The 111281-nt window shown below is 73.5% G+C and carries 113 protein-coding genes, 1 pseudogene and 1 riboswitch (1 of these 115 running past the window's edge); of the genes and pseudogenes, 46 read left to right on the forward strand and 68 right to left on the reverse strand.

The genetic code is table 11. The features are described 5' to 3' along the window. The 4 genes from ACIP5O_RS11170 to ACIP5O_RS11185 all read right to left on the reverse strand — a co-directional run. Nucleotides 1-700, reverse strand: a 700-nt coding sequence (locus ACIP5O_RS11170; RefSeq protein ID WP_401291938.1) for a DUF2637 domain-containing protein, incomplete at its 3' end; no start/stop codon positions are given. A 99-nt stretch (nt 701-799) separates the two neighbouring features. Continuing rightward, a complete protein-coding gene (locus ACIP5O_RS11175) occupies nt 800-1414 on the reverse strand; it encodes a WhiB family transcriptional regulator (protein WP_401291334.1) in 615 nt (204 codons plus the stop codon). A gap of 113 nt (nt 1415-1527) precedes the next feature. Next, entirely contained in the window at nt 1528-2289 is a 762-nt protein-coding gene (locus tag ACIP5O_RS11180; protein WP_401291941.1) for an ATP-binding protein, read from the reverse strand. Beyond that, nucleotides 2289-3374, reverse strand: a complete 1086-nt coding sequence (locus ACIP5O_RS11185; protein WP_401291336.1) for a hypothetical protein — start codon at nt 3372-3374, stop codon at nt 2289-2291. Before ACIP5O_RS11185 ends, ACIP5O_RS11180 begins: the two co-directional genes overlap by 1 nt. A gap of 1019 nt (nt 3375-4393) precedes the next feature. Here ACIP5O_RS11185 and ACIP5O_RS11190 point away from each other — a divergent pair. Beyond that, nucleotides 4394-5797, forward strand: a complete 1404-nt coding sequence (locus tag ACIP5O_RS11190; RefSeq protein WP_401291338.1) for a helix-turn-helix transcriptional regulator — start codon at nt 4394-4396, stop codon at nt 5795-5797. Between the two features lie 79 nt (nt 5798-5876). On the opposite strand, the gene ACIP5O_RS11195 is transcribed toward ACIP5O_RS11190, so the two are convergent. The 14 genes from ACIP5O_RS11195 to ACIP5O_RS11260 all read right to left on the reverse strand — a co-directional run bounded on the left by ACIP5O_RS11195 (nt 5877) and on the right by ACIP5O_RS11260 (nt 20696). After that, nucleotides 5877-6506 (reverse strand): response regulator transcription factor, encoded by a 630-nt coding sequence (locus tag ACIP5O_RS11195; RefSeq protein ID WP_401291341.1) that lies wholly within the window; start codon nt 6504-6506, stop codon nt 5877-5879. Nucleotides 6507-6545: 39 nt separating this feature from the next. Then, nucleotides 6546-8138 (reverse strand): glycosyltransferase family 4 protein, encoded by a 1593-nt coding sequence (locus ACIP5O_RS11200; RefSeq protein WP_401291344.1) that lies wholly within the window; start codon nt 8136-8138, stop codon nt 6546-6548. Between the two features lie 140 nt (nt 8139-8278). Beyond that, complete coding sequence (locus ACIP5O_RS11205; protein ID WP_401291345.1) at nt 8279-9277, reverse strand: phosphotransferase family protein; 999 nt, start codon at nt 9275-9277, stop codon at nt 8279-8281. A 58-nt stretch (nt 9278-9335) separates the two neighbouring features. After that, nucleotides 9336-9995, reverse strand: coding sequence for a PIG-L deacetylase family protein (locus ACIP5O_RS11210; protein WP_401291347.1), 660 nt, complete (start codon nt 9993-9995; stop codon nt 9336-9338). Continuing rightward, nucleotides 9992-11296 carry a hypothetical protein gene (locus ACIP5O_RS11215; RefSeq protein ID WP_401291350.1) on the reverse strand — a complete coding sequence of 435 codons (1305 nt, stop codon included), beginning with the start codon at nt 11294-11296 and terminating at the stop codon, nt 9992-9994. The genes ACIP5O_RS11210 and ACIP5O_RS11215 overlap by 4 nt, the downstream gene beginning before the upstream one ends. Then, nucleotides 11293-12309 (reverse strand): phosphotransferase family protein, encoded by a 1017-nt coding sequence (locus tag ACIP5O_RS11220; protein ID WP_401291352.1) that lies wholly within the window; start codon nt 12307-12309, stop codon nt 11293-11295. Before ACIP5O_RS11220 ends, ACIP5O_RS11215 begins: the two co-directional genes overlap by 4 nt. Beyond that, complete coding sequence (locus tag ACIP5O_RS11225; RefSeq protein ID WP_401291354.1) at nt 12306-13844, reverse strand: Gfo/Idh/MocA family protein; 1539 nt, start codon at nt 13842-13844, stop codon at nt 12306-12308. The genes ACIP5O_RS11220 and ACIP5O_RS11225 overlap by 4 nt, the downstream gene beginning before the upstream one ends. Next, complete coding sequence (locus tag ACIP5O_RS11230) at nt 13841-14929, reverse strand: LLM class flavin-dependent oxidoreductase (protein WP_401291944.1); 1089 nt, start codon at nt 14927-14929, stop codon at nt 13841-13843. Before ACIP5O_RS11230 ends, ACIP5O_RS11225 begins: the two co-directional genes overlap by 4 nt. An 82-nt stretch (nt 14930-15011) precedes the next feature. Then, nucleotides 15012-16046: an Ldh family oxidoreductase gene (locus ACIP5O_RS11235; RefSeq protein ID WP_401291357.1), complete on the reverse strand. Its 1035-nt coding sequence runs from the start codon at nt 16044-16046 to the stop codon at nt 15012-15014. Between the two features lie 37 nt (nt 16047-16083). After that, entirely contained in the window at nt 16084-16917 is an 834-nt protein-coding gene (locus ACIP5O_RS11240) for a hypothetical protein (protein ID WP_401291358.1), read from the reverse strand. 90 nt (nt 16918-17007) lie between these two features. Further along, on the reverse strand, nt 17008-17907 hold the full coding sequence (locus ACIP5O_RS11245) for an aminoglycoside phosphotransferase family protein (RefSeq protein ID WP_401291361.1): 900 nt from the start codon (nt 17905-17907) through the stop codon (nt 17008-17010). A 117-nt stretch (nt 17908-18024) separates the two neighbouring features. Then, on the reverse strand, nt 18025-19200 hold the full coding sequence (gene eis, locus ACIP5O_RS11250) for an enhanced intracellular survival protein Eis (protein ID WP_401291363.1): 1176 nt from the start codon (nt 19198-19200) through the stop codon (nt 18025-18027). Between the two features lie 18 nt (nt 19201-19218). Then, nucleotides 19219-19767 carry a MaoC family dehydratase gene (locus ACIP5O_RS11255; protein WP_401291365.1) on the reverse strand — a complete coding sequence of 183 codons (549 nt, stop codon included), beginning with the start codon at nt 19765-19767 and terminating at the stop codon, nt 19219-19221. Further along, the gene (locus ACIP5O_RS11260; protein ID WP_401291368.1) at nt 19767-20696 is read right to left on the reverse strand and encodes an HpcH/HpaI aldolase/citrate lyase family protein; all 930 of its coding nucleotides are present in this window, start codon (nt 20694-20696) and stop codon (nt 19767-19769) included. The genes ACIP5O_RS11255 and ACIP5O_RS11260 overlap by 1 nt, the downstream gene beginning before the upstream one ends. A 271-nt stretch (nt 20697-20967) precedes the next feature. Between ACIP5O_RS11260 and ACIP5O_RS11265 the strand changes: the two genes are divergently transcribed. Next, entirely contained in the window at nt 20968-22056 is a 1089-nt protein-coding gene (locus ACIP5O_RS11265; protein ID WP_401291369.1) for a helix-turn-helix domain-containing protein, read from the forward strand. Between the two features lie 21 nt (nt 22057-22077). After that, on the forward strand, nt 22078-22683 hold the full coding sequence (locus ACIP5O_RS11270) for an HD family hydrolase (protein ID WP_401291371.1): 606 nt from the start codon (nt 22078-22080) through the stop codon (nt 22681-22683). 125 nt (nt 22684-22808) lie between these two features. Here the strand turns inward: ACIP5O_RS11270 and ACIP5O_RS11275 are convergent, their stop codons facing one another. The 14 genes from ACIP5O_RS11275 to ACIP5O_RS11340 all read right to left on the reverse strand — a co-directional run bounded on the left by ACIP5O_RS11275 (nt 22809) and on the right by ACIP5O_RS11340 (nt 33519). Then, complete coding sequence (locus tag ACIP5O_RS11275) at nt 22809-24110, reverse strand: M14 family zinc carboxypeptidase (RefSeq protein WP_401291374.1); 1302 nt, start codon at nt 24108-24110, stop codon at nt 22809-22811. A 2-nt stretch (nt 24111-24112) separates the two neighbouring features. After that, the gene (locus tag ACIP5O_RS11280) at nt 24113-24451 is read right to left on the reverse strand and encodes a hypothetical protein (RefSeq protein ID WP_401291376.1); all 339 of its coding nucleotides are present in this window, start codon (nt 24449-24451) and stop codon (nt 24113-24115) included. Next, complete coding sequence (locus ACIP5O_RS11285; protein ID WP_401291379.1) at nt 24448-25374, reverse strand: hypothetical protein; 927 nt, start codon at nt 25372-25374, stop codon at nt 24448-24450. Before ACIP5O_RS11285 ends, ACIP5O_RS11280 begins: the two co-directional genes overlap by 4 nt. Then, nucleotides 25371-27248 (reverse strand): glycoside hydrolase family 15 protein, encoded by a 1878-nt coding sequence (locus ACIP5O_RS11290; RefSeq protein ID WP_401291947.1) that lies wholly within the window; start codon nt 27246-27248, stop codon nt 25371-25373. Before ACIP5O_RS11290 ends, ACIP5O_RS11285 begins: the two co-directional genes overlap by 4 nt. Before the next feature lie 5 nt (nt 27249-27253). Then, nucleotides 27254-27448 carry a DUF5999 family protein gene (locus ACIP5O_RS11295; protein WP_401291381.1) on the reverse strand — a complete coding sequence of 65 codons (195 nt, stop codon included), beginning with the start codon at nt 27446-27448 and terminating at the stop codon, nt 27254-27256. A gap of 68 nt (nt 27449-27516) precedes the next feature. Next, nucleotides 27517-28308 (reverse strand): hypothetical protein, encoded by a 792-nt coding sequence (locus tag ACIP5O_RS11300; protein ID WP_401291383.1) that lies wholly within the window; start codon nt 28306-28308, stop codon nt 27517-27519. Further along, complete coding sequence (locus ACIP5O_RS11305; protein ID WP_401291385.1) at nt 28305-28877, reverse strand: hypothetical protein; 573 nt, start codon at nt 28875-28877, stop codon at nt 28305-28307. Before ACIP5O_RS11305 ends, ACIP5O_RS11300 begins: the two co-directional genes overlap by 4 nt. Nucleotides 28878-29092: 215 nt before the next feature. Continuing rightward, nucleotides 29093-29812, reverse strand: coding sequence for a winged helix-turn-helix domain-containing protein (locus ACIP5O_RS11310; RefSeq protein WP_401291387.1), 720 nt, complete (start codon nt 29810-29812; stop codon nt 29093-29095). Then, nucleotides 29809-29976 (reverse strand): hypothetical protein, encoded by a 168-nt coding sequence (locus ACIP5O_RS11315; RefSeq protein ID WP_401291390.1) that lies wholly within the window; start codon nt 29974-29976, stop codon nt 29809-29811. Before ACIP5O_RS11315 ends, ACIP5O_RS11310 begins: the two co-directional genes overlap by 4 nt. Nucleotides 29977-30249: 273 nt before the next feature. Then, nucleotides 30250-30717 (reverse strand): DUF6082 family protein, encoded by a 468-nt coding sequence (locus ACIP5O_RS11320; protein WP_401291393.1) that lies wholly within the window; start codon nt 30715-30717, stop codon nt 30250-30252. A gap of 57 nt (nt 30718-30774) precedes the next feature. Beyond that, the gene (locus tag ACIP5O_RS11325; protein ID WP_401291395.1) at nt 30775-31386 is read right to left on the reverse strand and encodes a DUF6624 domain-containing protein; all 612 of its coding nucleotides are present in this window, start codon (nt 31384-31386) and stop codon (nt 30775-30777) included. Further along, nucleotides 31383-32531 carry a GntR family transcriptional regulator gene (locus ACIP5O_RS11330; RefSeq protein ID WP_401291397.1) on the reverse strand — a complete coding sequence of 383 codons (1149 nt, stop codon included), beginning with the start codon at nt 32529-32531 and terminating at the stop codon, nt 31383-31385. The genes ACIP5O_RS11325 and ACIP5O_RS11330 overlap by 4 nt, the downstream gene beginning before the upstream one ends. 65 nt (nt 32532-32596) lie before the next feature. Then, nucleotides 32597-33061 (reverse strand): hypothetical protein, encoded by a 465-nt coding sequence (locus tag ACIP5O_RS11335; protein ID WP_401291400.1) that lies wholly within the window; start codon nt 33059-33061, stop codon nt 32597-32599. Beyond that, entirely contained in the window at nt 33055-33519 is a 465-nt protein-coding gene (locus ACIP5O_RS11340; RefSeq protein WP_401291403.1) for an ATP-binding protein, read from the reverse strand. The genes ACIP5O_RS11335 and ACIP5O_RS11340 overlap by 7 nt, the downstream gene beginning before the upstream one ends. Nucleotides 33520-33799: 280 nt before the next feature. Here ACIP5O_RS11340 and ACIP5O_RS11345 point away from each other — a divergent pair, with 280 nt between their 5' ends. From ACIP5O_RS11345 to ACIP5O_RS11410, 14 genes are all read left to right on the forward strand, one after another. Next, nucleotides 33800-34708: a helix-turn-helix domain-containing protein gene (locus ACIP5O_RS11345; RefSeq protein WP_401291406.1), complete on the forward strand. Its 909-nt coding sequence runs from the start codon at nt 33800-33802 to the stop codon at nt 34706-34708. Between the two features lie 7 nt (nt 34709-34715). Continuing rightward, nucleotides 34716-34904: a DUF397 domain-containing protein gene (locus ACIP5O_RS11350; protein WP_401291409.1), complete on the forward strand. Its 189-nt coding sequence runs from the start codon at nt 34716-34718 to the stop codon at nt 34902-34904. 165 nt (nt 34905-35069) lie between these two features. Then, complete coding sequence (locus tag ACIP5O_RS11355; protein WP_401291411.1) at nt 35070-36476, forward strand: helix-turn-helix domain-containing protein; 1407 nt, start codon at nt 35070-35072, stop codon at nt 36474-36476. Then, nucleotides 36473-37366, forward strand: a complete 894-nt coding sequence (locus ACIP5O_RS11360; protein ID WP_401291414.1) for a phosphotransferase family protein — start codon at nt 36473-36475, stop codon at nt 37364-37366. The genes ACIP5O_RS11355 and ACIP5O_RS11360 overlap by 4 nt, the downstream gene beginning before the upstream one ends. Before the next feature lie 621 nt (nt 37367-37987). After that, nucleotides 37988-38200, forward strand: coding sequence for a hypothetical protein (locus tag ACIP5O_RS11365; RefSeq protein WP_401291416.1), 213 nt, complete (start codon nt 37988-37990; stop codon nt 38198-38200). Nucleotides 38201-38377: 177 nt separating this feature from the next. Further along, nucleotides 38378-38659: a helix-turn-helix transcriptional regulator gene (locus tag ACIP5O_RS11370; RefSeq protein WP_401291418.1), complete on the forward strand. Its 282-nt coding sequence runs from the start codon at nt 38378-38380 to the stop codon at nt 38657-38659. 192 nt (nt 38660-38851) lie between these two features. Next, nucleotides 38852-39943: a tyrosine-type recombinase/integrase gene (locus tag ACIP5O_RS11375; protein ID WP_401291420.1), complete on the forward strand. Its 1092-nt coding sequence runs from the start codon at nt 38852-38854 to the stop codon at nt 39941-39943. A 110-nt stretch (nt 39944-40053) separates the two neighbouring features. Continuing rightward, the gene (locus ACIP5O_RS11380; RefSeq protein WP_401291422.1) at nt 40054-40935 is read left to right on the forward strand and encodes a HipA family kinase; all 882 of its coding nucleotides are present in this window, start codon (nt 40054-40056) and stop codon (nt 40933-40935) included. Beyond that, a complete protein-coding gene (locus ACIP5O_RS11385) occupies nt 40932-41315 on the forward strand; it encodes a DUF3037 domain-containing protein (protein WP_401291425.1) in 384 nt (127 codons plus the stop codon). Before ACIP5O_RS11380 ends, ACIP5O_RS11385 begins: the two co-directional genes overlap by 4 nt. Nucleotides 41316-41493: 178 nt before the next feature. Further along, complete coding sequence (gene fabG / locus ACIP5O_RS11390; protein ID WP_365547623.1) at nt 41494-42255, forward strand: 3-oxoacyl-ACP reductase FabG; 762 nt, start codon at nt 41494-41496, stop codon at nt 42253-42255. A gap of 34 nt (nt 42256-42289) precedes the next feature. Further along, nucleotides 42290-43057 carry an SDR family oxidoreductase gene (locus ACIP5O_RS11395; RefSeq protein ID WP_356544968.1) on the forward strand — a complete coding sequence of 256 codons (768 nt, stop codon included), beginning with the start codon at nt 42290-42292 and terminating at the stop codon, nt 43055-43057. Between the two features lie 148 nt (nt 43058-43205). After that, the gene (locus ACIP5O_RS11400) at nt 43206-44786 is read left to right on the forward strand and encodes an ABC transporter substrate-binding protein (protein WP_401291429.1); all 1581 of its coding nucleotides are present in this window, start codon (nt 43206-43208) and stop codon (nt 44784-44786) included. Between the two features lie 90 nt (nt 44787-44876). Next, the gene (ung, locus tag ACIP5O_RS11405) at nt 44877-45560 is read left to right on the forward strand and encodes a uracil-DNA glycosylase (RefSeq protein ID WP_125660780.1); all 684 of its coding nucleotides are present in this window, start codon (nt 44877-44879) and stop codon (nt 45558-45560) included. Between the two features lie 69 nt (nt 45561-45629). Beyond that, nucleotides 45630-46103, forward strand: a complete 474-nt coding sequence (locus ACIP5O_RS11410) for a hypothetical protein (protein ID WP_401291432.1) — start codon at nt 45630-45632, stop codon at nt 46101-46103. 49 nt (nt 46104-46152) lie between these two features. On the opposite strand, the gene ACIP5O_RS11415 is transcribed toward ACIP5O_RS11410, so the two are convergent. The 3 genes from ACIP5O_RS11415 to ACIP5O_RS11425 all read right to left on the reverse strand — a co-directional run bounded on the left by ACIP5O_RS11415 (nt 46153) and on the right by ACIP5O_RS11425 (nt 47771). Next, complete coding sequence (locus tag ACIP5O_RS11415; protein WP_401291434.1) at nt 46153-46419, reverse strand: hypothetical protein; 267 nt, start codon at nt 46417-46419, stop codon at nt 46153-46155. Between the two features lie 166 nt (nt 46420-46585). Continuing rightward, nucleotides 46586-47122 (reverse strand): DinB family protein, encoded by a 537-nt coding sequence (locus ACIP5O_RS11420; protein WP_401291436.1) that lies wholly within the window; start codon nt 47120-47122, stop codon nt 46586-46588. Between the two features lie 34 nt (nt 47123-47156). Further along, on the reverse strand, nt 47157-47771 hold the full coding sequence (locus tag ACIP5O_RS11425; protein ID WP_401291439.1) for a TetR/AcrR family transcriptional regulator: 615 nt from the start codon (nt 47769-47771) through the stop codon (nt 47157-47159). Nucleotides 47772-48022: 251 nt separating this feature from the next. Here ACIP5O_RS11425 and ACIP5O_RS11430 point away from each other — a divergent pair, with 251 nt between their 5' ends. The 3 genes from ACIP5O_RS11430 to ACIP5O_RS11440 all read left to right on the forward strand — a co-directional run bounded on the left by ACIP5O_RS11430 (nt 48023) and on the right by ACIP5O_RS11440 (nt 50839). After that, nucleotides 48023-49240, forward strand: a complete 1218-nt coding sequence (locus ACIP5O_RS11430) for an FAD-dependent monooxygenase (RefSeq protein WP_401291442.1) — start codon at nt 48023-48025, stop codon at nt 49238-49240. Between the two features lie 61 nt (nt 49241-49301). Then, nucleotides 49302-50207 carry a Gfo/Idh/MocA family protein gene (locus tag ACIP5O_RS11435; RefSeq protein ID WP_401291445.1) on the forward strand — a complete coding sequence of 302 codons (906 nt, stop codon included), beginning with the start codon at nt 49302-49304 and terminating at the stop codon, nt 50205-50207. Between the two features lie 38 nt (nt 50208-50245). Then, entirely contained in the window at nt 50246-50839 is a 594-nt protein-coding gene (locus ACIP5O_RS11440; protein ID WP_401291448.1) for a flavin reductase family protein, read from the forward strand. A 57-nt stretch (nt 50840-50896) separates the two neighbouring features. Here ACIP5O_RS11440 and ACIP5O_RS11445 read toward each other — a convergent pair whose 3' ends face one another. The 3 genes from ACIP5O_RS11445 to ACIP5O_RS11455 form a co-directional block, all read right to left on the reverse strand. Continuing rightward, on the reverse strand, nt 50897-51070 hold the full coding sequence (locus ACIP5O_RS11445) for a hypothetical protein (RefSeq protein WP_401291451.1): 174 nt from the start codon (nt 51068-51070) through the stop codon (nt 50897-50899). An 85-nt stretch (nt 51071-51155) separates the two neighbouring features. Continuing rightward, the gene (locus ACIP5O_RS11450) at nt 51156-52028 is read right to left on the reverse strand and encodes an undecaprenyl-diphosphate phosphatase (protein WP_401291453.1); all 873 of its coding nucleotides are present in this window, start codon (nt 52026-52028) and stop codon (nt 51156-51158) included. 139 nt (nt 52029-52167) lie between these two features. Further along, nucleotides 52168-52923 (reverse strand): TVP38/TMEM64 family protein, encoded by a 756-nt coding sequence (locus ACIP5O_RS11455; protein ID WP_401291456.1) that lies wholly within the window; start codon nt 52921-52923, stop codon nt 52168-52170. Nucleotides 52924-53179: 256 nt separating this feature from the next. Here ACIP5O_RS11455 and ACIP5O_RS11460 point away from each other — a divergent pair, with 256 nt between their 5' ends. The 3 genes from ACIP5O_RS11460 (at nt 53180) to ACIP5O_RS11470 (ending at nt 55702) form a co-directional block, all read left to right on the forward strand. Then, nucleotides 53180-53938: a DNA alkylation repair protein gene (locus ACIP5O_RS11460; protein ID WP_401291459.1), complete on the forward strand. Its 759-nt coding sequence runs from the start codon at nt 53180-53182 to the stop codon at nt 53936-53938. Continuing rightward, nucleotides 53935-54789, forward strand: coding sequence for a patatin-like phospholipase family protein (locus ACIP5O_RS11465; protein WP_401291462.1), 855 nt, complete (start codon nt 53935-53937; stop codon nt 54787-54789). Before ACIP5O_RS11460 ends, ACIP5O_RS11465 begins: the two co-directional genes overlap by 4 nt. Before the next feature lie 67 nt (nt 54790-54856). After that, nucleotides 54857-55702 carry a spermidine synthase gene (locus ACIP5O_RS11470; RefSeq protein WP_401291465.1) on the forward strand — a complete coding sequence of 282 codons (846 nt, stop codon included), beginning with the start codon at nt 54857-54859 and terminating at the stop codon, nt 55700-55702. Here the strand turns inward: ACIP5O_RS11470 and ACIP5O_RS11475 are convergent. Together ACIP5O_RS11475 and ACIP5O_RS11480 are read right to left on the reverse strand one after the other, a co-directional pair. After that, complete coding sequence (locus tag ACIP5O_RS11475; protein ID WP_401291466.1) at nt 55664-57016, reverse strand: MFS transporter; 1353 nt, start codon at nt 57014-57016, stop codon at nt 55664-55666. The two genes, ACIP5O_RS11470 and ACIP5O_RS11475, sit on opposite strands and share 39 nt — an antisense overlap. Nucleotides 57017-57127: 111 nt before the next feature. Beyond that, a complete protein-coding gene (locus ACIP5O_RS11480; protein WP_401291469.1) occupies nt 57128-58267 on the reverse strand; it encodes a hypothetical protein in 1140 nt (379 codons plus the stop codon). Between the two features lie 133 nt (nt 58268-58400). On the opposite strand from ACIP5O_RS11480, the gene ACIP5O_RS11485 reads away from it, so the two are divergent. Both ACIP5O_RS11485 and ACIP5O_RS11490 read left to right on the forward strand, forming a co-directional pair. Beyond that, a complete protein-coding gene (locus ACIP5O_RS11485) occupies nt 58401-58838 on the forward strand; it encodes a DUF4442 domain-containing protein (protein ID WP_401291949.1) in 438 nt (145 codons plus the stop codon). 252 nt (nt 58839-59090) lie between these two features. Then, the gene (locus ACIP5O_RS11490; protein ID WP_356545233.1) at nt 59091-59750 is read left to right on the forward strand and encodes a DedA family protein; all 660 of its coding nucleotides are present in this window, start codon (nt 59091-59093) and stop codon (nt 59748-59750) included. Nucleotides 59751-59825: 75 nt separating this feature from the next. On the opposite strand, the gene ACIP5O_RS11495 is transcribed toward ACIP5O_RS11490, so the two are convergent. Beyond that, nucleotides 59826-60353 (reverse strand): gamma carbonic anhydrase family protein, encoded by a 528-nt coding sequence (locus ACIP5O_RS11495; RefSeq protein WP_125660743.1) that lies wholly within the window; start codon nt 60351-60353, stop codon nt 59826-59828. Between the two features lie 135 nt (nt 60354-60488). Here ACIP5O_RS11495 and ACIP5O_RS11500 point away from each other — a divergent pair, with 135 nt between their 5' ends. Both ACIP5O_RS11500 and ACIP5O_RS11505 read left to right on the forward strand, forming a co-directional pair. Next, a complete protein-coding gene (locus ACIP5O_RS11500; RefSeq protein WP_401291472.1) occupies nt 60489-61247 on the forward strand; it encodes an acyltransferase in 759 nt (252 codons plus the stop codon). An 88-nt stretch (nt 61248-61335) separates the two neighbouring features. Next, nucleotides 61336-61953, forward strand: a complete 618-nt coding sequence (locus ACIP5O_RS11505; RefSeq protein WP_401291475.1) for a YbaK/EbsC family protein — start codon at nt 61336-61338, stop codon at nt 61951-61953. On the opposite strand, the gene ACIP5O_RS11510 is transcribed toward ACIP5O_RS11505, so the two are convergent. After that, the gene (locus ACIP5O_RS11510; protein WP_401291477.1) at nt 61950-62390 is read right to left on the reverse strand and encodes a CoA-binding protein; all 441 of its coding nucleotides are present in this window, start codon (nt 62388-62390) and stop codon (nt 61950-61952) included. The genes ACIP5O_RS11505 and ACIP5O_RS11510 overlap by 4 nt on opposite strands. 146 nt (nt 62391-62536) lie before the next feature. On the opposite strand from ACIP5O_RS11510, the gene ACIP5O_RS11515 reads away from it, so the two are divergent. The 3 genes from ACIP5O_RS11515 (at nt 62537) to ACIP5O_RS11525 (ending at nt 67581) form a co-directional block, all read left to right on the forward strand. Beyond that, complete coding sequence (locus ACIP5O_RS11515) at nt 62537-63163, forward strand: YigZ family protein (RefSeq protein ID WP_401291480.1); 627 nt, start codon at nt 62537-62539, stop codon at nt 63161-63163. A gap of 138 nt (nt 63164-63301) precedes the next feature. Beyond that, the gene (locus ACIP5O_RS11520; RefSeq protein ID WP_401291483.1) at nt 63302-64480 is read left to right on the forward strand and encodes an exonuclease SbcCD subunit D; all 1179 of its coding nucleotides are present in this window, start codon (nt 63302-63304) and stop codon (nt 64478-64480) included. Further along, complete coding sequence (locus tag ACIP5O_RS11525) at nt 64477-67581, forward strand: AAA family ATPase (RefSeq protein WP_401291486.1); 3105 nt, start codon at nt 64477-64479, stop codon at nt 67579-67581. The genes ACIP5O_RS11520 and ACIP5O_RS11525 overlap by 4 nt, the downstream gene beginning before the upstream one ends. On the opposite strand, the gene ACIP5O_RS11530 is transcribed toward ACIP5O_RS11525, so the two are convergent. The 3 genes from ACIP5O_RS11530 to ACIP5O_RS11540 form a co-directional block, all read right to left on the reverse strand. Then, nucleotides 67571-68020 (reverse strand): Lrp/AsnC family transcriptional regulator, encoded by a 450-nt coding sequence (locus ACIP5O_RS11530; protein ID WP_356545012.1) that lies wholly within the window; start codon nt 68018-68020, stop codon nt 67571-67573. The two genes, ACIP5O_RS11525 and ACIP5O_RS11530, sit on opposite strands and share 11 nt — an antisense overlap. A 154-nt stretch (nt 68021-68174) precedes the next feature. Continuing rightward, nucleotides 68175-69878 carry a DUF885 domain-containing protein gene (locus ACIP5O_RS11535; RefSeq protein WP_401291489.1) on the reverse strand — a complete coding sequence of 568 codons (1704 nt, stop codon included), beginning with the start codon at nt 69876-69878 and terminating at the stop codon, nt 68175-68177. 49 nt (nt 69879-69927) lie between these two features. Further along, nucleotides 69928-70425 carry an Lrp/AsnC family transcriptional regulator gene (locus ACIP5O_RS11540; protein ID WP_356545016.1) on the reverse strand — a complete coding sequence of 166 codons (498 nt, stop codon included), beginning with the start codon at nt 70423-70425 and terminating at the stop codon, nt 69928-69930. A 59-nt stretch (nt 70426-70484) separates the two neighbouring features. Between ACIP5O_RS11540 and ACIP5O_RS11545 the strand changes: the two genes are divergently transcribed. After that, nucleotides 70485-71702 (forward strand): trans-sulfuration enzyme family protein, encoded by a 1218-nt coding sequence (locus tag ACIP5O_RS11545; protein WP_401291493.1) that lies wholly within the window; start codon nt 70485-70487, stop codon nt 71700-71702. Here ACIP5O_RS11545 and ACIP5O_RS11550 read toward each other — a convergent pair. The 5 genes from ACIP5O_RS11550 to ACIP5O_RS11570 form a co-directional block, all read right to left on the reverse strand. Further along, entirely contained in the window at nt 71623-73068 is a 1446-nt protein-coding gene (locus ACIP5O_RS11550) for a GNAT family N-acetyltransferase (protein ID WP_401291496.1), read from the reverse strand. The two genes, ACIP5O_RS11545 and ACIP5O_RS11550, sit on opposite strands and share 80 nt — an antisense overlap. An 88-nt stretch (nt 73069-73156) precedes the next feature. Next, complete coding sequence (locus ACIP5O_RS11555; RefSeq protein WP_401291499.1) at nt 73157-75874, reverse strand: DUF6493 family protein; 2718 nt, start codon at nt 75872-75874, stop codon at nt 73157-73159. A gap of 86 nt (nt 75875-75960) precedes the next feature. Beyond that, nucleotides 75961-77334, reverse strand: a complete 1374-nt coding sequence (locus ACIP5O_RS11560; RefSeq protein WP_401291501.1) for an SWIM zinc finger family protein — start codon at nt 77332-77334, stop codon at nt 75961-75963. A 102-nt stretch (nt 77335-77436) separates the two neighbouring features. Continuing rightward, the gene (locus ACIP5O_RS11565; RefSeq protein ID WP_401291504.1) at nt 77437-79032 is read right to left on the reverse strand and encodes an alkaline phosphatase D family protein; all 1596 of its coding nucleotides are present in this window, start codon (nt 79030-79032) and stop codon (nt 77437-77439) included. A gap of 214 nt (nt 79033-79246) precedes the next feature. Then, nucleotides 79247-80752, reverse strand: a complete 1506-nt coding sequence (locus ACIP5O_RS11570; RefSeq protein ID WP_401291506.1) for a PLP-dependent aminotransferase family protein — start codon at nt 80750-80752, stop codon at nt 79247-79249. A 284-nt stretch (nt 80753-81036) separates the two neighbouring features. Here ACIP5O_RS11570 and ACIP5O_RS11575 point away from each other — a divergent pair. Further along, nucleotides 81037-81636, forward strand: a pseudogene (locus ACIP5O_RS11575) (EamA family transporter); the annotation flags it as partial. 45 nt (nt 81637-81681) lie between these two features. Here ACIP5O_RS11575 and ACIP5O_RS11580 read toward each other — a convergent pair. Further along, nucleotides 81682-82512, reverse strand: coding sequence for an alpha/beta fold hydrolase (locus ACIP5O_RS11580; protein WP_401291509.1), 831 nt, complete (start codon nt 82510-82512; stop codon nt 81682-81684). A 269-nt stretch (nt 82513-82781) separates the two neighbouring features. On the opposite strand from ACIP5O_RS11580, the gene sigJ reads away from it, so the two are divergent. Next, nucleotides 82782-83651 carry an RNA polymerase sigma factor SigJ gene (gene sigJ / locus ACIP5O_RS11585; RefSeq protein ID WP_401291952.1) on the forward strand — a complete coding sequence of 290 codons (870 nt, stop codon included), beginning with the start codon at nt 82782-82784 and terminating at the stop codon, nt 83649-83651. 82 nt (nt 83652-83733) lie between these two features. Here the strand turns inward: sigJ and ACIP5O_RS11590 are convergent, their stop codons facing one another. Continuing rightward, nucleotides 83734-84456 (reverse strand): S1 family peptidase, encoded by a 723-nt coding sequence (locus ACIP5O_RS11590; RefSeq protein WP_401291512.1) that lies wholly within the window; start codon nt 84454-84456, stop codon nt 83734-83736. Between the two features lie 463 nt (nt 84457-84919). Between ACIP5O_RS11590 and ACIP5O_RS11595 the strand changes: the two genes are divergently transcribed. After that, a complete protein-coding gene (locus ACIP5O_RS11595) occupies nt 84920-85660 on the forward strand; it encodes a GntR family transcriptional regulator (protein WP_401291515.1) in 741 nt (246 codons plus the stop codon). Between the two features lie 58 nt (nt 85661-85718). On the opposite strand, the gene ACIP5O_RS11600 is transcribed toward ACIP5O_RS11595, so the two are convergent. The 4 genes from ACIP5O_RS11600 to ACIP5O_RS11615 all read right to left on the reverse strand — a co-directional run bounded on the left by ACIP5O_RS11600 (nt 85719) and on the right by ACIP5O_RS11615 (nt 90086). Further along, nucleotides 85719-86876, reverse strand: a complete 1158-nt coding sequence (locus ACIP5O_RS11600) for an ROK family transcriptional regulator (RefSeq protein WP_125662371.1) — start codon at nt 86874-86876, stop codon at nt 85719-85721. 326 nt (nt 86877-87202) lie between these two features. Beyond that, nucleotides 87203-87709, reverse strand: coding sequence for a G/U mismatch-specific DNA glycosylase (gene mug, locus ACIP5O_RS11605; RefSeq protein WP_401291518.1), 507 nt, complete (start codon nt 87707-87709; stop codon nt 87203-87205). Nucleotides 87710-87771: 62 nt separating this feature from the next. Next, on the reverse strand, nt 87772-89214 hold the full coding sequence (gene purB, locus ACIP5O_RS11610; RefSeq protein ID WP_401291521.1) for an adenylosuccinate lyase: 1443 nt from the start codon (nt 89212-89214) through the stop codon (nt 87772-87774). 74 nt (nt 89215-89288) lie between these two features. Continuing rightward, nucleotides 89289-90086 carry an SGNH/GDSL hydrolase family protein gene (locus tag ACIP5O_RS11615; protein WP_401291524.1) on the reverse strand — a complete coding sequence of 266 codons (798 nt, stop codon included), beginning with the start codon at nt 90084-90086 and terminating at the stop codon, nt 89289-89291. A 64-nt stretch (nt 90087-90150) separates the two neighbouring features. Between ACIP5O_RS11615 and ACIP5O_RS11620 the strand changes: the two genes are divergently transcribed. Then, nucleotides 90151-91173: a maleylpyruvate isomerase N-terminal domain-containing protein gene (locus ACIP5O_RS11620; RefSeq protein ID WP_401291527.1), complete on the forward strand. Its 1023-nt coding sequence runs from the start codon at nt 90151-90153 to the stop codon at nt 91171-91173. A gap of 61 nt (nt 91174-91234) precedes the next feature. Here the strand turns inward: ACIP5O_RS11620 and ACIP5O_RS11625 are convergent, their stop codons facing one another. From ACIP5O_RS11625 to bioB, 7 genes are all read right to left on the reverse strand, one after another. Further along, nucleotides 91235-92254, reverse strand: a complete 1020-nt coding sequence (locus tag ACIP5O_RS11625; RefSeq protein ID WP_401291530.1) for a hemolysin family protein — start codon at nt 92252-92254, stop codon at nt 91235-91237. Further along, the gene (locus tag ACIP5O_RS11630; RefSeq protein ID WP_401291533.1) at nt 92251-93591 is read right to left on the reverse strand and encodes a hemolysin family protein; all 1341 of its coding nucleotides are present in this window, start codon (nt 93589-93591) and stop codon (nt 92251-92253) included. Before ACIP5O_RS11630 ends, ACIP5O_RS11625 begins: the two co-directional genes overlap by 4 nt. Nucleotides 93592-93793: 202 nt before the next feature. Beyond that, entirely contained in the window at nt 93794-94219 is a 426-nt protein-coding gene (locus ACIP5O_RS11635; protein ID WP_401291536.1) for a GNAT family N-acetyltransferase, read from the reverse strand. 66 nt (nt 94220-94285) lie between these two features. Further along, nucleotides 94286-94951, reverse strand: a complete 666-nt coding sequence (locus ACIP5O_RS11640; protein WP_401291539.1) for a class I SAM-dependent methyltransferase — start codon at nt 94949-94951, stop codon at nt 94286-94288. 120 nt (nt 94952-95071) lie between these two features. After that, nucleotides 95072-95800 carry a dethiobiotin synthase gene (gene bioD / locus ACIP5O_RS11645; RefSeq protein WP_401291542.1) on the reverse strand — a complete coding sequence of 243 codons (729 nt, stop codon included), beginning with the start codon at nt 95798-95800 and terminating at the stop codon, nt 95072-95074. A 19-nt stretch (nt 95801-95819) separates the two neighbouring features. Next, a complete protein-coding gene (locus ACIP5O_RS11650) occupies nt 95820-97100 on the reverse strand; it encodes an adenosylmethionine--8-amino-7-oxononanoate transaminase (RefSeq protein ID WP_401291545.1) in 1281 nt (426 codons plus the stop codon). Further along, the gene (gene bioB, locus ACIP5O_RS11655; protein WP_401291548.1) at nt 97093-98427 is read right to left on the reverse strand and encodes a biotin synthase BioB; all 1335 of its coding nucleotides are present in this window, start codon (nt 98425-98427) and stop codon (nt 97093-97095) included. The genes ACIP5O_RS11650 and bioB overlap by 8 nt, the downstream gene beginning before the upstream one ends. A gap of 182 nt (nt 98428-98609) precedes the next feature. Between bioB and ACIP5O_RS11660 the strand changes: the two genes are divergently transcribed. Next, nucleotides 98610-99851, forward strand: coding sequence for an 8-amino-7-oxononanoate synthase (locus ACIP5O_RS11660; protein ID WP_401291551.1), 1242 nt, complete (start codon nt 98610-98612; stop codon nt 99849-99851). 164 nt (nt 99852-100015) lie between these two features. After that, the gene (locus tag ACIP5O_RS11665; protein ID WP_401291554.1) at nt 100016-100453 is read left to right on the forward strand and encodes an ATP-binding protein; all 438 of its coding nucleotides are present in this window, start codon (nt 100016-100018) and stop codon (nt 100451-100453) included. A 130-nt stretch (nt 100454-100583) separates the two neighbouring features. Here the strand turns inward: ACIP5O_RS11665 and ACIP5O_RS11670 are convergent, their stop codons facing one another. From ACIP5O_RS11670 to ACIP5O_RS11680, 3 genes are all read right to left on the reverse strand, one after another. Continuing rightward, complete coding sequence (locus tag ACIP5O_RS11670; protein WP_401291557.1) at nt 100584-101060, reverse strand: C40 family peptidase; 477 nt, start codon at nt 101058-101060, stop codon at nt 100584-100586. Nucleotides 101061-101063: 3 nt separating this feature from the next. Beyond that, nucleotides 101064-101270: riboswitch (cyclic di-AMP (ydaO/yuaA leader) on the reverse strand. A gap of 324 nt (nt 101271-101594) precedes the next feature. Further along, nucleotides 101595-101891, reverse strand: coding sequence for a hypothetical protein (locus ACIP5O_RS11675; RefSeq protein WP_401291560.1), 297 nt, complete (start codon nt 101889-101891; stop codon nt 101595-101597). 7 nt (nt 101892-101898) lie between these two features. Beyond that, nucleotides 101899-102270, reverse strand: a complete 372-nt coding sequence (locus tag ACIP5O_RS11680; RefSeq protein WP_401291563.1) for an ATP-dependent Clp protease proteolytic subunit — start codon at nt 102268-102270, stop codon at nt 101899-101901. A 58-nt stretch (nt 102271-102328) separates the two neighbouring features. On the opposite strand from ACIP5O_RS11680, the gene ACIP5O_RS11685 reads away from it, so the two are divergent. The 8 genes from ACIP5O_RS11685 (at nt 102329) to ACIP5O_RS11720 (ending at nt 109143) form a co-directional block, all read left to right on the forward strand. Then, nucleotides 102329-102607, forward strand: a complete 279-nt coding sequence (locus tag ACIP5O_RS11685) for a type II toxin-antitoxin system Phd/YefM family antitoxin (RefSeq protein WP_401291566.1) — start codon at nt 102329-102331, stop codon at nt 102605-102607. A gap of 193 nt (nt 102608-102800) precedes the next feature. After that, entirely contained in the window at nt 102801-103103 is a 303-nt protein-coding gene (locus ACIP5O_RS11690; protein ID WP_356545066.1) for an urease subunit gamma, read from the forward strand. A 13-nt stretch (nt 103104-103116) separates the two neighbouring features. Next, the gene (locus ACIP5O_RS11695) at nt 103117-103509 is read left to right on the forward strand and encodes an urease subunit beta (RefSeq protein WP_401291570.1); all 393 of its coding nucleotides are present in this window, start codon (nt 103117-103119) and stop codon (nt 103507-103509) included. Further along, entirely contained in the window at nt 103502-105223 is a 1722-nt protein-coding gene (locus ACIP5O_RS11700; RefSeq protein ID WP_401291573.1) for an urease subunit alpha, read from the forward strand. The genes ACIP5O_RS11695 and ACIP5O_RS11700 overlap by 8 nt, the downstream gene beginning before the upstream one ends. Beyond that, nucleotides 105223-105912: an urease accessory protein UreF gene (locus ACIP5O_RS11705; protein WP_401291576.1), complete on the forward strand. Its 690-nt coding sequence runs from the start codon at nt 105223-105225 to the stop codon at nt 105910-105912. The genes ACIP5O_RS11700 and ACIP5O_RS11705 overlap by 1 nt, the downstream gene beginning before the upstream one ends. Nucleotides 105913-105965: 53 nt before the next feature. Beyond that, on the forward strand, nt 105966-106643 hold the full coding sequence (gene ureG / locus ACIP5O_RS11710; protein ID WP_356545070.1) for an urease accessory protein UreG: 678 nt from the start codon (nt 105966-105968) through the stop codon (nt 106641-106643). Beyond that, on the forward strand, nt 106640-107383 hold the full coding sequence (locus ACIP5O_RS11715; protein ID WP_401291955.1) for an urease accessory protein UreD: 744 nt from the start codon (nt 106640-106642) through the stop codon (nt 107381-107383). The genes ureG and ACIP5O_RS11715 overlap by 4 nt, the downstream gene beginning before the upstream one ends. Before the next feature lie 179 nt (nt 107384-107562). Further along, nucleotides 107563-109143, forward strand: a complete 1581-nt coding sequence (locus tag ACIP5O_RS11720) for an alpha/beta hydrolase (protein ID WP_401291579.1) — start codon at nt 107563-107565, stop codon at nt 109141-109143. A 72-nt stretch (nt 109144-109215) separates the two neighbouring features. On the opposite strand, the gene ACIP5O_RS11725 is transcribed toward ACIP5O_RS11720, so the two are convergent. Together ACIP5O_RS11725 and ACIP5O_RS11730 are read right to left on the reverse strand one after the other, a co-directional pair. After that, on the reverse strand, nt 109216-110259 hold the full coding sequence (locus ACIP5O_RS11725; protein WP_401291582.1) for an NAD-dependent epimerase/dehydratase family protein: 1044 nt from the start codon (nt 110257-110259) through the stop codon (nt 109216-109218). A 64-nt stretch (nt 110260-110323) separates the two neighbouring features. Then, entirely contained in the window at nt 110324-111064 is a 741-nt protein-coding gene (locus ACIP5O_RS11730) for a lysophospholipid acyltransferase family protein (RefSeq protein WP_401291585.1), read from the reverse strand. Between the two features lie 110 nt (nt 111065-111174). Between ACIP5O_RS11730 and ACIP5O_RS11735 the strand changes: the two genes are divergently transcribed. Then, nucleotides 111175-111281: the 5' portion of a DUF3048 domain-containing protein gene (locus ACIP5O_RS11735; RefSeq protein ID WP_401291588.1), read on the forward strand. 886 nt of this gene lie beyond the right edge of the window; 107 of the gene's 993 nt are visible here — the first part of the coding sequence; its start codon is at nt 111175-111177; its stop codon lies beyond the right edge, outside the window.

The raw sequence follows: 111281 nt of genomic DNA on the forward strand, positions 1-111281 counted from the left end.
GTTCGGGGTCCGGGTTCGGGCGGTGGTCCGGGGCTGGTCCGGGTTCCGGGGTCGGTCCGGGTTCGGTCTCCGGTCCGGGTTCGGGGTCCGGGTTCGGGCGGTGGTCCGGGGCTGGTCCGGGTTCCGGGGTCGGTCCGGGTTCGGCTTCCGGTCCGGGTTCGGGGTCCGGGTTCGGGCGGTGGTCCGGGGCTGGTCCGGGTTCCGGGGTCGGTCCGGGTTCGGTCTCCGGTCCGGGTTCGGGGTCCGGGTTCGAGATCGGTCCAGTCCCAGAGGCCCAGCCCGGTGGCCGGTCTTCGGAGATTCGGACCTTCTCCTCGTGTGGCAGGGGGCGGGCGACGCGCTGGTGGATCTGCCGCATCAGCACCCCGAAGGCGAGCATGCTGGCCGTGGGCGGGACTGCGGCGACGACGTAGTCCAGGTGCGGCACCGGGCCGGGGGTCGCACCGCTGACGCCGAGGACGTTGAGGGCGATCGATCCGATGGATCCGGTGGCGGTCACACCGATCGCCCACCAGTCCGTCCGCCGGCGTAGGCCCGCGCGGAACATCAGCAGCTCACCCGCCACGATGAAGGCGTCGAGGGTGGCCGGCCAGGCCCACTGCCGGATGGGCGAGCTGTCGAGGCCGTGCCGTGCGGCGACTTCCGCCAGGTGAGCGTAGGAGAGCCAGAAGCCGGACCCTGTCAGCACCGCGATCACCATTACGGCTGCGGTCAGGGCGTATCGGTCCGCGGTCTCCTCGGTCAACAGGTACCTTCCGTTCGGCGTGGGTGGAGGCGAGTGGGCTGGGGCTGAGGCGGCTCATGCCGCCTTCCGCAGGGCGTCGATCAGGTCGTCCGTCTGGGCCTGCCGGGGGACGGGGCAGAACGTTTCTTCCGTGGCGTCGGCCTCGTCGTCGTCCGTGTCCGCCGGTGTCCAGTAGCGGTCGCGGTCCGTGATGGCGTGGCCGGCGTCTCGCAGAAGGTCGCGGGCATGGTCGAGGTCGACGGCGAGGACGTAGGAGAGGCGCTCGGGGGTCCACTTGCGGACGTAGGCGTGGCGGGCGACGGCGTCTCGCTCGGCGGCGGTGAGGAACACGTCCCGGCCCATGATCGCGGCGCGCACTCGGGCGTAGTCGAGGCGCTTGGCGACCTTGGCGTGCCAGGGTCGGCGCTCGTCTCGGGTCAGTCCGCCCCACATGCCCCAGCGGATGTCGTTGTCGAGGGCGTGGGTGAAGCAGTCCTGGCGCACGGGGCACGTGTGGCAGATCGACTTCGCTTCGGCGATGTCGGAGAGGGCGCGCGGCGCCGAGAAGAACAGCCGGTCGGCGTCGTCGGCTTCCAGGTTCCGGCAGGCTCCGCGGGCGTGCCAGGAGATGTCGGCGATGCCTCGTACGGGCGGGGTCGGGCTGCTGGCGTTGGTGGTGATGTGGCGCATGGGTGTCTCCAGGGGATGCCGCCGGGCAGGCAGGAGCGGCGCGGCACGCGAAGGTGGTGGTCGGCGCGCGGCTGGGGCGGGCGGCGAGAAGCAGGTGAGAGGTTTCGTGGCCGTCAGGCGGCGGCGCGGAAGCGGCGGTCGGGGCCGCCGAGGTGGACCGGGGTGCACATGCCGGACAGGCGGGAGAGGACGCGGTCGCCGATCTTGTCCCGCAGGACGGGCTGGCGGGGGTCCATGTGCTCGGTGCGGACCGGCGGCAGGTTGGTCGTGATGATCGTCGGCCGGCGGTGCTCCGAGCGCCAGTTGAGCAGGCGGAAGGTGATCTCCTCCGTCCACTCGCTGCTCTTGGCGGCGCCGAGGTCGTCCAGGAGCAGCAGCGGCACGCGGACGATCTGGCGCAGCAGGTACTCGGGATCGAGTCCGTTCCGGGCCCGCATCGCGCCGTAGAGGTCCGCCGCCGTCGTCGCCTGCCACCGAACCCCGCACCCCGCGGCGGTCAGCGCGCGGATCGCCCCGTACGCCTCGTGGGTCTTGCCGGCGCCCGTGGGCCCCCATAGCAGCAGGCTGCGGCCGTGGGTGATCTCCCTCTGGCCGGTCCGGCCGACGTGGGGCGCGAGGGCGTTGGCGGCGTGGCCGACCGCCGCGTCGGCGATGGAGCGTACCCAGCGGGCGACGTCCGGATGCTCGGTCTGAGCGGCGCGGTACTCGTACGGGATGCGCTCCTGGGCGGCTTCCTGGGCCGGGTTCGGCTCCGGGCGGTCGGCGAGCGGCGCAGTGGCGTTCGGGTCGATGCCCCGCTCGGCGAGCTTGCGCTGCATCCAGGCCATCGCCGGGTTGTCGGCGGCCGTCTGAGGGTCGTCGAGGCGAGAGCGGATCACAGGGCGACTCCGAAGGTCCCGGTCGGGGCGGTGGGGTTGAGGTACGGGGTGTAGGCGGGGGAGGCGGCGGCCCAGAGGCCCGCGCCGGAGGCGGAGGACGGGCCGGCCGGGGAGGTAGGCGCCGAGTTGATCACCTCGTTGACGAGGCTCGGCAGGACGCTCGGGTGCAGGCCCTTGGCCCGCAGGCGGTCGAGCGCGGGACGCAGCGCGTCGGGCTCGAAGCCCTCGTCCAGCAGCTGGCGGATCTCCTTGCCCAGGTGCCCGAGGAACGTCTTCGGCGGACGGCGGGTGCACCCACGGATGTACTCCGCCATCACCCGCTTTGCCGACCACTCGCCCGCCTCGGCGGACTCCAGCACCTGAGCCGAGGAGGGGACCGGCGCGGGCGCCTCGTGCCCCCTACGGGAAGATCCAGGATCCAAGATCCTAGATCCAGTACCGGAACCCTCAGTGAATGTGGCCTCCGTCACGCCTTCGGATCCGGTCGCATCGCTCTGACCTGTGGCTTTTCCGGATCCCTGCCAGAAGGCAGGCCCTTCGGGCGAAGTGGCCTCCATCACGCGGGAGGCTGAGCGTGTGACGGGCGCCTCGTCGGCGCCTGGGGGCGGCGGATCAGCCAACATGAGGTCTTCGTGAGGGCTCACGGAGGCGGGCGCCGCCAGGTCGCCCTCGTGGCTGCCGAGGTGGCCCTGTGCGGGGCACGCGCGGGTGCCGCATTCGCCGCACGGCTTCTTGGCCTCGTGGAGGGGGCAGCGCGGCAGGCGGGATACCGAAGGGCGGTTGATCTTCTGGTGGCGGTCCCACGTGACGATGTGCAGCCACGTTTTTCCGTCGCAGCCGGTGTAACGGCAGATCAGGCCACGCTCGGCCAGCTGCTCCAGGTCCTGGGCGACGTGCGCCGGGGTGTGATCGGGGCGCAGGGCCCACAGCCGCCCGGCGATCACGGCTGGCAGGTCGCGGTGCCGGCCCGCGTCATCGGCCTGGGTGAGCAGGCCGATGAAGGTCAGTACGGCTGTCACGGTGACGGAGGCGAGATCCTCCGACTCCCACGTCTCCGGCTTGATCGTGCGGATGCGGGCCATCAGACCTCACCGCCGCGCCGGCGCGCCGGACGGTCAGTGACAGCCGTGGGCTCCACGGGCCCGGTCCGAGAGGACGGGGTTCCGCGCAGGGCCGTGCTCATGCAAGACTCTCCTTGTAGTACAAGCCGCTCCGGTGTTGCCCCGTAGGAAGGGCCGGTGCGGTGGTGACGGGTCGCCTGTCCGCCGTTGGCTCGGCGGGAAGGTAGGACTCTTCGCATTCCGGCGCCCGGGAGTTGGCTCTCCTGGGCGCCGCGGCGTTTCTAGGTGCTTGCTCGGATTTCCGTATCGCTTTCGTCGGTCGCCGGGCTGCCCGGCGGGGGACGACGAACATACGTAGAGGGGCTCCGCAAGTCCATACTTTGCACTAGTTTTCGTCACTGTCCGTGTGCGGTGCGGCGCCCCGAGGTAAGGGGTCGAGGGCGTAGGTGCCCGCCTGTCGCCGTCTGCCGCTCAACGAGAGTGATCTTCTTTCTCCTTGCCTCGACGGCGGGACGATCACGCCGCCGACCTGCTGATGTTCAGGATTTAAGCCCGCCTTGGATTCGTCGTCAACGCCATCTTGAGACGCGTTTACGCGCGTAGAAAGGGGAGCTGGCGGGGGATTGTGAAGGGCGACTTGGTTCCCAACTTCCCTTTCCTTCAAGGGGGATCAGGGGGAGATGGCTGCTGACAGGTGATCGTGAAGGGGTCGTGAAGGCGCCGAGAGTGCGCGGGGAGAAAAAACCGGCAATTAATTGCCGGTTTCGGAACCGGTAAATCCTTGCCGGTTTATTGTCCGATTCGAGCGGATCGTGTCCCTATTGCCCCGGGGCTCTTACTTACGCGAGCGTAGGGAAGTGTGGGGCGCGTCACCCTGTGGAAGTAGGTGATCCTGGCCACCGAAAATGATCTCGTACTCTGGAGTAGAGGCAGGGGAGGGCCAGCGTGTATTGCGCAAGGTCCCCCCTCTTTTTGTTGCCTCCGCTCGGGGAAGGTAGCCCTCAATGCGAGGGGAAGCACACGATGATCGAGGAGAGCGGATGGGCGCGACTGAGCCCCTCCACCCGGGCCCCGGGAGCGGCGGGGAAGGCGCGGAGCGGACGGCTGGCAGGGAGCGCGAAGGGCAGGAGACCCCGTGGGCCGGACAGGTCATGGGCTTCGCCGGCCAGCTCAAGACCTGGCGCAAGGCGGCCGGGCACCGTCGAGGGCGGAGGGTGACCCAAGAGGAGTGCGCGACCGCGGTCGGCAGGTCGGAGAGGTGGTGGCGAGCCCTCGAACGCGGCGACGGCCGCAATCGCCTCGACCGCACCCAGTGCGACAGTCTCGCGGAACTGCTCCAGCTGGATCGGGATGAGTACATCGCCCTGCTGCTCTACAACAACCTGACCATTGCGGCTGCCGACAGCGGGGCCACCGTGGATCCGCGAGTTCGCAGTGGCCTGCGCCTGCTGATCGACAAGCAGATGCCGGCTCCCACCTACCTGTGCGATGCCCACTGGAACATCATCGGATTCAACCCGGCGATGGCGCAGTGGTGGCCCTGGGTCCTTGAGCCCGGAGCCAATCTCATGAGGTGGGCGCTCACCTCAGGCGAGGCGCGCGTTCAGTATCACGACTGGGAACGTCATGCTCGCGAGTACGTCCGCATGCTGAAGTTCGCCCTCGCCCGCGGGAGCGACTCGGCCGAACTGATTGAACTGATCGGCGACGTCTGCAAGGACGAGGATGTACGGGGTATCTGGGAGGCGACGAACGAGCTGACGGAGAATCGGGACGGGCATATCTTCCGGATGTCGATTCCGGCGATGGACTGGGAGCCGATCGACGTCGTCTCCCACGTCTTGTATCCGGCAGCACTTCCCGACTGTCGCATGGTCGTGATCACTTGGTGGACAAACGAGGACGGCGAGGAAGAGGCGCGCGACGTGGATACCGCATTCGGCACCGCAGGGGAAGAACTCCAGGTTCAGCAGCCGGCCCCGCCGGCTGCCGCAGCCCGGCGCCGGATCGCCCACGCGATCACCGGTCGGATATCTGTTCCCACGGCAGAGGAAGCAGCCGCACTGGCCGGCGCCGACGCCGTCCCCCTCCCGGTGCTCAGCCGGCTCATGGGCGAGGGGTGCCAGCTCACCCTGTCCCCCTCTGCCCAGTCGGTCATCTGGGCGGTGGCGGAGGAGGACGGAGCCTGGAGCGTCTCGGAGGTCTCGGTCTACACCGCGATCGTGAAGCTTCCTCACGCTGCCACCGAACCCGAAGCGCGGGAGGAGATGAAGATCTTGGTCAGGGCCAACCTGCCGGCCGACCCCAAGGAGGCGTCGGGGCGGATCCAGGAGCTGCTGCCCCAACTCCGGCATCGGATTCACTTCTTGGAGCAGATCGGGCGAGACCTGTACGAGCAGGACCCGACACTCCCGTACATCTGGGATCCGACCGACGAAATCTGATCGGGACCCCTCCACAGCCGTGCCGGGCAGCCCCTCCTGCCGGGGCTGGCCGGCGGCGTCCCTCCAGCAGCCAGTCTGGTTATATGAGGCCCTGCCGCATCGCGTACGCCACCGCGTGCGACCGGTTGCGGAGTTGCAGCCGGGTGATGACGGCGTGCAGCACGTTCTTGATGGTGCGTTCGGAGTACGAGAGCTTCGCGGCGATGTCCGCCGTGTCGTACCCTTCCGCGACCAGGCGCAGCACGTCCACCTCGCGCGCCGCGAGGCCGGTGAAGTGCAGTCCGCGCGGGCCGAGGACCTGCCCCTGGAGCCGGCCGACCTCCTCCAGGAGACGTCCCACCAGGTCGGAGGGGAGGTGCCCGGCGCCCTTCGCGACCGTGCCGATGACGTGCACCAGGTGCTCGGGGGTCGCCTCCGCGCGCCGGATCACCCCGGCGACCCCGCACTCCGCCGCGCTCACCAGCTTCTGTTCGTCGATGTCGATCGTCACGAGGACGGGGCGGGCCGTGCTGGTGCGGTTGATGTGCCGCAGCAGCCGCAGCACGTCCTCGTCGACCGTGTCCACCACGAGCACGACGACCTCGGGCGCGGGGTCGGCGGTCTCGCTCCACTCCACCAGGCTGATCTCGGGGCGCGTCCGCAACTGGCTCGTCACTCCCGCCTGCGAGATCGGGTCCTGAGCGTGCACCGCCGTGACTGTTCTCTTCATGGTCATGAATCTGCCTAGAAGGTCGGCAAGCTGACGTTGCTACCGAACGAGGGGCAGAGTCGGGCGAGTCGTGCTCTCTGGTCTGTCGGCGAGGGCGCGGTCGTAGATTTCGAAGTAGCGGGGCGTGATGGACTGCCAGGAGTAGTGCTCGTGCGTGGTCCGACGGGCTGCCTCCCCGCGGCGGGCAAGTTCTGCGGGGTTGCCGAGTGCCTCTTCGATGGCGGCGACGAGGCCGGCGAGATCGCCCGGGGCAGGGAGCCAGCCGGTCGCTCGGGGGCCGCTGGTGGTGACGTAGCCGAGGGGGCCGCCGCTGGCGGAGGCGATGACGGGAGTGCCCGAAGCCATCGCTTCGAGGTAAACGAGGCCGAAGGGCTCGTCGACCGAGGGGGCGGTGAAGAGGTCGGAGCAGCGGAGGCCGTCGACGAGGTCGCTGTAGGGGCGCCAGCCGGCGAAGAAGACGTCGTCGGTGATGCCCAGGTCGAGGGCGAGGGTGTAGGGGTGGATGCCCTCCCATTCGCCGGGATGGCCTCCCAGGATCAGCAGGGCGGGACGGACCTGTGCGCGGTCGCGCAGGGCGGCCATGGCCTGCAGCAGGAGGTTGAGGTGTTTGAAGGCCAGGAAGCGGCCTACCCACAGAAGGAGCGGGCGCCGGCGGCCCTGGCCGTCGTGGAGGATGCGGCGGACGTCGGCGGCGGTGTACCGAATGCTGCCGGGCTCTTTCCCGTCTGCCCAGCCCTGCGGGTCGTCGACGAGCCACCGCGTGAGGATCTTGTGGCGGTCGGAGTCGCCGAAGGGCCCAGCCGAGGCGAAGCGGTCGGTGTCGACGCCGTTGGGCACGATGTCGATCAGGCTGTCGGGAACCCCTGCCAACGACTGGGCCAGGGCGTGATCTTGCTCGGATATGGCCACGATTCGGGCGCTGGCGCGGGCGTAGCTGCGTAGGCGGTCCACCCAGTGCCTGGCGTGGGTCCACATGTGCCAGCGGTCGGTGAGCAGGACCTCGGCCTCGTCGGGGCCAGGGGCGTACGCGCTCTGGCTGATGCGCCGGAGGATGGAGCGGGGGGTTGCACGGTACTGCCGGCCGAGCTCGGCGACGGACAGGCCGAGGGCGTCGGCCAGCCGGAGGCGGCGTTGCGCGTTGGCGAGGAACTTCAGCTCGGTGCCGTGCAGCGTGGTGACCACCGGCACGTCGTCCCTGCGGGCGATGCCGTGCAAGGGGGTGAGGTGGTGCAGGTGCAGCACCCGGGCCACTCCTGCCTGGTGGGTGGCCAGGTGGCGGAGCCAGTAGTTCTCGATGGCGTTGGCGGTGTGCGGGGCGACGGCGGCGAAGACCCGGTCGGCGACGTCGACGCGGTCCTCGTAGCTGGGGTGGAGAGGGACGGCCTGGGCGAGAGCGTCGCCGCCGTGAGCATGGGCGCGGACGGCCGGGTTGTAGTCGGAGACCGTCAGCGGCAGTCCGCCGTAGAAGGTGGGGGCGTGGGAGTACGCACCCGGTTGTCCCAAGGAGCCAGCGAAGACCCGGGCTTGGCGGTTGGCGGCGAGCGTCTGCTCGGCGAGGTTCTTGACGACAAGGGAGGATCCGCCGCGGGGGTAGAAGAGGATGCCGTGGTCCACGGCCGTATCAGTGCTCATCAGGCTGTTCTTTCGGCTGGTGGGCGGGTGCTGCTGGGGAGGGGGACAGGGGCGGCCGGCGTACGGATCGGCGGCGTGCGGCGGATCCGCCGGTACAGCCCGGCGTGGATCCGCTGAGTGAGGCGTTTGGCCGCCCAGGATCAGACCTTCAGAGGCTGTTCGGCCGAGGCGCTGACGCTCAGGCGCTCCAGTTCGAGCGGGGCGGCTTCGTCGGAGGGCTGCGCGGCTGCGGGCGCCGCCGGGCGGGCCCACTGCCACGTACGGCCGATCCACGGCTTCGGGGCAGGGACGGCGGTTCCGCGCAGGCACGCCAGGCGGTGATCCGCCTCGGCGTGGACGGCCGGGCTGACCGTGGCGTGGCGGAGGGCGAACAGGGTGGCGCACAGGGAACGGATGTCGCGGATCACGTGGTAGCCGGGCCAGGTGGTGATGTCGTGGCCGTAGACGCGGGCGAAGGCGGTGTAGTCGTCGAAGCCGGCGCCGAAGAGGTCGCGGTGCCAGGCGGCAGTGGCCTGGTCCCATTCGCGGTGGCCGATGGAGAGCCGTTCCCAGTCGATCAGGAACGTCCCGGCCGTGGTGGCGATGGTGTTGCCGGGCCCGGCGTCGCCATGGATGACGCAGCGGGGAGTCGGCCAGTCCAGGGCGAGCCACTGTTCGCGGAGCTGGGAGGCGTGGGCCGTCAGCCAGTTCCTCTCTTCGGGGGTGGCGTGAGCGGCGGCGATCTGGGCGGGGAAGCGCGCGAAGGGGTCGTGGGAGGGGAGGCGGAGATCGGCGGGGACCGGGAGGCGGTGAAGGGCCCGGAGCATCCGGGCGGCGTCCGCCGGGTTTACGGGGCCGCCGGGGCCGAGGTCGGTCCAGAAGGTGACGGGGCGTCCGGCCGCCACCACGGGTTCGGAGCGGCGGGGCAGGGGGACAGGAACGCCGTTGCCGTAGAGCCAGTAGGCGCCGTCGATCTCCTTTTGCGCGCTGAGCGTGGTGCCCGGCTGGTGGACGCGGGCGACGACGCCTTCGGGCAGGCGCCAGATGCCGTTGTCGAGGGCGCGGATTAGCCGCGGCTGTGTGGCGTCGAAGCCTGCGTGGAGGCATGCCTCCCGCAGGGCGGGGAGGGTCTCCTCGCCACTGCGCGTGAGAGCGATCATCAGGTGTGCCTTCCTGTTCATGCGGCTGGCAGGGGAGAGGGGGCGCCGGCGGTCTCGCCTACGGGCGGGAGGCGTGGACGATCTGGCGGACGGTGCGGAACATCTCGGCGCCGTGGGCGCCGTCGGGGAAGCGCTCGACGACGCGGTGGTGCACGTGCTGCCGGTAGGCCAGTTCGGTCAGCCCGCTGAAGACCTTCATGTCGAGCTGTTCCTGGGAGGAGAAGCAGGCCAGCGCTTCCTGCTTGGCGGCCAGGAGTTCGGGGGTGCCGACGAAGTAGAGGTTCGGCTCGAAGTGCCGGCTGTAGGGGGAGCGGAAGTGGACCAGGTCGGCGGCCTCGCGCATCGCCACGGTGGTGGCCTCCTCGCCGGTGACGGCGTGGTCGAGGTGCTGGTCGTCGGGGTGATGGGTGTAGACGACGTCGGGACGCTCGATCGCGAAGGTGTCGAACAAGGCCGCGTTGACGGCGCCGCGGTGGTCGGTGAGACGGGTGTCGGGGATCTGGGAGAAGGTGTAGCCGCCGATACCGAGGACCTTCGCGGCGGCCAGGCACTCGTCGCGGCGCCTCGTGGCCTCGGCCGTGCCGGGGCGTCCGGCGGTCAGGCAGTGGACTCGGACGCGGTCGCCGGCCAGGACGTGGTCGCGGATGCGCATGCCCATGGCGAGTTCGGCGTCGTCGGGGTGGGCGACGACGACCAGGACGGACCGGGAGGCGGTCAACGGGACTCCTCGTGGGGGGTGATCTGCAGGGCGCTGTGCAGACGGCGGCCGTCGAGGCCCTGCCAGCGGAAGGGCTCGTGCTCGTCGCGGGGCCAGCGCAGGTAATGGAGGCTGCCGACGGCATCCGCCGGTCCGTGCCCGTGCCGGTAGGCGATCTTGGAGGTCTGGCCGCCGTCGAGGTGGAACACCGCCGCCGGGTCGTGGCCGGCCCGCACGCACAGCTCGGCGGCTTCCTGGACGGTGACGCCCTGGAACGCGGGGGCGAGCGGTGCGCCGTCCAGGACGGTCAGGGCCAGGTGCCGGCCGTCGAGCGCGAGCAGGGTACGGGTGTAGCGGACGCCGGGGCGGAACGGGCTGGTTCCCAGGCTCTGGTCCCAGGGTGTGGTGCGGCCGGCGGCGGCGTCGGCGGCGGACGGGCCCAGGGACAGGGCGCTTTCGATGCCGGCGGTGGCGAAGGCGTCGATGGACGTGACGCGGACGGGTGCGTTCGTGACGAGGTGGGCGGGCCAGGGGTGGTGGGCGCGCAGGATGTAGGCGCCGGCGAACAGGTTGGCGCCGCCGCCGGGATGCAGGGCGGTGATCCTGGCCCCGGCGGGGGAGAGGGAAACGGTGCAGTCGAGGGCCTGCGGATCGCGGGGTGTGGTGTTGGCGGCCGGGTCGACGTCACGGCGGAAGCCCGTGCGGGGATCGTCGTGGTAGCGGATGCGGCAGTTCGCCGCACCGAACACGGTGAGGTGGCCGGCCGGGGCCGGGCTCGGCGTGGGGTCCTTCGAACCGGTCCAGGTGTGCGGGTGGCCGGCGACGGTGAGGGTGCCGGTGGCGGCCAGGGTGCGCACGAGCGGACGGCCGTGGTGGATGAGGAGAGCGGGTTTGGTGACGGTGGGCAGGCTGACGACGTCGTGGTCGCGGACGGCGAGGTCGAGGCAGGGTTCGGCGGGCTGGTAGGCGGGGTCGTCGGAGATGTAGGCGAAGGTGCCGGAGACCGCGGCGGCGACGGGGCCGGTGACGAGGCGGCGCAGGTGGAAGCCGCGCGGGCAGGAGACGGGCCGGCAGTCGGCGCGGTCGAGGTCGAGGGTGAGGGTGTAGGCGTTGGTCAGGCAGCCGCCGCCGAGGCCGATCGGTCGGGCGGTGAGGACGACGCCCGGCGCGAGAATGCGCGTCCGTGCCGGGGCGGGGCGGGCGAACGGGCTCTGGTCGCGGGCCAGCGACTGGACGCTGGGCACGTGGATGCCGCGGGCACGCAGTTCGGCGAGCGGGTCCTGCTCCGGCGTGCCGCCGGGCGGAGCGAAGGGCGCGTTCACGACGTCACCGGCCCGGCGGCGGCATCCAGCAGGTCGCGGACGGTGAACGGACCGGCATCCAGCAGGCGCCGCAGGCTGTGGCGCAGACGGCCGGCAGCGGCGGGCGGCGCGGTCGCCGGGTAGGGGACGGTGCGGGCCTCCAGCCGGTACAGCAGCACCCCGGCGGCCACCGCCGCGAGGAGGTCGTCGTCGCGCCAGGGCCGGGCGGGGCCCGGGAAGGTGTAGGCGTCGAGGAACGCGCCGGCGAGCGGGTGCAGGCGCGACGGCCGGGTGATGTGGTGCAGGACCAGGTGGGCGAGGAGGTAGCCGAGGTCGAACAGCGGCGTGCCCGTGTGCACGTTGTCGAGGTCGACGAACGCGGTCCGTCCCGCCGCCAGGCTGAGGTTCTTCGGGCAGGCGTCGCCGAGGATCAGCTGCCGGCCGGGCAGGGCGTCCAGGCGGCGGCACGCCTCGTCGAGGACGGGGTGGCCGCTGGAGCGCAGGCAGTAGCCGTAGGCGTGCTCGGCGCGGAAGAGGTCGTCGCCGTCGCCGTCACGCAGCGGCGGCAGGCCGGCGGTGGCGTGGTGGACGCGGGTCAGGGCGGTGGCCAGGCGTGTGCACTCCTCGGAGGTGGCGGCGCGCTGGTCGAGGTGCTCGCGCCAGGTCCGGCCGTCGGGGAAGACGTCGGTCATCACCATGGCGTGCGCGTCGGGCAGGAACGCCAGGACCTGCGGGAACAGGTCGGGCAGCAGGCCGTGGTGCAGCGTCAGGGCCCGGTGCTCGACCGCGATGAGCGCCGGGTCGGTCGCGATGTGCCGGATCCTGGCGAAGCGGTGGCCGCGGATCTTCACGATGACGTTGCCCGCCTCGCCGCGGACACGGAAGACGTGGGCGACGTTGCCGCCGAGGCACTCCTCGACGCTGGTGAGGCGTCCGGTGTGGGGGCGGCACGCGGCGAGGACCTGCTGCAGGTGCGGCCCGAGGACCGCTCCCAGGCCGGGCGCGATGTGGCAGGGGGCGAGGGGGAGGGTCATCGCGTGGCTCCCAGGGCGGCGAGTGCGTGCCCGGCGCGCGGGGCCGGGGCGGTGGGGCGGAAGCTGAGGACGACGGGGTCGGCGGGCCGGCCGGTCGCGGTCCAGCGGCGGGACATCGACAGGTAGGCGCCTGCCATCAGCCGGGCCGGGCGCCGGTGGTCGGCCAGGTCCGAGGCCAGCTCCGCGCGGGGGACGCGGCCGGCCAGGTGGGCGAGGAACTCGGTGACGGCGCAGGTGCGGGCCGAGCGCTGGGTCGGCAGCACCGTCCGGTCGCCGCAGTCCTCCACGAGGTCGGTGAAGCCGAGCGCGCGGTGGCGTTCCCAGCCCAGCCCCAGGCGGTCGTTGCGGAAGACGTGGAGCTCGATGTGGTCCGCGCCGCCCGCCGCGTGCCGGTCGATGCCGTCCTCGTCGCCGTGGAGGGTCTGCAGGACGTGCAGATGCAGAGCCTGGAAGGGCCCTTGCTGGATGAGGTGGACCTCCTGCCCGATGCGGCCGTTGCCCTTGTAGAGGCCGCCGGCCACAGCGTGGAGGTTGCCGCGCTGGGAGAAGGTGGTGTGGGCGAGGTTGTGGCTGCCGAGCGCCATCACCCGGCCGCGGCTGCGGTAGGTGACGTTGAGGAACACATCGACCTCGCCGAATCCGGCGGTGAGCCGGTCCAGGTCCTGCTCGGTGTACGGGTTGCGGTCGGCGAAGCCGGGCAGCAGCCGTGCGTGGTCGGCGACGGTGAGCTGGGCGAGGAAGTCGGCGGGCCGGGTGCACGCGGCGTGGACCTCGATCTCGTCGATCTCCTTTCCCGGCCGCTCGCCCGCGGACAGCCACCACGGCACGGTGTCGAAGTGGTGGTAGCCGGAGTGAGCGGCCTTGCCGTACCCGCGGTCGAAGCCGTGATAGCCGAGGTCGACGAGTTCGTCCGGCAGCCGCCACTGGCCGTCGCTGTGACTGGACTGGACCGAGGTGACCGGGCAGTTCGTGGCCTCGGCCACCTCGGCGATCAGCTCCCTCACCCGGCGGAACGCGGGGTGCCAGCGGCGCTGGCTCATCACGCTGACCACCATCCGCGGATCGCGCCGCCGCGCCGCCCGGTAGGCGTCCAGCAGGGTGTCGAAGTCGTCGGCGATCGCCTGCGCGGCCACCGGGTCGGTGGACGCGCCGGGATGCACGGTCAGCGGCTTGTCGAGCAGCACCGGCAGGTCCCGCTCCATCGCCCACAGGGCGTAGGGCAGGTGTACGGACGGCTCGGTCGCCACCACGACCGCCCCGATCCGCTCCCGCTCCACCACGCCCTCCAGCACGCCCCGCACCCCGTCGGGCAGGGTCCGGCGGGAGACGGGGAAGGGCTCGACGGGAACGATGAGCATCCGCCGGGGCCGGCCCGGCGTGCCGTACTCGACCGCGGCGGCAGCCGCGTCGGGCAGGTCAATGCCGGTGACGGTGCCGGCGAGGCCCGCGTCCTGGGCGACGGCCAGCGCGGGCAGGTGGTTGAGGCGGGTGTGCGGCCCGACCCCGACGACCAGCACGTTCACGGCGCCGCTCACCGGCCCACCGCCCTGCGGCCGATGCCGGCGCCGAGCAGCGGCAGGACGCCCTCGCCGACCTCGTACGCCTCTTCCAGGTGGGGGAACCCGGAGAGGATGAACTCCGTGATGCCGAGGTCCGCGTACTCGGTGATCCGGTCGGCGACCTCACGGTGCGAACCGACCAGCGCGGTGCCGGCGCCTCCGCGCAGCAGCCCCACCCCCGCCCACACGTTCGGCCACACCTCCAGGTCGGAGGTCCGGCCGCTGTCCCGGAAGGCGGCGTGCAGGCTGCTCTGCCGGGCCTGCCCGGTGGACTGGCTGTGGGCCAAGGTGGCCTGCACCCGGGCGACGTGCTCGGGGTCGATGCCGGTCAGCAGGCGCTCGGCAGCGGCCCACGCCTGCTCGCTCGTGTCGCGGGCGACGACGTGGAACCGGATCCCGAACCGCGGCGCCCTGCGTCCGGCGTCGGTGGCCAGGGCGCGGATGCGGTCCAGTTTGGCGGCGACGTCGGCGGGCGGTTCGCCCCACGTGAGGTAGACGTCCGCGTGCCGGGCGGCGACGGGGGCGGCCTCGGCGGAGGAGCCGCCGAAGTACACGCCGGGCAGCGGGCCAGGGGGCGAGAAGACGGTGGCTCCCCGTACGTCGTAGTGCGTGCCGGTGAAGTCGAACGGCTTGCCGGACAGGGCGCCGCGCAGGACGGTCAGCCACTCGTCGGTGCGGGTGTAGCGGGCGGCCTTGTCGAGGTGGTCGCCGAAGCGGGCTTGCTCGGCCGCATCGCCGCCGGTGACGACGTTCAGCAGCAGCCGGCCCCGGGTCTGCCGCTGGAACGTCGCGGCCATCTGCGCGGCGAGCGTTGGGGATATCGAGTCCGGGCGCTGCGCGACCAGGAACTTCAGGTGCTCGGTGGCCTGGGCGAGGGCGGCGCAGGTGATCCACGGGTCCTCGTTGAACGTGCCGGCGGGGGTGAGGATCGCGTCGAACCCCATGTGCTCGGCGGCCTGCGCGATCTGGGTCATGTAGCGCAGGTCGGGGGCGCGGTGCCGGTCGGCGCCCGGGGCGGTGCCGGTGGTCGTGTCGTGGCCGGGCCCGTGGACGCCGCGCATCCCGGTGGTCAGGGTGCGGCCGTCGCTGCCGGTCGGCAGGAACCAGTGGAACTGCAAGCGGGTCAAGTCGGTCTCCTGGGGTTCAGTCGGAGGTGAAGTCGCCGGCCGCGCGGGCGGACAGGCGGGCGAGCAGCGGCCCGGGGACGGGGATGGTGCCCTTCTCGCGGGCGGCGGCTTCGAGGGCGCGGCCCTGGTCGCCGGGCACGCGCCAGGTGCCGTCGGCCGTCGCCGCGTCCCGTAGCCGGTCGGCGAGGCGCGTGTTCGCGGTGGCCGCGTCCTTGTCGGGGGCGGCGAAGGCGGGGTCGAGGGCGAGGAAGGCGTATCCGGTGGTCCAGGTGGAGTCGACGTCGTCTCCCATGGGGAAGCCGAACACGGAGCCGGTCAGGGCCTGGATGAGCAGGGACAGGGCGAGGCCGCGGTGGTCGCCGAAGACGATCGCGGAGGACGCGGCGTGGGGGTCGCGGGTGGTGCGGCCGTCGGCGTCGACGAAGCACCCTTCGGGCAGAGGCCGGCCCGAGCGGCGGTGCTCCCACAGCACGCCCATCGGCGCCAGCGTGGTGCCCATGTCCGCGCTCAGGGGCTCGCCGAGGGTGGGCAGGGCGAAGGAGAGGGGGTTGACGCCGAGGACGGGGGTGGCGCCGCCGGCCGGGACGGCTTCGGCCCGGGAGGTGTTGGCGGCGATGCCGACCAGGCCCTGTGCGGCGATGGCCTCGGTGAACGTGGACAGGACGCCGTAGCGCTGGGAGTTGATGACCCCGACCAGACCGACGCCGAGACGACGGGCCCGCTCGATGGCCGCAGTGGTCGCGAAACCGGCGCTGAGCGGTCCGATCTCACGGTGCGCGTCGATGACGGCGAACGCCCCGCGCTCGCGGACGATCTCGGGCGGGGCCTGCCGCTCGGGGAAGAACCGCGATTCGAAGGCGAACTTCGCCAGCCCGTGGGACGGTTTGCCGCGCAGTTCTCCGGTCAGGAAGTGGGCGGCCACCAGGCGGGCCGCGCTGTCGCCGACGCCCGCGGCCGTGCAGGCCCGGGCCATCAGGTCCTCGACGTAGGCGATCGGCACCTGCACGTTCGCCGGTTCGGCGGCGGGCCTGCGGACAGGGGTGTGGGACATGGTTCTCCGTTCGACGGGGCGGGAGAAGGGGAGCGGTTCAGGTGCGGGAGCGGTGCCAGGTCACGGCGGAGCGCAGCTGTCCCTCCCGCTCGGCGCGGCGAGCCGGAGGACAGGTGGCGACCTGCTCGGCCCGGCGCCGGACGAGCGCGGTGACGAAGGTGTCGGCGGCGTCGGTGGGGGCGGCGGCCCAGCCGGGCAGCGCCTGGCGGGCCCACGCCTCGGCGTCCGTCGCGGGGGTACCGGCGTCGATCAGCTGCGCGAGCAGGAACCCGGCGCTCAGCCACCCGGCTCCCCGGCCGGGCCACGCCCAGTCCAGCAGGACGGCACTGCCGCCTTGAACGAGGATGTTCCCCTCGTTCAGGTCGGTGTGCACGAGCCGGTCACCGGCCAGCAGACCGAGGTCCAGGCCCGCGCCGAGGTGCGCCCAGCGGTCCTCAACCCGAAGCGTGGCGGCGGCGGGGGCCGACAGGGCCGCGAGGCGTCGCAGGGCGCCGGCGGCGGCGTCACGGTCCGCCGAGCCCGGGGACAGGTCGGCGGCCCGGCCGGGGACGTGCTCGAACAGCAGCCACCGCCAGGCGCCGGCGATGCCGTGGTGCAGCAGCTGGGGCGCGAGCGCGCGGACGGCGGGTGCGAGGCACGCCTCGGTGTCCAGAGTGGGCGCGTGGCGGTGGAACAGTGGAGTGGCCTTGAGGAACAGCCGGCGCCCGGGGACATCCAGGGACAGGCGCAGCCAGGCGGTCCTGCCCGCGGGAGCCTCGACGGCGTTGAGGACGGGTCCGGCAGCGGACTCGACGGCGGCGCGCAGCGGCTGCGGGACGCCGCCCCACACGGCAGACGCGGCGTGAGCGGGCAGGCCGGGAACGAGATTCACCAAGCACCTCCTGATCCGGATCGCTGCGAGACAGAGGAAGAAAGAGCGCGGACCCGAACCCGGGCGGGTGCCGGGTCCGCGCGGTGCGGACTACGGCCGGGGTGCGGCCATCCGGTCCAGGACGAGGTGGCCGCGCGCCACGAGCTCATCGCGGCCCTTGGCCAGGCCGTTGCGCAGGTAGGACACGCCGAGGCGGACAGTCAGCAGACGTAGAAGGCGGTCCTCCTCGGCCGACAGCGGCCGGCCGTAGCCCGCGAAGTACGCCTCGCGCAGCTCCGGGCGGACGGACCAGACCGCGCCGCACAGCCACACGAACTCGGACGCGGCGACACCGTGCGCGGCCATCGCGAAGTCGATCAGCCCGTGACGACCGGTGGCCTCGTCGTACAGCCAGTTCCGGGTCTCGTAGTCGCCGTGCCGGTAGACCAGCGGCAGCTGCTCGGCGAGTCCGGGGAGTTCCTTCGACGCGGCCTCGACCAGGGCGAGCCGGTCGGCGGCCAGGTGCGGCGCGACCTCCTCCAGGCAGTCGGCGGCCTCTCGGGCCTTGGCCTCCATGTCGGACCGCACCACCGCCCGGTCCGCGTCCGTGCCGGGCTCGGACGCGTCGTGCCAGCGGCGCAGCAGCCGCCCGGCGTCCTCGTACAGACGCAGCTCGGCGCCGGCCTCCAGCGGCAGGTCCCGCACGACGCGGCCGGGCAGCGGCGTACTGAGGATCGCGCGCAGGCCCCGGTCGCAGGCCAGCAGCCGCGGCGTCTCCGTCTCGCTCAGGTGCGCCGCGGTGAAGGCGTATCCGGCGACTTCGCGCTCGAAGTCGAGGTCGCTGGGGCTGATCTTCACGTAGGCGTCCCGGCCGGCCGCGCTTACGCGCCACACGAGGGAGGTGCTGCGCGGCCAGGAACGGTCTTCGTCCGCGTCCAGGCCGGGCAGGTGGCCGGCGACCCAGGCGCGCAGCTCGGGCGGGAAGGGCTTGGTGGGCTTGGCGGTCGTCATGACGGTAGGTCTCCGAACGGGGGGCGGGTGGATTCGGTGGGGCCGTACACGCGGGTGTGCGGGGCGTGCGGCGGTTCCTGCCGGTTCAACGGCCGGATGCCGGGCGGGGTGCGAGGGTCAGAAGTAGTCGGCGAGCCACGGCTCCCGGTCGGCGGTGGCGGCCAGCAGGCGGGCGAGGACGGAGTCCTCTCCGCGCAGGCCCGCCATCGCGGCGGCGGCCGGACTGCGGTAGCCGCCGGCGTACCAGAGCGCGAACTGCCCCATCGTCAGGGTGACATCGGCGGTACGGCCGCGCTGCGCGCCACCGGGGGTGAGGCGGGCGCTGCCGGCGCTGATGCTCAGGGTGTGGCGGCTGAATCCGGCGCCGTCCAGGTCGGCGAGGTCGAGCACGATCTCGTCGTCCAGGTGCCCGGGCCAGCCGCGCAGCTCGACGGCACGGGCGGGGTCGAGGACGCGCAGCATCCACGGGTGCCAGGCTCTGGCCGTCGCCGTACCGACGTTCGCGAGGCGCTGCTGCAGCAGCGGGCCGGGCGGCAGGCCGGTGCGCTCGAACATCACGGTGGCGGTGCGGCCGTGATGCCGTCCGAGGAAGGCGAGCATCGCGTCGGCGGTCGGCGCGTCGGCGGCCCAGAAGTCGTGCACGACCAGCTGCCGCCCGCCCGGGGTGCGCTGCGTCGCCGTCGCCAGGACACCGCTCGCCTCCCGCCCGTGCCCGGCGAACGCGTAGGTCTCCAGGTCCGGGTGCCGCTCCTGCTGCCAGGCGCCCCACCACGGGGGTCGCTGCCACGGCCCGTTCCACCGCCCGGCCAGCCGGTCCCGCAGCTCCGCGAGCTGCGCGGTGTCGCCGTGGGTGATCTCCATCGTGTCGGCGGCGGCTTGCTTGAGGGCGGCGGTGGGCACCGTCCAGGAGAACACCTGCGCCGGGGCCTCCCAGCCCAGCCGCCGCACGTAGCCGTTGGAGGCCGTCCACAGCGTGGCGAGGACCGCGCCCTGGTCCCGCAGGGCGCGCATCCGCTCCTGAGCGAGGCGGGCGGCGAGGCGGTCGCCGCGCTCCTCTGGGGCGACGCAGCCGCAGCCCATGCTCGCGGCGGGCACCGGCCGGCCGCCGAACCACTGCGGCACGAGCATGCCCATGCCCCCGGCGACGACCCGCCCGCCGCGCACCGCCACCCGCCGGTCCGCGTACGGCCCCAGGCGGGCGATGTCGGGCACCGGCTGGCCGTAGGCGCGGCGGGCCAGAGCGTCGTACTCCTCCCACTGGGCGTCGTCGGCCGCGGTGAACTCCACGTCCATGGTGGCTCCCCTCTTCTTCTAGTAGCCGGTGGCGTCGCGGACGACGTCCGGGGCGGCGGGGACGAAGAAGGTGCGGGTGCCGGTGACGACCAGCTCGCCTCGCTGGTTGAACCCGTCGACCCGGCAGGTGACGATGCCCTGGTCGGGGCGGCTGTTCGAGCGGCGGGCGGACAGGACGGTGCTGCGCGCGGACAGGGTGTCGCCCACGTGGACGGGCACCATCCACCTGACCTCGTCCAGGGCGAGGTTGCCGGTGGTCATGCCGCTGGTCGTGCGGACCGTCATGCCGAGCACGACGTTGAGGGTGAGCATCCCGCACACCAGAACCCGAGGGTGGCCGGTGCTGTGGCAGTACTCGATGTCGGAGTGGATGGGCGCCTCGTTGCCCATCAGCGCGAGGACCTGGACGTGCTCGGCCTCGGTCACCGTCCTGGCCGGCCGGTGCTCGATGACCAGGCCGGGGACGAGGTCGTCCAGGCCCAGGCCGACGACCTCCCGGAGGCGGCCGTCCTTCACCTGGCGGAACCCGGCCGGGACGGGCAACGAGGGCTGCTGCTTCTGCATCATCAGCTCGCTTTCGTGACAGAGGTGGTGGTGACGGCGGGGCGGTGACCGGCTCGGCGGACGACGGCGAGGGCGGCCTCGACGAGCGGCGGCCCCACCATCACCCCGTCCGCCGTGGTGATGGCAGCCCCCGTATTCGCCGCCGAGGAGGCGGCGTCGAGCACCGCACGAGCGGCCTCCAGCTCGCGCGGGCTCGGAGCGAACGCCTGCGCGATGACGCTCAGCTGGCGCGGGTGGACCGCGACCTTGCCCGTGAAGCCCAGCTCGACCGCCTCCAGGGCGTCCCGCCGCAGCCCGTCGTGGTCGTCGAGGGAGAAGAAAGGGGAGTCCACGGCCGGAATCCCGGCGGCGGCGGCCTCAGTGACGAGCTGAGCGCGCGGGTACCACATCGCCCGGGACGTGAGCCGGCACCCGGCCGCCGCCGCGTAGTCGGCCGCGCCGAAGAGCACGCCCGCCAGGCCCGGGGTGCGCACGATGCCGGCCAGTCCGACGACTCCCCGCGGGGACTCGATCAGCGCCCAGACCTTCGGTGCCGCCTGCGCCCCGCGCGCGGCCTGCACGACGGCCTCGATCTCGCGGCCCGACTCCACCTTGGGGACCACGATGAGGTCCGGCCACAGCCCCTCCCCAGCCATGGCGGCAAGGTCCCGCAGACCCTCCGCGCCGCCTACCGCGTTGATCCGCACACCCAGCAGGGGCCCGCCGGACTGCCGAGTCCGGGCACCGGCGAACGGCAGCACGGCCGCCCGCGCATCCGCCTTGGACCCGGCCGGCACCGAGTCCTCCAGGTCGAGGAGCACCACCTCGGCACCGGAGCCGACAGCCGTGGCGAAACGCGCGGGCGTGATACCGGGAGTCACCAGCCAGGTCGGCCCACTGGGCCTGGCGGTGCCGGGCGGCGCGGAGTTCGCCCGATCCAACGAAGGCTGCACGTCGATCTCCTCTCGAACGGTCGACCGGCCCCGTCGCTGCCCGTACGGGCACGACGGACCGGAAGCAAGAACAGGGAATCGGGTAACGGCACCCGGACGACCGGGCATCGAACGGGGTCGGCATCGCGCTGCGCGCATCGGCCGATGCTTCGAACCGCTACGGCGGTTCGGCTCGCCGAACTAGCCTAGGAAGAGCGCAATTTGAAAAAGACTCACTCCTGGTACGGGTTTGCCCCTGCGGGCACAGCCGGGACGATCGGAAAGGACCGCCATGGGGAGCGGGGGCCGGACCGGCATCGGCGTGGTCTCGGGGTTCGTCCTTCGGATGCTGCGCGAGAGCATCCCCCTCCCGCAGACCGCTCTGGCCGAGCGTCTGGGCATCGACCTCGGTACCGTCCAGGGCTGGGAGAGCGGACGCCGGCCGCTCGGCAACATCCGCGCGATGGACCTGCTGCAGCTGCGCCGGACCTTGGCGCCCCTGGGCGCTGACGGATCCCTGCTCGGTTGGCTGGACGCCGCGATGGACGCCGACCGGATCCTCACCGCCGTGCTGCACCCCTCGGCCGACCCCGCCGACCACCCGCTGGCGGGCTGGGTTCAGTCCCGCGAGACGGCGCACCTGGTCGCCTGGGCGGTACGTGGCATCATCCCGCCCGCCCTGCAGCCGCACGCCAACCGCCGGCGCCGCGGCCCGGCCCCTGCCGGCCCCCAGCTCTCGGCCGCCGACCGGGCAGCCTTCTTCGCCCAGCTTCGCCGGACCACGGAAAGCGCCGGTCGAGCAGGGGAACGAGGACTGCTCCTGCGCCGCCAGAGCCTCTACCTCGCCTCCTACGACCCAGCCCCCGACGCCGAGGACTGGGCCGAGCAGGCGCTGCGCACCATGCGCCCGGCCCTGGCACTGCGCGCCTACACGCCGCGGTGGATCGAGGCCCGCACCGCCGCGACGGTCGCCGCCCGCCGGGGCGACCCCGTGCCCCTGTACGACTTCGTCGACGCCCTGGCCGTCGACCAGCACAGTGAGCTCGCCAACCTCGCCTACTGGGCCTACTGGCTGGGCTCCATGCCATCCACCCAGCCGGACGACGACTTCCTCCACAGGCCGGACCCGACCGCGTGGAATCCGCCCCACCTGTTCCAGCAGCTGGCCGGCTCGCTCCACGACGCGCCCGGCACCGTCGACCTGTACGTGCACTCCCTCCACACCCTGCTCCGCCTCCACCCCTGGCTTCCGCTCGCCGATCCCGCCTCCGCCCGGCACCTGAGGGAGCGCGCCGTCGAACTGCTTGACGCGAGGGCCCTGTCGCCGGTATCGCGCCACGACATCGAATCGGTCCACTACCTTCTCCAGCAGACGAACTGACGCACCGCCAGGAGCCATCACGTGCCCGAGCACACGCCCACCGACGCCGAGACCGCCGCAACAGCCGCCCTTCTTTTCGAGGCCGGGGCCCTGCGCAACCAGCCGCGCACCGGCTGGCCCTACGACGGCGTCCCCCTCTCCGCCACCGAGACCGTCGCCGAGCACAGCCACCGCACCACCGTCATCGGCGTCGCACTGGCCGCGATGGAAGGCGCCGACCCCGCCCGCACCGCCCTGCTGTGCACGCTCCACGACCTTCACGAGACCCGCATCGGCGACCAGACGCCGGTCACCCGCCGCTACGTCACGACCGCCGACCCCCGGAAGGTGACAGCCGACCAAGTGGCCGGGGCCCACCCGGCCTTCGGAGACGCGGTGACAGCGGCCGTCGAGGAGTTCGAAGCCGGAGAGACCCTCGAAGCCAGGTGCGCCCGTGACGCCGACAAACTGGACTGCCTCTATCGCGCCTTGGAGTACCGGGCGACCGGCTACCGCACCGACGGCAAGATCGAAAGGTGTCACGCCGCGTTGAAGACCGACTCCGCCCGCAGCCTCGCGGACGCCGCCACCGCGATGGAACCAGCCCAGTGGCAGCACGCGCTGCCCGGTGCACCAGCCGTTCACTGAGCTTCGCTGAACGGCTGCAATACCCCCGGCACCCTTTCCCGGCAGACACCGGGCGAGCGCGCGCCACAGCATCCCCGGGGGCGGCAAGAGGACAAGCACGCCGATGGCCATCACGGTGCGGCGGGTCACGCCCGGCCCTCCGGTCCAGGGACATGAGGAGGCGCTGCTGAAAGCAGTCCCGCCGTGGCCAGGACCATCTCGGCCTGGTAGCCGGCCGTACGCGGCAGCGGCACGGGCCGGGGCCGGAGGGTCTTTTCCGCCCGGTGGCACCAGGAGAGAAGGACGGCCTCGGTCTTCGCGCGCAGGGCCTGGAGCTGTTCGCACTCCGGGGCGGCGGCGAGGAGCTGGTCAGCGTGCCGCAGGAGCATGCCCGCGGCGCGTGCCGGGACGAGGAGGACGAGGTCCTGGTCCCGGCCGGCCTCGGGGTTCTCCTGGATCTGCCGGATCATCAGGAGGGTGATCGAGCGGATCTCCTTCGAGGAGGCCAGGAACACGGTGTCCTCTTCCGAGACCGCCGCGTACTCGGTGATGAGGTCGCCGAGCACGCAGCGGGCGTCTTCGAGGACGCCGACGGCCTCCTGGGGGGAGAGCCTGATGGGGGCGGAAGCCCACATCGGGACCTCCGGGAAGAGGCCGAGGCCGCCGTGCCGGGCGGTGTAGTGGGCGCTGCTGGATCCGGCCGGGTCCCACTCGCGGTCGTCGCTCCCGCCGGGGGGACCGTCCGTCTCGGCGGGGGCAGGAGGTGCCAGGAGGTATGCGCCTGCTCCGAAGGAGGGCAGGCCGATGCAGTCCGACGGGGTCTCCTCGACACGCAGGCCGTACCGGGCCGCCAGAACTGCCATGATCTGGGGGAGGGCGGGTTCGGCGCGGGAGGCCATCGCCCACACGCCGCCGGTGTCGCTTCCGTGCAGCGAGACGGTCAGTGCCGGCCGCACGTCGTCGATCACCCTCATGAGGGCGAGTGTCTCGGGCAGGGTCGCGTCGAAGGCGGGGGTGGGGAAGGTCCACTCGGGCTGAGCGGCGGCCACGGGCCGGTACATGCCGCGGTGGTACGGCTCCAGCGTCGGCGGCCAGGTCGTCGACCACCAGTCCTGGTTGGCGGCGACGCCGTCGGGGTCGGCGCATCCCACGAGGTGCCAGGAGACCTTCTCCCGGGCCTGGGGGTGCTCGGCGAGGTACCGGGCGAGCGCCGGGATCACCGCGAGCCCGATCGGCTCGTTCGGGTGCGGGGCGCCGATGACGAGGACCTGCTTGGGGCCGCCGGGCAGGGTCAGCAGGGTCATGGGGCGGCCGGCGCGGGAGCGGCCGATCTCGCGGAGGGTGCAGACGGCCGGGTGTTCGGCGGCGGTCTTCGCCAGCTCCCGGTCCAGCTCCTCCAGCGTGGGCGGCCGGTCGCCGATGTAGGGGGCGAACGGATCGGGGGTCACGATCAGCCCTTCCCGCGGAGGGTGCCGCCGGTCAGCGGAACGTCCTGGGGGGCGGGCCGCGGCGCGTCGGGCTCGTAGCGGTAGGTGCGGGTGCTGGTGCCTGCCGTGGCGTTGGCCGCGTCGTGCTGCGGCTGCTCTTCGGCGTGCGGCTCCAGGTCCGGCACGGACGCGGCGGCGAGCCCGCGAGGGCTGCCGATCTCGTCGGCGACCAGGCTTCCGGTCAGGGCGAGACCGGCGGCGTTCATCCCGAGGAGCATGAGGCCGGGCACGGTTTCGAGGAGATCGAGGGCGGACCACCCGCCTCTGAGGGCGGGAACGGGTAAGCGTGCCTTGCGGATCATGGCAGTTGCTCCTTTCCGGGAGCGGGGTGGATGCCGGGAAGGAGTTCCCAGAAGGCGGCCAGGGCGATGAGGTGCGGGTCGCTGCGGGCGCCGCACCGCTCACGCAGCTCGTCGACGCGGTCGAGGAACGGGCCGGCGGGCCGCAGTTCGTCGGGAAGGCCGTCGTCCGTGGCGAGGCCGGCGAGGACGCGCAGGACGGCGAGGTCGGTCTCGGCGAGGTCCGGGGCGAGCATCGACACCGGAGGCGGAGAGACGTGGCCGCCCGCGAGCAGGGCGGCGGCCCTGCGGGCGGCGGTCGGGGCGCCGAAGCGGCGGCCGATCCAGGTCAGGTGCCGGCGGACGATCCCGACCGGCAGGCCCAGCTCCTCGGCGATCTGCGCGTCCGACGCCCCGGTGAGCAGCAGCCGTCCGACGTCCCGCTGGGCCGGGGTGAGCGGGCGCGGCGTGGACGGGGCGGCTGCGCGGACCGGCGCCGCCGCGGTGCCCGGCGGTTCGGCCGGCCCGGGAGCACCGCCGGCGGTCAGGAGCCGGGGGTCGCGCAGCACGCGGTGCAGGTCGGCGGGCGAGGTGGAGCCCAGGCCGGGGGGAACGGCCCAGTGGACGTCCAGGCCGCCGGTCGTGGTCAGCGGGGGGATGCCTATGGACCGGCCCTTCGGCATGACCCGCACGCCGGGGGGCCAGTCGGCCGGGAGGACGGAGTGGGACGGCAGGAGGAAGTGCCAGGTCTTCGTGGTTTTGTTGGCGAGGACGGGGCCGGTGCGCAGCCCCAGCGCGGTCAGCGCCGGACGGGCGAGGTCGGCCGGGACGCGGATCGCGGTGAAGTCCTCGCCGCAGCGGACGGGCAGGGTCTGGCTGCTGTCCGGCATCCAGTGCGGCAGGTCCCAGCGGCTCAGCACCGGACGCGGTCGGGTCCTGGTCGTCACGACTCCGCTCCCGCCGGCTCGGGGATGCCGCAGGCGTCGAGGGCCGTGATTTCGGCGGTCGCGTCGAGGTGGGCGATGTGGCTGAACGCCTGCGGGAAGTTGCCGAGCTGGCGGCCGGTGGCGGGGTCGTACTCCTCGGCGAGCAGGCCGAGCCCGTTGCGGACGGCGAGCAGGCTGGCCAGGGCGGTGCGGGCGTCGTCGGGCCGGCCGATCGCGGCGAGGGCCTCGGACAGCCACCCGGTGCAGATCAGGAACCGGCCCTCTTCACCGGCGAATCCGTCGGGTCCGACCTCGCCGGCGTGGGTCCGGTAGCGCAGGAGGAACCCGTCGTCGGTGCCCAGCTCGCGCTGGACCGCCTCGACGGTGCCGATGAAGCGCTTGTCGTCGGCGGGCAGGAAGCCGGAGAGCAGGCCGTGCAGGAGCGAGGCGTCCACCTTGCGCGACCCGTAGGACTGGGTGAAGGAGCCGAGGTCGGAGTCGTAGCCGTGCTTGTACACCTCGGCGTGTATCTTGTCGCGCAGCGCCCGGAACCGGTCCAGCGGGCCGTCGGCGTGGCCGGCCTCGATGGTGCGGACGGCCCGGTCGACGGTCGCCCAGGCCATCATCTTGGAGTGGGTGAAGTGCTGTTCGGGCCCCCGCATCTCCCAGATGCCCGAATCCGGCCGGTGCCAGACCTGCTCCAGCTCGGTGGCGAGGGCGACGACGAGGGCACCGAGACGCCGGGCCCAGCTGCCGTCCGCCAGGGCGAGCTCGTGGAGCTCCATGGCGAGGTCGCCGTAGACGTCGACCTGGAGCTGGTCCGCGGCGGCGTTGCCGATACGGACCGGCTTCGATCCCTCGTACCCCGGCAGCCAGTCCAGTTCCCGCTCGGGAAGCTCCGTCTCGCCGCCGACACCGAACATGATCTGCAGGCGGCCGGCGCGGGCGGCGGCCTGCCCCGCCCACATTGCCCAGGAGACCGCCTCGCGCAGGTATCCGTACCGGCGGAGGGTGCCGGCGGCGAAGGCGCCGTCGCGCAGCCAGCCGAAGCGGTAGTCGAAGTTGCGGGTGCCGCCGATCTCCTCCGGCAGGGAGGTGGTCGGGGCGGCCACGATCGCGCCCGTCGGGGCGTAGATCAGGGCGCCCAGGGTGAGCAGGGAGCGGACGACCGCCTCGCGGTCCGGGCCGGTGTAGGTGCAGCGGGCCGCCCACGCTTCCCAGAAGTCGAGGGTGAAGGCCAGCAGGGCGTCGTCGACGGGGACGGGCGGCGGGCTGTCCACGCCCTCCCGCCAGGAGAGCCCGAAGGCGACCGTCTCGCCCGCGGTGACGGTGAAGTCCGCGACGAGATCGGCGCCTTCGGCGCGTACGTGGGCGTCGGCGTCGAGCCACAGCCGGGCGTCTTCGCCCTGGGGGAGGTCGATGGCGTGCCGGCGGTCGAAGGCGGCGATCCGGGGCACGGTGCGTCCGTAGTCCGGGCGGGCCCGCAGCAGCGACCGCATGGCCACCGCCCCGGTCACGCCGGTCACGATCCGCACCAGGCGCGGGGACCCGCCGCCGGGCACCATGAAGTCGCGGACGGTGGCCGTGCCGCTGTCGCAGGCCCACGTGGTCTCCAGGACGAGGGTGTTGCCCACGTACCGGCGGCCCGAGCCCGGGATAGTGGTGCCGTCCATGAGGCAGGCGGGTGCGATCTGCCAGAAGCCGTGTTCCTCGGTGCCCAGGAGGCTCGCGAAGACGGCGGGGGAGTCGAAGCGCGGCATGCACAGCCAGACGACGGTGCCGTCCCGGCGGACCAGGGCGCTGCCCTTCTGGTCGCCCAGCAGTCCGTGGTCCTCGATCCGCGGGCCGGCGGCGAGCGCGGGGGCAGCGGTGTGCTGGCGGGGGATGTAGGGCAGGGCGGTCACGCGGCCACCGCCGTCGTGGGGCGGTGCGGGGCGATGATCCGGCCGTCGGGCAGCAGCTCGCCGGTGTCCTCGAAGAGCAGGACACCGTTGCACAGCAGGGTCCAGCCCTGCTCGGGGTGGCTCGCGACGGACACGGCCGCCTCCCGGTCGGCGGAGTCGGCGGTGGGGCAGGCGGGTTGGTGCTGGCACATGAGGCAGTCCTTGAACGAGAAGGAGCAGGGAAGGGGACGGAGGCGAGCGAGGCCGGACGCGGCCGGGGTCAGGCGGACCGGAGGCGATCGGGGCTGAGGACCGGGTCGGCGGCAAAGCCGTGCCGCGGCTGGGCCGCCGCGTCCCGCCGGCCCCAGCTCACGCGGTACGGCAGGCCGGGCCGCGAGGGCTTCACGATCCACAGGGGGGCGTAGCCCTCGCGGTCGGCGAGGAAGCGGGCGGCGACGAGCGCTTCCTCGCCGTCGGCGATGTCGAGGTGCCGGGTGGGGGAGCGCCCGGTGGCCGGTGCCGCCAGGCGGTAGCCGCTGAGCAGGGGCACGATCAGCCCCCGCCCGGTCTCCGGCAGGCGCGGGCGCTGGGCGTGCAGGGCGGCGAGGTCGGCGGCGAACGGGCTGGGGCCGAGGATCTGCCGCTGCCAGGCGTGCCGGATCAGCGAAGGCCGCGTCGTGGCCGTGAGCCTGGCGGAGGTCCTCTCCATCAGGTAGGTCGCCTGGTAGGAGGTCATTGCCCGCCGGCGTGCGTAGGCGGTGAGGGTCTTGCCTGCGGCGAGCGCCCGGATCAGGTCGAACGCGTCCGCGTCTAGGAGGAGCGGGTGGAGCAGCGGGGGCGGTGGCACAGCGCCGCAGGCGTAGCCGTGGTGGACGAGCTGCGGCCGGACCACGGCCTCCAGACCGAAGCGCCGGGCGATCTGGTTGAGGCGGTACCGCACGCGCGCGACGGTTCCCAGCCCGAGCCGGGCCACCACTTCCGGGTCCCTGTGGCCGTCGGCGATCAGCTCCAGGACCTGCCGTTCCAGGGGCGGCAGAGAAGCCGTGACGAGCGAGGGCGTGAGGGCGGTCATGCCGCTCCCGCCGAGGTCTCGTCTATGGCGGGGCTCTGCTGGAGACCGGGAGCACTCGCGCGGGCGCCGGCGTCCAGGACGACGGCGCTCCCGCTGGCGCGGATCTCCACCAGCTTCCTTTCGGCCAGGTCCGCGAGCGCCAGGTCGACGTACACGGCCGGCACCCGCAGGCGCCTGGCCAGCGATCTGCGGGGAACCCGTGCGGCGGGCTTCAGAGCCCCTGCCTGGATGAGCCGGTCGATCTCCTTGGCGACCGACCCGACCGAGGGGCAGGGGGCGAGCGTCTCGCGCAGCGCCCGCAGCATCTCCCGGCCCTGGGCGACGAGGACGCATGCCTGGGCGTAGGTGCCCCGGATGGAGTGCTCGGGAGGGGTGAGCGCCGCGATCCACACGTCCCACCGGGCCCGGTCGGCCGGCGAGTCCGTCGTGTCGCGCCGGGTCCGGGCCAGGCTGAGCCACGGCTGCGTCGAGGTGTAGACGCGGCGGAAGGCACCCTCGATGGCCTCCGCCGGCCAGTCGGTGCGCCGGCCGGTCACCGGCCGCAGCGCGTCGATGTCGGCTGTCAGCATGGTCGCCGTCCGTACGACGGACGGGTCCGCCGGTCGGCGGAGAGAGAGAAGAGGCACGGTCACTCCGAAGTCGAGAACGGGGAGGCGGCGCGGTAGACGAGGACGTCGGCGGTCTCGTCGGGGTCCGGCCGCCGCGGGCTTCTTCTGCCTGAGCCGGACGCTCAACCCGGCCAGGCCGAGCGTCAGCAGGGCGACGATCACGGTGAAGACGTCGGTCACGGCTCACCCCCCGCTCGTGCGGCGGAGCCGACGAGAACGTGGAGCGTGCGCTCGACGACGTCGGGGTACTCCGCCCGCGTCCACCCGCCCCGGCGCATCGCCACCCGCAGGTCGGCCAGGAGAAGAGCCTCCCGGGCTTCCCGCGACGGATCGAGGACGTACGTCCCGGGCGTCTCGGACGTCTGGTTCGGGCGCAGCAGGCCCTCCAGCCTCAGCTGGACCAAGGCCAGCTGGACCGTCGTGCGTGACGTGTCGAGTTCCACGGCGAGAGCCTGCTGGGACGGCATCCGCTCGCCGGGCTGGTAGGTGTGGTCGGTGAGCCGCTGCCGGATCGCCTCCACGACCAGGTCGGTCGCGGTGCCGGCGCGGTGCGGCGGCTGGCCTGCGGGCCCGAGGGCCCGCACACCGGGAAACCCGTCGAGCGCGACCAGGCCCTCGTCACGCAGGACACGGGTCACGGCCGTGGCCATGAGCTGGGTCTCGCCGAAGCGGGTCCGCAGGCCGGCCTGGGTGCGTACCGTCCCGGGCCGCCAGACGCCCGAGCGCAGCTCCTCGCGGAGGGTGAGGAGCATCGGCAGGTCGGGACCCGCACCTGCTCCGCGGGCGCGGGAGAGCTGCGGCGCGCCGACCCCTGCCTGGTCGGGACCGGGCAGGCCGGGGGCCGCTGCGGGGAGCGCCGGGGCGGCGCTCCGGCGGATCGTCGAAGAGGCCCTCATGGGCTGGCTCCCTTCTGGTCGTCTTGGGCGTGCTCGTCGTCGTGGGGCAGTGGCGCTGCTCCTGTGTTGCCGGGGCGCCGGCCCGGCAGGCGGGGCACGATCTCCACGAGGAAGAGAGCCGCGCCGCAGAACGTGGCGACGAACGCCGCCCCCCACCAGGTCATCGGTTTCCTCCGCGTCTGCCGGCCGCTGCCGCACCAAGCGGTCGGCCAGGGCACCGCCCCACTCCCGGGGGGCATATCTGGATGAAAGGGGTGCTCTTGGGGTGCGAGATGCCGTACGCCCAGGCCCCTCGGCGTTGCTGAGGGGGAGGGCCGGCCGCGAACTCCCCCACGGAAGTGCGGCCGGGGCGCGGACGGGTGCGCCACCCCCCTCGGATGAGGAAGGCCCCGGTTCAGGTCCGCGCTGTCAGGACGGCGCGGGACGTCCCCTCGGCGTCAGGCGGCAACGGGCTGGTTCTCGCGCCCGGCCCGTCCGGCTTCGTCCGCGGCCCTGTCCAGGGTGTCGTGGAGGCGTTCGGCTCGCGGGTCTCCTGTCGCCTCCTCGGCGCGCAGGTGCCCGAACTTCTCCCAGTACCGCCGGGCCATCTCGTTGCCCATGATCATCGAGGCGTAGAGGCGGAGCTGGTGCTTGCTCACGAGGCCGAGCCGGTCGCGCAGGCTGAGGGTGCAGAGCATGTGGTTGGCGGACATCAGCCCCATGTACTCCTCGGGCTCCATGCCGGCGGGCGCCCACTTCGCCGCCACGCCGGGGTCCGTGAAGACCTTCTCCAGCCAGTCCAGCTGGTTGCGCGTGAGGGCGATGTCGACCCGTTCCCGCTGGTGCTTCGCCTCCTGGCGCAGACGGGCCACGCCGACGCCGGCCACAGCCGCGCCCGCGAGCAGTACCGCAGTACCGATCCTCATCGGACAGTCCTTTCGATCAGAGGGTGTGGGTGATGTCGCCCGGGGCGGCAGCGGTGGTCATGCCGCGCCCACGAGAACAGAGGGCGTCGCCGCGCCGAAGCACGGGGCCGCAGTCAGGCGGTCGCGCAGCCTCCCCAGTGCGAGGCCGGCGGGCGGGAGTCCCACCGCGGCCCGGCGCGCGTCGAGGTCGACGGCCGGTTCGGACACCGTCTGCCGCTCGGGCCCGTCGGGGCCGAGGCGGTACTGGGTGCCGTAGAGCTGCGGCAGGTCGGCGTTGACGAGACACCGGTCGTAGAGGTGAGCCCACTGCCGCAGAGAGGCGGCGCCCCGGCCCACGGCCTCGTGCATCAGCCGGGAGGCGAGCCGCTGGATGTCGGCCCGGGTGTCGGCGCGAAGGGCAAGTCGCCACGCGGCCCGCGCGCCTTCCTCGCCGACGAGCGGCACGCCAGGCCATCCGTAGTCCGCCACGGCCCGTGCCAGGAACGCAGAGTTGACGTGATCCATGTGGCGGCCGGCGCCGACCAGCTGGTCGGCCGGCTGCATCCGGGCCAGCCGGGCCCAGTGCTCGTCAGCCCTCTCCGCCCGGGCGATCAGCTCGCGCGCGAGGTAGGGGTGCATCGGGGCGGTACTCATCGCGCTCCGGGGCTGGGGCAGGCGGTCGGTGCTCACGCGGCATCCCCCGCGAGGTCGAGGACGTCCAGGACGGCGGTGGCCACGCACGCCAGACGCCAGACCTCGATCTCCCGCTCCGCCGGCCAGTCGTGCAGCGCGGCGGTGACGGTGTACCCGAGGACGGCGTGTGCGTCCGGGTCGCCCGGGTGCCGGCGGGCGGCGAGCGGGAGCAGGTCCGCAGCGGCGGCGACCAGGCTCTGGCGCACCTCCCGCAGCGATTCGGCGTCGGGGGCCGAGCGGCGGTGCTGCCAGGTCTTGGCCCGGCGGCAGCTCTTGCGGAGGCCGGCACGATCGAGATTCGTACCGGACGGCGCCGCACTGCGCAGCCGCCCGACCAAGTCCTCCAGCGTGGGCGGCCCGCTCACCGGGACCGGCGGCACCGGGCGGACCACCGCTCGCCTGCTGGTCTGGACGGAGAGGTACCCCTCCTCGTGCAGCCGGTGCAAGGCCCGGCTGACGATCGACCTCTCGGCGGCGAGGAGCCGGGACAGATCCTGCTGGCCGGGCAGGGACGACATCAGGGGATAGACGCCGGTGGACACCAGTGCGCGCAGCAGGTCGGCCGCGATGGTGACCTGGTCACACGCCTTCCTGCCCGCCACCAGGACTTGGTCCGAGTGCCGGACCATGACCAGGCCGTCGGCCGCGAGGTCCTGGAGAGCGAGGTCCACACGCGTTCCGGAGGCCGAAGTCAGTCCGGCGTCCGCCAGGATCCGAAGACGCGACAGCAGGGTTCCGGGAGGAAGGACGCCGTCGGCAATGCCTCTGCGCACGCGGTCCGCGATCTCGCGCACGCTCGGCCCCGGCAAGAACGCCTCCACCAGCTCCCGCAACAGGCGCCTCGCAGCCAAGTTCGCCGTCACGAAGTCGGCTTCGGAGCTGGCGCTCACCTCGTCGATGAGGCTCCGCCAGCGGGCCTGATCGGCAGGCGAGCCCTCCGCGGCCTGCAGACGCCCCTCGGCGACCGGCAGCCAGGGCGCCGCCAGCCGCAGCACGCCCTCCGTGTCGCCTCCGGACACCGTGTCGTACTGCTTCCCGAGCCGCCCCAGCGCCGCCAGATCCGACCGGAGCCGGATGAGCGTCGGATCGCCGACCGGCTCGGCGCTCTGCGGGTCGGGGGCGGCTTCGAAGTCGGCGGTCATGATGCTCCGGCAACGGGACGAGAGGAAGGAACGGGCTGTGTGGACGACCACGGGGAGAGGAGGCGTCATGAGGTGTCACTCCTCACCAGGTCCAAGAGGTCCAGGAGCACCTGGGCGTAACGGCGCAGGTAGCCGACCGCGTCATCGCCCTCGGGCATGCCCTGGTGGAGCGCACGCGCCTGCGCGATCAGCCGGGTCGGAACAGGCCGGACCCTGACCGTCGCTCGGTTGATGGCCGGCTCGGTCGCACGCCTGAGCTGGAAGCCGATCCAGGCCACGTCCTCCTCGGAGAGCGCGCCCGCCTTCAGCACGACCTCCTCGCGGCGCCGGGGCCGGAAGGGGAGACGGTCCAGCAGGGCACCGGTCACGGACGGCGCTGCCAGGGGCGCCGGCGCGTGGCAGGGATCCATGACCGCGTCGATGGCGGCGAGCAGGTCCTCCTCGTCGTCCGGCGGGTCGTCCGCCACGGACCGCGCGAGCGAGGTCCGGAGCCACTGCAGAGTGGTCTCGTCCTTGCGCGCGATCAGCATGCCCGCTCCTGGGGGCGAGTCGTAAGGCGAGCCCAAGTGGTGCGGTTCTTGTCGCTGACACCCCAGTCTTTGGCCAGCCTCGTCACCAGGAGAAGACCTCGGCTCCCCGTCTCCGCTGCCCCTGCGGTCTTGAGACGGGCCGGCTTCGAGGCCCCGTCGGTGACCTCGACCACCAGCTCGTCGCCGCAGTGCTCGATGTGCAGCCCGACGACCTCCTCGGCGCTGCCCTCACCGCCGTGCAGGACCGCGTTCGTCACCAGCTCGGACACGACGACGAGCGCGTCAGCCGCCACCGCCGCAGGGATGCCACCCCACCGTGCCATCGCTTCCGCCGCGACCTGCCGCGACGTTCGGACGCACGCCGGCGAGCTGGGCAGGGAGACGGCGACGGCGTTCCGGAGCGGTGCCAGGCGAGAGGAAGGACGTTCAGGGGTCCGGAGGGTGTGCTCATGTGCCATGGGGGGCTCCTCAGGCGTACGAGGCGACGGACTGCTCGGGGAACGTGCATGTGCGGGAAGGGCGCCGCATCACAGCGTCAGCAGGGGTGCGAACGGCCGGTTACTTGGTGGCGCGACTGGAGTATGTCGCCGCCCGGCATGCCGTGAAACTCTCACGGTGAGAGTGTCCGCATGAGCGGATCATGCATATGCCGCTGCCGAAACCGTGCCGTGTACCTTGCCTTGTGGCCGCCCCGTACGAGCGGGAAGGATGGCGGCACTCGCGTAAGGGGAGTACGCCATGCTGACACCGACAGGGCCAGCCGCCTCGGCTGATGTCCCCGGGTGGGAAGGTCCGACCACCCGCCTTCGCCTGCTCGGCATCCGTCTGGCAGCCCTCCGGAAGCAGTCTGGACTGTCCGGGGAAGAAGCCGGGGCCGGAGTAGGGATCTCCAAGGCCACGCTGAGCCGGTACGAGCGCGCGAAGACCAAGGTGCGGTGGCCGCTCGTAGATCAGCTCTGCAGGCTCTACGGGGCATCGGACGAGGAGCGCCTGGAGCTGGTCGACCTGGCCAAGAACAGCCAGGACACCGGCGGATGGTGGATGGACCGCGGTGATCTACCGGAGCACATGCGGCTTCTGCTGGCCCTGGAAGATGAGGCGACCCACATCCGCCAGCTCGCCGGCGGAGTGATCCCCGGCCTGCTGCAGACGATGGACTACGCCAAGTCCATCAAGACGACTCCAGGTTGGTCCTTGCCGGAGGACGACCTGGGGGACCGCCTGAGCCTGCGGATGCGGCGGCAGCAGATCCTTGACCGAGACGTGCCGCCCCGGTACGAGGTGTTCCTCGACGAGGCCGTGCTATGGCGCAATGTCGGCAGCCACGAGGTGATGGCGGCCCAGATGTCGCAGCTCCTGAAGCGCGGCAGCCAGGACACCATCGCGATCCAGGTCCTCCCCTTCGAAGGCGGGGTCTACAGCGCGGGACTCGGCAGCCACGTGATCTACGGTGGATTCGGTGGGCCCGCCCTCGATGTCGTCTTTCTGGAGCACCAGACCGGCGGCGTCTTCCTGGAACACACCGAAGCGCTTGAGGAGTACGCAGGCGGCCATGCCTACCTGCGCCAGGAGGCGCTTGACCCATCCGCATCGGCGGCCCTCATCGCCGAGGCGCGTGATCGATTCCTGCATCTCGCAAGTAAGTAGAGGACACGTGGAAGACCAGCTCGAATACTTCACCAGCTCCTACAGCGGCTCGCCTAACAATGAGTGCGTGGAGTGCGCGTTCGCGGGGGACGGCCTCCGAGTGCGTGACTCCAAGCGGCCCAACAGCGGCACGCTCAGCCTGGGCCACGACGCATGGGCGGCCTTCACCGCTGCGGTGGACCAGGGCACGATCTGACCCCTGCCCGCCTGTGCCGGCCCGGCGCCTCCCTGGGAGGAGCCGGGCTTCGTCGTACCCACGGCCTTCCTGCCCGGGTGAGTGGAGTCTGGCGGTTTCGCCGAACTCGAAGCCCAGAGTGGGGTATTCAAAGAATCTGTCCATGCGGACAAGCCTCTTGTCCGCATGGAGAAGCTGAAAGGGGGAGCCATGGCACAGAAGCCGGTACTGCTGGACGAGAACCAATCGGCGCGAGCCTGGTGGGGCAAGGAACTTCGGAACTGGCGCCGAGTGCGGCACCTCTCCTCCAAGGCCCTAGGCGAGCTGGTGCAGCTCAGCGCCACGTACGTAGAGCGAATTGAGAAGAACCAGAGGCGGTGCACCGCACAGTTGGCGGCCAAGTTCGATGTCGCGCTCGACGCCGGCGGCGCCTTAACACGACTGTGGCGGTACGTCGAACAAGAGGAGCGACAAGAGGACTCCCATGCGGACAAGGACGTGACCCTCCCCGCCATGGGCGGCATGGAAGACTGGCTCTCGGGCAGGGTGGGAGGGATCCCGGTCGCCTACCTAGAGAGGATGTCTGCAGTGGACCGCCGCAAGCTGATGACCTTACTCGGGGGCCTCGGCGTTGCAGCCACAGCCCTGCCCACTGGGCCGCCCCGTCCGCGACAGGTTCGCGCGGAGGACATCCAACAGGTCCGGGCCGCCTCCACCACCCTGTCCCGGTGGGACGCTCGGTTCGGTGGAGACGGACTCGTCCAGAGTGCCGCCGAAGGGGAGATGGCCAGAGCGCGCGCTCTTCTGGAGCTGAGTTGCCCCCCATCGCTTAGGCAGGACCTGTTCACGGACGTCGGCCGGCTGGCGATTGTGCTCGGCGCTGCGGCGTTTGACCGGCTCCAGTACGACGAGGCTGCCGCGCTCCTGGAGCTGGGGCGCCAGTGCGCCGAGGAAGCTGACGCCTGGAGCCTGCGGGCCAGCGCTCTCAACTGGCACGCGAGGCAGGAGATCTGGCGCGGTCGACCGGAGAAGGGCCTCACGCTCGCGGAAGTGGGCCTGGTGCGGTCCGATCGACTTACTCCGCGCGAGCAAGCAATGCTCCACAACGCCAGGGCGCGGGCTTTGGCCAAGATGAAGCAAGCCAAGGAGGCCCGTGCGGCAATCGGCCTGTCCGATGACATCTTGGCCCGGGCTAAGAGCCTCAGGGAGGAGGCTCCCTGGATGCTCTTCTACGACCACGCCCAGCACCTGGGCGACACGGGGCACGCACTTTTCGATGTGGCAATGCTCGCGGGAGACAGGACCGCCGTCGAACTGGCGAGGCACCGGTTGGAGGGCGCAGTCGAAGGCCACACCCCGGAATTCGCTCGGTCCCGCGCACTCTCCGGGACCAAGCTTGCGACGTTGCTGATGTCGACTGGCGAGCCGGATCGCGCTGTGGCGGTAGCCACCAAAGCCCTCGACGAGGTCGGGCGCCTGCGCTCCCATCGTGCCGCTGCCGACGTCGCCTCCCTCGCGCAGGCCGCCGCCCCCTTCAGCCGGAGGCCGGAGCTCGCCGAGCTCCGAGCCAGGATCGGTACCGTACTGGCATGACCACAGCCGACATCGAGCTGTCTCGGACGGTACTCGCGGAGGCCGTGGCGGCGAGAGGTTTCTCTGCCCGGGGCGCCACGCTCATCCGGTTGGGCGAGAACGCACTGTGGAGGCTCGCCTCCGATGTCGTCGTCAGGATCGCCAGGCCCGGTCAGGACGAGGCCGCTGCTCGCGAAGTCGCCGTGGCGCGATGGTTGGCTTCGGCCGGCGTGCCCACGGTCGAACCTCTCGCGATAGACCAGCCGGTGATCGTGAGCGGTCGAGCGGCCACCTTCTGGGAACTCCTTCCTCCGCATGAGGCTGGCACGGAGGCAGACCTCGCCAGCCTCTTGGCCCAGCTTCACTGCCTTCCCCTCCCCAGCTTCGCGATCGGCCGGCTCAACCCGTTCGTCCGGATCGAGGAGCGGCTCGCCGCCTCCCGCGCCGTGGCTGAGGAAGATCGTGCCTGGCTGCTGAATCGTCTCCGCGAGCTCGAAGGCCAATGGCGGAACCTGCCCGACGGCCGAGGGGACTGCGTGGTCCACGGCGACGCCTGGACGGGGAACTGCGCGGTGATCGAGACGCCGACGCCACGGGCTGTCCTCCTCGACTACGAACGCACATCCATCGGCCCCCCGGAATGGGACCTCACGTCGACCGCCATCGAGGCCGACACCTTCGGGAGCCTATCCATCGACCGATACCGGGCGTACTGCGATCAGTACGGGTACGACGTCATGGACTGGCCCGGCTACCCGACCCTCCGCGGAATCCGTGAGCTCCGGCTCGTGACCTTCGCCCTGCAGATCGCGGACCTCGATCCGTCGGCGAGGGCCGAAGCGCAGGTCAGGGTTGATTGCCTACGAGGGCGAAAGGGACCGCGGCCCTGGGGCTGGCGCGCTGTTGGATGAGCAAGCCCTTACGGCCGGGGCGCGTCCGTCTGTGACATGACCCTCGAAGTCGGTGCGCTCCTCCTGAGGCCGGGCTCCCTGAAGGACGAGATCGTCCGCGAGGACGCCCGTCGCATGCTGGCCGCCGCGCGCGTTCGCGGAGCTGGAGGGCCGCTCGATCGCCGCTCTCGCCCGCGACCACGGCGTCAGCCGCGACGCCATCCCCATCCGCAGCACAGTCCCCCGCGGGCAGCGTCGGCCAGGGCCGCGCACGCCTCGGTCAGGGGCCCTGCTGGAGACCGGGAGTGCTTCGGGTTGTGGAGGATGAGCCAAGGGCGTCTTTGTGTGTAATTAGGGAATCTCCGATTCGATCTGACTGGTCATTCGCTCACGGCAGACAGGAGTCCCGGCGGAAGGACTGGAGTAAAACGCATCCGCATGTCAACCTACACACCTACCGATTTATCCGCGACTAACTCGCGGCCTCATCTTTTAGGAGCTTCCCTGTCTCGATCCCTTCGATATGCATCTCCAGTCCTCTTTGCTGTGGGGGCAATGAATGCTGCTACGGCATCGCTGCAAGGTGACCTTGTCGGCGTCTCAACCGCCCTATGTCTTTGCCTCTGTGCCGCTGGGATTTTCGTGGCTGCCCAGAAGCAGCAGGATCTTTTGCTCGGCCAGAAGGTCCTCGCATGGGTGGCAAATCACCCCGAAGTGACGGCTGGCCAGGTGGCGAGAGCTGTTGGCTGCTCGACGCGGGCAGCCCAGATCAGCCTTGAGTGGTTGGCGAAGGAAAGCTACTTGTCCCGTCGTCAACTTCACGATGGTGTTCGGCGATACAGCCTCGCGACCTGATGGGGTGCTGAGTGCGGGGCGCAATATAGCGGACGATCCCCGGTTTCCGAAACCGGGGATCCTGCGGATCATTAATGTGTTCGCAGGTGGCTGCACTTGGCGGTGGAGCATCGCGAACGTATCCCCGTCCAGTAAAGGCAGTGGAGAAAACTTGCCGGCATGTCCGCGAGGAGCCTCATGAAGGTACCCCAACCCTCCCCTCACGCTTCGCCAGGAGAGGCATTTCTGCGAGTCGACGAGGCTGCAGAGTATCTGGGGCTGTCGCCCCATACCCTCTACGTTTGGCGCCACCGCAGAAAGGGGCCGCCGAGCTTCCGAATGGGGCCCCGCGGCCGGGTCATGTATCGGCGGACAGCCCTCGACGCCTGGATCCATGAGCAGGAACGTGCAGATTCCCGTTCCAATCTTGCTTTGAGCCCACTGGCTGCATCTCCGCAGCGACGTAACCCCGATGCATGACGTCTTGAATATCATCACGCTTTTGCGTCATTTCGAAAGGAAACTAAGCTGGCCGGCTACATCGAGGACCGTTGGATCAAGAAGAAGAAGGACCCAACCACCGGGAGGAGGGAGAAGACCCCGCGCTACGGGAAGGGGAAGCGGTATAAGGTCGCCGGCATCCCGGGCGTCCGGGATCGTTCCTTCGAGACCTTGGAGGACGCCAAGGCATGGCTTCGCCGGGCAGCGACGGACGAAGAGCGAGGTGAGTTCGTGGACCCGCGCGACGGGTCCATCACGCTGGCCGAGTACATCGAGACGCACTGGGCGCCAGGGCGCGGAGGTGCTCCGAAGACCCAGGACAGTCAGGAGCGCAGATGGCGTCTCCACATTGTCCCGCACCTGGGCCGGCTTCCGCTGAGAAGTATTGTCGCAACGGATCTGCGGGCGTTCATATCCAAGTTGGAGTCTACGGTCTCGTCGGTCGACTATCAGCGTGGCATCCTCTCCGAACTCTCCTCCATCCTGGAAGCGGCCGTCGACGACAGGCGCCTCGCGCGCAATCCCATGCACGCGAAATCTGTGCGGTGGCCCAAGTCGCCCCGAGAGCGGCGCGACGCGTGGCCGATGGACACCGCACTGCGAGTCCGGGATGCCATCAGCGAGCGGAACAGGATCGCTGTCGTGGTCGGTCTGGGGTGCGGGCTTCGCCAGGGCGAGGTGTTCGGGCTGAGCCCGGAGGACATTGACTATGAACGCGGCATGCTTCACGTTCGGCGCCAGGTGCAGGCAATTCACGGAAAGCTCTACTTCGCCCTGCCAAAGGGGAAGAAGATCCGAACGGTGGATCTGCCTCCTTCGGTAGCGGAAGAGTTGAGGCGTCACATTGCAGGTTTTCCGCCAGTAGAGGTGGAGCTGCCGTGGGGGAAGCCTGAAGGGGAGAGGAAGAAGTTCTCCCTGCTGCTCACCACACGCTTCGGTAACGCTGTGGCGGTGAACACGTGGAACACCTACACCTGGAAGCCCGCCTTGGCCAAGGCGGGCGTCATCCCGCCACGTGCCGAGGGGTCGAAGCCCTGGCAGTGGGCGGCGGCCCCGAAGGACGGATTCCACGTGCTTCGGCACACCTACGCCTCGATCATGTTGGAAGCCGGAGAGTCCGTCGTGACCCTGGCTCGGTGGCTCGGACACTCCTCGCCTGCGATCACTCTCGGTTACTATGCTCACTTCATGCCGGAGGCCGGCAGCAAGGGACGCGGCACCATCGACGGTCTGCTTGGGGAGCGCGGGGGAGCAGCTTGCTAGCCGAAACTCCCCAGATTCTCCCCAGCGCTGTTGCGCCGTGATCCCTGCCTCTGCGCTCCGGAGAAGTCTTCCGTGGATTGCAAGGTTGAAGAGATGGGTGGCCTGGGAAAGTGTTGCAAGAGGTCGTAGCGACCCGCTATGTCACGCCCTTGCGTGAGGGCGGCTCGCTCCCCGGGATCGTCGAGGCCGACGATCTCGGCACGTACGTCATGAAGTTCACCGGCGCGGGGCAGGGGCGCAAGACCCTGGTCGCCGAGGTGATCTGCGGGCAGCTCGCCCGCCGGCTCGGGCTGCGGGTGCCCGAGCTCGTCACCCTCCAGCTCGATCCCGTCATCGGGCTCTCCGAACCCGACCAGGAGGTGCAGGAGCTGCTCAAGGCGAGCGGGGGGCTCAACCTGGGCATGGACTTCCTGCCGGGGTCGCTGGGCTTCGACCCGCTGGCGTACGAGGTGGACCCGGCCGAGGCGGGAAGGGTCGTCTGGTTCGACGCGGTCGTCAACAACGTCGACCGGTCCTGGCGCAACCCGAACATGCTCGTCTGGCACGGCGACCTGTGGCTCATCGACCACGGCGCCACCATGATCTGGCACCACAACTGGCCGGGGGCCGCCGCCTCCGCCGCCAAGCCGTACGACGCCTCCGACCACGCGCTCGCCCCCTTCGCGCCCGACGTCGCCGCCGCGGCCGCCGAGCTCGCGCCGCTCGTCACCCGCGAGCTCCTCGACGAGGTCGCCGCCGACGTGCCCGACGAGTGGCTCCTCGACGAGCCCGGCTTCACGGGCGCGGACGAGGTGCGCGCCGCCTACGTCGAGGCGCTGCTGCCCCGCGCCGCCACCATCCACGAGCGGATCACGCTCGGACCGCGCACCGAGAACCGGACCCAGCGGCCGCCCGGCTGGCTCGCCGAACGCCTCGCGCCCCGGCCCCGCCCCGCCGACGAGACCGCAGAGAAGCCCACCGACAAGCCCGCCGAGAAGGACAGCACCACGTGAGCGACCGCGACGTCTTCGAGTACGCGCTGCTGCGCGTGGTGCCGCGGATCGAGCGCGGCGAGTGCTTCAACGCGGGCGTGGTCGTCTACTGCCGCGCCCGCTCCTTCGTGGCCGCCCGCACGCACCTGGACGAGGCCAGGCTGGCGGCGCTCGACCCGGCGGCCGACGTGACCGGGGTGCGGGCGGCCCTCCGTGCCGTCGAGGGGGTCTGCCTCGGCGGGGACGCGGCCGGGCAGGCCGCGCGCGACGACGCGGGGCGCCGCTTCCGCTGGCTGATCGCGCCGCGCTCCACGGTCGTGCAGCCGGGACCCGTGCACACGGGCCTCACCGCCGACCCCGAGGCCGAGGTGGAACGCCTGCTCGATCTCCTCGTGCGCTGAGCGTCCGTCCCCGGACGGAGGGTGACCAGGTGCACCCGGTGGGCCGTTGACACCGGGTGCCAGGGCTTCTAGCGTCTCGTCTGCGGACGATACTAAGCGGTCGCTCATGTGCGGGACGCAGGAGCGGACGACGGTCCGGCCGCCACCAGGGACGATCCAAGGGCGAGGAGAACCAAGCATGTCCACCACCGAGCAGCGCGTAGCCGTCGTCACGGGTGCCGCACGGGGCATCGGCGCGGCCACCGCGATCCGCCTCGCGGCCGAGGGCCGCGCCGTCGCCGTACTCGACCTCGACGAGGCGGCCTGCAAGGACACCGTCGAGAAGATCACGGCCGCGGGCGGCACCGCCCTCGCGGTCGGCTGCGACGTCTCCGACGGCGCCCAGGTGGAGGCCGCCGTGGCGCGCGTCGCCGCCGAGCTCGGAGCGCCGACGATCCTCGTCAACAACGCGGGCGTGCTCCGCGACAACCTGCTCTTCAAGATGTCCGAGTCGGACTGGGACCTCGTCATGAACGTGCACCTCAAGGGTGCCTTCCTGATGGCGAAGGCCTGTCAGAAGCACATGGTGGACGCGGGCTTCGGCCGGATCGTCTCCCTCTCCTCCTCCTCGGCCCTCGGCAACCGCGGCCAGGCCAACTACTCGGCCGTCAAGGCCGGCCTGCAGGGCTTCACCAAGACCCTCGCCAAGGAGCTGGGCAAGTTCGGCGTCACCGCCAACGCCGTCGCCCCGGGCTTCATCGTCACCGAGATGACCGCGCAGACCGCCGAGCGCGTCGGCATGGGCTTCGAGGAGTTCCAGGCCGCCGCCGCCTCCATGATCCCGGTGCAGCGGGTCGGCCGCCCCGAGGACGTCGCGAACGCGATCGCGTTCTTCACGGGCGACGACGCCGGCTTCGTCTCCGGCCAGGTCATGTACGTGGCCGGCGGCCCCCTCAACTGACGACCGGCAGCGACACGAGCAGGAGGAGACGGACATGAGCACGCAGGAACCGCCGGAGCCGTCCGGCAAGGTCGCCCTGGTCACCGGGGCGAGCCGCGGCATCGGCTACGGCATCGCCGAGGCGCTGGTCGCCCGCGGCGACCGGGTCGTCATCACCGGGCGCGGCGAGGAGGCCCTCAAGGAGGCCGTGGAGCGCCTCGGCGCGGACCGGGCGATCGGCGTCCCCGGCAAGGCCCACGACGAGGCCCACCAGGCCGCCGCCGTCGAGGCGGCGATGGACGGCTTCGGCCGGGTGGACTTCCTGATCAACAACGCCGGCACGAATCCGGTCTTCGGCCCCATCGCGGACCTGGACCTCAATGTGGCCCGCAAGGTCTTCGAGACGAATGTGGTCTCCGCGCTCGGTTTCGCCCAGCGGACCTGGCACGCCTGGCAGAAGCACAACGGCGGCGCGATCGTGAACATCGCCTCGATCGCCGGCGTATCCGCCTCGCCCTTCATCGGGGCGTACGGAATGAGCAAGGCCGCGATGGTCAATCTGACCCTTCAGCTCGCGCACGAATTCGCGCCGGTCGTCCGGGTCAACGCAATCGCCCCGGCCGTTGTCAAGACGAAATTCGCGCAGGCGCTCTACGAGGGCCGCGAGGCGGAGGCCGCCGCCTCCTATCCGCTCGGCCGGCTCGGCGAGCCGGCCGACATCGGCGGCGCGGCGGCCTTCCTCACCTCCTCCCAGTCGGAGTGGATCACCGGCCAGACGCTCGTCGTCGACGGCGGGATTTTCCTGAACGCCGGAGTCGGGTGACCGATAACCGGACACTTTCCGGAATTCGTGTCCGGATTGACCCCGGTTCTGCCTCGAATGACTCAAGTGCCCCGTCGGGCTCGAACATTGACCTGACGGGGTGCTGCGGTATCGTCGGCCGACCCATGGCTGAACGAGGAGCGTGCACGTGTTCAACCGGACCAGTCTGCAGGCGGCTGCAGCCCTTGTGTCCATATCCCTGGTAACCGGATGCGGTGTCTTTTCGGACAGCGAATCCGCCGGGGATCAGAGGCTCGTGGTCGGCACGACGAGTTCTCCCTCCACGCTTGATCCAGCCGCGTCCTGGGACAATGCCTGGGAGCTCTTCCGGAACGTCTTCCAGACCCTGGTGAGTTTCCCGACGGGCAGCACGACGCCGCAGTCGGACGCCGCCGACTGCAAGTTCACGGACACCGCCAGCCGGGTCTTCGAGTGCAAGCTCATCGACGGCCTCACGTTCTCCAACGGGCACAAGCTGGACGCCAAGGCCGTGCAGTACTCGATCGAGCGCATCCGCACGATCGACCACAAGGGCGGCCCCAACGGCATGCTCGGCTCCCTCGACAAGATCGAGACCGTCGGCGACCGCACGATCGTCTTCCGACTCAACAAGCCGGACGCCACCTTCCCGTTCGTCCTCGCCACCCCCGCCATGTCCATCGTGGACCCGGCCGACTACCCGGCCGACCGGCTCCGCTCGAAGGACGGCAAGGTCAGCGGCTCGGGCCCGTACGTCCTCGACTCCTACACCGAGGGCAAGTCGGCGGAGCTGACGAAGAACCCCACGTACAAGGGGTTCGCGCACCTCAAGAACGGGGGGGTGACCATCACGTACTTCAAGGAGTCCGAGGCGATGGTCGCGGCGCTCCGGAAGAAGGAGATCGACGCCACCTACCGCGGCCTCACCGCCGAGGAGGTCGTCTCCCTCCAGGACGACAAGCCCGAGAACCAGGGCCTCCAGCTCGTCGAGTCGACCGGCACCGACATCCGCTACCTCGTCTTCAACGCCCAGGACCCCTCGGTCGCCAAGCTCCCCGTCCGCAAGGCCATCGCCCAGCTCGTCGACCGCGACGAACTGGTCAACCGGGTCTACCAGGGCACCGCCGAGCCCCTGTACTCCATGGTGCCCAAGGGCATCGCGGCCCACGGCACCCAGTTCTTCGACCGCTTCGGCACGCCGAGCGTCGAGAAGGCCGAGAAGATCCTCCGCGAGGCCGGCATCGACGAGCCCGTCAAGCTGACCTTCTGGTACACCACGGACCGCTACGGCTCCTCGACGGCCGCCGAGTTCAAGGAGCTCAAGCGGCAGCTGGAGGAGTCCGGGCTCTTCGAGGTCACCTTGCAGGGCAAGCCCTGGACGGAGTACCAGGCGGCCTACCAGAAGGGCGAGTACCCGGTCTTCGGCCGCGGCTGGTTCCCCGACTTCCCGGACCCGGACAACTTCGTCGCGCCCTTCGTGGGCAAGGAGAACGTCCTCGGCACGCCCTACCTGAGCCCCCGGATCACCGACCAGATCCTCCCGAAGTCCCGCCGCCAGAGCGACCGCGGGACCGTCACGGACGAGTTCGTGGAGGCCCAGGAGATCATGGTCAAGGACGTCCGGCTGCTGCCCCTGTGGCAGGGCAAGCTCTACATCGCGGCCCGCGAGGACATCGGCGGCGGCGAGCGCGCCCTCGACCCGCAGACGGTCATGCAGATGTGGGAGCTGCACCGCCGGGCCAGCTGGTAGCGGACACGGGAAGACCTGCGGGGGCCGCTGTCAGTGGCCCCCGGTAGGTTCTGGGACGTAGACAGGAACGTCCACCGGAGGTTGTTGACCGTGACCGACACCAGCATGCTGCCCGAGTCCTGGCGGGGTGTTCTCGGCGAGGAGCTGCAGAAGCCGTACTTCGAGCAGCTCACCGAGTTCGTCGAGGAGGAGCGCGCCAAGGGACCGGTCTTCCCCCCGAAGGACGAGGTGTTCGCCGCCCTCGACGCCACCCCGTACGACAAGGTGAAGGTCCTGATCCTCGGTCAGGACCCCTATCACGGCGAGGGCCAGGGCCACGGCCTCTGCTTCTCGGTCCGCCCCGGCGTGAAGACCCCGCCCTCCCTGCGGAACATCTACAAGGAGATGAACGCCGAGCTCGGCCTCCCGATCCCGGACAACGGCTATCTGATGCCGTGGGCCGAGCAGGGCGTCCTCCTGCTCAACGCCGTGCTGACCGTCCGCGCCGGCGAGGCGAACTCGCACAAGGGCAAGGGCTGGGAGAAGTTCACGGACGCGGTGATCACCGCGGTCGCCTCGCGCCCCGACCCGGCCGTCTTCGTCCTGTGGGGCAACTACGCGCAGAAGAAGCTGCCGCTCATCGACGAGGAGCGGCACGTGGTGGTGAAGGGCGCCCACCCCTCGCCCCTGTCGGCGAAGAAGTTCTTCGGATCGCACCCCTTCACGCAGATCGACGAGGCCGTGGCAGCCCAGGGCCACGAGCCGATCGACTGGCGCATCCCCGACCTCGGCTGAGCCTCGGCCCGATCCGGGCCGGCGACGGCTAGCGTCGGCCCTCCCAGTGGTGATCTTGTGGAGGTCGCGGTGACCGAGCAGCAGCAGGTGTCGGACGACGGGGTCATGACCAGGATCGGGCAGACCCTGATGCTGCTCCACGGCGGCGACCGCGAGGAGGCCCGCAACCGCTTCGGGCTGCTCTGGCAGCAGATCGGCCCGGACGGGGACCCCCTGCACCGCTGCACCCTCGCGCACTACATGGCGGACACCCAGGACGACCCCGAGACCGAGCTGGCCTGGGACCTGCGGGCGCTGAGCGCGGCCGAGGACCTCACGGACGAGCGGCTCGCCGCGCACGACGCGTCGGCCGCGGTCCGGGCGCTGTACCCCTCGCTCCACCTCAACCTGGCCGCCGACTACGTCGAACTGCACCGGCCCGACGCCGCGCGCGCCCATCTGGACCTGGCCCGCGCGGCGTCGGCCCACCTCGACGACGACGGCTACGGGAACGGGGTACGGGCCGCGATCGAGCGCCTGGAGTGGCGACTGCAGGGGGAGTGACGGGCCGCCGACCGCTCACGGGCGGCGCCCCCGGGGGCGTACCGCCGGCTCATCGTCCGGAGGGGGAGGCCGAAGCGCGCGGGCGTTCCCGTTGCCCCGGTACGACGTCGGGGCGGGGCTCCTCCGGAAGCCGCGGGGCCGCCGCGGGCGGCGGGGGAGCGGGGAGGGCCGCTTCGAGGGCCTCGCGGGCCGGGCCGTCGACGAGCTGCGGCGCGACGCCCTTCCCGGGCCGTACGGGCTCCGCCGCCGGGGCGGGGGCGGGGGCGGGCGTCGGCGGCGGCGCGTCGACCGAGACGCAGCCGGTCAGGGCGGCCATCGCCGCCCCTAACAGGATCTTCGCTGTGGTTCGGGTTCCATGCACCCGCGCCACTCTGCTGCTCCGGCGGCGATCTTCGCGCCCCTACCGGCGGGGAATGCCCCGCACGGGTGAGCCGGCGCGCGTCCGCCCTTGACCCGCCGGGCGGCCCGGCGGTCCGGTCGCCTCAGTCGCCGGTCGCGCCGTCGATCCGCTCCCGGAGCAGGTCCGCGTGGCCGTTGTGACGGGCGTACTCCTCGATCATGTGGAGGTAGATCCAGCGGAGGTTGTACTCCTCCCCGCTGTGGCGCTTGCCGACGCCCAGGTCGTCGAGGCCGCGGGTCGCCGCCAGGGTGCGGGCGTGGGCGATCTCGGCCTGCCAGGTGGCGTGGGCCTCCTCGTAGGTGTCCTCCTCCCCGGTGTGGATGTCCCGGTCGAGGTCCTCCTCCGTCGAGTAGATCCAGGGAGCCTCCTCGCCGGCCAGGGTGTGGCGGAACCAGCCTCGCTCTACCTCGGCCATGTGCCGGACGAGACCGAGCAGGTTGAGGTCCGACGGCGGGGCGGAGGGGGTGCGCAGCTGGGCGTCGTCCAGCCCCTCGCACTTCCTCGCGAGGGTCGCGCGGTGGAAGTCGAGCCACTGCTCCAGTGCTTCGCGCTCGCCCGAGGTGGTGGACGGGGAGACGCGCGGGGTGGTGTCGCTCTGTTCGGTGATCATGCCCGGCATCGTCCCCCATGACCGGGAGACGGCGCCAGGGGATTCACGCCGGTGCGGACCGGGGCGGGCCCCCGAGCATGCCGCGCAACAGCTCGTCGACCCCGGTGCGCAGCTCCGCGCGGCTCGGCACGGACGCGTGGAAGGAGCCCGCCGCGCAGGAGAACATCAGCCCCTCGGACCAGGCGATCAGGGACAGGGCGTGCCGTTCGGGGGCCACCGAGCCGGCCGCCGCCATCATCGCGGTCAGCGGGCCGTGGAAGACCGCGCCCGCCCGGTCGAAGAAGCTCCGCAGCTCGGGGCGGCGGGTGGCCTCCAGGGCCAGTTCGTAGCGGGAGACGAGCAGCGGGCGGTGGTCGGTGAGGTACCGGTGCAGGGCGAGCGCGAGCGCGTCCACGAGCGCGTCCCCGCCGCTGTCGGGACCCGGCATCTCGTGCGGGGTGAGGACCCGGGACTCCAGCTCGACCTGGCGCCGCACGGCCGTCTCCAGGAGGGCCTGGCGGGTGCGGGCGTGGTTGGACGTCGACCCCTGCGGCAGCCCGGCCCGCTCGTCCACGGCCCGGTGGGTGAGGCCCCGCATCCCCCGTTCGACGAGCAGGTCGAGGGCGGCGTCGCCGATCCGTTCGGCACGCGGGGCGGGGGAGTCCGGGGCTGCGGTCACGGAGGACAACCTACTACCGGCCCCTACCCGCGGCACTACACCTGTAGTACGGTCGCGGTGCCGAGGTCACTACACCTGTAGTTTCCGGTTCGACGGTCGCCCGCCCCGAGGGGACAGCCATGGAACAGCACCACGCCGACACGAGCCGCTCCGACGCGAACGGCGCCGGACCGAACGCCCCCGGCACGAATGGCGCGAATGGCACGAACGGCGCCGGAGCGAACGCCTCCGGTGCGAATGGCGCGAATGGCATGACCGGCGCGAACGGCGCCGACGCGCACCGCGCCCTCGTCGTCGGAGCCGGCGTCGGGGGACTCACCGCCGCCGTCGCCCTGCACCGGCGGGGCTGGCGGGTCACCGTCCTGGAACGGGCCGCCGACCTCACCCCCGTCGGCGCCGGCATCGGCCTCGCCCCCAACGCCCAACGGGCCCTGGACGTCGTCGGCCTCGGCGACCGGGTCCGCGCCCTCTCCGCCTGGCAGGGGGACGGCGGCATGCGGACCCCCGGCGGCCGCTGGCTCGTCCGTACCGACGCGGAGGCCGCCGCTGCGCGCTTCGGCGGCCCCCTCGTCCTCCTCCACCGCGCCACCCTCGTCGAGATCCTCACCTCCGCCCTCCCGGACGGGACCGTCCGGACCGGCACGACCGCCACGGTGACGGACCCGGGGGACGACCGGCGTCCGGCCCGCGTCACGGCCGTGACCGGGGGAGACGGGACGGAGTGGGAGGCCGAGCTCGTCCTCGCCGCCGACGGCATCCACTCCGCGACCCGGCGGGCGCTCTTCCCCGGCCACCCCGGCCCCCGCTACTCCGGCCGCACCAGCTGGCGCATGGTCGTCCCCGCCCCCGGACGGCCCTTCGCACCGCACGAGACCTGGGGTGCCGGACGGCTGTGGGGCACCCAGCCGCTCAAGGACGGCCGGGTCTACGCGTACGCCATGGCCAACGCCCCCGAGGGCGCCCGCGCGCCCGACGACGAGAGGGCCGAACTCCTGCGCCTCTTCGAGGGCTGGCACCACCCGGTGCCCGAACTCCTCGCCGCCGTCGAACCCGACCGGATCCTGCGGCACGACGTGCACCACCTCATCACCCCGCTCCCCGCCCACCACCGGGGCAGGGTGGCCCTCCTCGGGGACGCCGCGCACGCGATGATGCCGTCCCTCGGACAGGGTGGGAACCAGGCCGTCGAGGACGCCGTCGTCCTCGCCCACCACGCGGGCTCCGGAGACGCGTTCGTGCCGAGCCGCGCGCTCGCCGCCTACACCGCGGACCGGCTGCCGCGCACCACCGCCGTCGTCCGCAAGGCCGCCCGCACCGGAGCGCTCACGATGCTCTCCGCCCGTCCGGCCGTCGCCCTGCGCTCCGCCCTCGTCGTCGCCGCCTCCCGCCTCGGACCCGGGTTCCTCCTGCGGGGCTTCGACGGCATCGCCGACTGGCGGCCGCCCGGCGACCCGGCCCGTCCCGCGTAAGCTGACCGGCGCGAACGGCCCGTACGAGCGGGCCCGGTGAACGACGACAAGGGAGACACCCGTGAAGGTTGGCTGCATCGGACTCGGCGACATCGCGCAGAAGGCCTACCTCCCCGTCCTCGCCACCCTCCCCGGGGTCGAACTGCACCTGCAGACCCGCACCCCCGCCACCGTGGAGCGGGTCGCCGACACCCTGCACCTGCCCGCCGGCCGGCGCCACACCACCCTCGACGGGCTGCTCTCCGCCGGACTCGACGCGGCCTTCGTGCACGCCTCGACCGCCGCGCACGCCGAGATCGCCGAACGGCTCGTCGAGGCCGGCGTCCCCACGTACGTCGACAAGCCCCTCGCCTACGAGTACGCCGACTCCGAGCGGATCGTGGAGCTCGCGGAGAAGCGCGCGGTCTCCCTCGCCGTCGGCTTCAACCGGCGCTTCGCCCCCGGCTACGCCCAGTGCCTCGACCACCCGCGCGACCTGATCCTGCTCCAGAAGAACCGGATCGGCCTGCCCGAGGACCCCCGCACGCTGGTCCTCGACGACTTCATCCACGTCGTCGACACCCTGCGCTTCCTGCTGCCCGGCGAGATCGAGCACGTCGACGTGCGGGCCCGGGTCCGCGACGGGCTCCTGCACCACGTGGTGCTCCAGCTCTCCGGCGACGGGTTCACCGCCCTCGGCATGATGAACCGGATGAACGGCTCCACCGAGGAGGTCCTGGAGGTCTCGGGCCGGGACACCAAGCGCCAGGTCCTCAACCTCTCCGACGTCGTCGACCACAAGGGCCAGCCGACCGTCCGCCGGCGCGGCGACTGGGTGCCCGTGGCCCGCCAGCGCGGCATCGAGCAGGCCGTGCTCGCCTTCCTCGACGCGGTGCGCGAGGGCCGGGTGCTCAGCGCCCGCGACGCCCTGCTGACCCACGAACTGTGCGAGCGCGTCGTACGGGAGTCCCTGACCCAGGCCTCCTGACCCACGGGGCCGCCGGATCTCCGGTCATACTGTCCGACATGCGCGTGAACGTGGATCCCGGATCGACCGACAGCACCTCCTTCTACCGGCTGCTCACCGCCACCGTGGTGCCCCGGCCGATCGCCTGGGTGTCCACGAGGTCGGCCGACGGGACGGACAACCTCGCCCCGCACTCGTTCTTCACGATCTCCGCGGTCACGCCGCCGGTCGTGCAGTTCACCTCGGTCGGGCACAAGGACACGCTGCGGAACGTGGAGGAGACGGGGGAGTTCGTGGTGAGCCTCGCCCCCGAGGCCCTCTTCGAGCGGATCAACGCGACCGCGACGGACTTCCCGCGCGGGGTGAGCGAGTTCGACGCGTGCGGGATCGAGCGGGAGCCGAGCCTGCGGGTGAAGCCGCCGCGGGTGGCGCAGTCGCCCGTGGCGCTCGAGTGCGAACTGCACAGCACCCTGCGGATCGGCGACTCGACGGTGGTCTTCGGCCGGGTCGTCCACGCGGCCGTCGACGAGTCGGTCCTCGTGGACGGCCACCCCGAGATGACGCTGATGCGCCCGCTGTCCCGGCTCGGCAGGAACGAGTGGGGCACCCTGGGCGGCATCGAGGAGATGGCCCGGGTGCCGTACCGGCCCTGAGCCGTCGGCCCCGAGGAGCCGGACCTGCCCGGTTCGGACGGGCCGGGGACGGGGAGCCTACGCCGCGAGCTCCTGCTCGGCGCGCACCGCCGCCTCCCACTCCAGCAGCAGCCGGCCGTACTCCTCGCGGTCCGCCCCGGTGAGCTCGCCGCGGCCGAGGAGGGCGCGGATCCGGCAGTTGATGACGGCGGGATCGGCGACCTGGGCTGCGGGCTCGGGAGTCTCGGACATGAGGACAAGCCTACGGGGCGGGACTGACAGGACCGGCCTCCGGACGACGTGACTCGTGTCTCCGACGGGAGGGGGCGGGAGACGATCAGCCCGCCGACTCGCCCGCGTGCGGGCTCAGGGTGTCCGTGCCGACCAGGACGAACAGCAGGATGCCCAGAAGGATCCGGTAGATCACGAACGGCATGAAGCTCTTCGTGGTGATGAACTTCATGAACCAGGCGATGACGGCGTAACCGACGGCGAAGGCGATGATCGTCGCGAAGATCGTCGGGCCCCAGGAGACGTGCCCCTCGCCCGCGTCCTTCAGTTCGTACGCGCCCGAGGCGAGGACCGCCGGGATCGCGAGGAGGAAGGAGTAGCGGGCCGCCGCCTCGCGGGTGTAGCCCATGAGCAGGCCGCCGGAGATCGTCGCGCCCGAGCGGGAGACGCCGGGGATCAGGGCCATCGCCTGGCAGACGCCGTAGATCAGGCCGTCCCGCACGCCGAGGTCCTTGAGCGTCTTGCGCTCGCGGATCGCCCGGTGGCGGCCGCCGATCTCGTCCCGGGCGGCCAGCCGGTCCGCGACGCCGAGGACGACGCCCATGACGATCAGGGTGGTGGCGATGAGCCGCAGGTCCCGGAAGGGGCCCTCGATCTGGTCCTTGAGCGTGATGCCGAGGACGCCGATCGGGATCGAACCGACGATCACCAGCCAGCCCATCTGGGCGTCGTGGTCGGACCGCATCGACTTGTCGGTGAGGGAACGGAACCAGGCCGAGACGATCCGGACGATGTCCTTGCGGAAGTAGATCAGGACCGCCGTCTCCGTGCCGATCTGGGTGATCGCGGTGAACGCCGCCCCCGGATCGTGCCAGCCGGCGAACGCCGCCGTGAGGCGCAGGTGCGCGCTGGAGGAGATGGGGAGGAACTCCGTCAGCCCCTGGACGAGTCCCAGGATGAACGATTCGAACCAACTCATGGGGCCAGGGCCGTCCCGTTATGTACGTGTGTGGTCAGAAGGTCGTGCGCAGCGTACCGCCCAGAGGTGAAGAATCCCCCGACGGAGCATGTACACGAGGTAGCGCCCGCCGTATCTCCCGGAACGGCGTCGGCAAACCTCAGCGGACGCCGACCGCCGGCTCCGGTTCCGGCGCGTCGTGCCGCACGGGAGCCGCCGCCCGCAGGCCGTGGCGCTTGCGCCAGGCCACCACCGCGGCGCCGAGCCCCGACAGGACGATGAAGCCCGCGGAGAAGAGGAAGGCCGGCGAACCCGGCGAACCGGCCTGGGCGCCCGCCACCACGTACGCCGCCGTGTTCGGGACCGAACCGATCCCCGTCGCCAGGAGGAACGGCGCGTACTTCATCCGGGAGACCGCCGCGCAGTAGTTGGCCGCGGCGAACGGCACCCCCGGGAACAGCCGGATCGCCAGCATCGAACGGAACCCGTGCCGGCTCAGCTGCCCGTCCGCCGCCGTCAGCCAGCGGCCCCGCACCAGCGGCCGCAGCGCGTCCTGGCCCAGGTACCGGCCGAGGGTGAACGAGATCCCGGCGCCGAGCACCGTCCCCGCGACCGCCCCCGTCAGACCGGCGGCCGAGCCGAAGAGCGCGCCCGCCGCCAGGTTCAGGACCGGGCGCGGCACGAAGGCCGCCGTGCACACCCCGTACGCCAGGGCGAAGAGCAGCACCGCGTCCGCGCCGCTCGTCCGCAGCGGCCGGCCCGAGGCCAGCAGGCGCTGCGGCTCGTAGAGCACCACGAGGGTGGCCGCCGTGAGCAGCAGCAGCGCGAGCAGCGCGAGGCGCGAGCGGGGGGCGAGGAGGGCCCGGGAGCAGCGGGCGGCGGGGGAGCCCGGCGGCCGGGGCACGGGAGCGAGCATTCGGGGAGAGTAACGGACGTGTGTGGAAGGGCGCCGTAATGTGCGTCATGTCCGTCCGGACCGGGTTCCGGAACGCACCGCGACCGAGAGGCCCGTCCCATGACCGATTCCGTGTCCGGAGGGACCTCGTGGCGATCGGCCCCGTGTCCGGAGGGACCCCGTGACGACCGGCCCCGTGTCCGGAGGGACCCCGTGACGATCGATCCCGTCTCCGGAGGGACCTCGTGACGATCGGCCCCGTGTCCGGAGGGACCCCGTGACGGCCCGCCCCGCACCCGCGGGACCTCCCGCCAGTGCCCTCGCCGACACCGTCCTCGAACGGCTCACCACCCTCTACCCCGCCGCCGGGAACCCCTTCCGCGCGCAGGAGATGGTCGCGTACATGAAGGGCGTCGCGCCCTTCCTCGGGGTGCGGACGCCCGAGCGCCGGGCCCTGTCCCGCACCGTCCTCGACGGCACCTCCCGCCCCGACGAGGACGACTGCGCCGCGATCGCCCTGCGCTGCTTCGCGCTGCCCGAGCGCGAGTACCACTACTTCGCCGTCGACTACCTCCACCGCCACGTGCGGCGCTGCTCCTCCGGCTTCCTGCCCGTCGCCCGCCGCCTCGTCACCACCGTCTCCTGGTGGGACACGGTCGACCACCTCGCCGCCCACGTCGTCGGCGGCCTGGTCGCGGCCGACCCCGCCCTCGCCGCCGAGATGGACGCGTGGATCGACGACGAGGACCCGTGGGTCGCGCGCACCGCCCTCCTTCACCAGCTCCGCTTCAAGGGGGCCACCGACGCGGACCGCCTCTTCGACCACTGCCTGCGCCGCGCCGGCCACCCCGACTTCTTCGTCCGCAAGGCGATCGGCTGGAGCCTGCGCGAGTACGCCAAGACGGCCCCCGCCGAGGTCCGCGCCTTCGTCGCCGCCCACGGGTCCCGGCTCTCCCCCCTCTCCGTCCGCGAGGCCCTCAAGAACCTCACCCCGCCCACCGAACTCCCCAACCACCCGGCCAGAATGGGGACATGACGCAGAAGACGGAGAAGCGGACGGCACTCGTACTGGGCGCGGGCGGCATGGTCGGGGCCGCCTGGGAGACCGGCGTGCTGCGGGGACTCCTCGACGCCGGCACCGACCTGACCGGGGCGGACCTCGTCGTCGGCAGCTCCGCCGGCGCGGTCGTCGGGGCGCGGCTCGGCGCGATCGGCCTCCCCGAACTGTACGAGCGGGAGCTCGGGGACGAGGACGGGGAACCCGCCGCGCGCCTCGGAGTCCCCACGCTCCTCCGGTACGCCGTCGCCGTCCTGCGGTCCCGCACCCCGGAGGAGTACGGACGCAGGATCGGCCGCCTCGCCCTCGGAGCCGACACCGTGGACGGGGCGACCCGCCGGGAGACCGTGGTCCGGCGGCTCGGACCGGCCACGGAGTGGCCCGCCCGCCCGCTGCTGGTCACCGCCGTCGACGCCGCCACCGGCGAGCTCGTCGCGTACGGCGCGGCCGACGGCGTCCCGCTGGTCGACGCCGTCACCGCGAGCTGCGCCGTCCCCGGCCTCTGGCCCCCGGCCGCCGTCGGCGGGCGCCGCCTGATCGACGGCGGCATCCACTCCACGGCCAACGCCCACCTCGCCGCCGGGTACGAGGGGGTCGTCGTCCTCGCCCCCGACGGACGCGGCAGCAGGGTGATCCCCTCGCCGGAGCGGCAGGGCGCCGACCTCGCCGCCGCGGGGGCCCGCGTCGAGGTGATCACCCCCGACGCCGACTCCCGCGCGGCCTTCGGACGCAACGCGCTCGACCCCGCCCACCGGGCCGCCGCGGCCCGCGCCGGACGCGCCCAGGCCGCCCGCCACGCGGCGGCCGTCGCCGCCGTCCGGAACGGCTGACCCCCGCGATCGGCGGGCGCCCGCCCCCGTCCCGTACCGCCCCGTCCGGTCCCGTCACAATGGAGGCGTGAACGAGCACATCCCCGTCGTCCGCGAGGTCGACCAGGGCACCGCGCGCCTGATGCCCGACGTGGACCGGGAGCGGGCCTGGCTCCTGACGGTCGACGGCGCACCCCAGTCGTACGTCGACCTCGACGACCCGGCGTACCTGGAGTTCGAGTACGCGCGCCGGCTCGCCCACGTCGTCGACGGCGCGGCCGGCGAGGGCGAGCCGCTGGACGTCCTGCACCTGGGCGGCGGGGCGCTCTCCCTGCCCCGGTACGTCGCCGCCACCCGGCCCGGCTCGCGCCAGGACGTCGTCGAGGCCGACCGCGGCCTGCTCGCCCTGGTCGCGGAGCACCTGCCGCTCCCCGCGGACTCCGGGATCACCGTGCACGGCGCGGACGCCCGGCGCTGGCTGGAGGCGGCGCCCGCCGCCTCGGCCGACCTGATCGTCGGCGACGTCTTCGGCGGCTCGCGCGTGCCCGCCCACCTCACCTCCGTCGAGTACGCGCGCGAGGTCGGACGCGTCCTGCGGCCCGGCGGCGTCTACGCCGCCAACCTGGCCGACGGCGCCCCCTTCGCCTTCCTCCGCTCCCAGCTCGCCACCTTCGCCGCCGTCCTCCCCGAGCTCGCGCTCGTCGCCGAACCGGGGGTCCTGCGCGGCCGCCGCTTCGGCAACGCCGTCCTGGTCGCCTCCCCGCGCGCCCTCGACACCGCCCGCCTCGCGCGCCGGGCCGCGGCGGACGCGTTCCCCGCGCGCGTGGAGCACGGGGACGCGCTCGCCCGGTTCATCGGGGGCGCGGAACCGGTCGGGGACGCGGGGGCCGTGCCGTCACCCGTTCCCCCGGACGGCGCCTTCGGCATCGGCTGAGCGCACCTGCGGCGGCACGGCTCCCGGCTCCTTCCCGACGGGGACGTGCGGACGCCGGGTCAGATGCCGCACGTCCGGCACCAGCAGGACGAGGGCGGTGACGAGCACCATCAGCGCCGCCGCGCCCCACAGCGCCCCGCTCCGGCCGAACGCGCCCTCCGCCGGGCCCGCGAGCGCCGTCGTCAGCGGCAGCAGGGCCGTCGAACCGAACCAGTCGTAGGCGGAGACCCGGGACAGCTTCTCCTCGGGGATCTCCTGGTGCATCGTCGTCATCCACGAGACGCCGAAGACCTCGATCGCCACGCCGCTCACGAACATCGCGGCCGTCAGGCCGATCGCGGGCAGCGGCACCGCGAGCGCCGCCGAGGGCAGTGCGATCGGGAAGACGCCCAGCGTCCCGACGAACAGCATCCGGCGCGGCTTCCACCGGGTCATCAGGACCGCGCCGGCGACCGTCCCCACTCCGTACGCGGCGAGCGCGAAGCCCCAGGGGCGCGCGCCGCCCAGCTCCTCCCGGGCGACCAGCGGCCCGTACACCGCCTCGACCGCCCCGATCAGTCCCACCACCACGGAGAACTGGGCGACGATCGACCACAGCCAGGGACGGCCGACGAACTCCTGCCAGCCCTCCCGCAGGTCGGCGAGGAGACCGCCGCCGGGGGCGCGCTCGGGGACGCCCTTCACGTCGAGGAAGGCGCGCAGCCCGCCCGCGACGGCGAAGGCGACGGCGTCCACCACGAGGACCCAGCCGGGCCCGACGAAGGCGACGAGCGCGCCGCCGAGCGCGGCGCCGCCGATGGAGGCGCCGTGCATCGCCATCCGGAAGACGGCGAACGCCCGGCTCGCCTGCTCCCCGCTGACGGTGGCCAGGAGCATGCCCTCGGCCGCCGGGTTGAAGAAGGCCTGGCCGGTGCCGCAGAGCGCGGTGAGCACCATCATCTGCCAGATCCGGGCCTCGCCGGAGAGGACGAGGGCGGCGAAGACGGCCTGCGACACGCAGTTGAGGGCGTTGGCGGCGACCATCACCCGGTGCCGGGGCAGCCGGTCGGCGACGGCGCCGCCGACGAGCAGGAAGAGGACGAGGGGCAGGAAGCGCGCCGTCGCCACGAGGCCGACGTCCCCCGCGTCGCCGCCGGAGTCGAAGACCGCCCAGGTGGTGGCGATCAGGGCGCCGTGCGTGCCGAGGTTGGTCACGACCGTGGCGGCGGTCAGCAGGAGGTAGTTGCGTCCGGCCCACTCGGGCCGCCGGGAGCGGGACGGGGCGGGGGAGCCGGGGGGAGCGGGAGGGGCGGGGGAGTCGGCGGGTGAGGTCACCCCGGGACTATCCCCGCCACCCGCCCGAACCGCCAAACCGGTGTGCGGACGGGCCGTGACTCCCCGCGGCGACGGCCGGCCGCCGCCCCGGGAATCACCGGTCTCCGGCCGTCACGAGTCCTCGGCGAGCCGGACCGTGGAGAGGATCTGCCGGATCGTGGCGTCCGGCAGTTCGCCGGAGACGCCGTCGGCCGCGTTGAGGACCCAGGTCGAGAAGTCGTTCTTCGCGTTCTTGAAGGTGAAGGCGATCGCCTTGCCGTCCGACTCGCACTTGTTGCGCTTCTTGACGCCCGGGGCCGTGGCCGTCGACAGGCTGCCGGCCAGGCCCGACTTCGTCGTGTACGGCACGGCCTTGGTGATCTTGACCGTGTTGCGCGGCATGTGCTGCGCGTAGCCGCCCCACACCCACGTGCCGGCCTCGTTGTACGCGGCCTCCGCGGTGCTCTTGGCGCCCTGGCCGCCCTTGGTGCCGGCCGACGCCAGGCTCCAGGACTCCTCGCTGCCGTCCTTGTTGGTGTCGTAGGTGCACCACTCGCTCTTGAGGTGCGTGGGCCCGGACATCGTGACGAGCGGGGTGCCGTCGCCCTTCTTCTCGTCCTCCAGGAAGCTGATCGTCCCGGGCTTCGCCACGTCCCACTCCGGCGGCACGTCGAAGAGGGTGCCGTACTTCGGGTTGTAGACGACCTTCCAGCCGGGGATCGTCGGCTGCCGCGCGGCGTCGTCGCGCGGGTTGTCGAGATCGGACGACTGGCTCGGCTCGGGGGCCGTCGACGGGTCCACGGAGGCGGTGGCCGTCGCGGACGGCTTCGGGTCGGCGACGGCCGGCTTCTCGTCGTCCTCGCCGAGCACCAGGAAGGCCGTGACGCCGGCCGCGACGACCACGGCGGTCGCGGCGACGATCGCCACGACGGTCGTCTTCCTCTTCCCGCCGGGACCGCCCGGGCCGCCGGGCTGCCCCGGGCCCGGGGCCGCGTACTGCTGCGGCACGGTCGGCTGCTGGTACGGGTTCACCTGTCCCGGCTGCGGGCCGTACCCCTGCTGCGGGTACCCCGGCGGGGCCGGCGGCTGCCCGCCGTACCCCGGCTGCTGCTGCGGATGGCCCGGCTGCGCCGGCGGCTGCTGCGGGTATCCGGGCTGGGCCGGCGGCTGCTGGTACGGGTTCGGCTGCTGGTACCCCGGCTGCTGGTAGGGGTTCTGACTCTGGTCCTGCGGGTTCTGCTCGCCCCCGGGCGGCTGCTGTCCTGGCCACATGGCCAGTAACCATAGAGGTGCGGGGGCCGTCCGACCACGCCCGCCCCCGGTCCCGGGAGTCCGCGAAGGGCCCGAGGGGGATGGCCAAGAGTTCTACCCGCGAGTAACATCACGCTCCATGAGCGCAGACCAGATGACCGTCGGCGAGATGCTCGCCGCGACGGTTCCCATGGCCGGGACCCTGAACCTGGAGTTCCTGGAGACCACCGCCGAGCGCGCCGTCGTGCGCCTGCCGGACCAGCCCGCCTACCACAACCACGTCGGCGGCCCGCACGCCGGAGCGATGTTCACCCTGGCCGAGTCCGCCAGCGGCGCCATCGTGCTCGCCGCCTTCGGCGACCAGCTGACCCGTGCGGTCCCGCTCGCCGTCAAGGCCGAGATCGGCTACAAGAAGCTGGCCATGGGCGTCGTCACCGCCACCGCCACCCTGGGCCGCCCCGCCGCCGAGGTCGTCGCCGAGCTCGACGCCGGACAGCGCCCGGAGTTCCCGGTGCGGATCGACATCACGCGCGAGGACGGCGCCGTGACCGGCGAGATGACCGTCGTGTGGACCCTGCGCCCGAACGCCTGACCCGGCCGGACCGCCGCTCCTCCGCCCCCGCACCCCTTCCGGTGCGGGGGCGGACGCGTTCCGGCCGCCCGGCCCGGCCCGGTCCGGCGCTCGGCGTCGAGGCCCGGCCGCCCGGTCCGGCACTCGGCGTCGAGGCCCGTCCGCCCCGACCGGGTAGGCTTCCCCGGCGTGCCCGCCGCGGTGCACGCCGGCGCCGCGTCCCCCGACCAGGACGGGGCGCACACAGGGGAGTCCACACGGGAGGAAGCCGCGTTGCACGTCCAGGAGTGGCTGGAGACCATCCCCCCGATCGCCGTCTACGTCCTCGTGGGAGTGGTGATCGGGCTGGAGAGCCTGGGCATCCCGCTGCCCGGCGAGATCGTCCTCGTCAGCTCGGCGCTGCTCGCCTCGCAGCACGGCGAGATCAATCCGTACGTGCTCGGCGCCTGCGCCACCGCCGGCGCGATCGTCGGGGACTCGATCGGCTACGCCATCGGCCGCAAGGGCGGCAGACCCCTGCTCGCATGGCTGGGGAGGAAGTTCCCCAAGCACTTCAGCGAGGCCAACGTCGGACTCGCGGAGAGCTCCTTCCAGAAGTGGGGCATGTGGGCGGTCTTCTTCGGCCGCTTCGTCGCCCTCCTGCGCATCTTCGCCGGGCCGCTCGCGGGCGTGCTGCACATGCCGTACTGGAAGTTCCTCGTCGCCAACGTCTTCGGCGGCATCCTGTGGGCCGGCGGCACCACGGCCGTCATCTACTCGGTCGGCGTCGTCGCCGAGGCGTGGCTGAAGCGCTTCTCCTGGCTCGGTCTCGTCCTGGCCGTCCTGATCGGCCTCACCTCGATGCTGGTCATCAAGAACCGCGCCAAGAAGGCGGCCGCCGAGCGCGCCGCCGCGTCCGCCGCCGAGGCGGAGCCGGTCCCGGTCGCGGACTGAGCACCTCCCGTACGGCACGGAGGGCGGCACCCGGCCGGGTGCCGCCCTCCTCCGCGTGCTCGCGCACGGGCGCGCTCAGTCCTCGAAGGCCTCCGCGTGGCCCTTGGCGAGGTGGAGGTACATCTCGGCGTTGAGCCGGATGCCCGCCTGCTCCTCCTCGGTCAGCGGGCGGCGCACCTTCGCCGGGACGCCCGCGACCAGCGAGCCCGGCGGGACCTCCATGCCCTGCGGGACGAGCGCCTGGGCGGCGACGAGCGAGCCGGCGCCGATCCGGGCCCCGTTGAGGACCGTGGCGCCCATGCCGACGAGCACGTCGTCCTCGATGACGCAGCCGTGCACGGTCGCGTTGTGCCCGACGGTCACCCGGGCCCCGATCGAGACGGGGAAGCCGGGGTCGACGTGGACCGTGCAGTTGTCCTGGACGTTGGAGTCCTCGCCGATCTCGATCGGGCCGCAGTCCGCCCGCAGCACCGTGTGGTACCAGATGTTCGCGCGGGCGCCGAGGGTGACCTCGCCGAGGACCACCGAGGTGGGGGCGGTGAAGGCCGTCGGGTCGATCCGCGGCTCCTTGCCGCCCACGCCCTTGATCAACGCCTCTGTCATGGTTCTTCGCTCCTGGTCGTCAGCGGTCGTGTCGCGCCCGGGGATGCCCCCGCGCCGCAGCCTATGCCGTGCTCATGACGGACATCACAGCGCACGGCGGTCATGGGGTGCGGCGCCGCCGACTACCGTGGCCGGGTGCCCAGGAACAGAAACACGTTCTCATCCCTCGCCGCCTGGCGGCGCCGGGTCGTCGCGCACGCCCTCCAGGGCGGCTGGCGCTGGGCGCAGCAGGCCGGTGCCGTCACCGCCGAGCACCAGGGGAGGCTGCGCTTCCGCCGGCTCGGCGAGGGCACCCGGCTCGCCTTCCCGCAGGGCACGGTCTTCGGCGAGCGGTGGATCGAGATCGGCGCGTGCTGCATCATCGCCGAGCAGGTCACGCTGACCGCCGGGATGCTGCCGGACCTCGACCTCGGGACCGAGACGGTCCTGACCCTCGGCGACGGGGTCGTCCTCGGCCGGGGCAGCCACGTCATCGCCGACGCGAAGGTGACGATCGGCTCGGACACGTACTGCGGCCCGTACGTCTACGTCACCTCGACGAACCACAGCTACGACGACCCGGACGAGCCGGTCGGCCGCCAGTGGCCCCGCTCGGCACCGGTCTCCATAGGCCCCGGCTGCTGGCTCGGCACGGGCGCGGTGGTCCTCCCCGGCGCGCGTCTCGGCCGGAACGTGGTCGTCGCGGCGGGCGCGGTCGTGCGCGGCGAGGTCCCCGACCACGCGGTCGTGGCCGGCGCCCCGGCGAAGGTGGTCCGCAGCTGGGACCCGGAGAACGGCTGGCAGCCCCCGCTCCGCACCCCCGCGCCCGTCCCGATCCCGCGGGACGTCACCCCCGAGCAGCTCGCGGCGCTCGCGGCCTGGCAGGTCGAACAGGCGGGCACGGCGGCGTCCTGACGGGCCTGTTCGGGTCTGTTCGCACGCCCCCGCCCGTACTTCGGGACGCCGCCCCGCCCGCCCGGCGCCGGTTGCTAGCGTGGCGGGCATGCGCGCACCCATCGGAGACTTCACCGACGCCCGGCCCGCCCCCGACCGCCTCGACCTCCTGACCGGACCCGTCGCCGCCGCCGTCCGCTCCTGGGCGGGACCCGTCCCCGCCGAGCAGGTGCTCTACGTCGACACCGACCCGGCCGTCGCGGACACCGCCGTCTTCGTCGAGCACCACGGCGCCGACCTCCTCGACACCTCCGCGAACTGCGTGGTCGTGGCGGCCAAGCGAGGCGGCGGGACGACCCTCGCCGCCTGCGTCGTCGGCTCCGCCACCCGCGTCGACGTCAACGGAGTGGTGCGCCGTCACCTCGGCGCCCGCAAGGCCTCGTTCGCCCCCATGGACACCGCCACCGGCGAGAGCGGCATGGAGTACGGCGGCATCACCCCCGTCGGCCTCCCCGCCGACTGGCCGCTCCTCGTGGACGCCGCCGTCGTCGACATGCCCTGGGTCCTCGTCGGCAGCGGCCGCCGCCGGGGCAAGCTCATCCTGCCGGGCAAGGCCCTCGGCCAACTCCCCGGCGCGGTCGTCCTGGAGGGCCTCGGCGTCCCCGTGATCCGGGAGGACCAGGGTCTGTCCGGCCCGTCCGACCCTGATCCGCCGGACGGGCCCTAACCCAGGCGCGGGATCTCGATCGCGGGACAGCGGTCCATCACCATGTCCAGGCCCGCCTCCCGCGTACGGGCGAAGGCGGCCTCGTCGATCACGTCGAGCTGGAACCAGACCGCCTTGGCGCCGATCGCCACGGCCTCGTCGGCGACCCCGCCCGCCAGGTCGCCGTTGACGAAGACGTCGACGACGTCGACCGGGAACGGGATCTCGGCGAGGGAGGCGTAGCCCCGCTCGCCGTGGACCGTCTCCGCCTTCGGGTGGACCGGGACGATCCGCTTCCCGAAGCGCTGGAGGACGGCCGCGACCCCGTAGGCCGCCCGCGCCCGGTTGTTCGAGAGGCCCACCACCGCCCAGGTGTCGCCCGTGGACGTCAGGATCCGCCGTACCGCCTCCGACGCGGAGTACTCGGCGGGACCGGTGGTCGTGCTGTCGGCGCTCATCGTCTCTGCTGCCTCTCCTCGGTGCGGTCGGTCTCTCGGGGGAACGAGCCGCGCCGCCCCCTGATTCCCGCCGCGCCCCGCCCGACCGATCGCGGCCCCCACCGGCCGCCGGGGAGCGCCGGCCCGGCGGAACGTAGGCTGGCCGGATGCAGGAGCAGTACCGCACCCTGGCCCGCGAGGGCGTGCACGAGACCGAGATCAACCGTTCGCGCTTCCTCTGCGCGCTCGCGCCCGTCGCCGACGAGCGGGAGGCGCAGGAGTTCGTCGCGCGCGTCCGCGCGGAGCACCCGACGGCCACCCACAACTGCTTCGCCTACGTCCTCGGCGCCGACGCCTCCGTACAGCGGGCCAGCGACGACGGCGAACCGGGCGGCACGGCGGGCGTCCCCATGCTCCAGATGCTGCTGCGCCGCGAGATGCGGTACGTCGCCGCCGTCGTCACCCGCTACTACGGCGGCGTGAAGCTCGGCGCGGGCGGTCTGATCCGCGCGTACGGGGGAGTGGTCGGCGAGGCCCTCGACGCGCTCGGCACCGTGACCCGGCAGCGCTTCCGGCTCGCCACCGTCACCGTCGACCACCAGCGGGCGGGCAAACTGGAGAACGACCTGCGGGCGACGGGCCGCGCCGTCCGGGACGTGCGGTACGCCGACGCCGTCACGATCGGGATCGGCCTCCCCGACGCCGACGTGGAGGCCTTCCGCGCCTGGCTCGCCGACGCCACGGCGGGCACGGCCGCGTTCGAACTCGGCGGCGAGGCGTACGGCGACGTGTGACGCACGACCCCGGTGCCCCGTCACCGGGACGGCCACCCCCACGCCCCCGCTCGGGATAGCGTGGTGGGCGCACACGAACGGCAACCGGTGCGGGACCGGTGGGGGAGGGACGGCACACATGCGGGGCGGGACGGCGACGTGAGGCTTCTGCACACCTCGGACTGGCACCTCGGCCGGTCCTTCCACCGCGTCGGACTCCTCGGCGCCCAGGCCGCCTTCCTCGACCACCTCGTGGCCGCCGTCCACGAGCACGGGGTCGACGCCGTCCTCGTCGCCGGCGACGTCTACGACCGGGCCGTGCCCCCGCTGTCCGCCGTCGAGCTCTTCGACACCGCCCTGCACCGGCTCGCCGAGGCCGGGGTCCCCACCCTCATGATCTCCGGCAACCACGACTCGGCCCGCCGCCTCGGCGTCGGCGCCGGACTCATCGAACGGGCCGGCATCCACCTCCGTACGGACCCCGACGGCATCGGCACCCCCGTCGTCCTCGCCGACGCCCACGGCGACGTCGCCCTCTACGGCCTGCCCTACCTCGAACCCGTCCTCGTCCGCGAACGGCTCGGCGCCGGGAAGGCCGGCCACGAGGCCGTGCTCACCGCCGCCATGGACCGGGTCCGCGCCGACCTCGCGGCCCGGCCCGCCGGCACCCGCTCCGTCGTCGTCGCCCACGCCTTCGTCGCCGGCGGCGCGCCCAGCGACAGCGAGCGGGACATCACCGTCGGCGGCGTCGCGGCCGTCCCCGCCGGGATCTTCGAAGGCGTCGACTACGTCGCCCTCGGCCACCTCCACGGCAGCCAGACCCTCACCCCCCGCGTGCGCTACTCCGGCTCCCCCCTCGCGTACTCCTTCTCCGAGGCCGACCACCGCAAGACCATGTGGCTCGTCGACCTCGGCCCGGCGGGCCCCGACGGCGCGGACCTCGACGCCGAACGCCTCGACTGCCCCGTCCCGCGCCCCCTCGCCCGGCTCCGGGGCCGGCTCGACGACCTCCTCGCCGACCCCGCGCACGCCCGCCACGAAGGCTCCTGGGTCGAGGCCACCCTCACCGACCCCGTACGGCCCGCCGACCCCATGAACCGGCTCGCCGAACGCTTCCCGCACACCCTCAACCTGGTCTTCGACCCCGAACGGACCGACGGCGACACCGGCGCCTCCTACGCCCGGCGGCTCCGGGACCGCAGCGACCAGCAGATCGCGGAGGACTTCGTGGCCCACGTCCGCGGCGGCGCGGCGCTCGACGCACCCGAACGGGCCGTCCTGTACGGCGCCTTCGACGACGTACGGGTCGACACGGCCGAGCGCGAGGTGGGCCGGTGAGGCTGCACCGCCTGGAGATCACCGCGTTCGGCCCCTTCGGCACCCCGCAGACCGTCGACTTCGACGCCCTGTCCTCCGCCGGCCTCTTCCTGCTCCACGGACCGACCGGCGCGGGCAAGACCTCCGTCCTCGACGCCGTCTGCTTCGCCCTGTACGGAAGCGTGCCCGGCGTCCGCCAGACCCCCGGCGCCTCCCTGCGCAGCGACCACGCCCCCGCCGGCACGTACACCGAGGTCCTCCTCGAACTGACCGTGGGCGACCGCCGGTTGGAGATCACCCGCCGCCCGGCCCAGCAGCGGCCCAAGCGGCGCGGCACCGGCTTCACCACCGAGAAGGCGCAGACCTGGCTGCGCGAGTACGACCCGGCCACCGGCGCCTGGAACGGCCTCAGCCGCTCCCACCAGGAGATCGGCGAGGAGATCACCCAGCTCCTCGGCATGAGCCGCGAGCAGTTCTGCCAGGTCGTCCTCCTCCCGCAGGGCGACTTCGCCCGCTTCCTGCGCGCCGACGCCGAGGCCAGGGGACGGCTCCTCGGCCGCCTCTTCGACACCCGCCGCTTCGCCGCCGTCGAGGAACGCCTGGCCGACCTGCGGCGCGTGGCCGAACAGCGGGTGCGGGAGGGGGACGAGCGGCTGCTCGCCCTCGCCCACCGGATGGCCCAGGCCGCCGGGGGACTCGACGCGGCCCGCACCCCGGTCGACGGCCGGCCCGGCGAACCCGGGCTCGCCGCCTCCGTCCTCACCTGGGCCGCCGTCGCCCGCACCGAGGCGCACGAGACCCTGGACGTCGCGGACGCGCGGCTCGCCGCCGCCGAGCACCGGCGGACCGGGGCGCGCGCCGCCCTCGACGCCGAGCGCGACCTCGCCGCCCGCCAGGCCCGCCACGCCGACGCCCTCCTGCGCCGCGAGCGGATCGCCGAGCGGGCCCCCGAGCGCGACCGCCTCCGGGCCGCCCTGGACCGAAGCCTCAGGGCCGACCGGGTCGCTCCTGCCCTGGGCCTGCGCCGGGACGCCGAGCGCGAGCACGCCGCCGCCCTGTCCGCCCTCGCCCGCTCCCGCGACCGGTTGCCGCCCGACCTCGCCGACGCCGGGACCGAGCAGCTCTCCGCCCTGGGGAACCGGCTGCGCGGGGAGCTCGGCGGCCTCGAAGCGGCCCGCCGCGCCGAACACCGCGCCGCCGCCGTCGCCGAGGAGCGGTCCGTACTGGCACGGGAGGCGCGTGCCGACGAGGACGTCCTGCGCGACGCGGCCGACTGGCTCGCCGGCTGGGAGCCGCGCCGCGCCCGGCTCGCCGAGCGCGTCGAGGCCGCCCGGGACGCCGCCGCCCGCGCCGAACACCTCGCGGGCCGCCTGGAACCCGCCCGCCGCAGGCTCGCCGCGGCCCGCCGCCGCGACGCCCTCGCCCGGGGCGCCGAAGCGGCCGGACACCGCCTCGCGGAGGCCCGCGAGCGGCGCAACGACGCCCACGAGACCTGGCTCGACGTCAAGTCCCGCCGCCTGGAGGGCATCGCCGCCGAACTCGCGGCCGGCCTCGCCCCCGGCGACCCCTGCCAGGTCTGCGGCTCCACCGCCCACCCGGCCCCCGCCCGCACCACCGCCGACCACGTCGACCGCGCCGCCGAGGAGGCCGCCTACGCGGCCTACACCGCCGCGGAGGAGGCCCGCACGGCCGTCGAGCGCGAACTGGCCGTCACCCGCGAGTCCTGGGCCGCGGCCCGCGCGGAGGTCCGGTCCGGACCGGACGGCGAACCGGCCGCCGACGATTCCGCTGCCGGTTCCACCGTCGATCTCGCCGTCGATCTCGCCGTCGATCCCAGTGCCGATCCCAGCGCCGAGGAACTCGCCGCCGAGGTGCACGAGTTGGCCCGGCTCCACGCCGAGGCCCACGCGCTCGCCGGACAGGCGCACACCGCGCGCGAGGCGCTCGCGCGGGCCGAACGGGAGCACGAGGAGCGGGTGGCGGCGCAGCGGGAGGCCGAGCGGCGGGTCGCCGCCCGGACCTCGCGCCGCGAGACGCTGGACCGGCAACTGGCCGAACTCGACGAGGAGATCGCCCGGGGACGCGGCGCGTTCGCCACCGTGGCCGAACACGCCGCCCGCCTGGAGCGGCGCATCGAGCTCCTCGCCGACGCCGCCGGCACCGTGAGCGCCGCCGAACTCGCCGACCGGCGCCTCAAGGAGGCCGACGACCGGCTCGCCGACGCCGCCTACAAGGAGGGCTTCACCACCCCGGACGAGGCCGCCGCCGCGCTCCTGGCCGAGCGGGAGCGCCGCGAGCTCCAACGGCGCCTCGACGCCTGGCAGGCCGAGGAGGCCGTCGTCGCGGACCGGCTCGCAGAACCGGGCACCGCGGCCGCCGCCGCGCTCCCGCCCGCCGATCCGGTCGCCGCCGAGACCGCCCACACGGCGGCCGAACGCGCCCTGCGCGAGGCCGACTCCGCCCTCGCCGCCGCCCGCGAACGGGTCGCGGACCTCGCCGGACTCTCCCGGCAGGCCACCGCCGAGGTCCGCCGCCTGGGACCGCTCCGCGAGGAGTACGAGCGGGTGGCCCGCCTGGCCGCCCTCACCGCCGGCACCTCCGCCGAGAACGAGCGCCGGATGCGCCTGGAGTCGTACGTCCTGGCCGCCCGGCTCGAACAGGTCGCCGCCGCCGCGACCGCCCGCCTCCTGCGCATGTCCTCGGGCCGCTACACGCTCGTCCACTCCGACGCCCGCTCCGGCTCCAGGCGGGCCGGCCTCGGGCTGCACGTCGTCGACGCCTGGACCGGCAACGAGCGCGACACGGCCACGCTCTCCGGCGGCGAGACCTTCTTCGCCTCCCTCGCCCTCGCCCTCGGCCTCGCCGACGTGGTCACGGACGAGGCGGGCGGCGTCCGGCTCGACACCCTCTTCATCGACGAGGGCTTCGGCAGCCTCGACGAACAGACCCTCGACGAGGTCCTCGACGTCCTCGACTCGCTGCGCGAACGGGACCGCAGCGTCGGCATCGTCAGCCACGTCGGCGACCTGCGCCGCCGGATCCCGGCCCAGCTGGAGGTCGTCAAGGCGCGGCACGGCTCGGCGGTGCGGCTGCGCACCGGCGGGGACGCGCTCAGCGGCTGAGGGGACGCCGGGGCAGCGGCGAGGAGTAGACGACGCTGGTCGTCACCGAGCCGAGCCCGGAGATCTTCCCGGTGATCGTCTCCAGGTCCCGCATGGAGCGCGCCGCGACCTTCAGGACGAAGCAGTCGTCGCCGGTGACGTGGTGCGCCTCCAGGACCTCCGGCGTGGTGTCGAGCAGGTCGTGGAACGGCTTGTAGTTGCCGTGCGGGTAGCGCAGCCGCACGAAGGCGAGGATGGGCAGCCCGAGCCGATCCTGGTCGACGAGGGCCGTGTACCCGGTGATCACCCCGGCCTCCTCCAGGCGCCGCACCCGGTCGGTCACCGCGGACGGCGACATCGACACGGCGCGCGCGAGTTCGGCGAAGCTGGCGCGGCCCTCGGACTGGAGGGCCGCGAGGATGCGCCAGTCGGTGGCGTCCGGCGTGTAGGCGGTGGTCATGGGGGAGGAATAGCAGGGGAATCCCGCACCGATCAAACGAGATCCCCCGCCGATCAGGGGAGATCCCCGGCTGTTCAGAGGAGATCCCCGGCTGTTCAGGGGAGATCCCCGGCCGATCGCGCGGACGGCCGGGGAACCGCCGCCCCACCCCCGCTCAGAGCCGGGAGATCTCGTCCACCAGGTCGTCCAGGCCGAGGGGCCCCTGCGAGAGGGCCGCCATGTGCCAGGCCTTCGCGTCGAACGCCTCGCCGTGCGCCGCCCGGGCGTTGGCGCGGCCGAGCAGCCAGGCGCGCTCGCCCAGCTTGTAGCCGATCGCCTGGCCCGGCACCGAGAGGTAGCGGGTCATCTCGCTCTCCACGAAGGCCGGCGGGCGGCTGCTGTGCCGCTGGAAGAACTCCTGGGCCAGCTCCGGGGTCCACCGCTCGCCCGGACGGAAGGGGGAGTCCGCCGGGATCTCCAGGCCCAGGTGCATGCCGATGTCCACGACGACCCGACAGGCGCGCATCATCTGGGCGTCGAGGTAGCCCAGGCGCCGCTCGGCGTCCGGCAGGAAGCCGAGCTCGTCCATCAGGCGCTCCGCGTACAGCGCCCAGCCCTCCATGTTGGCGCTGACCTTGCCGATGGTCGCCTGGTAGCGCGAGAGCCGGTCGGCGACGTGCACCCACTGCGCGCTCTGGAGGTGGTGGCCCGGCACGCCCTCGTGGTACCAGGTCGACACCAGGTCGTACACCGGGAAGCGGGTCGTGCCGTCCACGGGCAGCCAGGTGCGGCCCGGGCGCGAGAAGTCCTCGGACGGGCCGGTGTAGTACGGCGCGGCGGCGCCGCCCGGCGGGGCGATGCGGGACTCCACCCGCCGCACCCGCTCGGCGAGTTCGAAGTGGGTGCCGTCGAGCGCCTCGATGGCCTCGTCCATGAGCCGCTGGAGCCAGGCGCGCACCTCGTCGACGCCCTCGATGTGGGCGCCGTGCTCGTCCAGGTGGGCGAGCGCCTCCCAGGGGTCCGCGCCGGGCAGGATCCGCTCGGCCTCGGTCCGCATCTCGCCGAGGAGCCGGTGGTACTCGGACCAGCCGTACGCGTAGGCCTGGTCGAGGTCCAGGTCGGTGCCGTTGAAGAAGCGGGACCAGCGCCGGTAGCGCTCGCGGCCCACCGTGTCCGGGGCGCCGGCGACGGCCGGGGCGTACACGTCCCGCATCCAGTCCCGCAGCGCCCCGACGGCCGCGGTGGCGTCCTTCCCCGCCGTCGCGAGTTCGGCGCGGAGTCCCGCGGCGAGCGCGTCGGGCCCGGTGGCGGCGAACTCCTCGAACCAGCCCGGCCGTCCGTCCGCCCCGCCCGCCCACTCGGTGAGCTGTCCGACGAAGGTGGCGGTGGCGCGGGGGCCGCCGAACAGCCCGCGCTCCAGGCCGAGGGCGAGCGAGGAGCGGTAGCCCTCCAGGGCGGCCGGCACCGCGCGCAGCCGGGACGCCACCGCCGTCCAGTCCTCCTCGGTCTCCGTCGGCATCACGGTGAAGGAGATGCGGACGCTGTGCGCGGGCGAGCGCATGTTGCTGACGGTACGGAGGCCCTCCTCGGCCTCGTGCACGGCCAGTTCGGCCGTCAGCCGCTCCCGCAGCAGCCGGGCGCACCGCCGCTCGGCGTCGCCGTCCGCGCCCGGCGCCCGCTCGGCCCCGTCGAGCCGGGCGAGCGTGCGGCGGGCGAGATCGGCCACGGCCCGCTGGCCGGCGGGCGAGAAGTCGGGCAGCAGTCCGGCGCTCTCCCTGACGCCCAAGTACGTGCCCACGATGGGGTCGAGGACGATGAGTGCGTCGACGTGGTCGTCGGCGACCTGGCGGGGCAGCGGGCTGCTGGAGATCTCTGGCATGGGGGCCATCCTGGCCTCTCCGGCGGGCCTCCGTCACCCTCGTCGGGCTTCAGACGGCTGACATGGAGGGGCCCGCGGAAGGCGGCAGGAGCGGCCCGCACTCCCACTGCTGGAAGATCAGCCGGGTCTCGACCCGGGCCACCTCGCGGCGGGAGGTGAACTCGTCCAGGACGAGTCGTTGCAGGTCGGTGGGGTCCGCCACGGCCACGTGCACCAGGTAGTCGTCGGGCCCGGTGAGGTGGAACAGCGCCCGGGACTCCGGCAGGGCCCGGATCCGGTCGACGAACGGACCGATCAGTTCCCTTCGGTGCGGGCGGACCTGGACGAGGAGGAGCGCTTCGAGCCCCCGGCCGAGTTTGGCCGGATCCAGACGTAGTTGGTGACCGAGGATCACGCCCGTGCGCCGCAGCCGGGCCACCCGGTCCAGACAGGTGGAGGGAGCGACGCCGACTTCGGCGGCGAGCTCGCGGTAGGTGGTCCGGGCGTCGTTCTGCAGGAGGCGAAGAATGTGCAGATCGACCGGGTCCAGTACGACGGAATCGGTCATCGCCCGAACGTAGCACGGTGTTTTCCTGCTACTTGCCGGTATCCGTTCACAGTGCCGCCATGGACGCCATGGATCTCGGCCCCTCGGTCACCCCGAGGGCCCTTGCCACCGAAGCCGTGCACGCGGGCCGCGAGGATCTCGCCGACCTCGGGCTGCACGCCCCGCCGATCGACCTGTCCACCACCTACCCCTCGTACGACGCCCGGGCCGAGGCCGCCCGGATCGACGAGTTCGCCACCACCGGCGCCCGGCTCGACGGCCCGCCCGTCTACGCCCGGCTCGACAACCCGACCGTCGCCCGCTTCGAGGATGCCCTCGCCCGCCTGGAGGGCACCGACGCGGCCGTCGCCTTCGCCAGCGGCATGGCGGCCCTGACCGCCGTCCTGCTCGCCCGGGCGAGCCAGGGCCTGCGCCACGTCGTCGCGGTCCGCCCGCTGTACGGCTGCAGCGACCACCTCCTGGACGCCGGTCTGCTCGGCACCGAGGTCACCTGGACCGACCCGGCCGGCATCGCGGAGGCGATCCGGCCCGACACCGGCCTGGTCATGGTCGAGTCGCCCGCCAACCCGACCCTCGCCGAGGCCGACGTCCGGGCCCTCGCCCACTCCTGCGGCTCCGTGCCGCTCCTGGTCGACAACACCTTCGCCACTCCCGTCCTCCAGCGTCCGGTCGAGCAGGGCGCCCGGATCGTGCTGCACAGCGCCACCAAGTACCTCGGCGGCCACGGTGACGTCATGGGCGGGGTCGTCGCCTGCGACGAGGAGTTCGCGCGGATCCTCCGGCAGGTCCGCTTCGCCACCGGCGGGGTGCTCCACCCGCTCGCCGGCTACCTGCTGCTCCGGGGCCTCTCCACCCTGCCGGTACGGGTGCGGGCGGCCTCCACGACGGCCGCCGAACTCGTCCGGCGGCTCGCCACCGACCCCCGGATCGCCCGCGTCCACTACCCGCGGATCGGCGGCGCGATGATCGCCTTCGAGGTGTACGGGGAGCCGCACGACGTGATCGCCGGAGTACGGCTGATCACCCCGGCGGTCAGTCTCGGCAGCGTCGACACCCTCATCCAGCACCCGGCCTCCATCAGCCACCGGATCGTGGCCGAGGGCGACCGGCGCTCGGCGGGCGTCAGCGACCGCCTGCTGCGGATGTCGGTCGGTCTGGAGGACGTCGAGGACCTCTGGCGGGACCTGACGCGGGCGCTCAGCGCTCCGCCGGCCGGGTCCCTCCGTGCTGCTGCGTCCGGGCGCCCGGGCGCGGTGCCGGGGCCAGCCGGGCGGTGATCACCAGGGTGCCCTCCTCGATCTGGTAGTCGAGGGGCAGGTTGAGCGCCCGCATCGCGGCCACCATCCCCGTGTTGGACGACTGGGTCACGGCGTACACGCTGTCGCAGCCGGCCTCCTCGGCCATCGCCACGAGCCGGCCGAGGAGCTCGGAGCCGATGCCGCGCCGCTGCCAGTCGTCCTCGACCATCAGCGCGACCTCCGTCTCGTCCCCGTCCCACAGCAGGTGGCCCAGGGCGACGAGGCGGCCGGACGCGGTCTGCACGGCGAGGGTGCGCCCGAAGCGGGGGCTGAGCAGGTGGTCGAGGTAGCGGTCGGCGTCGCCGACCGGACCGTGGTAGCGCAGGCCCAGGGTGCGGGCCGAGCAGCGGTCGTGCATGGCCCGCGCGGCGGCCAGGTCGCGCTGGTCGGCGCGGCGGACGGAGATCGCGTTGCCCTCGGGCAGGGTCAGCACGTCCCGGCCGCGCGGGAGGCGCGGGCCCAGCCGGGCGTCGAGCTCGACCAGGGCGCGCGCCCGGGCGAACTCGGTCGGGGTGAAGGGGAGGTAGGGGCGCTCGACGACGAGCGTGCCGCCGTTCGGGTCGCGCAGCCGCATCACGGTCTCCTCCAGGACCCCTTCGACCGGGGCCTGTTCGCCGGTGGGACGCCCGGTGAGGGAGACGGCCGGCACGGAGTGGAGGGTGCAGCGGCCGAGGAGCTGGCGCAGCGCGAGCGGCAGTTCGGCCGCGTCGAGCGCCGTACGGGTGGCGAGCCCGAGGACCCGGGTGGGCGTGTCCACCAGGTCGTGGGCGTCGGCCCGCTCGGTCCAGGTGTCCCGGCCGCCGGCCGCCGCGATCTCCCGGGCCAGGGCCCGGGAGGAGAGGTCGGCGGGGGCGCGCAGCAGGAACTCGTCGACCGTGCCGTCCGCCAGCGGGTGGGTCTGGAGGGTGAGGATGTCCACGTCCAGGCGGGCGAGGACCGTGCACAGGGCGGCGAGGCTGCCCGGGGTGTCCGCGACGGTGGTGCGCATCCGCCACAGCGAGGTCCCGGCCGCCCGGCCGGACTCCCCGTCCGGACCGGGCCCCTGCGCCGTCGCGGGCTCCGGCCGCGCGGCGGGGACGACGGCCGGACGTCCGCCGGGACCGCCGGCGGGCGGGGCATGGCTGGCATGACTGCGCCTCCGCGCCCACCAGGTGTGGAAGGTGGCGGTGGCGACCAGCGCGACCGCCGAGAACACCAGCAGGTAGGGGCCCTCCGGGCCCTTGGCGATGGTCTTGGCGATCGTGTCGGCCACCACCACGGCGGTGAACAGCGCGGCCAGCTCGATCAGGTCGTGCCGCCAGTGGTGCGGATGGCGGGCGCTCTTCGAGGACGTCACATCGGTCATGACTTCACTGTGACCCAGTGGTGTTGCGTGATCACGAACGCTTTGTGACTGACGGGTTAAGCGCCCATCTGGCGGCTTAACGGCCGATTCAGGCCGTTTCTGCCAGAGGCTGATCGGCCCCCTGACGGAGTGCGTTCAGCAGCCGCTTGGCCTGGACCACCAGCTGTGAGGAACCCCGCGCCGAGGCCATCGCGTCGAGTCCGGCGACCTCCCCCCGGGCCCCGCACCGCTCCACGCAGTCGGCCGCGACCGCGAGCAGCTCGCCGAGCCCCCGCACCGGCTTCTCCGCGCCGAGCAGCTCCGGCAGCATCGCCTCCAGGACCGCCCAGACCGTCCCGTACGCCCCCGTGGCGGACGCCGTACGGACCGCGTCCGTCAGCCGGTTCGGCTTGAGCGACCCCTCCGCCACCAGCCACGCCAGCTCCGCTCCGAGCGCCCGGGCGTTCAGCTCGCCCCGCGAGGCCAGGACGAGCAGCGCGTCCACCGCGCGCAGCCGGTCGTCGGAGTCGAGGCAGCCGAGACCGAACGCCAGGGCCAGGTGCACCGCACGGCCGACCGGCCCCCCGGCCTCGGCCAGCGCGGTCAGCGGCTCGGTCGTCCCGCGCTGGTCCCCGTCGACGGAGGGCGCCATGGCCGGAAGCAGACAGGCCGCCAGGACCTCGCGGTCCGCCGGGAGCACCGACGCCCACTGCGCCCGGTCCCCGATCCAGTGGTGGCAGCGGTGGGGAGTCGCCCGCACGGCGCCGCCCAGCCAGTGGAAGGCGGGCGGGAACTCCTCCCGCACCACGGCGCGCTCGCCGAACTCGACCACGGTCCGGTCGACCAGCCACCACTTCCCCGAGAACTGCTTGGCACCCCGGGGGAAGAACCGCACCGTCGCCCCCAACGCGTCCTCGTCCCGCAGCCAGGCGGCGAGCCGCAGACCGGCCGGAGTGCCGAGCGCCGCCGCCTCCCCGGCCGCCCGCCCCGCCGACGGGTCGTCCCGCAGGACCCGGACCAGGGCCTGGGCGAGATCCACCGGGGCGGGCTCCACGCCCGCGTCCCGGTAGGCCCGCAGCCGCTCCACGAGGACCGCCGGATCGATCCCGCCGGTGCGCAGGGTCGGCGCGGCGAGCAGGAACGGCAGCCCGTCCGTGCCCATCAGGGCGGCGGCCTCCCACAGTCGCGCTTCGAGGACGCCCGCCAGGCCCTCGTGGGAACAGGAGTCCCGGCCGGGCACCTTCGCCCGGTGGACGTCGATCACCGACCGCCTCACGAAACCGAGCAGCGCCGCGAGCACCACGTGGATGCCGTGGGGGTGGTGCGTGAAGTGGTGGGGCGTCTCCCAGGTCCCCCTCGGGAACGCCTCCCGCACGGCCTCCACCACCGCCGCCCGGTCCTGGTGCGCGTGCCGCACCAGACCGTCGAGCGCCCGCTCGAACGCCACGGGGTCCTCCATGAGCCCCTTCGCCACCAGCTCCTCCACCAGCGCCCCGACCGTGGCCGCCGCGGGCGCCACCGGCTCCGGCCCCGGCACCGGTGGCAGGATCTCCTCGTACGGCCCGGCGTCGGCCGCCACCAGGGCGTCCCCGAACAGCTCCACGGCCGCCCGCCGGTGCGCCGGGCCGAGCAACCCGGCCGCCTCGGCCAGCTCCGCCCGCACCTCCGCGTCCACGACCGACACGTACCTGCCCACCAGCTTGAGCGCCCGCTCCTGGACGCCGGTGTCCTCGTGCCCGAACGCCTCCGCGACGGCGGGCAGCAGCTCGCCGGCCGCGCCCCGCTCCCGCGCGAGCACCTTGCCGACCAGGGTGAGCTGGGCCCGCACCAGCTTCTTCTCGGTGCGGAAGAGCACCGCGCCCGTCATCTCGGCCAGCGCCCCGGCCGGCAGCGCCCCCTCCAGGGCGAGCCCCGCCAGGACCTCCTGCGCGTACCCGGCGACCGGCGACGGGGCGTCGGCCGCCATCCCGATCCAGTCCGGGACCCGCTCCCGCAGCTCCTCCCCGGTCGGGGCGAGGAGCCGCAGCACCTCCAGCGGGAACCGCAGGTCCCGCGCCCGCCCGCCGCGCAGCAGCCGGGACGCGCACAGGTCCACCACCCCGGCCCGGTCGAGCACCCCCTCCGCGACGAGCGTCGTGACCGCCGTGGGCCAGTGCGTCGGCGCCTCCGGACCGACCGACCAGGTCATCCGGTCGGGGGTCTCGCCCATCGACAGCGCGTGCGCCACCAGGACCGGGGTCTGCGGGTCCGCGCGCAGCCGCTCCAGGAGCCGCCCGTCGGTGACCTTCCGCGTCCAGCCCAGGACGTAGCCGTCGGTCGCCGGGACCGGACAGCCGGAGCGCACCACGAGCCCGCGGACCAGTTCGTAGGCGCTCTCCGCGACGTTCCGCCGCCTGGCGAGCCGGCCCGCCACGTCCGCCAGCCAGGCCGGGTCCCGGTCGGCGAGCACCGCCAGGACCGGGGTCGCGTCCTTGAGGTCCCAGCCCAGCATGTCGCTGCCGGCGAGCCAGGTCGCGGCCGCCGCCGCGCCCGTGTGGCACCCGGCCCCCGCCACGTACAGGCCGCGCCGGATCCGGGCCGCCTCGTCCCCCCGTTTCCAGTCCCAGGACCGGACCTCGGCGCGCAGCGCCTTCAGCCTCCCGAGGGCCTCCTTGCGCGCGGCGGCGTCCAGCGGCTCCAGGAGCTTCGGCACCTGCCGGGCCTGCCCGGCGCGCACCGCGTCGAGCAGCCGCCCGACCGCCGCGCCGCGTCCGGTCGCACCCCGCGCACCGCCCTCCGCCGACACCGCCGCACCGCTCTCCGTGTCGTTCTCCGTACCGATTCCCACGCCTGCCCCCATTGTCTTCCGTCCCGCCCCTTCGACCCGTGCCCTGATCCCGGCCACCGCTCCGGTCGCCCACTCCCCGATGCCGGTCACGGCGCGGCCCCGGCCGCGACCACCGCGCCCCGCCGGGCCATCCGCACCGCGAGCGCGTGCTTGCACGGCCCCCGGCGCCCCCGGTGGTCCGCCCACCACCGGCAGGTGCAGCTCAGGATCCCGTCCGACTCCCGCACCCGGTAGCGCCGGTCGCCCGAGGCCACCGCCGCCGACTCCCCGTCGAGCTCCACGGCTCCCTCCGCGACCAGCCGGCGCGCGCTCACCAGCCGCGGGTTGTGGCGCTCGGCGCGGTCCGCGTCGTACGGCAGCTCCCGGTGGAAGTAGGCCGCGTCCGCCACGTCGTACCCCACCCGCCCGGCCGTGCCGAGCCGGGTCAGCGCCGCCCGCACCCGGTCGGCCGTCAGGCCCGCCTGCGCCGCGAGGTCGGCCGGGTCGATGCGCGGCTCCCAGGCGAGCAGCACCGCGACCAGCTCGGCGTCCTGCGCCGCCTCCTCCGTCGCGAGCGCCTCCAGGACCCCGCCCTCGCCGGAGAAGCCCCGCGCCGGGTCGGGCGACAGCGTGAGCGTCAGCCGCATGCCCGGCAGGGTCACCTCCCAGGCGCTCGCCGCGGCCGTGCCGTCCGGCACCGGCCCGTACACCCGCAGCCCCGTCGCGTACCGCAGCACCCGCTCCAGGGCGACCAGCCGGTCCGGCCCCGGCAGGCAGACCGCGCCCGCCCCCGGCCGGGTCGTCGGCCGCAGGGTCCGGCCCGACTGCGTGATCCACAGCGGACCGCGCCCCCGGGCCTGCGCGCGCGGCAGGGACCGGAGGAACCGCACGGCCTCCGCCCCCGTCAGCTCCGCCCGCAGGTCGAACCGCGCCGAGGCGACCTGGGCCTCGGCGAACCCCCGCAACCAGCGGTCCGGCAGCGGCACCTTCTTCTCCACGACCGCGCCCGCGAGGGTGCTCACCGCCATCTCGTCGGGGCCGACCCGCAGGTGCAGCGGATCGTCCCCCGTCATCCGCGACAGCGCCTCGCGCAGCGGATCGTTGACGTCGACGTTGGTGGTGCCGTGCCCCGTCTCCGCGCCGCCCAGGCCCTCGTCGAGCACGTCCAGGCGCGCGTACACCCCGCCGCAGCCGGAGAAGGACTCGAACCGCAGCCGGTCCCCGTTCCCCGTCACCACCGGATCCAGCGAACCCGGACGCATCCGCTGGTGGTAGCGGGCCGCGGCCACGTCGGCGACCGCGAGCAGACCGCGGGCGGCGACCTGCGGCGAGGCCAGGAATCCGGAGAAGAAGCGGGGACGGGCCTCGGCCCCGCGGGGCGTGAGGCCCCCCGCCGTCTCCAGACCGAGCAGCCGGCCGGAGCCCGTGGACTCCAGCGCGGACGGGCGTGCGTAGGCGAGTGCCTGTACGGATCGCGTCATGGAAAAACCGTAGGACCCACCACTGACAACGCCCCTCCGGAAACCCCCTCCGGAAACCCCCTCCGGAACTCCCTCAGGCCGGAAGCCTCTCGGGGCCCGGCGTCACTGCCCGACGCGTCCCGGCCGCAGCACCTTGCTGAACAGCACCTTCCCGCCCTCCGCCCGCAGGCGCACGGTCAGGTCCCCGCTGTGGCCGTCGATGTCGACCTCGCCGAAGTACGAGGGGCTCTCCATCGGCGACAGGTTCCCCCGCTCCGGAGCCCGCACGAACACCCGGTCGGGCCCGAAGGTCCCGTCCAGCGCGCTCGCCGGGAACGCCCCCGCCGCCAGCGGCCCCGTCACGAACTCCCAGAAGGGCGCGAAGTCCCCGAAGGCCGCCCGCTCCGGCGCGTAGTGCTGCGCCGAGGTGTGGTGCACGTCCGCCGTCAGCCACAGCGTGCCGGTGATCCGCCGGTGCTTGACGAACCGCAGCAGCTCCGCGATCTGGAGCTCCCGGCCCAGCGGCGCGCCCGGGTCGCCCTGCGCGATCGCCTCGAAGTCCGCGGCCCCGTCCGGCACCACCAGACCGATCGGCATGTCGGCCGCGAGCACCTTCCACACGGCCGTGGACGCGGCCAGCTCCCGCTTCAGCCAGGCCAGTTGCTCCGCGCCCAGGATGCCGGTGGTGTCGTCGGCCTGCCGGTTGGGCGAGTTGGGGTTCCGGTACGAGCGCATGTCGAGCACGAACACGTCGAGCAGCGGCCCGTACCGCACCACCCGGTGCACCCGCCCCCCGTGCCCGCCCGGCACGTGGAGGGTGGAGACCGGCGTGTACTCGCCGAAGGCGCGCGCCGCCCGGGCGGCGAGGACGTCCACGTCCTTCTCCGCGTACCGGGGGTCGTCCAGGATCTGCCCCGGGTACCAGTTGTTCCGCACCTCGTGGTCGTCCCACTGCACGATCGACGGCACCCGCGCGTTGAACGCCCGGATGTTGTGGTCGAGGAGGTTGTACCGGAAGTTGCCCCGGTACTCGGCGAGGGTCTCGGCGACCTTCGCCTTCTCCGGCGTCGTGACGTTCCGCCAGACCCGCCCGTCCGGCAGGGTCACGCTCGGTTCGATCACCCCGTCCGCGTAGATCGCGTCCCCGCTGCACAGGAAGAAGTCCGGGTCGAGCCGGCGCATCTCGTCGTACGCGCGGAAGCCGCCGACGTCCGGGTTGATGCCCCAGCCCTGCCCCGCGACGTCCCCGGACCACAGGAAGCGGACGCCGTCGCGGCGCCGGTCCGGGGCCGTGCGGAACGTGCCGGTGACCGGCTCACCCGTACGGCGCGGGTCGTCCGGGTCCGCCAGGGTGACCCGGTAGTGGATCTGCTCGCCCGCCGGAAGGCCGCGCAGGGCCGTGGTGCCGGTGAAGTCCGTGCCCGCCCCGAGCAGCGGCCCGTGGTGGCGGCGCGCCCGCCGGAAGGACTCGGTCGCGGAGGTCTCGACGATCATGCGCGCCGGGCGGTCGGAGCGCACCCACACCAGGCCGGAGGAGGCCGTGACGTCGCCCGTCTGCACGCCCCACGCGGCCCGGGGCCGGCCGGAGAGCGCGAACGCGGGGGCCGCGAGGCCGGCGCCGCCGAGGGCGAGCGCGGCCGACGCGGCCAGCGAGCCGCGCAGGACGCTGCGCCGCGCGGGCGCGGATGCGGGGGAGGAGCCGGGCACGGGGTGGGACATGGAAGGGCCTCCGGGAGGTGGTCGATTCCGGTCGTGGTCGGTACGCCGCCCCATGCCTAACGGCCGGGAACGGCGCCCGCGCGAACCCCGCGTGAACAGATCACCCCACCGGTCCCGTTCGAACCCCGCGTGAACAGATCACCCCACCAGTTCCGTTCGGACCCCGCGTGAACAGATCACCCCGCCGTTCCCGTTCGGGCCCCGCGTGAGCGGATCACCCCACCGCCCCCGCCAGCAGCCCGATCCCCTCCGCGATCGCCGACGGCGCCAGGTGCGCGTAGCCGATGACGAGCCGTACGTCCCCGTCCGCCGGGCGGGCCGTGCCGTACTCCTCCAGGGACCGCAGCGCCACCCCCGCCCCCGCCGCCCGCGCCAGGAACCGATCCGGCGGTCCGAAGCGCGCCGGTACGCGCGCGATGACGTGCAGCCCGGCCGCGATGCCGCTCACCCCGGTGCCGGGAAGGTGCTCGGCGAGGGCGGCGAGCAGCGCGTCCCGCCGCTCCCGGTAGGCGCGCTGGCAGCGGCGCAGCTGCCGGTCGTACCCGCCCCGCGTCACGAACTCCGCGAGGACGGCCTGGTCGAGCACCGGATTGCCGAGGTCCATCGTCCGCTTCCGCTCCACGATCTCGCCGAGCAGCTCCCCGGGGACGAGCGTCCAGCCGAGCCGCAGCCCGGGCGCCAGCGACTTGCTGACCGAGCCCGCGTAGACGACCCGCTCCGGATCGAGGCCCTGGAGCGCGCCGACCGGCGCCCGGTCGTACCGGAAGTCCCCGTCGTAGTCGTCCTCCAGGACGTAGCCGTCGACCGTCCGCGCCCAGTCGAGGAGCGCGGCGCGCCGCCCGGCCGACCAGCCGATCCCAGACGGGAACTGGTGCGAGGGCGTCACGACCACGGCCCGCACCCCCGAGGCGGCGAGCGGCTCCGGACGCAGGCCCTCCCCGTCCAGCGGCAGCCACACCGTCTCCATGCCGGTGGAGGCGAAGAGCCGTCCGTGCTCGGGGCTGCCGGGATCCTCGACGCCGACCTCGCGCAGTCCCCGGGCCCGCAGCACGAACCCCAGGAGCGTCGACGCCTGCGCCACGCCCGAACAGACCACGAGCCGCTCCGGATCGGCCACCACGCCCCGGCGCCGCGCCAGCATCCCGGCCAGCACCTCGCGCAGCTCGGGAAGGCCGCGCGGGTCCGGGTAGCCGAGCGCCCGGTGGGGCAGCCGCGCCAGGACGGACCGCTGCGCCGCCGCCCACGCGCTCCTCGGGAACAGCGACAGGTCCGGGGTCCCCGGCCGGAAGTCCACCCGGACGCCCGGCTCCGGCCCCGACACCCCGGCGACCGGACCGCGGACCCCGCGCCCGTCCGCCCCGCGCCCGTCCGCCCCGGCCGTACCGCCCGCCCCGCCCCCGCTCCCGCCGGGCGCCCTCACCGCGCCGCCCACCCAGGTCCCCGCGCCCCGTTCGCCGCGCAGGTACCCCTCGGCGGTGAGCTGCTCGTAGGCCTCGGTGACCAGGCCCCGCGAGACGCCGAGGTCGGCCGCGAGCTCACGGGTGGACGGCAGCCGCGTCCCGGCCGCGAGCCGCCCCGAGCGGACCGCCTCGCGCAGCGCCTCCTGGAGCGCCCGGCCCCGCCGCCGCGCCGGCGCCCCGGCGGCCGGGAGCAGCAGCTCCCACGCGGGCTGTCCGGCGGGATCCGTCGCCCCGCCCGAAGTGGTCCCCGATGGCGTCATGGAAGTGGACCTTAACCGGGGCCGCGCGGATTCCTAGCGTCGGGACCATGAACGCGAACTCCTTGCGCGGGGTCCTGATCGTGACCCTCGCCTACGCCCTCGTCGGTGCCTCCTTCACCGCGAACAGCCTCCTCGGCGCCTATCCGTACGCGGGCGGACAGGCGCTCCGCTACGGGGCCGCCTGTCTGCTCCTGCTCCCGCTGCTCGGCCGCGGCGGGTTCGCCCCGCTCCGGCTCCTGACCGCCCGGCACGGGCTGCGGCTCGCCGCCCTCGCGGCCGTCGGAATGGTCGGCTTCAACCTCGCGGTGCTGGCCGCCGAGCGGACCGCCGAACCGGCCGTCCCCGGCGTCCTGGTGGGCTGCGCCCCGGTCGTCGTCGCCGTCCTCGTCCCGCTGGCCGAGGGCCGCAGGCCGGCCCGCGCCGTGCTGTACGGGGCGCTGCTCGTCACCGCCGGCGCGTTCACCGTGCAGGGCTGGGGGCGTACGGACGCGGCCGGGATCGGCTGGTCGCTGGCGGCGCTCGCGGGCGAGGTGGGGTTCACGGTCCTCGCCGTCCCGGTGCTGCGGATCCTCGGCCCGAAGCTGCTCACCGCCGCCGTCTGCGGGATCGGTGCGGCCGAGGCGGCGCTCCTCGGCCTGCTCGTGGACGGCACCGGCTTCGTCCGGATGCCGACGGGCGTCGAGGCGGGGGCGCTCGCGTGGCAGGCGGTCCTGGCCACGGTCGTCGGCTTCGTCCTCTTCTACATGGGCGTCCAGCGGATCGGCGTGGAACGGGCCACCCTCTTCACCGGGGCGATCCCGGTCGCCGCCGCCCTGAGCGCCGCCCTGGTCGCGGGCGCCGCCTTCGGCCTCCCGCAGGCGGTCGGCAGCCTGCTCGTGGGGGCCGGCGCCGCCCTGGGCACCGGCCTGTTCACCCGTACGAAGACGGCCTCAGCGGCTGCCGTCCAGGATCACGCGCGCGACGAGGGCCGGATCGTCGTTCATGGGCACGTGGCCGCAGCCGGGCAGCCGGACGAGGCGCGCGGCGGGCAGGGCCCGCTTGGCGCGGACGCCCTGGCGGCGCAGGAGCAGCCGGTCGCGGGTGCCCCAGGCGACGGTGACGGGGACCGCGGGGACGTCGTCGCGGAAGAGCACGGTCCGGCCCGCCGCCAGGGTCTGGTGGAAGCCGGTCGCGCCGCGCAGCGCGAGCGTCTCGGCGACGACCGCCTCGGGTGAACGCCGCGCGGGCCGGGCGTAGATGGTGCTGGTGAGGGCGGTGCGCCCGGCGGGCGTGCGGGAGAGCCGCTCGATCACCGGAACGGGCAGCGACAGGGCCGTGCCGCGCATGGCCCGCAGCGTCCCGAAGGCGTACCGCCGCTCGGCCTCCGTCCAGAAGCCGGCGGGGGAGAGGGCGGTGACCGAACGCACCAGCTCCTTCCGGCCGAGTTCCAGCGCGAGCAGCCCGCCGAGCGAGTTCCCGGCCACGTGCGGACGCTCCACGCCGAGGGCCTCGCAGAAGGCGCCGAGGACGGGGACGACGCCGGACAGGTCGTACGGGGAGCCGTCCGGCAGCCCGTCGGAGGCGCCGAAGCCGGGCAGGTCGACGGCGATCACGTCCCGCTCGGCGGCCAGGACGTCGAGGACGGGCTCCCAGGCCTGCCAGTGGTGCCCGATGCCGTGGAGGAGCAGCAGCGGCTCGCCCGAGCCCCTCCTCTCGTACGTCAGGGACGCCGTGCGGGGACCCGTGGGGGTCTCGATCGTGAACGTGCTCCGTGCGGGCATGCGGACTCCCTGTCGAGGCGCTTCTTGGACGTCCCGTCAGTAAGAATTACCGGTCGGTAGCCGGGAGTTCAAGGGCCCGCCCCGAACTGGACAGGCCGCGGGAGGTGGGCTGGGATGGACGGGTGCCCACCGACATCCCCACCGACGCCCCGACCGGCACCACCGGCCCCGCTTCCGACGGCACCACCGGTGGTATCACCGGCCCCGCCTCCGACGGCACCACCGGTGGCCCCACCGGCCCCGCCTCCGGCGGCGTTCCGGCCGACACCCTGACCGCACTCTTCGAGGAGCACCGCCCCATGCTCCTCGGCGTCGCCTACCGGATGCTCGGGCGCGCCGCCGACGCCGAGGACGTCGTCCAGGAGGCCTGGCTGCGCTGGACCGCCGAGGACCGGGCCGCCGTCCGCGAACCGCGCGCCTTCCTCGTACGGATCACCACCCGCCTCGCCATCGACCGGCTCCGGCTCGCCCACACGCGCCGCGAGACCTACGTCGGCCCCTGGCTGCCCGAGCCCGTCGTCACCGACTTCGGCCCGGCCGCCCCCGACACCGCCGAGCGCGCCCTGCTCGCCGACTCCGTCTCACTCGCCGTCCTCGTCGTCCTCGAATCCCTCTCGCCCCTGGAGCGGGCCGTCTTCGTGCTGCGCGAGGCCTTCGGCTTCCCGTACGGGGAGATCGCCACCGCCCTGGACCGCTCCGAGGCGGCCGTGCGCCAGCTCGCCGGACGCGCCCGGCGCCACGTCGACGAGGGCAGGCCGCGCTACGACGTCGACCCGGCCGAGCGCCGCGACCTCACCGAACGCTTCCTCGCGGCGGCCTCCGGCGGCGACCTCGGCGAACTCCTCGCCCTGCTCGCCCCGGACGTGCGCCTCGTCGGCGACAGCGGCGGCAAGTCCAAGGCGCCGCTGCGGGTCATCGAGACCGCGGCCAAGGTCGGCCGCTTCCTCAACGCCGTGGCCCGGGAGGCGGACTTCCTGTACGAGCACCGCCTCGTCGAGGTCAACGGCGCCCCGGCCCTGGTCTCGTTCGCCGGCGGGCGCGTCGACACGGTGATCCAGATCGAGGTCAGGGACGGACGCGTCCGGACCGTCCACATCATCCGGAACCCCGACAAGTTCCACGGTTTGAAAGGCATCTGACTTTACGTCGGAAAACGAAAGACGAGGGGTCTCCCACCGCACCGCGGCGGGAGGCCCCTCGCCCGTCAGGGGCGGGAGCGCGTCACACGCCCGCGATCGACTTGATCCAGGAGCGGTACGCCGTCACGTTGGTGTACGCCGTGGTGGTCTGGCGGTCGCTGGTGGAGGCGACGCCGACCTGGGCCCCGGCGGCCAGCATCGGGCCGCCGGAGTCGCCGCCGGCGGTGATGCCGTCGCCCCGGCGGGCGCAGATCGCGGAGCCGCCGTAGGCGTCGGTGCAGCCGCCGGTGACGGTGACGTTGGCGACCTTCAGGTAGCGGGACTGGCAGGTGGCCTCCGAGCCGCACTGGGACGTGGCGCCCCAGCCGTACACCTGGACGTTCTGGCCGACGCGCACGGTGCCCGGCTGGCCGAGCGTCGCGTAGGTCGCCGAGACGGAGCGGTCGAGGCGGACGAGGGCCAGGTCCGCGCTGTGCGTGTACGTCTGGACGCCGTTGGCCACGGTGCCGCCGCTGTACTGGTCGAGGCTGCCGATGCGGAACGAGAGCCCGCCACCGGTGACGCAGTGCTTGGCGGTGAGGATCCAGGTCGGGGCGATGATCGTGGCCGAACAGGTCTCCCGGCCGTTCGAGAGCAGCCGGGCCGCCCACGGGGCGTTCGAGGCGTAGCCGCCGCCGATGATCGGCTGCACGACCTGGACCGCCGGGGCCGCGGGCGCCGGCGCCGCCGAGGCGGTGGGGGAGAGGAGGGCGAGGACGGAGACCGCCGCGGCCGCGAGGGCGGGCACGAGCCGTGAGATGCGCAAGGTTCCTCGATTCGGTGGGCGCGCCCGGCGGGCGCGCGTGTGGGGGGCGGGCGGCCCGGAGGGGGCCGCGCGCATGCCGGAGCACCGCCGGCGGGGCGGTGATTCGGCATGGACATGACCCATGATTCCGAAGGGGAGGGCTCGCGGGGTAATAACACTTGGCCATAACACGGCGCTCTCTCCCGCGGGAGCGCGCTTCTCGGCCGCCCGGCGCCGCCGGCGCCGCACGAACCCCTGCCTCCGCCGCCCCGGAGCGGGGGTTTTCCGCTACCGGAGCCTCACAGGGGTGCGAACGTCCTGTGAACGATCTAGGTCAGAGGGCCACATTCCGGGGTTTTCGGCGGAGGATTGGTCTTGACCAAGGGGGTGGCTCGCCTTATGGTCGCAGAGTTAGTGCAGGAACCTTTAATAAACAAGGGCGCGGAAAAACGCCGCGGGACACGGCGAATTGCGGAGGATCAGGGTGGGGACCACGCAGCTGGCATCGGTGCCGGAACCGAAGTACCAGCACCTCAAGACAGTGATCGGCGAAGCGCTCGACTCGGACTTCGCCGTCGGGGAGATCCTCCCCAACGAGCGCGAGCTCGCCGCGCGCTTCGGCGTCGCCCGGGCCACGCTCCGGCAGGCCCTGGAGCAGCTGGAGCTGGAAGGGCGCCTCCAGCGGCGCCGCGGCGTCGGCACCACGGTCGCCCCGCCGCGCGTCGGCGTGGACGTCTCCACCACCCAGCACGCCTGGCCGGGCGTCGGCGACGAGGCCTGGCAGTCCCTGGACTCCGCCTCCGACGTCCCCCCGGCCGCCGTCGCGCGCGTCCTGGAGACCGGCGCCGAGGACCGGGTGCACGTCGTCCGCCGCCTCCGCATCAGCCAGGGCCAGCCGGTCGCCGCCGAACTGCTCTACGTGCCGGCCGGCTCCGTCCCCGGCCTCAGCGGCATCGACGCCCCCGCGGGCCCCGCCCGCGCCCGCGCCGTGCTCCGCGAACTCCAGCACCTCGCCCTGGACGGCCAGGACCGCTCCGTCGAACTCGGCTCCGCCCGCGCCGACGACGCCAAGGAGCTCGACCGGCTGCCGGGCGCGCCCGTCCTCGTCGTGACGACCCGCTACCTCTCCGGGGGCCGCACCGCCGCCGTCTCCGTCGCCACCTACCGCGCCGACACCTGCCGCCTCACCTTCGGCGACTCGGGCGACCTGGTCATGGCCTCGTAGCCGTACCCCGCACGCCCCTGCGGGTACCGGCCCGTCCCGGGACCGCCCCTCCGGCGGTTCAGCGGCGGGCCGTCACCGTTCCGTCGACCGCGAACAGCTGCTCCTCGACGTGGTCGAGGGCCAGGCGCAGCGCCCCCGTGCCCACCGCGGCCTCGCCCAGCAGGGACAGCACCACCCGGGGCGGTCGCAGGCAGAACCGGGCCAGCTCCTCGCGGAGCGGCTGGAGCACCCCGTCGAGACCGGCCGCCCAGCCGCCCACCACGACCAGCTCGGGGTCGATGGCCAGGACGAGGGCCGCCACGTCGTGCACGAGCCGCTGGATGAACCGCTCCACCGCCGCCTCCGCCCGCGCGTCGCCCTTCCTGGCCAGCGCGAAGACCTCCGCGACCGCCTGCTCGTCCAGCGGGTGCAGCGGCTCGTCCGTCGTCGAGAGCAGGTGCTCCGGGGTGACGCCCCGGCCGAGCAGGTGCAGGGCGCCGATCTCCCCGGCCGCCCCGCCGAAACCGCGGTGCAGCCGGCCGCCGATCAGCGAACCGGCCCCCGGGCTCAGCCCGGCCAGGACGAACACGATGTCGTCGGAGTCGGTCGCGGCACCCTTCCAGTGCTCGGCGACGGCCGCCGCGTTGGCGTCGTTCTCCACGATCACCGGGCAGCGGAAGGAGCGCCGCAGCCGCTCGCCGAGCGCGAGGCCCGTCCAGCCGGGCAGCGCCGTACCCAGGCGCACGGTCCCGTCGGCCTCCACGATGCCGGGCGTGCCCACGCCCACGGCCCGCAGATTGGACCGGGCGACCCCGGCCCTGCGCAGCACGTCCGCGACGACCGTGCGCACCCGGTCGAGCCGCTCGTCCTCGGGGGCCGTCTCCGACACCTCGCGGGACCCCGCGCCGATGATCCGTCCGTCGAGGCCGGAGAGCAGGGCGGCCACCCGGTGCGGGCCGATCTCGATGCCGAGCAGATGGCCGGCCTCCGCGCGGAAGCGGAACCTCCGCGCCGGCCGCCCCTGCCGCCTGGCCTCGCCCTCCTCGGGCGCCGACTCGACGACGAGCCCGCCTTCCATGAGGCCCTCGACGACGCCCTCGACCGTGGGCCGCGACAGACCGGTGATCCGGGTCAGATCGGTGAGCGTGGGCGCGTCGGCGCCCCGCAGCGCATGGAGTACCACCGCGGAGTTGATCCGCCGCAGCAGAGACGGATCCCCGCCGGTCAGCCGCCCCACCGTGTGTCCTCCCAGCTCGTGGCCCTTCAGCCGGATGGTACTCAATGGGCCCCGATGCGGCGAGTGCCGCCCCCGTCACGCTTGGGTGACGGCCCGTGTACGCGGTCCCGGCGGCGGTCCGGGCCTCCGGCCGCCGGAACCGGCGACGGGCGGGCGCTTCCGGGGCGGGCGGCGGCCCGCGCCACGGGGAGGATCCCGGAGGCGCGGGAAGCGGAACGGCACGTGCCGGACGGGTCGTTCGCCGTCCGGCGGAACCCGCGAGCCCCGACCGCGTACGGGACCGGCCGAGTCCCGGCCCCGTACGGCGGATCACGGCCGGACGGGCCCTACGCCTCCGTGCGCCGCTCGACGCCCGCCGCCTCGCGGAGCCGGGCGAACTCCTCGGCCATCGCCGCCGTCGACCAGTGGGCGTTGAGGCCGCTCGGGCTGGGCAGGGCCCAGATCCGGGTGGCGCCGATCGTCCGCTCCTGCGGCCCGATCACCGCCTTCGGCTCGTCGAACGCCGCGCGGTACGCCGTGACGCCGGCGATCGCGAGCCAGCGCGGGGCCAGCCGCTCCACCCGCTCGGAGAGCAGCCGCCCGCCCTCCAGGTACTCCTCGCGGGTCAGCTCGTCGGCCCGCGCGGACGGCCGCGCCACCACGTTGGTGATCCCGAGGCCGTACGTCAGGAGCTCCTCCTGCTCGTCCGGCCGCAGCTGCCGCGGCGTGAACCCCGACAGGTGCAGCACCGGCCAGAACCGGTTGCCCGGCCGGGCGAAGTGGTGGCCGGACGCCGCCGTCATCAGACCCGGGTTGATCCCGCAGAAGAGCACCGAGAGGCCGCTCGCGACCACGTCCGGAACGACGCGGTCGCGGGCGGCCTCCAGCTCCTGCCGGGTGAACCGGGGAGAGGGGGTCAGAGGATCGCCCCGGGGGTGTAGGCGGCGGCCTCCGGGTGCTGCTTCACGATCGCGTCGACGCGCGAGACCACGGCGGCGACCTGGTCGGCGGCGGCGCCCGTGAAGGACAGCTTGTCCGCCATCAGCTCGTCGAGCTGCGCCCGGTCCAGCGGGATGCGCTCGTCGGCGGCCAGCTTGTCGAGGAGCTCGTTGCGCTCGGCGCCCCGCTCGCGCATGGCGAGGGCGGAGGCCACGGCGTTCTCCTTGATGGCCTCGTGGGCGACCTCGCGGCCGACCCCGGCGCGCACCGCGCCCATGAGGACCTTGGTGGTCGCCAGGAAGGGCAGGTAGCGGTCGAGCTCGCGGGCGACGACGGCCGGGAAGGCACCGAACTCGTCGAGCACGGTGAGGAAGGTCTCCAGGAGGCCGTCCAGGGCGAAGAAGGCGTCCGGCAGCGCGACCCGGCGGACCACGGAGCAGGACACGTCGCCCTCGTTCCACTGGTCGCCGGCCAGCTCGCCGGTCATCGAGGCGTAGCCGCGCAGGATGACCATGAGGCCGTTGACGCGCTCGCAGGAGCGGGTGTTCATCTTGTGCGGCATCGCCGAGGAGCCGACCTGGCCGGGCTTGAAGCCCTCGGTGACCAGCTCGTGGCCCGCCATCAGCCGGATCGTCCTGGCGGTCGAGGACGGCGCGGCGGCGAGCTGGACGAGGGCGGTGACCACCTCGTAGTCGAGCGAGCGCGGGTAGACCTGGCCGACCGAGGTGAAGGCGTGCGCGAAGCCGAGGTGACCGGCGATCCGCTGCTCCAGGTCGGCCAGCTTGCCGGCGTCGCCGCCGAGCAGGTCCAGCATGTCCTGCGCGGTGCCGACCGGGCCCTTGATGCCGCGCAGCGGATAGCGGCCGAGCAGCTCCTCCAGGCGCGCGTACGCCACGAGCAGCTCGTCCGTCGCCGTCGCGAACCGCTTGCCGAGGGTGGTCGCCTGCGCGGCGACGTTGTGCGAGCGGCCGGCCATGACCAGCTCGGCGTACTCGGCGGAGAGCTTGCCGAGCCGGGCGAGGACGGCGACCGTGCGGTCCCGCATCAGCTCCAGGGAGAGCCGGATCTGCAGCTGCTCGACGTTCTCGGTGAGGTCGCGCGAGGTCATGCCCTTGTGGACGTGCTCGTGGCCGGCGAGGGCGTTGAACTCCTCGATGCGGGCCTTCACGTCGTGCCGGGTGACCTTCTCGCGCTCGGCGATGGAACCGAGGTCGACCTGGTCGAGGACGCGCTCGTAGTCGGCGAGGGCCTCCTCCGGAACCTCGATCCCGAGGTCCTTCTGCGCACGCAGCACGGCGAGCCACAGCTGCCGCTCCAGCTTCACCTTCTGCTCGGGGGACCAGAGGACGGCGAGCTCCGCGGAGGCGTAGCGGCCGGCCAGAACGTTGGGGATGCGGGGCTTCGCAGTCACAGCAGTCACGTGGGCAGAGTTTACCTGGCGGTTTCTGCAGGTCGGCGCCGCCGTCCGATGTGGAGCTTGCTACGAGACGCGGGTCACGGCCGCTCCGACCGGACGCTCACCGAGGGCGCGTACGGAAGCAGCTCCGGGCGCTTGGGCGCGCGGCCGTCGCCGGAGGAGCGCCCGGTCAGGCGCCGCCCGATCCAGGGACCCAGGTGCTCCTTGGCGAAGCGGGCGTCCGCGAGCCGCCGGCTCGCCCAGCGGGGGCGCGCGGTCGGCGGCATCGGGGTGCGCCAGTCCTCCTCGGGCTCCAGGCCGAGGGTCTGCCACACGGCCTCGGCGACCCGCCGGTGCCCCTCGGCCGTCAGGTGGAGCCGGTCCACGTCCCAGAGGCGGGGGTCGCCGAGCGACGGCGCCCCGTACAGGTCGACGACCAGGGCGCCGTGCCGGGCGGCGAGCGCGTCGATGTGGGCGAAGAGCTCCTCCATCCGGGGCCGGAAGCGCTCCATGACGGGGCCGTTCCGGCCGGGGCTGCGCATCAGGACGAGCTGCCCGCAGGCGGGTGTGAGGCGTTCCACTGCCTCGGTGAGGAGGTCCCTCACCCGGACCATGTCGACCTTGGGGCGGAGGGTGTCGTTGAGGCCGCCGACGAGGGTGACCACATCGGCCTCCATCGTTGCGGCCGGGCCGACTTGCTCCTCGACGATCTGTCCGATGAGCTTCCCGCGCACGGCGAGGTTCGCGTAGCGGAAGCCGGGGGAGCGGGCGGCGAGACGGCCCGCGAGGGCGTCGGCCCAGCCTCCGTAGGAGCCGTCGGGCCTCAGGTCCGACATACCCTCGGTGAAGCTGTCGCCGAGGGCGACGAAACTGTTGTACGTGGCATTGATCTCCATGGCGGAGCGATCATACCGTGCGGTATGCGAGGCGTGCCGTGGAGAACCCGGGAGGGGAAATCCGATGAGCGAAGCGCTCCTGAGCGCCCTGGCCGAGGCCCTGGCCGGACTGGTGACCGAGGTCGAGGACTCCGACGAGGACGTCCTCGACCCCGACACGGCGGTGAGATGGCTGGAGTCCACCGGCCACACCCTTCTCTCCGGGCTCACGGCGGCCGACCGGCGGACCCTCGACGGGCTGCTGCGCGCGGCCGCCCTGCGCGCGCCCGAGGGCCCCCGGCGGGACGGACTGCTCGGGGTCTCCGAGGGCTTCGGGCTCACCGGGGACCCCCACGCCGCCGCCTGCGACGCCGTCCTGGACCGCACCCGCCGCCTCGCCGCCGTCGTCCGCGACGCCGACCCCGCGGCCCCCGTCCCCGGCTGCCCCGACTGGACCCTCGCGGACCTCGCCCGGCACGTCGGCACCGTCCACCGCTGGGCCGAGCACCTCGTACGGACCCGTGCCGCCACCCGCGTCCTCGCGGAGGACGTCCCCCTGGACCCGCCGGCCGGCCCCGCCGCGTACGCCGACTGGCTCGTCGCCGGCGCCGAGCGGTTCGCCGCCACCGCGCGCGACGCCGACCCGGACGCCCCCGTCTGGTCCCCGGGCGCCGACCCGCACGTCCGCCACTACCCCCGCCACGTGCTCTTCGAGACCCTGGTCCACCTCGCCGACGCCGAACTCGCCGTCGACGGGAAGACCGGCCCCCTCGACCCCGCCACGGCCGCGGACGCCGTCGACCACTTCCTGACCGACGCCCCCTACATCGCCCGGATCGCGGAGCCGCTCTCCCGGCTCGGCCGGGACGGGACGGTCCTGCGCCTCACCGCCCGTGACGCCGGCGCCGTCTGGACCCTCGTCCTCGGCGGGGGCGGCTTCACCTGGACCCGGGGGAGCGGCGGCGCGGAGCCGACCGCCGTCGTCGAGGCGGACGCCGGGGAGCTGCTGCTCCTCCTGCACCGCCGGTACGGCGCCGACGACCCGTGTTTCACCCACACCGGCGACCGGGGCCTCCTGGACGACTGGCTGGCCGCCACCGCGCTCTGACCGAAGCCCGAAGGGCCCCGGGACGATTCCCGGGACCCTTCGTCTTCCTCTCGCGCGGCCGTTACGGCGCCGCCGGGCGTCCCACCAGTTCGCGCAGCACGTCCTCCATCGCCACGAGACCGGCCGGCCGGTCGTTCTCGTCGAGCACCGCCGCCAGGTGCGTCCGGCTGCGACGCATCGCGGTCAGGACGTCGTCCAGCGGCGTGTCCGCCCGCACCCGGGCGATCGGCCGCAGCGACGACACCGGGAACGGCAGGTCGCGCGGGACGATGTCCAGGGCGTCCTTGACGTGCAGATAGCCCAGGATGTGCCGCTCGAGGTCGACCACGGGGAAGCGGGAGAACCCGGTCCGCGCCGACAGCGCCTCCAGCTCCTCGGGGGTGGTGCCGACCGGGGTGGACACCACCTTGTCCGCCGGCATCACCACGTCCCGCACGGGACGGCGGCCCAGCTCCAGGGCGTCGTGCAGCCGCTCGGCGGCCCGGTCGTCCAGGAGTCCGGCGTCACCGGCGTCGGTGACCATGCGGGCCAGCTCGTCGTCCGAGAAGGTCGCGGACACCTCGTCCTTGACCTCCACCCGCAACAGCTTGAGCAGGGCGTTCGCGAAGGCGTTGATCGCGAAGATCACCGGCCGCAGCGTCCGGGCGAGCGCCACCAGGGGCGGCCCGAGCAGCAGCGCGGAGCGCGTCGGCTCGGCGAGCGCGATGTTCTTCGGCACCATCTCGCCGAGCAGCATGTGCAGGTACGTCGCGACCGACAGGGCGATCACGAACGAGATCGGGTGCACCAGGCCGTGCGGGACGCCGACCGCGTCGAAGACCGGTTCGAGCAGGTGCGCGATGGCCGGCTCGGCGACGATGCCCAGGACCAGGGTGCAGAGCGTGATGCCGAGCTGGGCCGCCGCGAGCATCGCGGAGACGTGCTCCAGGCCCCAGACCACACTGCGCGCCCGCTTGTCCCCGGCCTCGGCCAGGGGCTCGATCTGGCTGCGGCGGACCGAGATCAGGGCGAACTCGGCGCCGACGAAGAAGGCGTTGACGACCAGGGTGAGCAGGCCGATCAGCAACTGGATCGCGATCATCGGCCGGCCTCCCCGGTCTCGTCCCCGGTGTCGTGCGCGGGCGCGTGCAGCAGCACGCGGGCCGCGCGCCGGCCCGAGGCGTCCACGACGTCGAGCCGCCAGCCGGCGAGCTCCACGCCGTCGCCGACGGCCGGGATGCGGCCCAGCTCGTGGGCGACGAAGCCCGCGAGCGTCTCGTACGGGCCGTCCGGCACCCGCAGGCCGATCGTGCCGACCTGGTCGGTGCGGGCCGCCCCGTCGGCGGACCACAGCGCGCGCCCGTCCGCGTCCTCGCCGGCCCGTGCCAGGTCCGGCGTCTCGTGCGGGTCGTGCTCGTCGCGGACCTCGCCGACGACCTCCTCGACGATGTCCTCCAGGGTGACGACCCCGGCCGTACCGCCGTACTCGTCGATGACGACCGCCATCGTCTGCTTCCCGGACAGCCGGTCGAGCAGCCTGTCCACGGTCAGCGTCTCGGGGACGAGCAGCGGTTCGCGCATCATCTCCCCGATCGGGCGGCGGTACCGCTCGGCGGCCGGTATGGCGAGGACGTCCTTGATGTGGGCGATGCCGACGACTGCGTCCAGGCTGCTCCGGTAGACGGGGAAGCGGGACAGGCCGGTCGCGCGGGTCGCGTTCGCCACGTCCTCGGCGGTGGCCTGCACCTCCAGGGCGGTGACCTGCACGCGGGGCGTCATCACGTTCTCGGCGGTCAGCTCCGCCAGGTTCAGGGTGCGGACGAACAGCTCGGCCGTGTCCGCCTCCAGGGCCCCCTCCTTCGCGGAGTGCCGGGCGAGGGCCACCAGCTCCTGTGGGGAGCGCGCGGAGGCCAGCTCCTCGGTCGGCTCCATGCCGAGCCGGCGCAGGATCCGGTTCGCGGTGTTGTTGAGGTGGCTGATCAGCGGCTTGAAGGCGGCCGTGAACACGCGCTGCGGGGTGGCCACCACCTTCGCCACGGCGAGCGGCGAGGAGATGGCCCAGTTCTTGGGGACCAGCTCGCCGACCACCATCAGGACCACGGTCGACAGGGCGGTGCCCAGGACCAGGGCCACCGAGGAGGCGACCGGGGAGGAGAGGCCGAGGGCCTCGACCGGGCCCTTGATCAGCGCGGCGATCGACGGCTCGGCCAGCATGCCGACCACCAGGTTGGTGACGGTGATGCCGAGCTGGGCGCCGGAGAGCTGGAACGTCAGCGACCTGACGGCCTTGAGCGCGCCCGCCGCGCCGCGCTCGCCGCGCTTCGCGGCGGCTTCGAGCTGGCCGCGCTCGACCGTGGTCAGCGAGAACTCGGCCGCGACGAAGGCGCCGCACGCGAGGGAGAGCAGGAGCGCGAGGAGGAGCAGGAGCACTTCGGTCATCGGTTCACCTCCGTCCCATGATCACGCGGCGGGAGGAGGACCGCTCGGCGTCGGCGGCGGGAGCCGCGGCTTTCGAGTCTTTCGGAACCAGTGCTACTGGGGGGCTCGCCCATGGGCGGACGCTCACACCTTTCGGTCGTCGGGATGAGAGACCATGGTAAAGGACAGGCAAAGTGTGCGTGTCGATCACCCCTTGTGCTCTTTATCGCGCGAGCGGCTTCACCCAGCGGCGCCAGTGGTCCTCGCGCTGATACCCGGCAGCCGCCCAGAGCATCCGTCCCGTCTCGTTCGCCTCCAGGACCATGGCGTCCGCACGCCGCCCGCCGAGCGCGGCGAACCGCTCCTCGGCCGCCCGCAGGAGCGCGGTGGAGATCCCCCGGCGCCGGTACGGGGGCAGGACGGCGAGCCGGTAGAGCGAGGCGCGCCAGCCGTCCCAGCCGGCGATCACGGACCCCACGATCCGGCCGTCGGCCACCGCGAGGAGCAGGGCCTCCGGGTCGCGCTCGACGAGCCGGGCGACCCCCGGCACGTCGTCCGAGACGGACGTCCCCTTGGCGGACTCCCGCCAGAAGGCCAGGACGGCCTCGGCCTCGTCGACGGTGGCGGCACGTATCTGCAGATCGATCACGGCCGGATCCCATCACGGGGGCCGCCGGCCGTGCCAGGAGGTTCCGGAGAGCGGGACGGCGGCGCCTCACCGCCTCGCCGTGCCCAGGACACAGGGGGAGGACGGCAGCCGCGGCCCGCCTTCCGGGACGTCGAAGGAGCGGTACGGGCCGAGGACGAACCCGGCCTCCTCGATCTCCGCCAGCGGGGCGCGGGAGGTGTGGCAGCCGCCGAAGAGCAGCGGCCACACCGTGCGGTCGAGACCCCGCTGCACCCGCGCGAGCCCGGGCGTGTCCGCCGCCCCGTGCTCGAAGAAGCGCAGCTCGCCGCCGGGACGCAGGACGCGGCGCAGCTCCGCGAGGGCCGCCGGCACGTCCCGTACCGTGCACAGGACCAGGGAGACCACCGCCGCGTCGAAGGCGCCGTCCGGCACGGGCAGCGCCTCGGCCGTCCCCGGCACCACGGTCGCCGGAACGACGGCCCGCCGCGCGGCCTTTCCGGCCAGTTCGCGCAGCCGGCCCTCCGGCTCGACGGCCACGACCCGCGTGACCCCGACCGGGTAGTGCGGGAAGTTCAGCCCGTTCCCGGCCCCGACCTCGACGACCCGGCCGCCGAGCCCGGCGAGCAGCTCGGCCCGGAGCGCCCCGATCCCGCCCCGCGTCTCGGCGGAGACGCTGAACCGGGCGTAGAAGCGGGCGAAGAGGGGGTGGTGCACCCGGGGCGGACCTCCGGGCTCCGGCCGCGAAGACGTCATCGGAGACTCCTTGCACAGAGGCGCGTACCTCCAGCCTACGGAGCCGCCCCACCCGGTGCCGCACGACGGGGCCACGCCCCGGCCGCACGGGCCCCCGGCCCCCGTACGCCCGGCCGGCGGTCAGCCCCCGTACGGCTCCGCGTGCGTCTCCGTGAACGCGTCCGCGTCCCACGTCCCGCCCAGGACCGGGGCCAGCCAGGTCCCCGCCGCTGCCCGGAAGTCCGCCGGGGGAAGGGACCCCGAGCCCTCCGGTACGGCTCCGAGCAGCGGCGCGCCCGCCGCCTCCGGAAGGTCGGCCAGGTTGCAGCGGGCCGCCAGGTCCGGGGCGGCCGGCCAGCTGCCGACCACCACGCCCAGCTGCCCGATCCCGCGCGCCCGCAGCGCCTCGCCCGTCAGCGTCGCCGAGTTGAGCGTCCCGAGCCCGGCCGGGGCCACCACCAGGACCGGCGCGCCGAGCAGCGCCGCCGCGTCCGCGAGCGTGCCGCCCTCCTCGTCGAAGCGGACGAGCAGCCCGCCCGCCCCCTCCACGAGGACCAGGTCGTGCTCGGCGGCCAGCTTCCGGGCGGCCTCGGCGACCTCCCGGGGCCCGACCGGCGCGAGCCCGGCCCGCCGGGCGGCCGTACCGGGGGCCAGCGGCTCCGGGAAGCGGCCCAGTTCGGCCGAGGCGGCGGCGCCCGAGAGCCGTACGACCTCGTCCGCGTCACCCCGCTCGTCCGGCCCGACGCCCGTCTGCGCCGGCTTCAGGACGGCGACCGACCGCCCGGCGGCGGTCGCGACGGCGGCGACGGCCGCGGTCACGACCGTCTTGCCGATCTCGGTCCCGGTGCCGCTGACGACGACGATTCCCACGGTCCGTTCACCCTTCCGTTCAGCCCGCCGCCGCGGCGGCCCGTACCGCCGCGCAGATCCGGGCCACGTCCTCGTCGCCGGTCACGTACGGCGGCATCGTGTAGATCAGGTCCCGGAACGGGCGCAGCCACACGCCCTCCCGGACCGCCGCGCGCGTCGCCGCCGCCATGTCGACCTCGTGGTCGAGCTGGACGACCCCGATCGCGCCGAGCACCCGCACGTCCCGGACGCCCGGCAGGGCGGCCGCCGGGGCGAGCCCCTCGCGCAGCCCGGCCTCGATCCGCTTGACCTCGACCTGCCAGTCCCGCGAGAGCAGCAGGTCGATCGAGGCCAGGGCCACCGCCGAGGCCAGCGGGTTCCCCATGAACGTCGGCCCGTGCGCCAGGACCGGCACCTCGCCCCGCGAGATCCCGTCGGCCACCCGGCCCGTGCAGAGCGTCGCGGCCATCGACAGGTAACCGCCCGTCAGCGCCTTGCCCATGCACATCACGTCGGGGGAGACCCCGGCCGCGTCGGCCGCGAACAGTGTGCCCGTGCGCCCGAACCCGGTCGCGATCTCGTCGAACACCAGCAGCACGCCGTGCTCGTCGCAGGCCTCCCGCAGCACCCGCAGATAGCCCGGGTCGTGGAAGCGCATCCCGCCCGCGCCCTGCACCACCGGCTCCACGACCACCGCGGCCAGCTCGTGCGCGTGCCGCCCGATCGAGGCCCGCAGCAGCTCGGCGTACGACTCCTCGTAGGCGGCCGGCGGGGCGTCCGTGAAGACCTGCGGCTGGAGGACCCCGGTCCACAGCTCGTGCATCCCGCCCTCGGGGTCGCACACCGACATCGGCTGCCAGGTGTCCCCGTGGTAGCCGCCGCGCCAGGTGAAGAGCCGCCGCTTCTCGGGGCGCCCGAGCGAACGCCAGTACTGCAGGCACATCTTGACCGCCACCTCGACGGAGACCGAGCCCGAGTCGCTGAGGAAGACGTGCCGCAGCGGCTCGGGGGTGATCTCCACGAGCCGGCTCGCGAGGCGGACGGCCGGCTCGTGGGTGAGCCCGCCGAACATGACGTGGCTCATCCGGTCGAGCTGGCCGCGCACCGCCTCGTTGAGGACGGGGTGGTTGTAGCCGTGGACCGCCGACCACCACGAGGACATGCCGTCGATCAACTCGGCCCGCCCCTCGGCGGGTTCGGCGAGCCGGAGGCGCACCCCGGACGCGGACGCGACGACCAGCGGCTCCGCGCGGCCCGGCATGGGGCCGTACGGGTGCCAGACGTGCGCCCGGTCCAGGGCGAGGAGCTCGTCGTTACGCATTCGGCGCGAGGTCCGTCCCGGCTCCCCGGCGGCGCACCGCCACCAGATCGGTCCGGGCCCCGCCCGGCGCGGCCTCGGCGGCCGGGGCCTCGGCGGGCTCCGGGACCGGGGCGTGTCCGCCGCAGGGACCGCAGCCGCCACCGGAGTGCGAGCCGCAGCCCGCACCGCCCCCGGCCGCACCGCCCTCGGCCGACGCGTGCGAACCGCAGCCCGCGCCGCCCTCCGCCGCGCCGCTCTCCGCCGGGGCGTGCGAACCGCAACCGCCGCCGGTCTGCGCGCCCGCGCCCGAACCGCAACCGCCGCCGGCCGCCGCGAGCGCGTCCGCGCGGTGCGCGGGCAGGGTGGGCGTGCCCGTGCCCTCCACCTCGAAGCCCGCGTCCGCGATCATGTCCAGGTCGGCCTGGCCGGCCTGGCCCTCACTGGTGAGGTAGTCGCCCAGGAAGATCGAGTTCGCGATGTGCAGCGCGAGCGGCTGCATCGAGCGCAGGTGCACCTCGCGGCCGCCGGCGATCCGCACCTCGACGTCGGGGCAGACGAAGCGGACCATCGCCAGGATCCGCAGACAGCGCTGCGGGGTCAGGTTCCACTCCTTGGCGAGCGGGGTGCCCTCGAACGGGATGAGGAAGTTGACCGGCACCGAGTCCGAGCCCAGCTCCCGCAGCGCGTACACGACGTCGACCAGGTCCTCGTCGGCCTCGCCCATGCCCGCGATCAGGCCCGAACAGGCCGACAGGCCCGCCGCGTGCGCCTTCTGCACGGTGTCCACCCGGTCGGCGTACGTGTGGGTCTTGGTGATCCCCCCGTACGTCGCCTCGGAGGTGTTCAGGTTGTGGTTGTACGCGTCGGCGCCGGCCTCCCGCAGCCGCTCCGCCTGGCCGTCCGAGAGCAGACCGAGGCAGGCGCACACCTCGACGCCCTCGTTCTCCTCCTTGATGGCCTCGATGGTCCTGCCGACCCGCTCCACGTCCCGGTCCGTCGGACCGCGCCCGCTCGCCACCAGGCACACCCGCTTGGCGCCGCCCGCGACGCCCGCCGCGGCGGCCCGGGACGCCTCGTCCGGCTTCAGCCAGGTGTACTTGAGGATCTCCGCCTTGGAGCCGAGCCGCTGCGAACAGTACGAGCAGTCCTCGGGGCACAGGCCGGACTTGAGGTTGACCAGGTAGTTGAGCTTCACCCGCCGCCCGAACCACTGACGGCGCACCTTGCCGGCCGCGGCCACCACATCGAGCAGTTCGTCGTCGGAGGTCGCCAGGACGGCGAGCGCTTCTTCACGGGTCGGCGGCTCGCGCCGCAGCCCCTTCTCCACCAGCGTGTTCAGCAGGTCCATAACCGCTGATCCTGGCCTACCGCCCGCCCCCGGGCCAAGGAGGATCCGAACAAACGGCGCCGTTCGGGGTGTGTGGATGACCACACCACGATCCCGTTCTCCTGCGGTTAGGGTCTGTGCGCTGCCTACAAAAGCCGCCGACCGGCCGACCGGCCGGCGAGGGCGCCGACGGAGGATCCCGCATGCCACAGGCCGACGACGCACAGGCCGCCGACGGACGGGCGGACGACACGCGGGCCGCCGACACGCGGGCCGACGACGCGCGGGCGGCCGCGGCTCCGCGCCGCACCGCCTTCGACTGGACCGACGCCGAGGCGCGCCGCCGGGCCGACGCCGGCCTCGTCCGCACGCTGCGGCCCCGGGCGGCCGAGTCGGACCTCCTCGACCTGGCGGGCAACGACTACCTGGGCCTCACCCGCAGGCCCGAGGTCACCGGGGCGGCGGCCGAGGCGGCCCGGCGCTGGGGGGCCGGCGCCACCGGCTCCCGGCTCGTCACCGGCACCACCCTGCTCCACACCGACCTGGAGCGCGAACTCGCCGCCTTCTGCGGCTTCGAGGCGGCCCTCGTCTTCTCCTCCGGCTACGCCGCCAACCTCGCCGTGCTCACCGCGCTCGGCGGCCGGGACTCCCTGATCGTCTCGGACGCCGCCAACCACGCCTCCCTGGTGGACGGCTGCCGCCTGGCGCGCGCCGAGACCGCCGTCGTCCCGCACGCCGACCCCGGGGCCGTACGGAAGACCCTGGAGGCGCACCCCGGGCGCCGGGCCCTCGTCGTCAGCGACTCCGTCTTCTCCGTCGACGGCGACCGGGCCCCGCTCGCGGAACTCGCCGCCGCCTGCCGCGCGCACGGCGCCGGGCTCGTCGTGGACGACGCCCACGGCTTCGGCGTCCTCGGCGACGGCGGCCGGGGCGCGTCGCACGGCGCCGGGCTCGCGGGCGACGAGGACGTGATCGCCACCCTGACCCTCTCCAAGTCCCTGGGCAGCCAGGGCGGTGCGGTCCTCGGCCCGGCCCGGGTGATCGAGCACCTGGTGAACGCCGCCCGCACCTTCATCTTCGACACCGGCCTCGCCCCGGCCGCCGTCGGCGGCGCCCTCGCGAGCCTGCGCCTGATCGCGGCCGAACCGGGGCTCGCCGGGCGGGTCCGCACCGTCGCCACCGGCCTGTACGAGCGGCTGACCGCGGCCGGTCTGACGGCGGCCCGGCCCGACGCGGCCGTGGTCTCGGTCCGCGCCCCCTCCCCGGAGGCGGCGCTGCGCTGGGCGGCGGACTGCCGGGAACAGGGCCTGGCGGTCGGCTGCTTCCGGCCCCCGTCCGTCCCCGACGGCGTCTCGCGCCTGCGCCTCACGGCACGCGCCGACCTGACGGACGCGCAGATCGACCGGGCCGTGGAGACGGTCCTGCGGACCGCGCCCGCCGTCTGACGTACGGGCCGGGGGCGTTCACACGTCGTACGGTTCACCGCTTCGGGCGACAGACGGGCCCTTCCCTGGTGGAACCCCGTACGGCGCGGCACCATCGGTGGGACTCTGACGCGCAGTGCGAGATCCGGGGCAGCGGCCCCGGCGGGAAAGGGACAGAGTTCGCCATGGCAGACCATCAGGAAGCATCCGTCACCCTGCCGAGCGAGCCCGCCTCGGTCCCCACCGCCCGGCGGTACGTCGCGGAGGTCCTCACCGACTGGGGCCTCGACGAGTTCTCCGACCAGGCGGACGCGGTCCGTCTGATCGTCTCGGAACTGGCCACCAACGCCGTCCTGCACACCTTCGGCCAGTCGCCCACCTTCACGGTGGACGTCCGCCTGGAGCGCGGCGAGCAGCTCCACGTCGGCGTCACGGACAGCCATCCGCGCCGCCCCCGCCGCCTCCCGGCGGCGGTCCAGCAGGACAACGGGCGCGGCATGGTCATCGTCCGCTCCCTGGCGGCGGAGTCCGGCGGCCGCCTCTCGGTGACCCCGACCGCGGACGGCGGCAAGACGGTCGGCATCGTCCTGCCGTGGAAGGCGGTCGCACCGGTGGGCTGTTAGGACCTGTCCGGCCGGGCTGCCGGGGGGCCTGTCCGGCGACCGGCATTCTTCAGGGCGGCGGTTCGGGTGCGGCGGCGCCACCGCACCCCCCCGGCGTCCTCCAGGGCGCCCGGTCAGCGCCCGGGCGGGGTCACCGGACGCGTCCGTAGTAGACCTTCGAGGACCAGATCTTGTCGAGCTTCACCCAGGAGCCCGTCTTGGGCGAGTGCCAGATCTTGCCGCTCCCGGCGTAGATGCCCACGTGGTAGACCTTCCCGCCGGAGTGGAAGAAGACCAGGTCCCCCTTCTGCCGGCTGCCGGCCGAGACGTGCCGGGTCTTGTTGTACTGCTGCTGCGCGGTGCGGGGCAGCGACTTGCCCGCCTTCTTGTACGCGTAGAGCGTCAGGCCCGAGCAGTCGAACCGGGAGGGGCCCGTGGCCCCGTAGCGGTACGGCGCCCCCTTCTTGGAGGCGGCGACGCTCAGCGCCTTGTTCGCGTGCGAGGTCACCGCCTGGGCCTCCGGTGCCGCGCCCGGCGCGAGCAGCGTGCCGCCGACGGCGGCGAGGGTGAGAGCCGAGACGGCTCCGGCCCGGGACAGCAGGGACGGGACGTGCATCTGCGCAGTCATGCGCAACCCTTCGTCAGCCGCCTGTGAAGGATGACCTGTCGGGTTCGGGCAGGCGAAGATGCCCGGCCGCGGCTGCGGCTTCACCCCAAGGGCCGACCCCGCTGCGGAAACAGCGCGTACGGCCCGTACTGCTCGGGTCCTCCACTCCTGCCGATCCAATCCTGTCGACCAGACGTCCGGGACGGCGGCAGGACTCGGCGTCCGCCCGGACCGCCCCGCCTCGGATGGCGGGGGCTTGTCGTCGGCAGGGATCTTGCCCCACAGCTTGGTCGAAATCCGAGTGGAAACAGCGATATGTGAGAGTCCTCACGACTGATCCATTCGGGTGGACAGGATGCTTTCGTGATCGTCGGAGGTTTCGCCGACGGGCCCCGCACCAGCAAAGGAACGCCCGATTCGGCCAGATGTGTGCACCCGGTGCGCAACTCGCCCGAGCCATAAGTCGACTCGTCGACTCAACCGAACGGACGAGTGCTTCCGGCGCGGCTGTCGGCCGTCCGGCCCTCGACACGACATGCCGGAATGTCAACTCCGTCAGGTCCGGGGGAGCGTGACCCGGTCGGCCCGCCGCTCCCCGTCCAACACCCGCAGGGCGCGCGTCAGGGTGTCCGCGTGGACCTCGCTCTCGCCCCGCGCGTGCATGAGCGCCAGGGCCTCGCGCAGCTCCTCCGCGCGCCCCACCAGGGCCTGAGCCGCCCTCAGGGCCCCATAGGTATGCGTACTTCTGGATGGATTGATCTTCCCCAGGAGGTCGACGGCCGCGAGGTACGCGTCGATCAGCTCGCCCTCGGCCCGCGTCAGGGCCGGCAGCGGCGGCAGTTCGGGAACCACGGCCCGCTCACCGCGCCGCGCCGCCGGCCGCGGCGCGCCGGCTCGTGATCACGTGGTCCACCAGCCCGTACTCGACCGCGGCCGGGGCGTCCAGGACCGTGAGGCGGTCGAGGTCGGCTTCGACCCGCTCGCCGCTCCGTCCGGTGTGCTCGGCGAGCAGTCCGGTCACCAGGGCGCGCCGGCGGAGCAGTTCGCGGGCCTGGATGTCCGGGTCGCTCGTCCGGCCCCGCGACGGCTCTTCCGCGGCGGGCCGCCGGAGCGTGACCCGGGCGCCGAGGAGGACGATCCGGGACTCCGGCGGCTTCGCGTACGGATCGAGGGTCCGGGTCCCGAAGCCCGTCCGCTCCGTGGACTCGGGCGGGACGTGTCGAGCGTCCATGACGGGTGCCTCCCTCTGTAAAAAATGTACAGGACGTACAGGCCGTAAGATGAGGAGCATGACCTACGAGATCCCGGTGACGCAAGCGCGAGCCGAGCTCGCGGACCTCATCAACCGCGTCGTGTACGGCGGTGAACGCGTCGTCGTCACCCGCCACGGCAAGCCCCTCGTCGCCCTGGTGTCCGCCGCCGACCTGGAGGAACTCGAAGCGGCGGCGCGGCCGGAGGAGGAGCGGGTGGTCCGATCGGTCTCCGGCTTCCGCTCCGCCGACTCCGTTCCCGGCGAACAGGGGCACTTCGGCCTCGCCGCCCGCCACCGCGAGCCCGGCGCCCCGTAGGGCCTCGCCGGGGCGTCAGCGATCGGATGATCATGAGAACGCAAAGCCGGAGTTAACGAGCCGGAAAAACTTCCGCCCTAACGTGCAATGTCTCGCCGCGGGCCGCATCCAGGCAGTTCAACAGAGTGTTGACGGTCGGTAGGGTCCGCAGCTGTCCGGGTGCCGTCCCGGTCGACGACTGTGAGGTGGAAGAGTGCAACTGAGCCCGCACGAGCAGGAACGCCTGCTCATCCATGTGGCGGCGGACGTGGCCGAGAAGCGCCGGGCCCGGGGCGTACGGCTCAACCACCCCGAGGCCGTCGCCCTCCTGACCTCCCACATCCTGGAGGGCGCCCGCGACGGCCGGACCGTCGCCGAGCTGATGGCCTCCGGCCGCAAGGTGCTCACCCGCGACGACGTCATGGACGGCATCCCCGAGATGATCCACGACGTCCAGGTCGAGGCCACCTTCCCGGACGGCACCAAGCTCGTCACCGTCCACGACCCCATCGTCTGAGCGGGCGCCGCGGATGATCCCCGGAGAGATCTTTTACGCGGACGGTCCCGTCGCCCTCAACGAGGGGCGCCCCGTCACCCGCCTCACCGTGCTCAACGCCGCCGACCGGCCCGTCCAGGTCGGCTCCCACTACCACTTCGCCGAGGTCAACCCCGGCCTGGAGTTCGACCGCGCCGCCGCGCACGGGCGGCGGCTGCACATCGCCGCCGGAACCGCCGTCCGCTTCGAGCCCGGCATCCCCGTCGAGGTCGAACTCGTCCCGATCGCCGGCCGCCGGATCGTGCCCGGACTGCGCGGCGAGACCGCCGGCCCGCTCGACGCGCGGACCGCCGGCCCGCTCGACGCCGAGACCGCCCCGAGCACCGACGCGACCCCCGCCGGGGCGAACGGAGACCCCCGTGCCTGAGCTGCACCGCGCCGTATACGCCGACCTGTTCGGACCCACCACCGGCGACCGGATCCGCCTCGCCGACACCGACCTCCTCGTGGAGATCGAGGAGGACCGCTCCGGCGGCCCCGGACGCGCCGGCGAGGAGGCCGTCTTCGGCGGCGGCAAGGTCGTCCGCGAGTCCATGGGGCAGGCCCGCACCACCCGCGCCGAGGGCGCCCCCGACACCGTGATCACCGGCGCCGTGGTCATCGACCACTGGGGGATCGTCAAGGCCGACATCGGCATCCGGGACGGACGGATCACCGCCCTCGGCAAGGCCGGCAACCCCGACACCATGGACGGCGTCCACCCCGGCCTCGTGATCGGCCCCGAGACCGAGATCGTCGTCGGCAACGGGCGGATCGTCACCGCCGGAGCCGTCGACGCCCACGTCCACTTCATCTCGCCGACCGTCGTCGAACAGGCCCTCGCCACCGGCGTCACCACCCTCGTCGGCGGCGGCACCGGACCCGCCGAGGGCACCAAGGCGACCACCGTCACCCCCGGCCCCTGGCACCTGGCCCGGATGTTCGAGGCGCTCGACACCTTCCCCGTCAACATCGGCCTCCTCGGCAAGGGCAACACCATGTCCCGCGAGGCCATGCACTCCCAACTGCGCGGCGGGGCCCTCGGGTTCAAGATCCACGAGGACTGGGGCGCCACCCCGGCCGTCATCGACGCCTGCCTGACCGTGTGCGAGGAGACGGGCGCCCAGCTCGCCATCCACACCGACACCCTGAACGAGGCCGGCTTCGTCGGCGACACCCTCGCCGCCATCGCCGGCCGCACCGTCCACGCGTACCACACCGAGGGCGCGGGCGGCGGGCACGCCCCCGACATCATCACGGTCGTCTCCGAGCCGTACGTCCTGCCCAGCTCCACCAACCCGACCCGGCCGCACACCGTCAACACCATCGAGGAACACCTCGACATGCTGATGGTCTGCCACCACCTCAACCCGGCCGTCCCCGAGGACCTCGCCTTCGCGGAGTCCCGCATCCGGCCCTCCACCATCGCCGCCGAGGACGTCCTGCACGACCTCGGCGCCCTCTCGATCATCTCCTCCGACTCCCAGGCCATGGGCCGGATCGGCGAGGTCGTCATGCGGACCTGGCAGACCGCCCACGTCATGAAGAAGCGGCGCGGCGCCCTGCCCGGCGACGGCCGCGCCGACAACCACCGGGCGCGCCGCTACGTCGCCAAGTACACGATCAACCCGGCCGTCGCTCAGGGCATGGACCACCTCATCGGCTCCGTCGAGCCCGGGAAGCTCGCCGACCTGGTGCTCTGGGAGCCCGCCTTCTTCGGCGTGAAGCCGCTCCTCGTCATGAAGGGCGGCCAGATCGCCCACGCGCAGATGGGCGACGCCAACGCCTCCATCCCCACGCCCCAGCCGATCCTGCCCCGGCCGATGTTCGGCGCGCTCGGCAAGGCCGCCGCGGCCGGCTCGTTCAACTTCGTCGCGGAGGCGGCGATCGAGGACGACCTTCCGCAACGCCTGGGCGTGCAAAAGGAGTTCACCGCCATCGGGAACACCCGGCGTGTCACCAAGGCCGACATGCGCGAGAACGACGCGCTGCCCCGGGTCGAGGTCGACGCGGACACGTTCACGGTGACCATCGACGGCGAGGCGGTCGAGCCCGCTCCCGCCGCCGAACTGCCCATGGCCCAGCGCTACTTCCTCTTCTGATGGGGACGCGAACGGAGATGCGGGCGGGGACGCGCTCGGCCCTGCTCGTGCTCGCCGACGGGCGGTTCCCCGCCGGCGGACACGCCCACTCCGGAGGCGCCGAGGCCGCGGTCAAGGCCGGCCGGATCAAGGACGCCGACGACCTGGAGGCCTTCTGCCGGGGGCGCCTGCACACCACGGGCCTCACCTCCGCCGGACTCGCCGCCGGAGCCGCGCACGGGCTCGACCCGTACGCGCTCGACGCGGCGGCCGACGCCCGCACCCCCTCGCCCGCCCTGCGCGCCGCCGCCCGCAGGCTCGGCCGCCAGATGATGCGGGCCGCCCGCGCCGCCTGGCCCGACCCCGGACTCGACGCGCTCGCGGCCGCCTTCCCGCGCGGCGCCCACCAGCCCGTCGTCCTCGGCGCCGCCGCCCGGGCCGCCGGACTCGGCCCCGAGGACGCGGCGCACTGCGTGGCGTACGAGACGGTCGGCGGTCCCGCGACCGCGGTGGTGCGCCTCCTCGGCCTCGATCCCTACCGGGCCACCGCCGTCCTCGCCCGCCTCGCCCCCGACATGGACCGGGTCGCCGAGCGGGCGGCGGCCGCCGCCCGGGACGGGGTGGACGCCCTGCCGGCCGCCTCCGCGCCCCTGCTCGACCTCACCGCCGAACAGCACGCGTCCTGGCCGGTCCGCCTCTTCGCGTCCTGACGCCCCGGCACCCCGTCCCTTTCCGTGACACACGACCACCCCGGAGCCGCCCCGTGCACCTCGACCACGCCCACGCCCACCACGGCGCCGTCTCCGCCGACGCCCACCGCCCCGACGGCACCCGCCGCGCCCTGCGCGTCGGGCTCGGCGGGCCGGTCGGCTCCGGCAAGACCGCCACCGTCGCCGCCCTCTGCCGCGCCCTGCGCGACACCCTCTCCCTCGCCGTCGTCACCAACGACATCTACACCCGCGAGGACGCAGAGTTCCTGCTCCGCGAGGCCGTCCTGCCGCCCGAGCGCATCCGCGCCGTGGAGACCGGCGCCTGCCCGCACACCGCCATCCGCGACGACATCTCCGCCAACCTCGAAGCCGTCGAGGAGCTGGAGGACGCCGTCGGGCCGCTCGACCTCATCCTCGTTGAGTCCGGCGGCGACAACCTCACCGCCACCTTCTCCAAGGGCCTCGTCGACGCCCAGGTCTTCGTCATCGACGTCGCCGGCGGCGACGACATCCCCCGCAAGGGCGGCCCCGGCGTCACCACCGCCGACCTCCTCGTCGTCAACAAGACCGACCTCGCCCCGTACGTCGGCTCCGACCTGGAGCGGATGGCCCGCGACGCCGAGGAGCAGCGCGGCGAGCTGCCCGTCCTCTTCACCTCCCTGCGCTCGGCGGAGGGCGTCGGCCCCGTCGCCGACTGGGTCCGGGCGCGGCTCGCGGCGTGGACCGCGTGAGCCTGCGCGCCACCGCCCGGATCGCCGCCGACGCCGACGGAGGGCTGCCGCTCCTGGTGAGCGACGGCCCGCTCGCCCTGCGCCGCACCCGGGCGGCGGAGCCGTACACCCGGGTCACCGTCGTCGGGGCGATGAGCGCCCCGCTCGGCGGCGACCGGCTCGCGATCGAGACGGCGGTACGGGCCGGGGCCCGGCTCCTGGTCGACTCGGCCGCCGCCACCCTCGCCCTGCCGGGCCGGAGCCCCGGGCCCGCCGCGTACGACGTCCGGATCGACGTCGAGGACGACGGCGTGCTCCGCTGGCTGCCCGAGCAGGTGGTCTCCGTCGAGGGCTCGCACCTGCGGATGCGGACCACCGTCGAACTCGCCCCCACCGCCCGGCTCGTGCTGCGCGAGGAGCAGGTCCTCGGGCGGCACGGCGAACCTCCCGGCACCCTCGCCACCCGCCTCACCGTCCGCCGCTCCGGGCGCCCCCTGCTCGACCAGGAGCTGTCCTTCGGCCCCGGCGCCCCCGGCGGCTGGGACGGCGGCGCGGTCCTCGGCGGCCACCGGGCCACCGGGCAACTCCTCGTCGTCGACCCGGCGTTCGAGGAGAAGCCGGTGGAGACCCGGCTGCTCGGGGAGCACGCGGTGATCGCCCCGCTCGCGGGTCCCGCCGCCCTCGTCACCGCCGTGGCCCCGGACGCCCTGGCCCTGCGCCGCCTCCTCGACACCGCCCTGGACGCGCTCGCCCCGTTCTGACCCCTGCCCGGCGGCCGGATCCGCGGTCACCGCTCAGCGGTACACCGCTCTCCGGTTATTGGTTCGGCAAAGAAACACGTGTTCTCCCTTTCCTCCCGGGCCTCCCTGGCGAAAAGATCCCCTGGACCACCAACACCCGGCGCCACCACGGGAAACGGCGCCCCACCGGGGGAGGACACATGAGACGCACGACAGTGCTCGGCTCGGCCGGCACGCTGATAGCGGGCACGCTCGTCGCGGGCGCGCTCGCGGCTCCGGCGGCGAACGCCGAGAGCAACCGGCACCATAAGGACGCCGAGGCGATCGGCGTCGCCGTGGCCGCGGCCCGGGCCGCGGCCACGGGCATCGACTGGCAGGACTGTCCGGCCGACTGGGGCCTGGAGAAGCCGATCCAGTGCGGCTGGGTCACCGTCCCCGTCGACTACGCCAAGCCGAACGGCAAGAAGATCAAGCTCGCCGTGGACCGGATCGACTCCACCGGCACCCCCGCCGAGCGCCAGGGCGCCCTGCTCTACAACCCCGGCGGCCCCGGCGCCTCCGGCCTGCGCTTCCCGCGCCGCGTCACCACCAAGAACGCCATCTGGGCCGGCGCCGCCAAGGCCTACGACCTCGTCGGCTTCGACCCGCGCGGCGTCGGCCACTCGGCCCCCATCTCCTGCGTCGACCCGACCGAGTTCGTCAAGGGCCCCAAGGCCGACCCGGTCCCCGACAGCGAGGCCGACAAGCGCGCCCAGCGCAAGCTCGCCGCCGAGTACGCCGACGGCTGCGCCGAGAAGAGCGGCGCCATGCTGCCCTTCATGACCACGCCCAACAGCGCCCGCGACCTCGACGTCATCCGCGCCGCCCTCGGCGAGAAGAAGCTCAACTTCGTCGGCGTCTCCTACGGCACCTACCTCGGCGCGGTCTACGGGACCCTCTTCCCGACCCACGTCCGCCGCATGGTCCTCGACAGCGTCGTCAACCCCTCCCGGGACAAGATCTGGTACGAGGCCAACCTCGACCAGGACATCGCCTTCGAGGGCCGCCTCAAGGACTGGATGACCTGGGTCGCCCGCAACGACGCCACGTACCACCTCGGCGACAGCTACACCGAGGTCCGCAAGCAGTGGGACGTCCTGCGCGCCGCCGCCAAGAAGAACCCCCTCGGCGGCAAGGTCGGACCGGCCGAACTCATCGGCTTCTTCCAGAACGCGCCCTACTACGACTCCATGTGGGCCCCGGTCGCGGAGGCCTGGAGCGCCTACGCCGCCGGTGACCCGCAGCCGCTGATCGACTCGGCCGCCGCCGACCTCACCGACACGGCCGGCAACATCTCCTCGGAGAACGGCAACGCCGTCTACACCGCCGTCGAGTGCGCCGACGCCCCCTGGCCGACCAGCTGGAAGAAGTGGGACCGGGACAACACCCGCCTCCACCAGAAGTACCCGTTCATGACCTGGTCCAACGCCTGGATGAACCTGCCCTGCGCCACCTGGGCGGCTCCGCGGCAGCGGCCGGTCGAGGTGAAGACCCACCGGGGCCTGCCGCCGGTGCTCATCACCCAGTCCGAGCGCGACGCCGCCACCCCGTACGACGGCGCCGTCGAGCTGCGCAAGCGCTTCAAGGGCTCGCGCCTGATCACGGAGCGGGACGCCGGCTCGCACGGCATCACCAACCTGGTCAACCCGTGCCTCAACACCAAGGTCGAGGCCTACCTGCTGACCGGGAAGCTGGACGCCAGGGACCAGACCTGCGCCCCGCACGCCACCCCGCAGCCGTAACGGCACGGGCACGGCGCTGAGAGGGGGCGGACCGTCCGACGGTCCGCCCCCTCCCGCCTCACTGTCCCGTCGTCACCCGCGCGCCGCGAGCCACGCGTCCTCCGCCGCGTAGTCGAACCAGTCCACCCCGTACTTCGCGAGGTTCGGGAACGCCTCCCGCCACTCCCGTCCCCGCACCCGTCCGGCCAGCCACTCCACCGTCTCCGGCAGCGAGTCGGCGTACGACACCACCGGCCGGTAGCCCAGCTCCCGCTCCGCCGCCGCCATGTCGTAGACGACCGGGTGCTCCGAGGTCCACGGCGTGAGCCCCACCAGCCCCCCGGGGCCCTCCGGCGCCCTCTCGATCAGCACCCGCTCGCTCTCCACCCCCAGGACCGCGTCGACCGCGGCCCCGATCTCCGCCACCGTCGGCGCCTGCGGATCCGCGCCGTTGAGCACCCGGCTCCCCGGCCTCGCCGCCGCGAGCCGGACCAGCTCCGCGAGGTTGTCCACGTGCGCCGGGTGGAACCGCGACCTCCCGCCGTACGCGAGGACCCGCACCGGCCGCCCGTCGAGCGCCCGCTTCACGAACCACAGCTCGCGCGGCCCCGGGCAGTGCGGCCCGTGGATCGCGCCCGCCCGCAGCAGCGTCGTCGGCAGCGCCCCGCCCGCCGCGAGGAGTTCCCGCTCCAGGGCGATCTTCCGCGTCCCGTACGTGGCGTCGCCCGGCGCGACCGTCGGCCACTCCTCCGGGATCGGCACCGGATAGGCCGGGAAGCCGTCCGGCTCGTCCTGGGTGTCGAAGCTGCGCCCCCGGTCGTCCTCGTAGACCGCGCCGCTCGACACCACCACCGCCGAACCGACCCGGTCGGCGAGCCCCGTCAACTGCCGGGCGTGGCCCCGGTCGTACGCGACGATGTCCACGAGCACGTCGCAGCCGTCGCCGATCCCCGCCGCGAGCGCCCCCTCCTCGTTCCGGTCGAGCCGCACCGACCGGACCTCCTCCGGCCACCTGTCGTCCCTGCCGCCGCCCCGCGAGGCGGCCGTCACCTCCCAGCCGTCCGCGGCGAGGGCCCGCACGGCCGCCCGCCCCACCTGTCCCGACGCTCCCAGCACGAACGCGTGTCCCTTGGTCATGCACCGGACGCTACGGCCACCCGGTGCGCGGGCCCAGGGGATTGCGCCGTGCGCGGATCCGCTCTCAGCTTTCCCCGCCGGGGAACTTCCGCGCCTCCCCGTCCGGCGTCCCGCCGGGCTTCCCGTCCCCGGCCTCCGCGGCCTTCACCACCGCCGCGTACTCGTCCACGTACTCCTGTCCCGACAGGCGCAGGATCTCGTACATGATCTCGTCCGTGACCGCGCGGACCACCGCCCTCTCGCCCTCCTGCCCGGCGAACCGGGAGAAGTCCATCGGCTCCCCGAACCGGATGGTGACCCGGCGGATCCGCGGCACGACCCGCCCCGGCGGCTGGATCTCGAAGGTCCCCACCATCGCGCAGGGCACCACCGGCACCCCGGCCCGCAGCGCCATCACCGCCACGCCCACCTTGCCCTTGTAGAGCCGCCCGTCGTGCGAACGGGTCCCCTCGGGATAGATGCCGAGCAACTCGCCCCGGTCGAGGACGCACAGGCCCTCGCGGATCGCCGCCTGCCCGGCCTCCTTGCCCGAGCGGTCCACCGGGATCTGCCCGGCGGCCCGGAAGAAGGCGGCCGTCAGGCGTCCCTTGAGGCCCGGCCCCGTGAAGTACTCCTGCTTCGCCAGGAAGGTGATCCGCCGCTCCAGGACGGCCGGCATCAGGAAGTGGTCGGAGAAGGAGAGGTGGTTGCCCGCCACGATCGCGGCCCCCTCCGCCGGGACGTGTTCGAGGCCCTCGATCCGCGGCCGGAACAGCAGCTTGAGCAGCGGCCCGAGGAGCACGTACTTCATCAACTGGTAGAACACTCGAGACCCCGTTCGCCCGTGCGACAGTCTCTCTGTCATCCGTTCGTCTTCCCGCCACGCCCGTTGTATCCGCACGCGGGCCCGTGGTCCACTGGTGGGGGAGCGTCACCATGACGAACGGGCACGGAACGAACGGAACGAGACGCCCCGGCCGGATCATCACCGCGCTCCTCTGCGCGCTGACGGCGGCCGGGCTCCACGGCTGCTCCGGCACGGC

The organism is Streptomyces sp. NPDC088915 (assembly GCF_044749825.1).
Lineage (GTDB): Bacteria > Actinomycetota > Actinomycetes > Streptomycetales > Streptomycetaceae > Streptomyces.

Bases quoted from the DNA above. Each gene is read 5' to 3' on its own strand.
- ACIP5O_RS11445 (WP_401291451.1), bottom strand. From the start codon at position 51,070: ATGTCCGAGACTCCCGAGCCCGCAGCCCAGGTCGCCGATCCCGCCGTC.
- ACIP5O_RS11360 (WP_401291414.1), top strand. From the start codon at position 36,473: ATGACCACAGCCGACATCGAGCTGTCTCGGACGGTACTCGCGGAGGCC.
- ACIP5O_RS11220 (WP_401291352.1), bottom strand. From the start codon at position 12,309: ATGACCCTCCCCCTCGCCCCCTGCCACATCGCGCCCGGCCTGGGAGCG.
- ACIP5O_RS11725 (WP_401291582.1), bottom strand. From the start codon at position 110,259: ATGACCAAGGGACACGCGTTCGTGCTGGGAGCGTCGGGACAGGTGGGG.
- ACIP5O_RS11480 (WP_401291469.1), bottom strand. From the start codon at position 58,267: ATGTGGCCAGGACAGCAGCCGCCCGGGGGCGAGCAGAACCCGCAGGAC.
- ACIP5O_RS11315 (WP_401291390.1), bottom strand. From the start codon at position 29,976: ATGACCTGGTGGGGGGCGGCGTTCGTCGCCACGTTCTGCGGCGCGGCT.
- ACIP5O_RS11535 (WP_401291489.1), bottom strand. From the start codon at position 69,878: ATGCCAGAGATCTCCAGCAGCCCGCTGCCCCGCCAGGTCGCCGACGAC.
- ACIP5O_RS11505 (WP_401291475.1), top strand. From the start codon at position 61,336: ATGCGCGCACCCATCGGAGACTTCACCGACGCCCGGCCCGCCCCCGAC.
- ACIP5O_RS11295 (WP_401291381.1), bottom strand. From the start codon at position 27,448: ATGTGCCAGCACCAACCCGCCTGCCCCACCGCCGACTCCGCCGACCGG.
- ACIP5O_RS11420 (WP_401291436.1), bottom strand. From the start codon at position 47,122: ATGCCGGGCATGATCACCGAACAGAGCGACACCACCCCGCGCGTCTCC.
- ACIP5O_RS11465 (WP_401291462.1), top strand. From the start codon at position 53,935: ATGACGCAGAAGACGGAGAAGCGGACGGCACTCGTACTGGGCGCGGGC.
- ACIP5O_RS11665 (WP_401291554.1), top strand. From the start codon at position 100,016: ATGGCAGACCATCAGGAAGCATCCGTCACCCTGCCGAGCGAGCCCGCC.
- ACIP5O_RS11540 (WP_356545016.1), bottom strand. From the start codon at position 70,425: ATGACCGATTCCGTCGTACTGGACCCGGTCGATCTGCACATTCTTCGC.
- ACIP5O_RS11530 (WP_356545012.1), bottom strand. From the start codon at position 68,020: ATGACCACCGCCTACACGCCGGACGCCACCGACTGGCGCATCCTCGCG.
- ACIP5O_RS11395 (WP_356544968.1), top strand. From the start codon at position 42,290: ATGAGCACGCAGGAACCGCCGGAGCCGTCCGGCAAGGTCGCCCTGGTC.
- ACIP5O_RS11660 (WP_401291551.1), top strand. From the start codon at position 98,610: ATGCCACAGGCCGACGACGCACAGGCCGCCGACGGACGGGCGGACGAC.
- ACIP5O_RS11565 (WP_401291504.1), bottom strand. From the start codon at position 79,032: ATGTCCCACCCCGTGCCCGGCTCCTCCCCCGCATCCGCGCCCGCGCGG.
- ACIP5O_RS11355 (WP_401291411.1), top strand. From the start codon at position 35,070: ATGGAGAAGCTGAAAGGGGGAGCCATGGCACAGAAGCCGGTACTGCTG.
- ACIP5O_RS11345 (WP_401291406.1), top strand. From the start codon at position 33,800: ATGCTGACACCGACAGGGCCAGCCGCCTCGGCTGATGTCCCCGGGTGG.
- ACIP5O_RS11705 (WP_401291576.1), top strand. From the start codon at position 105,223: ATGGGGACGCGAACGGAGATGCGGGCGGGGACGCGCTCGGCCCTGCTC.
- ACIP5O_RS11265 (WP_401291369.1), top strand. From the start codon at position 20,968: ATGGGGAGCGGGGGCCGGACCGGCATCGGCGTGGTCTCGGGGTTCGTC.
- ACIP5O_RS11280 (WP_401291376.1), bottom strand. From the start codon at position 24,451: ATGATCCGCAAGGCACGCTTACCCGTTCCCGCCCTCAGAGGCGGGTGG.
- ACIP5O_RS11620 (WP_401291527.1), top strand. From the start codon at position 90,151: ATGAGCGAAGCGCTCCTGAGCGCCCTGGCCGAGGCCCTGGCCGGACTG.
- ACIP5O_RS11695 (WP_401291570.1), top strand. From the start codon at position 103,117: ATGATCCCCGGAGAGATCTTTTACGCGGACGGTCCCGTCGCCCTCAAC.
- ACIP5O_RS11230 (WP_401291944.1), bottom strand. From the start codon at position 14,929: ATGCGCGGCGTCCACGGGCCCGGCCACGACACGACCACCGGCACCGCC.
- ACIP5O_RS11175 (WP_401291334.1), bottom strand. From the start codon at position 1,414: ATGCGCCACATCACCACCAACGCCAGCAGCCCGACCCCGCCCGTACGA.
- ACIP5O_RS11310 (WP_401291387.1), bottom strand. From the start codon at position 29,812: ATGAGGGCCTCTTCGACGATCCGCCGGAGCGCCGCCCCGGCGCTCCCC.
- ACIP5O_RS11335 (WP_401291400.1), bottom strand. From the start codon at position 33,061: ATGCTGATCGCGCGCAAGGACGAGACCACTCTGCAGTGGCTCCGGACC.
- ACIP5O_RS11200 (WP_401291344.1), bottom strand. From the start codon at position 8,138: ATGAGCACTGATACGGCCGTGGACCACGGCATCCTCTTCTACCCCCGC.
- ACIP5O_RS11485 (WP_401291949.1), top strand. From the start codon at position 58,401: ATGACCGTCGGCGAGATGCTCGCCGCGACGGTTCCCATGGCCGGGACC.
- ACIP5O_RS11205 (WP_401291345.1), bottom strand. From the start codon at position 9,277: ATGATCGCTCTCACGCGCAGTGGCGAGGAGACCCTCCCCGCCCTGCGG.
- ACIP5O_RS11545 (WP_401291493.1), top strand. From the start codon at position 70,485: ATGGACGCCATGGATCTCGGCCCCTCGGTCACCCCGAGGGCCCTTGCC.
- ACIP5O_RS11640 (WP_401291539.1), bottom strand. From the start codon at position 94,951: ATGACGTCTTCGCGGCCGGAGCCCGGAGGTCCGCCCCGGGTGCACCAC.
- ACIP5O_RS11235 (WP_401291357.1), bottom strand. From the start codon at position 16,046: ATGTCCCACACCCCTGTCCGCAGGCCCGCCGCCGAACCGGCGAACGTG.
- ACIP5O_RS11625 (WP_401291530.1), bottom strand. From the start codon at position 92,254: ATGATCGCGATCCAGTTGCTGATCGGCCTGCTCACCCTGGTCGTCAAC.
- ACIP5O_RS11245 (WP_401291361.1), bottom strand. From the start codon at position 17,907: ATGACGACCGCCAAGCCCACCAAGCCCTTCCCGCCCGAGCTGCGCGCC.
- ACIP5O_RS11515 (WP_401291480.1), top strand. From the start codon at position 62,537: ATGCAGGAGCAGTACCGCACCCTGGCCCGCGAGGGCGTGCACGAGACC.
- ACIP5O_RS11370 (WP_401291418.1), top strand. From the start codon at position 38,378: ATGAAGGTACCCCAACCCTCCCCTCACGCTTCGCCAGGAGAGGCATTT.
- ACIP5O_RS11340 (WP_401291403.1), bottom strand. From the start codon at position 33,519: ATGGCACATGAGCACACCCTCCGGACCCCTGAACGTCCTTCCTCTCGC.
- ACIP5O_RS11185 (WP_401291336.1), bottom strand. From the start codon at position 3,374: ATGGCCCGCATCCGCACGATCAAGCCGGAGACGTGGGAGTCGGAGGAT.
- fabG (WP_365547623.1), top strand. From the start codon at position 41,494: ATGTCCACCACCGAGCAGCGCGTAGCCGTCGTCACGGGTGCCGCACGG.
- ACIP5O_RS11415 (WP_401291434.1), bottom strand. From the start codon at position 46,419: ATGGCCGCCCTGACCGGCTGCGTCTCGGTCGACGCGCCGCCGCCGACG.
- ACIP5O_RS11195 (WP_401291341.1), bottom strand. From the start codon at position 6,506: ATGAAGAGAACAGTCACGGCGGTGCACGCTCAGGACCCGATCTCGCAG.
- ACIP5O_RS11615 (WP_401291524.1), bottom strand. From the start codon at position 90,086: ATGGAGATCAATGCCACGTACAACAGTTTCGTCGCCCTCGGCGACAGC.
- ACIP5O_RS11685 (WP_401291566.1), top strand. From the start codon at position 102,329: ATGACCTACGAGATCCCGGTGACGCAAGCGCGAGCCGAGCTCGCGGAC.
- ACIP5O_RS11650 (WP_401291545.1), bottom strand. From the start codon at position 97,100: ATGCGTAACGACGAGCTCCTCGCCCTGGACCGGGCGCACGTCTGGCAC.
- eis (WP_401291363.1), bottom strand. From the start codon at position 19,200: ATGGACGTGGAGTTCACCGCGGCCGACGACGCCCAGTGGGAGGAGTAC.
- ACIP5O_RS11580 (WP_401291509.1), bottom strand. From the start codon at position 82,512: ATGCCCGCACGGAGCACGTTCACGATCGAGACCCCCACGGGTCCCCGC.
- ACIP5O_RS11430 (WP_401291442.1), top strand. From the start codon at position 48,023: ATGACCGGCGCGAACGGCGCCGACGCGCACCGCGCCCTCGTCGTCGGA.
- ACIP5O_RS11300 (WP_401291383.1), bottom strand. From the start codon at position 28,308: ATGACCGCCCTCACGCCCTCGCTCGTCACGGCTTCTCTGCCGCCCCTG.
- ACIP5O_RS11440 (WP_401291448.1), top strand. From the start codon at position 50,246: ATGCGCGTGAACGTGGATCCCGGATCGACCGACAGCACCTCCTTCTAC.
- ACIP5O_RS11305 (WP_401291385.1), bottom strand. From the start codon at position 28,877: ATGCTGACAGCCGACATCGACGCGCTGCGGCCGGTGACCGGCCGGCGC.
- ACIP5O_RS11320 (WP_401291393.1), bottom strand. From the start codon at position 30,717: ATGAGGATCGGTACTGCGGTACTGCTCGCGGGCGCGGCTGTGGCCGGC.
- ACIP5O_RS11495 (WP_125660743.1), bottom strand. From the start codon at position 60,353: ATGACAGAGGCGTTGATCAAGGGCGTGGGCGGCAAGGAGCCGCGGATC.
- ACIP5O_RS11190 (WP_401291338.1), top strand. From the start codon at position 4,394: ATGGGCGCGACTGAGCCCCTCCACCCGGGCCCCGGGAGCGGCGGGGAA.
- ACIP5O_RS11330 (WP_401291397.1), bottom strand. From the start codon at position 32,531: ATGACCGCCGACTTCGAAGCCGCCCCCGACCCGCAGAGCGCCGAGCCG.
- ACIP5O_RS11550 (WP_401291496.1), bottom strand. From the start codon at position 73,068: ATGACCGATGTGACGTCCTCGAAGAGCGCCCGCCATCCGCACCACTGG.
- ACIP5O_RS11255 (WP_401291365.1), bottom strand. From the start codon at position 19,767: ATGATGCAGAAGCAGCAGCCCTCGTTGCCCGTCCCGGCCGGGTTCCGC.
- ACIP5O_RS11680 (WP_401291563.1), bottom strand. From the start codon at position 102,270: ATGGACGCTCGACACGTCCCGCCCGAGTCCACGGAGCGGACGGGCTTC.
- ACIP5O_RS11510 (WP_401291477.1), bottom strand. From the start codon at position 62,390: ATGAGCGCCGACAGCACGACCACCGGTCCCGCCGAGTACTCCGCGTCG.
- ACIP5O_RS11720 (WP_401291579.1), top strand. From the start codon at position 107,563: ATGAGACGCACGACAGTGCTCGGCTCGGCCGGCACGCTGATAGCGGGC.
- ACIP5O_RS11670 (WP_401291557.1), bottom strand. From the start codon at position 101,060: ATGACTGCGCAGATGCACGTCCCGTCCCTGCTGTCCCGGGCCGGAGCC.
- ACIP5O_RS11560 (WP_401291501.1), bottom strand. From the start codon at position 77,334: ATGACGCGATCCGTACAGGCACTCGCCTACGCACGCCCGTCCGCGCTG.
- ACIP5O_RS11455 (WP_401291456.1), bottom strand. From the start codon at position 52,923: ATGCTCGCTCCCGTGCCCCGGCCGCCGGGCTCCCCCGCCGCCCGCTGC.
- ACIP5O_RS11450 (WP_401291453.1), bottom strand. From the start codon at position 52,028: ATGAGTTGGTTCGAATCGTTCATCCTGGGACTCGTCCAGGGGCTGACG.
- ACIP5O_RS11570 (WP_401291506.1), bottom strand. From the start codon at position 80,752: ATGACGCCATCGGGGACCACTTCGGGCGGGGCGACGGATCCCGCCGGA.
- ACIP5O_RS11630 (WP_401291533.1), bottom strand. From the start codon at position 93,591: ATGACCGAAGTGCTCCTGCTCCTCCTCGCGCTCCTGCTCTCCCTCGCG.
- bioB (WP_401291548.1), bottom strand. From the start codon at position 98,427: ATGGACCTGCTGAACACGCTGGTGGAGAAGGGGCTGCGGCGCGAGCCG.